The sequence below is a fragment of the Sphingomonas adhaesiva genome, from assembly GCF_036946125.1.
Lineage (GTDB): Bacteria > Pseudomonadota > Alphaproteobacteria > Sphingomonadales > Sphingomonadaceae > Sphingomonas > Sphingomonas adhaesiva_A.
On record NZ_JAQIJT010000001.1, the window covers coordinates 1 to 115,085 of the forward strand.

At 70.0% G+C, this 115,085-nt stretch carries 106 protein-coding genes, 1 tRNA gene and 1 riboswitch (1 of these 108 running past the window's edge); of the genes, 72 read left to right on the top strand and 35 right to left on the bottom strand.

The features are described 5' to 3' along the window. The 6 genes from PGN23_RS00005 to PGN23_RS00030 form a co-directional block, all read left to right on the top strand. Positions 1-1,134 (top strand): proton-conducting transporter transmembrane domain-containing protein (locus tag PGN23_RS00005; RefSeq protein ID WP_335300733.1); only part of this gene is annotated, 1,134 nt, incomplete at its 5' end. Between the two features lie 66 nt (positions 1,135-1,200). Then, entirely contained in the window at positions 1,201-1,620 is a 420-nt protein-coding gene (locus tag PGN23_RS00010; protein WP_335300734.1) for a Na+/H+ antiporter subunit E, read from the top strand. After that, positions 1,617-1,886, top strand: coding sequence for a K+/H+ antiporter subunit F (locus tag PGN23_RS00015; RefSeq protein WP_335300735.1), 270 nt, complete (start codon positions 1,617-1,619; stop codon positions 1,884-1,886). The genes PGN23_RS00010 and PGN23_RS00015 overlap by 4 nt, the downstream gene beginning before the upstream one ends. Further along, positions 1,883-2,296: a Na+/H+ antiporter subunit G gene (locus tag PGN23_RS00020; RefSeq protein WP_335300736.1), complete on the top strand. Its 414-nt coding sequence runs from the start codon at positions 1,883-1,885 to the stop codon at positions 2,294-2,296. The genes PGN23_RS00015 and PGN23_RS00020 overlap by 4 nt, the downstream gene beginning before the upstream one ends. A gap of 137 nt (positions 2,297-2,433) precedes the next feature. After that, positions 2,434-2,595: a hypothetical protein gene (locus PGN23_RS00025; RefSeq protein ID WP_335300737.1), complete on the top strand. Its 162-nt coding sequence runs from the start codon at positions 2,434-2,436 to the stop codon at positions 2,593-2,595. 23 nt (positions 2,596-2,618) lie between these two features. Continuing rightward, complete coding sequence (locus PGN23_RS00030) at positions 2,619-2,798, top strand: hypothetical protein (protein WP_335300738.1); 180 nt, start codon at positions 2,619-2,621, stop codon at positions 2,796-2,798. Positions 2,799-2,869: 71 nt separating this feature from the next. On the opposite strand, the gene PGN23_RS00035 is transcribed toward PGN23_RS00030, so the two are convergent. Then, a complete protein-coding gene (locus PGN23_RS00035; protein WP_335300739.1) occupies positions 2,870-3,781 on the bottom strand; it encodes a Gfo/Idh/MocA family protein in 912 nt (303 codons plus the stop codon). Between the two features lie 102 nt (positions 3,782-3,883). Here PGN23_RS00035 and PGN23_RS00040 point away from each other — a divergent pair, with 102 nt between their 5' ends. After that, a complete protein-coding gene (locus PGN23_RS00040; protein WP_335300740.1) occupies positions 3,884-5,689 on the top strand; it encodes an IlvD/Edd family dehydratase in 1,806 nt (601 codons plus the stop codon). Position 5,690: 1 nt separating this feature from the next. After that, positions 5,691-6,554, top strand: coding sequence for an SMP-30/gluconolactonase/LRE family protein (locus tag PGN23_RS00045; RefSeq protein WP_335300741.1), 864 nt, complete (start codon positions 5,691-5,693; stop codon positions 6,552-6,554). A gap of 38 nt (positions 6,555-6,592) precedes the next feature. Here PGN23_RS00045 and PGN23_RS00050 read toward each other — a convergent pair whose 3' ends face one another. Beyond that, positions 6,593-7,321 carry a FadR/GntR family transcriptional regulator gene (locus PGN23_RS00050; RefSeq protein WP_335300742.1) on the bottom strand — a complete coding sequence of 243 codons (729 nt, stop codon included), beginning with the start codon at positions 7,319-7,321 and terminating at the stop codon, positions 6,593-6,595. Between the two features lie 101 nt (positions 7,322-7,422). On the opposite strand from PGN23_RS00050, the gene PGN23_RS00055 reads away from it, so the two are divergent. Genes PGN23_RS00055 through PGN23_RS00065 form a run of 3 tightly spaced genes read left to right on the top strand, consistent with a single transcriptional unit; the run spans position 7,423 to position 10,503 of the window. Next, complete coding sequence (locus PGN23_RS00055) at positions 7,423-9,021, top strand: sodium/sugar symporter (RefSeq protein WP_335300743.1); 1,599 nt, start codon at positions 7,423-7,425, stop codon at positions 9,019-9,021. 1 nt (position 9,022) lies between these two features. Then, positions 9,023-9,883, top strand: coding sequence for a 2-dehydro-3-deoxygalactonokinase (locus tag PGN23_RS00060; RefSeq protein ID WP_335300744.1), 861 nt, complete (start codon positions 9,023-9,025; stop codon positions 9,881-9,883). Then, entirely contained in the window at positions 9,880-10,503 is a 624-nt protein-coding gene (locus PGN23_RS00065; RefSeq protein ID WP_335300745.1) for a 2-dehydro-3-deoxy-6-phosphogalactonate aldolase, read from the top strand. The genes PGN23_RS00060 and PGN23_RS00065 overlap by 4 nt, the downstream gene beginning before the upstream one ends. A 407-nt stretch (positions 10,504-10,910) precedes the next feature. On the opposite strand, the gene PGN23_RS00070 is transcribed toward PGN23_RS00065, so the two are convergent. The 3 genes from PGN23_RS00070 to galA form a co-directional block, all read right to left on the bottom strand. Next, on the bottom strand, positions 10,911-12,026 hold the full coding sequence (locus tag PGN23_RS00070; RefSeq protein ID WP_335300747.1) for a glycoside hydrolase family 53 protein: 1,116 nt from the start codon (positions 12,024-12,026) through the stop codon (positions 10,911-10,913). Beyond that, positions 12,026-14,770, bottom strand: a complete 2,745-nt coding sequence (locus PGN23_RS00075) for a TonB-dependent receptor (RefSeq protein ID WP_335300748.1) — start codon at positions 14,768-14,770, stop codon at positions 12,026-12,028. Before PGN23_RS00075 ends, PGN23_RS00070 begins: the two co-directional genes overlap by 1 nt. Before the next feature lie 76 nt (positions 14,771-14,846). After that, entirely contained in the window at positions 14,847-17,306 is a 2,460-nt protein-coding gene (gene galA, locus PGN23_RS00080; RefSeq protein WP_335300749.1) for a beta-galactosidase GalA, read from the bottom strand. A gap of 176 nt (positions 17,307-17,482) precedes the next feature. Between galA and PGN23_RS00085 the strand changes: the two genes are divergently transcribed. The 8 genes from PGN23_RS00085 to PGN23_RS00120 all read left to right on the top strand — a co-directional run bounded on the left by PGN23_RS00085 (position 17,483) and on the right by PGN23_RS00120 (position 24,392). Beyond that, on the top strand, positions 17,483-18,250 hold the full coding sequence (locus PGN23_RS00085) for a response regulator transcription factor (protein ID WP_335300750.1): 768 nt from the start codon (positions 17,483-17,485) through the stop codon (positions 18,248-18,250). Further along, on the top strand, positions 18,234-19,580 hold the full coding sequence (locus PGN23_RS00090) for a HAMP domain-containing sensor histidine kinase (RefSeq protein ID WP_335300751.1): 1,347 nt from the start codon (positions 18,234-18,236) through the stop codon (positions 19,578-19,580). The genes PGN23_RS00085 and PGN23_RS00090 overlap by 17 nt, the downstream gene beginning before the upstream one ends. Positions 19,581-19,670: 90 nt before the next feature. Further along, entirely contained in the window at positions 19,671-20,582 is a 912-nt protein-coding gene (locus tag PGN23_RS00095) for an intradiol ring-cleavage dioxygenase (protein WP_335300752.1), read from the top strand. A 35-nt stretch (positions 20,583-20,617) separates the two neighbouring features. Next, a complete protein-coding gene (locus tag PGN23_RS00100) occupies positions 20,618-20,893 on the top strand; it encodes a hypothetical protein (protein ID WP_335300753.1) in 276 nt (91 codons plus the stop codon). A gap of 42 nt (positions 20,894-20,935) precedes the next feature. Continuing rightward, complete coding sequence (locus tag PGN23_RS00105) at positions 20,936-21,256, top strand: hypothetical protein (protein ID WP_335300754.1); 321 nt, start codon at positions 20,936-20,938, stop codon at positions 21,254-21,256. 31 nt (positions 21,257-21,287) lie between these two features. Further along, a complete protein-coding gene (locus PGN23_RS00110) occupies positions 21,288-22,118 on the top strand; it encodes a 23S rRNA (adenine(2030)-N(6))-methyltransferase RlmJ (protein WP_335300755.1) in 831 nt (276 codons plus the stop codon). Between the two features lie 85 nt (positions 22,119-22,203). Beyond that, the gene (locus PGN23_RS00115) at positions 22,204-23,724 is read left to right on the top strand and encodes a tryptophan halogenase family protein (protein WP_335300756.1); all 1,521 of its coding nucleotides are present in this window, start codon (positions 22,204-22,206) and stop codon (positions 23,722-23,724) included. Further along, positions 23,721-24,392 (top strand): DUF6445 family protein, encoded by a 672-nt coding sequence (locus PGN23_RS00120; RefSeq protein ID WP_335300757.1) that lies wholly within the window; start codon positions 23,721-23,723, stop codon positions 24,390-24,392. Before PGN23_RS00115 ends, PGN23_RS00120 begins: the two co-directional genes overlap by 4 nt. A 15-nt stretch (positions 24,393-24,407) precedes the next feature. Here PGN23_RS00120 and PGN23_RS00125 read toward each other — a convergent pair whose 3' ends face one another. The 3 genes from PGN23_RS00125 to PGN23_RS00135 all read right to left on the bottom strand — a co-directional run bounded on the left by PGN23_RS00125 (position 24,408) and on the right by PGN23_RS00135 (position 29,118). Beyond that, the gene (locus tag PGN23_RS00125) at positions 24,408-24,608 is read right to left on the bottom strand and encodes a hypothetical protein (RefSeq protein ID WP_335300758.1); all 201 of its coding nucleotides are present in this window, start codon (positions 24,606-24,608) and stop codon (positions 24,408-24,410) included. Further along, the gene (locus tag PGN23_RS00130; protein WP_335300759.1) at positions 24,520-26,457 is read right to left on the bottom strand and encodes a hypothetical protein; all 1,938 of its coding nucleotides are present in this window, start codon (positions 26,455-26,457) and stop codon (positions 24,520-24,522) included. Before PGN23_RS00130 ends, PGN23_RS00125 begins: the two co-directional genes overlap by 89 nt. A 96-nt stretch (positions 26,458-26,553) precedes the next feature. Further along, the gene (locus PGN23_RS00135; protein ID WP_335300760.1) at positions 26,554-29,118 is read right to left on the bottom strand and encodes a TonB-dependent siderophore receptor; all 2,565 of its coding nucleotides are present in this window, start codon (positions 29,116-29,118) and stop codon (positions 26,554-26,556) included. Between the two features lie 171 nt (positions 29,119-29,289). On the opposite strand from PGN23_RS00135, the gene PGN23_RS00140 reads away from it, so the two are divergent. Next, positions 29,290-31,530 carry a glycoside hydrolase family 3 N-terminal domain-containing protein gene (locus PGN23_RS00140; RefSeq protein ID WP_443019732.1) on the top strand — a complete coding sequence of 747 codons (2,241 nt, stop codon included), beginning with the start codon at positions 29,290-29,292 and terminating at the stop codon, positions 31,528-31,530. A gap of 203 nt (positions 31,531-31,733) precedes the next feature. Then, positions 31,734-32,300 (top strand): cell wall hydrolase, encoded by a 567-nt coding sequence (locus PGN23_RS00145; protein WP_335300762.1) that lies wholly within the window; start codon positions 31,734-31,736, stop codon positions 32,298-32,300. A gap of 31 nt (positions 32,301-32,331) precedes the next feature. On the opposite strand, the gene PGN23_RS00150 is transcribed toward PGN23_RS00145, so the two are convergent. From PGN23_RS00150 to PGN23_RS00190, 9 genes are all read right to left on the bottom strand, one after another. Next, positions 32,332-33,771 (bottom strand): GGDEF domain-containing protein, encoded by a 1,440-nt coding sequence (locus tag PGN23_RS00150; RefSeq protein WP_335300763.1) that lies wholly within the window; start codon positions 33,769-33,771, stop codon positions 32,332-32,334. A 75-nt stretch (positions 33,772-33,846) separates the two neighbouring features. Next, on the bottom strand, positions 33,847-34,848 hold the full coding sequence (locus tag PGN23_RS00155; protein ID WP_335300764.1) for a glycosyltransferase family 2 protein: 1,002 nt from the start codon (positions 34,846-34,848) through the stop codon (positions 33,847-33,849). Next, positions 34,845-35,750, bottom strand: a complete 906-nt coding sequence (locus PGN23_RS00160) for a polysaccharide pyruvyl transferase family protein (protein WP_335300765.1) — start codon at positions 35,748-35,750, stop codon at positions 34,845-34,847. Before PGN23_RS00160 ends, PGN23_RS00155 begins: the two co-directional genes overlap by 4 nt. Then, positions 35,747-36,820, bottom strand: coding sequence for a glycosyltransferase (locus PGN23_RS00165; protein ID WP_335300766.1), 1,074 nt, complete (start codon positions 36,818-36,820; stop codon positions 35,747-35,749). The genes PGN23_RS00160 and PGN23_RS00165 overlap by 4 nt, the downstream gene beginning before the upstream one ends. Continuing rightward, positions 36,817-37,758: a galactosyltransferase-related protein gene (locus PGN23_RS00170; protein ID WP_335300767.1), complete on the bottom strand. Its 942-nt coding sequence runs from the start codon at positions 37,756-37,758 to the stop codon at positions 36,817-36,819. Before PGN23_RS00170 ends, PGN23_RS00165 begins: the two co-directional genes overlap by 4 nt. Then, the gene (locus PGN23_RS00175; RefSeq protein WP_335300768.1) at positions 37,755-38,903 is read right to left on the bottom strand and encodes a glycosyltransferase; all 1,149 of its coding nucleotides are present in this window, start codon (positions 38,901-38,903) and stop codon (positions 37,755-37,757) included. Before PGN23_RS00175 ends, PGN23_RS00170 begins: the two co-directional genes overlap by 4 nt. Next, complete coding sequence (locus PGN23_RS00180) at positions 38,900-40,912, bottom strand: HAD-IIB family hydrolase (protein ID WP_335302038.1); 2,013 nt, start codon at positions 40,910-40,912, stop codon at positions 38,900-38,902. Before PGN23_RS00180 ends, PGN23_RS00175 begins: the two co-directional genes overlap by 4 nt. A gap of 197 nt (positions 40,913-41,109) precedes the next feature. Next, positions 41,110-41,811: an anti-sigma factor gene (locus PGN23_RS00185; protein ID WP_335300769.1), complete on the bottom strand. Its 702-nt coding sequence runs from the start codon at positions 41,809-41,811 to the stop codon at positions 41,110-41,112. Next, positions 41,801-42,385: a sigma-70 family RNA polymerase sigma factor gene (locus tag PGN23_RS00190; protein ID WP_443019733.1), complete on the bottom strand. Its 585-nt coding sequence runs from the start codon at positions 42,383-42,385 to the stop codon at positions 41,801-41,803. Before PGN23_RS00190 ends, PGN23_RS00185 begins: the two co-directional genes overlap by 11 nt. A gap of 149 nt (positions 42,386-42,534) precedes the next feature. Here PGN23_RS00190 and PGN23_RS00195 point away from each other — a divergent pair, with 149 nt between their 5' ends. The 10 genes from PGN23_RS00195 to PGN23_RS00240 all read left to right on the top strand — a co-directional run bounded on the left by PGN23_RS00195 (position 42,535) and on the right by PGN23_RS00240 (position 53,238). Beyond that, entirely contained in the window at positions 42,535-43,512 is a 978-nt protein-coding gene (locus PGN23_RS00195) for a ferritin-like domain-containing protein (protein ID WP_335300771.1), read from the top strand. Positions 43,513-43,570: 58 nt separating this feature from the next. Next, the gene (locus PGN23_RS00200) at positions 43,571-44,581 is read left to right on the top strand and encodes a ferritin-like domain-containing protein (protein WP_335300772.1); all 1,011 of its coding nucleotides are present in this window, start codon (positions 43,571-43,573) and stop codon (positions 44,579-44,581) included. 87 nt (positions 44,582-44,668) lie between these two features. Beyond that, positions 44,669-45,505, top strand: a complete 837-nt coding sequence (locus PGN23_RS00205; RefSeq protein WP_335300773.1) for an outer membrane protein — start codon at positions 44,669-44,671, stop codon at positions 45,503-45,505. A 199-nt stretch (positions 45,506-45,704) separates the two neighbouring features. Then, the gene (locus PGN23_RS00210) at positions 45,705-46,346 is read left to right on the top strand and encodes a TetR/AcrR family transcriptional regulator (protein ID WP_335300774.1); all 642 of its coding nucleotides are present in this window, start codon (positions 45,705-45,707) and stop codon (positions 46,344-46,346) included. 105 nt (positions 46,347-46,451) lie between these two features. Continuing rightward, positions 46,452-48,776, top strand: coding sequence for a TonB-dependent receptor (locus PGN23_RS00215; RefSeq protein ID WP_335300775.1), 2,325 nt, complete (start codon positions 46,452-46,454; stop codon positions 48,774-48,776). Positions 48,777-48,808: 32 nt separating this feature from the next. Continuing rightward, entirely contained in the window at positions 48,809-49,627 is an 819-nt protein-coding gene (locus tag PGN23_RS00220) for an SDR family NAD(P)-dependent oxidoreductase (protein ID WP_335300776.1), read from the top strand. Further along, a complete protein-coding gene (locus PGN23_RS00225) occupies positions 49,624-50,154 on the top strand; it encodes a cupin domain-containing protein (protein ID WP_335300777.1) in 531 nt (176 codons plus the stop codon). Before PGN23_RS00220 ends, PGN23_RS00225 begins: the two co-directional genes overlap by 4 nt. Next, entirely contained in the window at positions 50,151-51,239 is a 1,089-nt protein-coding gene (locus PGN23_RS00230; RefSeq protein ID WP_335300778.1) for a zinc-binding dehydrogenase, read from the top strand. Before PGN23_RS00225 ends, PGN23_RS00230 begins: the two co-directional genes overlap by 4 nt. Next, positions 51,230-51,727 carry a hypothetical protein gene (locus PGN23_RS00235; protein WP_335300779.1) on the top strand — a complete coding sequence of 166 codons (498 nt, stop codon included), beginning with the start codon at positions 51,230-51,232 and terminating at the stop codon, positions 51,725-51,727. The genes PGN23_RS00230 and PGN23_RS00235 overlap by 10 nt, the downstream gene beginning before the upstream one ends. Further along, complete coding sequence (locus tag PGN23_RS00240) at positions 51,724-53,238, top strand: AMP-binding protein (RefSeq protein ID WP_335300780.1); 1,515 nt, start codon at positions 51,724-51,726, stop codon at positions 53,236-53,238. The genes PGN23_RS00235 and PGN23_RS00240 overlap by 4 nt, the downstream gene beginning before the upstream one ends. Positions 53,239-53,366: 128 nt before the next feature. Here the strand turns inward: PGN23_RS00240 and PGN23_RS00245 are convergent, their stop codons facing one another. Beyond that, complete coding sequence (locus tag PGN23_RS00245) at positions 53,367-53,930, bottom strand: GNAT family N-acetyltransferase (protein WP_335300781.1); 564 nt, start codon at positions 53,928-53,930, stop codon at positions 53,367-53,369. Positions 53,931-54,034: 104 nt separating this feature from the next. On the opposite strand from PGN23_RS00245, the gene PGN23_RS00250 reads away from it, so the two are divergent. Further along, complete coding sequence (locus PGN23_RS00250) at positions 54,035-55,537, top strand: M20/M25/M40 family metallo-hydrolase (protein ID WP_335300782.1); 1,503 nt, start codon at positions 54,035-54,037, stop codon at positions 55,535-55,537. An 82-nt stretch (positions 55,538-55,619) separates the two neighbouring features. Here PGN23_RS00250 and PGN23_RS00255 read toward each other — a convergent pair whose 3' ends face one another. Next, complete coding sequence (locus tag PGN23_RS00255; protein ID WP_335300783.1) at positions 55,620-56,930, bottom strand: sigma-54-dependent transcriptional regulator; 1,311 nt, start codon at positions 56,928-56,930, stop codon at positions 55,620-55,622. Then, positions 56,927-58,720: a sensor histidine kinase gene (locus PGN23_RS00260; RefSeq protein ID WP_335300784.1), complete on the bottom strand. Its 1,794-nt coding sequence runs from the start codon at positions 58,718-58,720 to the stop codon at positions 56,927-56,929. The genes PGN23_RS00255 and PGN23_RS00260 overlap by 4 nt, the downstream gene beginning before the upstream one ends. 210 nt (positions 58,721-58,930) lie before the next feature. Between PGN23_RS00260 and PGN23_RS00265 the strand changes: the two genes are divergently transcribed. The 11 genes from PGN23_RS00265 to PGN23_RS00315 all read left to right on the top strand — a co-directional run bounded on the left by PGN23_RS00265 (position 58,931) and on the right by PGN23_RS00315 (position 72,908). Further along, on the top strand, positions 58,931-61,492 hold the full coding sequence (locus tag PGN23_RS00265) for a TonB-dependent receptor plug domain-containing protein (protein ID WP_335300785.1): 2,562 nt from the start codon (positions 58,931-58,933) through the stop codon (positions 61,490-61,492). A 14-nt stretch (positions 61,493-61,506) separates the two neighbouring features. After that, a complete protein-coding gene (locus tag PGN23_RS00270) occupies positions 61,507-62,841 on the top strand; it encodes an MFS transporter (protein ID WP_335300786.1) in 1,335 nt (444 codons plus the stop codon). Between the two features lie 131 nt (positions 62,842-62,972). Next, entirely contained in the window at positions 62,973-64,232 is a 1,260-nt protein-coding gene (locus PGN23_RS00275; protein ID WP_335300787.1) for a cytochrome P450, read from the top strand. 46 nt (positions 64,233-64,278) lie between these two features. Continuing rightward, positions 64,279-64,962 (top strand): TetR family transcriptional regulator, encoded by a 684-nt coding sequence (locus PGN23_RS00280; protein WP_335300788.1) that lies wholly within the window; start codon positions 64,279-64,281, stop codon positions 64,960-64,962. A 71-nt stretch (positions 64,963-65,033) separates the two neighbouring features. Then, positions 65,034-67,403: a TonB-dependent receptor gene (locus PGN23_RS00285; protein ID WP_335300789.1), complete on the top strand. Its 2,370-nt coding sequence runs from the start codon at positions 65,034-65,036 to the stop codon at positions 67,401-67,403. Positions 67,404-67,589: 186 nt separating this feature from the next. Further along, positions 67,590-68,252, top strand: coding sequence for a haloacid dehalogenase type II (locus tag PGN23_RS00290; RefSeq protein ID WP_335300790.1), 663 nt, complete (start codon positions 67,590-67,592; stop codon positions 68,250-68,252). A 2-nt stretch (positions 68,253-68,254) separates the two neighbouring features. Further along, complete coding sequence (locus PGN23_RS00295; protein WP_335300791.1) at positions 68,255-69,316, top strand: phosphotransferase; 1,062 nt, start codon at positions 68,255-68,257, stop codon at positions 69,314-69,316. Further along, complete coding sequence (locus PGN23_RS00300) at positions 69,313-70,659, top strand: aspartate aminotransferase family protein (RefSeq protein WP_335300792.1); 1,347 nt, start codon at positions 69,313-69,315, stop codon at positions 70,657-70,659. The genes PGN23_RS00295 and PGN23_RS00300 overlap by 4 nt, the downstream gene beginning before the upstream one ends. 16 nt (positions 70,660-70,675) lie before the next feature. Further along, positions 70,676-71,164, top strand: coding sequence for an Lrp/AsnC family transcriptional regulator (locus PGN23_RS00305; protein ID WP_335300793.1), 489 nt, complete (start codon positions 70,676-70,678; stop codon positions 71,162-71,164). A 38-nt stretch (positions 71,165-71,202) separates the two neighbouring features. Then, positions 71,203-71,472 carry a hypothetical protein gene (locus tag PGN23_RS00310; RefSeq protein ID WP_335300794.1) on the top strand — a complete coding sequence of 90 codons (270 nt, stop codon included), beginning with the start codon at positions 71,203-71,205 and terminating at the stop codon, positions 71,470-71,472. A gap of 77 nt (positions 71,473-71,549) precedes the next feature. Beyond that, a complete protein-coding gene (locus PGN23_RS00315; protein ID WP_335300795.1) occupies positions 71,550-72,908 on the top strand; it encodes a chloride channel protein in 1,359 nt (452 codons plus the stop codon). A gap of 48 nt (positions 72,909-72,956) precedes the next feature. On the opposite strand, the gene PGN23_RS00320 is transcribed toward PGN23_RS00315, so the two are convergent. Beyond that, positions 72,957-73,538 carry a histidine phosphatase family protein gene (locus PGN23_RS00320; RefSeq protein ID WP_335300796.1) on the bottom strand — a complete coding sequence of 194 codons (582 nt, stop codon included), beginning with the start codon at positions 73,536-73,538 and terminating at the stop codon, positions 72,957-72,959. A gap of 63 nt (positions 73,539-73,601) precedes the next feature. Next, positions 73,602-73,710, top strand: a riboswitch (cobalamin riboswitch). 15 nt (positions 73,711-73,725) lie between these two features. Here PGN23_RS00320 and PGN23_RS00325 point away from each other — a divergent pair. The 8 genes from PGN23_RS00325 to PGN23_RS00360 all read left to right on the top strand — a co-directional run bounded on the left by PGN23_RS00325 (position 73,726) and on the right by PGN23_RS00360 (position 79,613). Beyond that, positions 73,726-73,956, top strand: a complete 231-nt coding sequence (locus PGN23_RS00325; protein ID WP_335300797.1) for a CbtB domain-containing protein — start codon at positions 73,726-73,728, stop codon at positions 73,954-73,956. A 12-nt stretch (positions 73,957-73,968) separates the two neighbouring features. Continuing rightward, positions 73,969-74,682 carry a CbtA family protein gene (locus PGN23_RS00330; protein ID WP_335300798.1) on the top strand — a complete coding sequence of 238 codons (714 nt, stop codon included), beginning with the start codon at positions 73,969-73,971 and terminating at the stop codon, positions 74,680-74,682. Beyond that, entirely contained in the window at positions 74,679-75,293 is a 615-nt protein-coding gene (gene cobO, locus PGN23_RS00335; RefSeq protein ID WP_335300799.1) for a cob(I)yrinic acid a,c-diamide adenosyltransferase, read from the top strand. The genes PGN23_RS00330 and cobO overlap by 4 nt, the downstream gene beginning before the upstream one ends. A 100-nt stretch (positions 75,294-75,393) precedes the next feature. After that, positions 75,394-76,041, top strand: a complete 648-nt coding sequence (locus PGN23_RS00340) for a TetR/AcrR family transcriptional regulator (protein WP_335300800.1) — start codon at positions 75,394-75,396, stop codon at positions 76,039-76,041. A 75-nt stretch (positions 76,042-76,116) separates the two neighbouring features. Next, complete coding sequence (locus tag PGN23_RS00345; protein WP_335300801.1) at positions 76,117-77,415, top strand: acyl-CoA dehydrogenase family protein; 1,299 nt, start codon at positions 76,117-76,119, stop codon at positions 77,413-77,415. Continuing rightward, positions 77,408-78,163, top strand: coding sequence for an SDR family NAD(P)-dependent oxidoreductase (locus PGN23_RS00350; protein ID WP_335300802.1), 756 nt, complete (start codon positions 77,408-77,410; stop codon positions 78,161-78,163). Before PGN23_RS00345 ends, PGN23_RS00350 begins: the two co-directional genes overlap by 8 nt. A gap of 13 nt (positions 78,164-78,176) precedes the next feature. Then, positions 78,177-79,214, top strand: coding sequence for an alcohol dehydrogenase catalytic domain-containing protein (locus PGN23_RS00355; RefSeq protein WP_335300803.1), 1,038 nt, complete (start codon positions 78,177-78,179; stop codon positions 79,212-79,214). A gap of 174 nt (positions 79,215-79,388) precedes the next feature. Further along, entirely contained in the window at positions 79,389-79,613 is a 225-nt protein-coding gene (locus PGN23_RS00360) for a DUF6894 family protein (protein WP_335300804.1), read from the top strand. 265 nt (positions 79,614-79,878) lie between these two features. Here PGN23_RS00360 and PGN23_RS00365 read toward each other — a convergent pair whose 3' ends face one another. Next, on the bottom strand, positions 79,879-80,271 hold the full coding sequence (locus tag PGN23_RS00365) for a GAF domain-containing protein (RefSeq protein WP_335300805.1): 393 nt from the start codon (positions 80,269-80,271) through the stop codon (positions 79,879-79,881). A 402-nt stretch (positions 80,272-80,673) separates the two neighbouring features. On the opposite strand from PGN23_RS00365, the gene PGN23_RS00370 reads away from it, so the two are divergent. Next, the gene (locus tag PGN23_RS00370; RefSeq protein WP_335300806.1) at positions 80,674-81,495 is read left to right on the top strand and encodes an FkbM family methyltransferase; all 822 of its coding nucleotides are present in this window, start codon (positions 80,674-80,676) and stop codon (positions 81,493-81,495) included. Positions 81,496-81,797: 302 nt separating this feature from the next. On the opposite strand, the gene PGN23_RS00375 is transcribed toward PGN23_RS00370, so the two are convergent. From PGN23_RS00375 to PGN23_RS00395, 5 genes are all read right to left on the bottom strand, one after another. Continuing rightward, the gene (locus PGN23_RS00375; protein WP_335300807.1) at positions 81,798-82,217 is read right to left on the bottom strand and encodes a hypothetical protein; all 420 of its coding nucleotides are present in this window, start codon (positions 82,215-82,217) and stop codon (positions 81,798-81,800) included. Beyond that, positions 82,204-82,626: a DNA/RNA non-specific endonuclease gene (locus tag PGN23_RS00380; protein ID WP_335300808.1), complete on the bottom strand. Its 423-nt coding sequence runs from the start codon at positions 82,624-82,626 to the stop codon at positions 82,204-82,206. The genes PGN23_RS00375 and PGN23_RS00380 overlap by 14 nt, the downstream gene beginning before the upstream one ends. 788 nt (positions 82,627-83,414) lie before the next feature. Further along, positions 83,415-83,834: a hypothetical protein gene (locus PGN23_RS00385; RefSeq protein WP_335300809.1), complete on the bottom strand. Its 420-nt coding sequence runs from the start codon at positions 83,832-83,834 to the stop codon at positions 83,415-83,417. Next, positions 83,821-84,243 carry a DNA/RNA non-specific endonuclease gene (locus PGN23_RS00390; protein ID WP_335300810.1) on the bottom strand — a complete coding sequence of 141 codons (423 nt, stop codon included), beginning with the start codon at positions 84,241-84,243 and terminating at the stop codon, positions 83,821-83,823. The genes PGN23_RS00385 and PGN23_RS00390 overlap by 14 nt, the downstream gene beginning before the upstream one ends. Positions 84,244-84,949: 706 nt before the next feature. Further along, a tRNA-Thr gene (locus PGN23_RS00395) sits at positions 84,950-85,025 on the bottom strand. A 159-nt stretch (positions 85,026-85,184) separates the two neighbouring features. Between PGN23_RS00395 and PGN23_RS00400 the strand changes: the two genes are divergently transcribed. Together PGN23_RS00400 and PGN23_RS00405 are read left to right on the top strand one after the other, a co-directional pair. Next, the gene (locus PGN23_RS00400) at positions 85,185-86,417 is read left to right on the top strand and encodes a PAS domain-containing protein (RefSeq protein WP_335300811.1); all 1,233 of its coding nucleotides are present in this window, start codon (positions 85,185-85,187) and stop codon (positions 86,415-86,417) included. A 65-nt stretch (positions 86,418-86,482) separates the two neighbouring features. Continuing rightward, positions 86,483-91,111: an NAD-glutamate dehydrogenase gene (locus tag PGN23_RS00405; RefSeq protein WP_335300812.1), complete on the top strand. Its 4,629-nt coding sequence runs from the start codon at positions 86,483-86,485 to the stop codon at positions 91,109-91,111. Between the two features lie 53 nt (positions 91,112-91,164). On the opposite strand, the gene PGN23_RS00410 is transcribed toward PGN23_RS00405, so the two are convergent. Genes PGN23_RS00410 through PGN23_RS00440 form a run of 7 tightly spaced genes read right to left on the bottom strand, consistent with a single transcriptional unit; the run spans position 91,165 to position 97,620 of the window. Then, positions 91,165-93,105: a putative bifunctional diguanylate cyclase/phosphodiesterase gene (locus tag PGN23_RS00410; protein WP_335300813.1), complete on the bottom strand. Its 1,941-nt coding sequence runs from the start codon at positions 93,103-93,105 to the stop codon at positions 91,165-91,167. A gap of 59 nt (positions 93,106-93,164) precedes the next feature. Further along, positions 93,165-93,422 (bottom strand): ribbon-helix-helix domain-containing protein, encoded by a 258-nt coding sequence (locus PGN23_RS00415; RefSeq protein ID WP_335300814.1) that lies wholly within the window; start codon positions 93,420-93,422, stop codon positions 93,165-93,167. Between the two features lies 1 nt (position 93,423). Further along, positions 93,424-95,247, bottom strand: a complete 1,824-nt coding sequence (gene cobT / locus PGN23_RS00420; protein WP_335300815.1) for a cobaltochelatase subunit CobT — start codon at positions 95,245-95,247, stop codon at positions 93,424-93,426. Then, a complete protein-coding gene (locus tag PGN23_RS00425; protein WP_335300816.1) occupies positions 95,247-95,606 on the bottom strand; it encodes a HepT-like ribonuclease domain-containing protein in 360 nt (119 codons plus the stop codon). The genes cobT and PGN23_RS00425 overlap by 1 nt, the downstream gene beginning before the upstream one ends. After that, positions 95,584-95,877: a nucleotidyltransferase family protein gene (locus PGN23_RS00430; protein ID WP_335300817.1), complete on the bottom strand. Its 294-nt coding sequence runs from the start codon at positions 95,875-95,877 to the stop codon at positions 95,584-95,586. The genes PGN23_RS00425 and PGN23_RS00430 overlap by 23 nt, the downstream gene beginning before the upstream one ends. Continuing rightward, a complete protein-coding gene (gene cobS / locus PGN23_RS00435; protein ID WP_335300818.1) occupies positions 95,874-96,881 on the bottom strand; it encodes a cobaltochelatase subunit CobS in 1,008 nt (335 codons plus the stop codon). The genes PGN23_RS00430 and cobS overlap by 4 nt, the downstream gene beginning before the upstream one ends. Before the next feature lie 55 nt (positions 96,882-96,936). After that, positions 96,937-97,620, bottom strand: a complete 684-nt coding sequence (locus tag PGN23_RS00440) for a winged helix-turn-helix transcriptional regulator (RefSeq protein WP_335300819.1) — start codon at positions 97,618-97,620, stop codon at positions 96,937-96,939. A gap of 74 nt (positions 97,621-97,694) precedes the next feature. Here PGN23_RS00440 and PGN23_RS00445 point away from each other — a divergent pair, with 74 nt between their 5' ends. From PGN23_RS00445 to PGN23_RS00525, 17 genes are all read left to right on the top strand, one after another. After that, positions 97,695-98,126, top strand: coding sequence for a VOC family protein (locus PGN23_RS00445; protein WP_335302039.1), 432 nt, complete (start codon positions 97,695-97,697; stop codon positions 98,124-98,126). Further along, positions 98,123-98,854: a DUF1428 domain-containing protein gene (locus PGN23_RS00450; protein ID WP_335300820.1), complete on the top strand. Its 732-nt coding sequence runs from the start codon at positions 98,123-98,125 to the stop codon at positions 98,852-98,854. Before PGN23_RS00445 ends, PGN23_RS00450 begins: the two co-directional genes overlap by 4 nt. Before the next feature lie 16 nt (positions 98,855-98,870). Further along, positions 98,871-99,665, top strand: a complete 795-nt coding sequence (locus tag PGN23_RS00455; protein WP_335300821.1) for a VOC family protein — start codon at positions 98,871-98,873, stop codon at positions 99,663-99,665. Between the two features lie 14 nt (positions 99,666-99,679). Further along, positions 99,680-100,150 carry a VOC family protein gene (locus PGN23_RS00460; RefSeq protein WP_335300822.1) on the top strand — a complete coding sequence of 157 codons (471 nt, stop codon included), beginning with the start codon at positions 99,680-99,682 and terminating at the stop codon, positions 100,148-100,150. Between the two features lie 143 nt (positions 100,151-100,293). Further along, on the top strand, positions 100,294-101,076 hold the full coding sequence (locus tag PGN23_RS00465; RefSeq protein ID WP_335300823.1) for a succinate dehydrogenase iron-sulfur subunit: 783 nt from the start codon (positions 100,294-100,296) through the stop codon (positions 101,074-101,076). 4 nt (positions 101,077-101,080) lie between these two features. Continuing rightward, complete coding sequence (locus PGN23_RS00470) at positions 101,081-101,542, top strand: PaaI family thioesterase (RefSeq protein ID WP_335300824.1); 462 nt, start codon at positions 101,081-101,083, stop codon at positions 101,540-101,542. A 61-nt stretch (positions 101,543-101,603) separates the two neighbouring features. After that, the gene (zapE, locus tag PGN23_RS00475; RefSeq protein ID WP_335300825.1) at positions 101,604-102,707 is read left to right on the top strand and encodes a cell division protein ZapE; all 1,104 of its coding nucleotides are present in this window, start codon (positions 101,604-101,606) and stop codon (positions 102,705-102,707) included. 216 nt (positions 102,708-102,923) lie between these two features. Continuing rightward, positions 102,924-103,886 (top strand): malate dehydrogenase, encoded by a 963-nt coding sequence (mdh, locus tag PGN23_RS00480; RefSeq protein ID WP_335300826.1) that lies wholly within the window; start codon positions 102,924-102,926, stop codon positions 103,884-103,886. Between the two features lie 53 nt (positions 103,887-103,939). Beyond that, positions 103,940-104,236: a GIY-YIG nuclease family protein gene (locus PGN23_RS00485; RefSeq protein ID WP_335300827.1), complete on the top strand. Its 297-nt coding sequence runs from the start codon at positions 103,940-103,942 to the stop codon at positions 104,234-104,236. 50 nt (positions 104,237-104,286) lie between these two features. Beyond that, a complete protein-coding gene (sucD, locus tag PGN23_RS00490) occupies positions 104,287-105,171 on the top strand; it encodes a succinate--CoA ligase subunit alpha (RefSeq protein WP_335300828.1) in 885 nt (294 codons plus the stop codon). A 201-nt stretch (positions 105,172-105,372) separates the two neighbouring features. After that, positions 105,373-108,342 (top strand): 2-oxoglutarate dehydrogenase E1 component, encoded by a 2,970-nt coding sequence (locus PGN23_RS00495; protein ID WP_335300829.1) that lies wholly within the window; start codon positions 105,373-105,375, stop codon positions 108,340-108,342. A gap of 53 nt (positions 108,343-108,395) precedes the next feature. Then, the gene (gene odhB / locus PGN23_RS00500; protein WP_335300830.1) at positions 108,396-109,637 is read left to right on the top strand and encodes a 2-oxoglutarate dehydrogenase complex dihydrolipoyllysine-residue succinyltransferase; all 1,242 of its coding nucleotides are present in this window, start codon (positions 108,396-108,398) and stop codon (positions 109,635-109,637) included. Positions 109,638-109,757: 120 nt separating this feature from the next. Continuing rightward, positions 109,758-110,048, top strand: coding sequence for a GIY-YIG nuclease family protein (locus PGN23_RS00505; protein WP_335300831.1), 291 nt, complete (start codon positions 109,758-109,760; stop codon positions 110,046-110,048). A gap of 42 nt (positions 110,049-110,090) precedes the next feature. Next, positions 110,091-111,485, top strand: a complete 1,395-nt coding sequence (gene lpdA, locus PGN23_RS00510) for a dihydrolipoyl dehydrogenase (RefSeq protein WP_335300832.1) — start codon at positions 110,091-110,093, stop codon at positions 111,483-111,485. Positions 111,486-111,492: 7 nt separating this feature from the next. Continuing rightward, positions 111,493-112,170, top strand: coding sequence for a PepSY domain-containing protein (locus PGN23_RS00515; protein ID WP_335300833.1), 678 nt, complete (start codon positions 111,493-111,495; stop codon positions 112,168-112,170). A gap of 83 nt (positions 112,171-112,253) precedes the next feature. Beyond that, positions 112,254-112,457 (top strand): hypothetical protein, encoded by a 204-nt coding sequence (locus PGN23_RS00520; RefSeq protein ID WP_335300834.1) that lies wholly within the window; start codon positions 112,254-112,256, stop codon positions 112,455-112,457. Between the two features lie 48 nt (positions 112,458-112,505). Next, complete coding sequence (locus tag PGN23_RS00525) at positions 112,506-112,814, top strand: GCN5-related N-acetyltransferase (protein WP_335300835.1); 309 nt, start codon at positions 112,506-112,508, stop codon at positions 112,812-112,814. 114 nt (positions 112,815-112,928) lie between these two features. Here the strand turns inward: PGN23_RS00525 and PGN23_RS00530 are convergent, their stop codons facing one another. Next, positions 112,929-113,717, bottom strand: a complete 789-nt coding sequence (locus PGN23_RS00530) for a 2-keto-4-pentenoate hydratase (protein ID WP_335300836.1) — start codon at positions 113,715-113,717, stop codon at positions 112,929-112,931. A gap of 74 nt (positions 113,718-113,791) precedes the next feature. Between PGN23_RS00530 and PGN23_RS00535 the strand changes: the two genes are divergently transcribed. Beyond that, a protein-coding gene (locus tag PGN23_RS00535) for a metal-dependent hydrolase family protein (protein ID WP_335300837.1) crosses the window boundary here: on the top strand, positions 113,792-115,085 show its 5' portion. 44 nt of this gene lie beyond the right edge of the window; 1,294 of the gene's 1,338 nt are visible here — the first part of the coding sequence; it begins with the start codon at positions 113,792-113,794; its stop codon lies beyond the right edge, outside the window.

The window sequence follows — 115,085 nt, forward strand, 5'->3', positions numbered from 1 at the left end:
GACCTGTTCAACCTCTTCGTGTTCTTCGAGGTCCTGCTGATCGCGTCCTACGGCCTGATGCTGCATGGCCAGGGTGCGCTGCGGCTGAAGGCGGGCGTCGCCTATGTGGTCGTCAACATCGTCGGATCGGCGCTGTTCCTGGTCGCGCTCGGCCTGCTCTACGGCCTTACCGCCACGCTCAACATGGCGGATCTGGCGGTGCGGGTCGCCACCCTCGGGGAGGAGGATCAGGGGCTGCTGCGTATCGCGGGCCTGTTGCTGACGGCGGTATTCGCGCTGAAGGCCGCGGCGGTGCCGCTCCACCTGTGGTTGCCGCGCACCTACGCCGCGACGATGCCGGTGGTCGCCGCACTGTTCGCGATCATGACCAAGGTCGGCGTCTATGCGCTGATCCGCACCGTCCCGCTGATCTTCGGCGCGACCGCGGGTGCGGCGGCGTGGGTGCCCGCGCCCTGGCTCCTCCCATCGGCGATCCTGGGTGCCGTCGTCGGGTTCGTCGGCGTGCTCGTGGCGCGGGGAATGCGGGAGCAAGCGGCGTTCGCGATACTGGCATCGACCGGCACGCTGCTGATGCCCGTGTCGATGTGGCGGGAGGCGGCGCTGGCCGCCGCGCTCTATTACATGGTGCAGGCGATCGTCGCGGGTGCGGCGCTGTTCCTGGTCGCGGACGCGACGATGCGGCGGCGCGGCCAGTATGCGGACGCCCTGGTACCCAGCCCGCGGTTCGCCGGACAGGATGCCGCGGGCCTCTCGTACCTCGTCGCGGCGATCGGCACCGTGGGATTGCCGCCGCTCGCCGGCTTCGTCGGCAAGCTGTCGATCCTGGACGCGAGCTTCGCCGGCCCCGGATGGCCCGCGATCTGGTCGACCATCCTCGGCACGACCCTGATAGGCGTCGTCGGCTTCTCGCGCAGCGGATCCTCCCTGTTCTGGAAGACGGCGGCGCCGGATGCCGAAGCCGTGGCCGTGGTGCCCCGGTCGCGCGCCGACTTCATCGCGCCGGCGCTGCTGCTGCTGCTGCTGGGGGCGCTGAGCGTCTGCGCAGGCTGGGCGGAGGCGCAGACCCGTGCCACCGCCGCACAGGTCATGGCGCCGGAACGCTACGTGGCCGCGGTCCTGGGGACGGCGCGATGAGGCGGCTGCTGCCCCATCCCGCGCTGTCGGCGATGCTGCTGACCGTCTGGCTGCTGATGGTGAACGATGTCACGGTCGGCGGGGATCGTGCTGGGGGCGGTCTTCGCGCTGGTCCTGCCGAAGTTCACCCAGCCCTTTTGGCCGGACCGCCCGCGGATACGCTTCCGGCGAGCCCTTCTCGGCTATCTGGCGATCGTCCTCCTCGACATCGTCGTCGCCAATTTCCACGTCGCGCGGCTGATCCTGTTCCGCCGCAACCGCGATCTGCGCTCGCGCTGGCTCACGGTACCGATCCGGCTGACCACGCCGGAGGCCATCACGATGCTGGCCGGCACGATCAGCCTGACGCCCGGTACGGTATCGTCGGATGTATCGGCGGACGGCCGCTTCCTGTTGGTCCACGCGCTGGACGTCGCCGACGGGGCGGCGGAGATCGCGCGTATCCAGATGCGCTACGAAGCACGCCTGCAACGGATTTTCGCATGATCGGCATCGCTCTCCACCTGGCGGCGGGCTGCATCGCGGTCGCGCTGGTGCTGAACCTCTGGCGGCTTCTGCGCGGACCCGCGCTGGGCGACCGCATCCTTGCGCTGGACACGATGGTCATCAACGCGATCGCCCTCATCGTCCTGATCGGCATGATCGGCGGCACCGATTCCTATTTCGAGGCTGCGTTGCTGCTGGCGATGGTCGGTTTCGTGAGCACCATCGCTTACTGCAAGTTCATCCTGCGCGGGGACATCGTGGAATGAGCGTGCTGGCCGACCTCGTCATCGTCGCGCTGCTGATGCTGGGCGGCGGGTTCGCCCTGATCGGCAGCTGGGGCCTCGTCCGCTTGCCATCGACGATGGAGCGACTGCACGGGCCCACGAAGGCGACGACCCTGGGCCTGGGCGCGCTGCTGCTCGCCTCCGTCGTCCATTTCCAGGCGCGGCTCGGCATCTGGACCGCGCACGAGCTGCTGATCTCGCTGTTCCTGTTCATCACCGCGCCGATCTCCGCCAACATGATCGCCAAGGTCCACCTGCACCGCACGCGCGCCGGTGCCGACGGCGAGCACGACGGTATCGCCGGTCGGCCGCCGTGTCCCGGCGGAGACGCGGACTGGGCGACGTTCGAAGCGCCGAAGCGGGGTACGCCCGCGTCGACGGCGAGCGACTGAGCGGCCGTGACGATCAAGGGCCACCGTCCAAACTACCACCTCTATCGCCGATGTCTTGGGACGCGCTGCTCCAAAACGATACCGAGTGTGACACTGGAGACTATCCATCCAAGGGAAACTTACATTAGTAATGCAGGATGGAGCTGGATGATTTATATGAAGTTGCCATCCGACCCGAGCGGGAGTTCGAGGGCAAGTGGGGCATCCGCCTGCTGGAAAGCGGGGAGTGGATCCCCGTTACTTTCCGCACCGAGGATGACGCCCGCGAGGCGGTCGCCGCAGCAGGCAGAACGGACTGATGCGGGGCGGAGAAAGGTTTTCGGTGATCAATAATCCGTATTCCGAGGGTGTGGCCGCCCGGGCGTCGCAGCGCATGCGCGTGGAAGATTGTCCCTACACCACGGAATTGATGCAGCAGGAGCGCGCGGATTGGCTGCGCGGCTTCGGCTCCATCGATCATCCGGGGGCGTCGTCGGCTTTCCCGCGCCGACCCGAGCAATAGGCCGCGCGCGGCGAATCGCCCGGCATCGGCTTGCGTCAGCCACCCGCCGGCCGACGGGGCCACGTGGCATGTCACCAGGAGAATGTCGCGGTCGATCGGCGACGGCCGATCGCAAGGGCGTCGGCCACCAGACGGCTCGGCTCGTCGTCCAGATCCGATCGCCCGTCGTCGATCAGGCCGGCGAAACGCCGGTAGAGACGCGGATATTCCTCGTTCGGGTATGAACGGCGCTCGCCATCGAGGAGCAGGACGCGGCCCCCGTCGTCCAGCCGCAACACGCCGTCGTCACACTCCACTACGATCGTCCAGCACGGCGCGTCACGCTCGAGGAAATCGAGCGACATGTGCCCGTCGGCATCGCCGCAGGCCAGCCCGACCTCCGCGGCGATCGGGCTTTGCCGGTCGTTCGGGATCGCCAGGTCGGCCTGCGTCACGAGCAATCGGCCGGGCAGGATGGCGGTGGCGATCGACAAGGCGTTGATCGCGGGGTCGAACACGCCGAAGCCGCCGGCGTCGAGGATCCAGTCCTGCCCGGGATGCCAGCGGCGGATATCCTCCTTCCAGTCGATCCGGATCCCCGACACCCGGCGCGATGCGAGCCATGCGCGGGCCGGCTCCACCGCGCCCGCGGCGCGCGAATGCCATGCCGCGAAGAGCGTGCGACCGGCCGCGGCGGCCGCCTCCCGCAACAACGCCACCTCCCCCAGCGTCGCCGCAGGCGGCTTTTCCAGCAGCACGTGCAGCCCCGCCCCGAGCGCCTTGGCGGCCAGCGCGGCGCGCCCCTGCGGCGGGGTGCAGATGGCGACGGCGTCGAGCGTCGGACCGGCGCGCAGCAGATCGTCCAGCGTCGCGAACGCCGGCACGCCGTCGATCCCGCCGCACGGGTCCGCGGTCGCCGCCAGCGTGAATGCCGGGTCGTTTTCGATCGCCGGGACGTGGCGATCGCGCGCGATCTTCCCGACCCCCACCAACGCCACCTTCATCCCGTATCGCTCCAATTATCGTACAAATGTCTTCCTAGCTGCGTGCCGATCGGCTATCAACCGCCGACATCGCCGCCGCATGGCCATTTGACGAGAGACCGGATGAGCAACGACGACCTGCCGCCAGAGGCCCGGCATCGCACGGGGTTGCGCTCGCGCGCCTGGTTCGACGATCCCTCCAACCCCGACATGACCGCGCTCTATATCGAGCGCTACCTGAACTACGGGCTGAGCCTGGAGGAGCTGCAGTCGGATCGCCCGATCATCGGCATCGCGCAGACCGGCAGCGACCTGGCGCCGTGCAACCGGCATCACCTGATCCTGGCGGATCGCGTGAAGCAGGGTATCCGCGACCGCGGCGGCATCCCGATCGAATTTCCGATCCACCCGATCCAGGAAACCGGCAAGCGCCCCACCGCCGGGCTGGACCGCAACCTGGCCTATCTCAGCCTGGTCGAGGTACTTCACGGCTATCCGATCGACGGCGTCGTGCTGACGATCGGGTGCGACAAGACGACGCCCGCCTGCCTGATGGCCGCCGCGACGGTGAACATCCCCGCGATCGCCCTGTCCGTCGGGCCGATGCTGAACGGCCATTACCAGGGCCAGCGCACCGGGTCGGGGACGATCGTGTGGAAGGCGCGCGAGCTCCTGGCCGCAGGCGAGATCGACTATAAGGGCTTCATCGAACTGGTCGCGTCCAGCGCGCCGTCGACCGGCTTCTGCAACACGATGGGCACCGCGACGACGATGAATTCGCTCGCGGAGGCGCTGGGCATGTCGCTGCCCGCCTCCGCCGCGATCCCCGCGCCGCACCGCGACCGGCAGCAATGCGCATGGGAGACGGGGCGTACGATCGTCGAGATGGTACGCGCCGACCGCCGTCCGTCCGACATCCTGACCCGCCCGGCCTTCCTCAATGCGATCCGCGTCAATTCGGCGATCGGCGGCTCCACCAACGCGCCGATCCACCTCAACGCGATCGCGCGTCACATGGGGGTCGAGCTGTCGCTGGCCGATTGGGAGGAACAGGGGGCGGGCATCCCGCTGCTGGTCAACATGCAGCCGGCGGGCCAGTATCTCGGTGAGGATTTCTACCGCGCCGGCGGCGTTCCGGCGGTGATGGCACAGCTGCTCGCGGCCGGGCTGATCGATGGCAGCGCGCTGACCGCCAACGGCGCGACGGTTGCAGAGAACGTGGCGGGCGCGACCATCGCGGACGAGGATGTGATCTACCCCTTCGATCGCCCGCTGAAGCCGGCCGCCGGGCTGACCGTCCTGTCGGGCAACGTGTTCGACGCCGCGGTCATGAAGCTGTCGGTCATCTCCGACCAGTTCCGCGGCATGTACCTGAGCGATCCCGAGGATCCCGATGCCTTCACGGGCACCGCCGTCGTGTTCGACGGACCGGAGGATTATCACGCCCGGATCGACGACCCCGCCAGCGGGATCGACGAACGCTCGATCCTGGTGATGCGCGGCGCGGGTCCGGTCGGCTATCCGGGCGGCGCTGAGGTGGTCAACATGCGGCCGCCCGCCGCGCTGATCCGCACCGGGGTCCATGCGCTCCCCTGCCTGGGCGACGGGCGGCAATCGGGTACCAGCGGCAGCCCGTCGATCCTGAATGCCGCCCCCGAAGCGGCGGTCGGCGGCGGTCTCGCGCTGCTGCGCTCGGGCGACCGGATGCGGATCGACCTGAAGGCGAACCGCGTCGACATGCTGGTCGACGAAGAGGAACTGGCGCGCCGCCGGGCGGAGCTGGAGCGCGTGGCGATCCCCGCCTCGCAGACGCCGTGGCAGGAGATCCACCGCGACACCGTCGGCCAGTTCGACACCGGCGCGGTCATCGAGAGCGCGGTCAAGTATCAACGGATCGCCGAGCGCGGCCTGCCGCGCGACAGTCACTGAGATGGTCGCCGCGGTAGCGGGCAGCGGACGGGCGACACTGGGCGAGGGGCCGCTGTGGTCCGGCCGCGAACGGGCCGTCTACTGGGTCGACATACTGGGGCGGTGCGTGCGGCGGCTGGCGCTGGCGGACGGCACGGTGACGGCATGGGACATGCCCGCGCCGACCGGCTGGATCATCGAGCGGCAGGATCGCGCCGGCTTCATCGCCGGCACGGCCACCGGCTTCGTCGAACTGCTGCTGCCCCCGGGTGCCGCGCCGGTCGTGACCCCCATCCACGACCCCGAGCCCGACCTGCCCGCCAACCGCATGAACGATGCGAAGGCGGACGCCGCCGGTCGCATCTGGGCCGGGACGATGCCGTTTTCGTGCCAGGGGGAGACGGGCGCCTTCTATCGGCTCGACCCGGACTTCAGCTGCCGCCAGGTGGATGCACCCTATACGATCGCCAACGGCCCCGCGATCGCGCCGGACGGCCGGACGATCTTCCACACCGATACCGCGCGGCGCACCATCTTCCGGTTCGATGTTCACGACGACGGCACGCTCGGCCGACGGGCGCCGCATATCGTGTTCGACGAGGCATGGGGCAGCCCCGACGGCATGACGCTGGACGCCGACGGCTGCCTGTGGGTGGCGCATTGGGGAACCGGGCAGGTCAGCCGCTTCGATCCGCCGGGCGCACGGATGCGGTCGATCGCGCTGCCCGCGTCGCAGATCACCAGCATGACCTTTGCCGGCGACGGGCTCGACCGGATGTTCGTCACCTCCGCCGCGGACGGATGCGATGACGAGCCGCTGGCCGGCGCGCTGTTCGAGGTCGATCCGGGATGCCGCGGGCTGCCGACCCAGCGGTTCGGCGGGTAGCGGACGCCTGCCACCCCGGCCACGCCTGTCGATCGGGCCTAGTCGCGCTGGTCGCCGATCAGGTCGAGCACGTCGCCGATGATGCGCCGCATCGCCCGGCGGCTGGCATCGGCGTCGCGGGTCGCGATCGCATCCGCAACGGCGGCGTGATCGGCGATGTTGGCCGAGCGCCCCTTGATGCGGTTGGTGAAGCGGATCGACGTGTGGAGCGCCGTCGCCACCACGGTGCGGAACTGGGCGTAGAACGGGTTGCCCGACGCCTGGAGGATCGCGACGTGGAAGGCGATGTCGGCCTCCAGCGGATCGCCGGTGCCCGATTCGGCCGCCGCCATCCGCGCCAGCTCGGCGCGGATCGCCGCCATGTCCGCAGCGGAATGGAACTGCGCCGCCAGCGCCGCCGCCTCCGGCTCGATCGCGATTCGCAGCTGGTTGAACTGGCGCAGCAGGTCGACCGAGAATTTGCGCTCCAGCAGCCAGCGCAGCACGTCGGTGTCGAACAGGTTCCACTGCGACGCCGGGCTGACGACCGTCCCCTGCCGCGGCCGGGCGGTCACCAAACCCTTCGCGGTCAGCATCTTGACCGCTTCCCGCGTCACCGAACGGCTGACCCCGTACGCCTTGGCGATCTCCGCCTCGGTCGGGAACGGGCGCGTTTCGTAGCGGCCGATGACGATCGCCTTGCCCAGCGTGTCGAGCATCCCGTGCGTCAGGTTGCGGCCGAGATCGTGCTGCAAGGCGCGATCGGATGTGGTGTGCCCCCTCTCCATAATGCTTCTTCTGCGCCAAGCTATGCGCCATGTGAAGTCGTCGGACTGGACTTGCACAATTTATCGTATAATTCAGCAGCAGCTTGGGGAGGAACGGCGCGATGACGCTCTCGACGATCGATCTGGCGGTGGTGATCGCCTATGCAGTGGGCATCTTCGCGCTGGCGCAGTGGGTGAGCCGCGACAAGGCGGGCGAGACGAAGGACTCCTCGGACTATTTCCTGGCGTCCAAGTCGCTGCCGTGGTGGGCGATCGGGGCGTCGCTGATCGCGGCGAACATCTCCGCCGAGCAGATCGTCGGCATGGCGGGGTCGGGCTATGCGATCGGGCTCGCCATCTCCTCCTACGAATGGATGGCCGCGCTCACCCTGCTGATCGTCGGCAAGTGGTTCCTGCCGATCTTCCTGAGGAACGGCATCTACACGATGCCGCAATTCCTGGAGCAGCGCTACGGCCCGAACCTGCGCACGCTGATGGCGGTGTTCTGGCTCGGGCTGTACGTCTTCGTGAACCTGACCTCGATCATCTGGCTGGGCTCGATCGCGGTCAATCAGGTGGCGGGCGTCGACCAGGACGCGGCGCTGATCGCGCTGGGGCTGTTCGCGCTCCTCTATCAGCTGCGCGGCGGGTTGAAGGCGGTGGCGCTGACCGACATCGTCCAGGTGACGCTGCTGGTCTTCGGCGGGCTGTGCGTCTCGGCGATCACGCTGTCGCGGATCGGGGGCGCGGGCGGCATCATCGGCGGGTTCGCGCGGTTGCAGCAGGTCGCGCCCGAACATTTCGAGATGATCCTGTCGCCCGACAATCCCTTCTACAAGGACCTGCCCGGCATTTCGGTGCTGATCGGGGGCATGTGGATCGCGAACCTGAGCTATTGGGGGTTCAACCAATATATCATCCAGCGCGCGCTGGCGGCCAAGGACCTGCCCGAGGCGCAGAAGGGCATCGTGCTGGCGGCGTTCCTGAAGATGCTGATGCCGTTCGTGATCGTCGTGCCCGGCATCGCCGCCGTCGTGCTGGCGCCCGACCTGGCCAAGCCCGACCAGGCGTATCCGACGATGCTGCGGCTGTTGCCGCCGGGGCTGCTGGGCCTCGTCTTCGCCGCGCTGGTGGCGGCGATCGTCGCCTCCACCGCGTCCAAGATCAACTCGATCGCGACGATCTTCACGCTCGATCTCTATGCCAAGCGCAAGGGCGCCGCGACCGCCGCAGAGGACGGCGCGGCGAAGGACCCGGCGACCGAGCGGCGGCTGGTGATGGTCGGGCGCATCGCCGCGGCGGTGGCGATCGTGCTGGCGATGGTCACCGCGCGCCCGCTGCTGGGCAAGTCGGACCAGGCGTTCCAGTACATCCAGGAATATACCGGCTTCTTCACGCCGGGCATCACCGTCATCTTCCTGATGGGGCTGTTCTGGCGCCGCGCGACGGAGGCCGGCGCGCTGACCGCGGCGGTCGCCTCCTTCGTGCTGTCGCTGGTGCTGAAATCGGCGCTGCCGGCGCTGCCGTTCATGAACCGGATGGTCGTGGTCTTCGTCGCCGCCGCCGCACTCGCCGCGATCGTCTCGCTGCTGCGCCCGCAGGCGCGCGAGGCGAACCGCGTCGTCACCGGCGACGTCAGCTACGCCACCACCACCGCGTTCAACGTCGCCGCCCTGGGCGTCCTGGCGATCCTCGTCGCCCTCTATGCGACATGGTGGTGAGATGAGGTTCCTCGCCGTCGACTGGGGCACCACCAACCGCCGCGTGTTCGCGATCGACGACGGCCGCGTCGTCACCACCGAGCGCGACGATCGCGGCGCATCGGTCGTGGAGGACTTCCCCGCCGAGATCGCCGCGATCCGGGCGCGGCACGGGGACCATCCGCTGCTGCTCGCGGGCATGGTGGGATCGAATATCGGGTGGCGCGCCATGCCCTACGTCCCCGCGCCCGCCGGACTGGCGGAGGTCGCCGCCGCGGTCGCGCAAGTGGCGCCGGGGGTCCGGATCGTGCCGGGCGTCTCGTACCGCGACGCGCGGCGCGGCGACGTGATGCGCGGCGAGGAGGTGCAGTTGCTGGGCGCGGTCGCCGCCGGACAGGTGCCGGCGGACGCGCTGCTGTGCCAGCCGGGCACGCATTGCAAATGGGCGACGATGGCGCAGGGGCGGATCGCCGCCTTCGTCACCGCGATGACGGGCGAGCTGTTCTCGCTGCTGCGCACGCACGGGCTGCTGGCGCGCCAGCTGACCGGCCCGGTGAGCGACGGCGCTGCGTTCCGCGACGGCGTGGCGGAGGGGGCGCGCGCCGACCTGGCCGCCAGCCTCTTCGGCATTCGCGCCGCCGCGCTGCTGGGGATGCGCGACGATGCGGCGGCGGCCGCATATGCCAGCGGGCTCCTGATCGGCGCCGATGTGGCGCAGCGACTGGCGCAGGCGCGCCACGACCTCGTCCACGTCCTCGCCGATCCGGCGCTGGGCGGGCTGTACGCCGCCGCGATCGAGACGCTGGGGCGCCGCGCCGCGATCGTCGACAGCAACGCCGCCTTCGTCGCCGGAATCACCCGCATACAGGAGCTTGCCGCATGACCCACCTCGCCGCCTTCGACACCGCCTTCGCGCATTGCCCGTTGATCGCGATCCTGCGCGGGGTGCGCGTGGACGAGGTGGTCGCGATCGGCGAGGCGCTGGTCGCGGCGGGGTTCACGATCATCGAGGTGCCGCTGAACTCGCCCGACCCGCTCGCCAGCATCGCCGCGCTGGCGCGCGCGCTGAAGGGGCGCGCGGTCGTCGGCGCGGGCACCGTGCTGCGCGTCGAGGATGTGGCGGCGGTGCAGGCGGCGGGCGGTACGGTCATCATCGCGCCCAACGCCAACCCCGCGGTGATCGCGGCGGCGGCGGCGCGCGGGCTGGTCGCGCTGCCGGGGGTGGCGACCCCGACCGAGGCGTTCGCGGCGCTCGACGCGGGCGCGGCTGCGCTGAAGCTGTTCCCGGCGGAGGCCGCGTCGCCCGCGGTGCTGAAGGCGATGCGCGCGGTGCTGCCCAAGGCGGTGCGGGTGCTGCCGGTGGGCGGCGTGACCCCGGAGGGGATGGCGCCGTGGCGCGCGGCGGGCGCGGCGGGGTTCGGGCTGGGCTCCGCGCTGTACGCGGCGGGGATGACGGCGGACGAGGTGGGCGCGCGGGCGGCGCGATTCGTCGCCGCGCTGTGAGCGGAAGTTGACAAAGTTGACGCCACGTCGGCGCCGGAAGCGGGTTCGTGCGGGGGTGTCGCGGGCGGCGTGAGCTGGGCGGGGGTCGACGGGCGCAACACGATCCGGCGGGCATGCCTGATGACGGGGCGTGTAGGACAGCGGTTTTCCGGAACGTCATCCCGGGCCTGACCCAGGACCTCTGCGAACGTCGTGGATCGCTTGACGATGTCGCCGTTCCCCGGCGCAGGCCGGGGTCCAGCTGGCGTGGCTTTTCCGTCTGTTACCGCCGTCCCCCAGCTGGGCCCCGGCCTTCGCCGGGGAACAAGGAACCGAGTTTCGCAGAGGCCTCGATCAAGTCCGGGACGACGCGGGATGCGGCCGCCTTGCGCCCGCGCCGTCGTCCCCGCGGAGGCGGGTGGACGGCGCTACTTCGCCGTCGCGCCCCGGCGGTAGTCGTGCGTCAGGAAATCGAACGCCGGCAGCGCCTCGTGCCGCCGGTAGTCGAACCAGGCGGCGTTTTCCCAGTTGGAGCCCTTGCCCCACCGCGTCCCGCAGCGGGTCGACACCCAGTTGGGCTCCCAATAGACCACGCCGACGCCGCCCGCATCGACCACCGTCTGCGTCAGGTCGATGAGATACCGGCGCTGCCCCGCCGGCGTCGCGGGATAGCCCGCCACCAGCGTATCCTCGCCCAGCAGGTTGGGCGAGGTATCGGCATTGGCCATGGTGAAGGGATAGGCCGTCTCCACCACGATCACGTCCGCCTTGTAGCGCGCCTTCACGCGCGCCAGCGTCGCGCCCATCTCGGGCATCGATTGGGTCGACCACTTCTTGTAATAGCTGATGCCGATCACGTCATAGTCGAGCACCCCGGCCGCGGTCGCATCGTCGAACCAGCGCTCGACATTCTCGGGCTGCGCGATGTGGAGCATCACGCGCGGCGCGATCCGGCCCGCCTTCCCCGCATCGCGCACCGCCTTGATCCCGGCGTTGAATAGCGTCGCGTTGCGGGTCCAGTCGATCGCCTTCTTCGGCCCCGCCATCAGTTCCGGGTTGGTTTCGTTGCCGACCTGGACCATCTCCGGCATCAGCCCCTGTGCGTCGAGCCTGCCCAGCACGTCGCGGGTGTAGGCGTAGAGCGCCTTCGCCTGCGCGGGCGTATCGAGCGCCGCCCAGGCGGCGGGCACGATCTGCTTGTCGCCGTCGGCCCAGTCGTCCGAATAATGGAAGTCGAGCAGCACCTGCATGCCCGCCGCCTTCGCCCGGCGGATCGTCTTCGAGACGTCGGCCAGGTCGCTGTACTTCGTCCATTTCGCATCGTTCCAGATGCGCACGCGGACGATGTTGCCGCCCTTCTTCGCGAGCAGCGCGTACGGATCGACCGGCTTTCCGCCGCTGCGATAGACCGCGCCGCAATCCTCCATCTCGTTGACGTAGGACAGGTCCGCGCCGAGGTAGAGCGGCGGCACCGGAGCGCGTGGTCCCGCGAGCGCCGGGGTGGCGGCCAGCAGCGCGGCGGCGGTGAGGAGCGCGCGGCGCATCAGAAGCTGAACCCCACGCCCGCCAGGAAGCGGCGGCCGAACTTCTCGTACCGGCCCTGCAGGCGGCGGTCGCCGTAATAGGTCTCGAACGGCTCGTCGGTCAGGTTGTTGGCCTGGAACAGCAGGCGCACGCCCTTCAGCGCGCCGGCGCCGAATTCGTAGCTGGTCTGGAAATCGAGCACGCTTTCGGGCGCGGTGAACAGGATGCGGTCGGTATCGCCCAGCTCGGTCGCGTAATTGGAGCGGTAGCGGAAGGCGACGCGCGCCTCGAACCCCGCCTTGCTGTAATAGAGCGTGGCGTTGGCGACATGCTTCGACAGGCCGGGCAGCTGGATCGCGCCGATGGCATTGTCGTTCTCGGTCACCGAGATGTTGCTGTCGGTATAGCTGTAGTTGAGGTACGTGCCGAAGCCGTCGAACGGCGCGGGCAGGAAGGTGAACGCCTTCTGGAACAGCACCTCGACGCCCTTGATCGTGCCGCCCGAGCCGTTGATCGGCCGGCGGAAGGTGCCCTCCACCGGGTTGCCGTTGGCATCGTTGACGAAGATCGGCGTGACCTGCTGCGCGATATAGGTGCTGAGGTCCTTGTAGAAGCCCGAGATGGTCAGCGCGCTGTCGCGGTCGAAATACCATTCGACGGTGGCGTCGAGCTGCTTGGCGCGGAACGGCTCCAGCAGCGGGTTGCCGCCGAACGCGGACGGCGCGCCGAAGGTGAAGACGCCGAACCCGGCGCTCAGATCGTCGAGCGGCGGGCGCGCGAGCGCCTGGCTGGCGCCCAGGCGGATCTGGAGCTTGTCGGTCGGCTTGAACGTGAGATTGAGGTTGGGGAGCCAGTCGGTGAATTCGTTCGTCACGCGCACGGGCACCGCGGTCTGCGAGGTCGGGTCCTGATCGATGCGGATCGAGCGCGAGTCGGTTTCGGTGCGGATGACGCGCAGCCCGACGTTGCCGTTGAAGGGCAGGCCGAAGAGGTTGCCCTCCAGGTCGACCTGCGCATAGCCGGCGTAGGTCTTCTCCCCCACCTGCCAGCTGGAGCGCTGGTCGAAGAAGGATTGCGTCGGCGCGATCGGACCGAACAGCGTCGTGACCGCCTTCAGGATGTCGATCGACTGGACGGCGGGCAGCCCGGCATAGGCGCCGGAGAAATTGTAGGTGCCGTTCAGCAGCGACGCGGGGGTCGCGGTGCGCTGCGCCGGATCGATGAAGCCGAACTGCGTGCGCTGGGTATAATCCTTCGATCGGTCGGTGTAGCGCGCGCCGAAGCGCAGGGCCGCGAGCGGGCCGCGGCCGATCTGGCGCGTGGCATCCAGGCTGGCGGTCCACAATTCGTCGTTGATGAGCGGCGCGCCGCCGCCGTTCTCCGGGATCTGGAAATCGGCGATGCGGAAGGCGGACGGATCGGCGAGGTTCGCGTTGATCGTCATCGCCGGCACGCTGTCGTTGCCCGAGCGGAAGGTGGTGGTGGGCGCGAAGCCGAACGGCTCGGTGCGCAGCGTCAGGAACTGCTGGTCGCGGTGCGTGGTGGAATAGCCGACGTCGGCGGCGATCTCCCACCCCTCCGGTCGCCACTTGGCGTTCAGGCCGCCGGCGTAGAGATCGTCCTCGAAGAAGAACAGCTCGTTCACGCCGCGCACGACCTGGCCGAAGCTTTCGTTGCCGGGGAAGACGGTGGTGGTGATGCCGGTCACATAGTCCTGCGTGCCGCCGCCCGCCTGCGGGATCGTCACCGCGCTGACGCCGCTCTGGGTGTTGCCGAACGGCAGGTTCTCGACGCGGAAGCCGCGCTGCGTCTCGTCGAACTTCACCTTGCTGTAGAAGAAGTCGCCGTTCAGCTCGAAGGCGCGGCTGGGCTTCCACTGGAGCGCGGCGAGCGCGCCGTGGCGGATGTCGTCGCCGCCGCGCGCCAGCCCCTCGAACCCGAAGGGAATGTTGTCGTTGCCCTGCCCGTTGCCGTTCAGGTCGGCAAAGCTGTTGGTGTAGCGGAAGATGTTGGTGCGCACCGTCGCGACCGACTGGCGCCGCCCGGAATAGCCGACCGCGATGCCCAGCGTGTCGTCGAGCAGCTGCGTCACCACCGAGGCGCTCGCGATACAGCCCCAGGGGCTGGTGTCCTGCACCTTTTCGGCCAGGTCGCTGTAGATCGCGCGCGCGTTCAGCACGACCTTCGTCTCGGAGAAGTCGAGCGGGCGCAGCGTGCGCAGGTCGACCTGGCCGGCGATGGCACCCTCCACCTGCGCGGCGGTCGGCGACTTGAAGACATAGGCGCCGTTGATGAGCTCGGCGGGATATTGCTCGTACCGGACGTTGCGGCTCGCCTCCGCGGAGACGATCTCGCGCCCGTTGAGCAAGGTGTTGACCAGGTTCGGCCCCATGCCCCGGATCGAGATGGCGGTGCCGTTGCCGCGGTCGCGGTTGGTGGCGAGGCCGGGAAGACGCGCGAGCGATTCGGCGATGCTCGCCTCCGGCAGCTTGCCGATGTCCTCCGCCGCCAGCACCTCCTGCACGCGGTCAGCGGCGCGCTTCGCGTTGATCGCGGTGCGCAGCGACTGGCGATAGCCGGTGACGACGATCTCGTCGCCGTCCGCGGCCGGAGTCGCGGCGTCGGTCGTGCCGCCCTGGCTGCTCTGCGGTGCGGCGTCCGACGCCGGTGCTGCCGTCTGCGCCTGCGCCTGCGCCTGCGCCTGCGCCTGCGCGGCCAGCGTGCCGATGCTCGCCGCGGCGAGCAGGAATGCCTTCGAAATCACGGTCGTCCTCCCCTGTCGGCCCCTCTTGCGAGCGCCCGACGTTTTTGTATGATAAATCAGCCAGCCGTGGCAAGTGCTATCGTGCGATCAACGTGACCCCGCCCGGGACGAGGCCGTCGGCGGCGGCGTTGACACGTACCGTACCGGCACGCGCGCCGACACGGACGATCGCCTGGCACAGCGCGTGGAAGGCGCTGCGCTCGCTGGCCCGGTCCGGCTCCAGACAGGTGGGATCGCCGTTGCCGACGCCGATCACCGCCGCATCGCCCGCGACGGTGAAGCGGACGCGGTGGCCGGCGTCGGGCACGGTGCGCCCGGCGCGATCGACGATCTCCGCGCGCAGGATCGCGACATCGTCGCCGCTCGCGTCGAGCAGGCGACGGTCGGCGGTCAGGACGATGCGGTGCGCCGCGCCCGCGGTGTCGCGCACGTCGCGCGCCGTGCGCCGTCCGCCGTCGAACCCGCGCGCCTCCAGCCGGCCGGGGGCATAGGGCACCATCCAGGCGAGGTGACCGTTCCGCGGCATCGCCTTTCGCCCCAGCGAGCGCCCGTTCAGGAGCAGCTCGACCTCGGCGCAATTGCCATGGACCCAGACCTCGACCGGCTGCCCCTCGCGGCCCGGCCACGTCCAGTGCGGCAGCAGATGGACGATCGGGTCGGATCGCCACCAGGCGCGATAGTAGAAGTAATTGTCCTTCGCGAAGCCGCAGGTATCCACCACGCCGAAGTAGCTGGAGATGCTGGGGAACTGCGCATAGGGCGTCGGTTCGCCGCGATAGTCGAACCCGGTCCAGACGAAGCCGCCCGCGATATAGGGCCGCGTCGCCGCGATCTTCCACCAGCCTTCCGCGGTGGAAGCCCACCACGGATGCTCGGTATCGTATGCGCGCACGACGTGGCGCGCGGGGTCGTTGGCATAGGCGCCGCGGGTCGACACCGTGCTGCCGGTTTCCGAGCCGTAGACCGGGACCAGAGGGTTGGCGGCGTGGAACGCCTCGATCCGGTCGGTGCGATAGTTGAAGCCGACGATGTCGACCGTCTTCCCCACGCCCACGTCCCAGCGGTTGTCGAGCGCGAAGGTTGTCGGGCGCGTCGGATCGAGCGTGCGGACGCGCGCCTGCATCGCGGCGGTGATGCGCGCGCCGCGGGCCGTGCCCTGATGCGGCTCCTCGTTCCCCAGCGACCACGCGATGACGCACGGATGGTTGCGGTCGCGACGCAGGATGCGGTCGAGCTCGTCCATCGCCTCGGGATCGCTGCTGTTGCGGCGCGCCTCGACGATCATCATCATCCCCATCTCGTCGGCGAGGTCGAGCAGGGCGGTCGCCGGCGGATTGTGGGCGCTGCGCCAGGCGTTGGCGCCCATCCCCTGCATCTGCGCGATGCGCCAGCGGTGCAGCGCATCGGGAATGCCGGTGCCGACGCCGGCGTGATCCTGATGGTTGCAGACGCCCAGCAGCTTCGTCGGGCGGCCGTTGAGCAGGAAGCCGCGATCGGCATCGAACCGCAGATAGCGTACCCCGAAGCGCGTGACGTAGCGGTCGACCGTGGCCCCGCCCACGACGACGTCGCTTTCCAGCCGGTACAGCGCGGGATCGTCGGGCGACCACAGCCGCGGCGCGCGCAGCAGCGCCGCCGCCTCAATCGTCGTCGTCGCGCCGGGCGCGATCGTCGCGGTGCGATCGGGCAGCGCGGCGGCGACGCTGCCGTCCGGCGCGAGGATGCGCTGGCGCAGCAGCGCCTCCGCGGGCCGGGCACCGGCATTGCGCACCTCGATCGCGGCGGATACCTGCGCGCCGTCGGTCGCGGGCACGGTGCGCACGACGCTGCCCCAGTACGCGACATGGACCGGCGCGGCGCGGATCAGGTCGACGTGGCGATAGAGGCCGGCGCCTTCGTAGAACCACCCCTCCCCCAGCGAGGCGTCGACGCGGACCGCGACGACGTTCGGCCCGCCGTCATAGTCGAGGAAATCACCGATCGCCGCGGCGAAGGGCGCGTAGCCGCTGGCGTTGGTCGCCACGACATAGCCGTTCACGAAGACGGTGCAGTCGCGGAAGACGCCGTCGAACTCCAGCCAGATCGCGGAATCGCGGTCCCCGGGGACGATGGGGAGCGTGGTGCGATACCAGCCGATGCTGTTTTGCGGGAAATCGCGCCCGATCGCCTTGAAGCCGTGCGCGGCGACCGCATCCTCGGTTTCCTTCGATGCCGGGACCGCCGGCGGCGCGAAGGGCAGCTCCACCGCCCAGTCGTGCGGCACGCGCACGTTGCGCCACCCGGAATCGTCGAACGCCGGCATCGCCGCGGCCGCGGTCGCGGTACCGGCCTTCGCGAAGGTGCGCTGGTCGCGGCCATAGCCGAAATCGGCGGCCTGGTCCGATGCATGGCCGAGATGGAACCGCCACGTCGCGAGGCGGTCACGCGACCGGGGCGGCGGGACGGGACGCCCCGGCTGCGCGCGGGCGGGCGCGGCCTCGATCCAGCCGGCGAGCGATGCCATCGCGCCGGCCGCCATCACCTCACGTCGCTGCATCGCGCCCTCCCGCCGAATTATCATATCATTCTTATATGCCCATGCCCGGCGCGGGCGTCCAGCGCCGGTCGCAGCGCGCCCGACGCCTGTCACCCGAAAGCCACACCCGCGCGCAGAACGGCCGATGTTGCAGCGCTGCAATGAGCGCGATACGTCCTGTCGGCACCTGACGGTGCATGCAGACCGCCGCCCTCCTGAACCCGATCGAGACCGTGGATCCCGAGCCCCGCCTCCTCATCGTCGATGACGATCCCGGCATCCGCGAGCTGACCGCGGGGTTCCTCGCGGGCCATGGCTATGTCGTGGACGTGGCGGAGGACGCGGTCGCGATGCGCGCGGCGCTGGCGCGGAACCGCTATGCGCTGATCGTCCTCGACGTGATGATGCCGGGCGAGGACGGGCTGTCGGTACTCCGCAGCCTGGACCGCACCACGGCGCCCCCGGTCATCATCCTGTCGGTCATCGGGGAGGACGTCGACCGCATCGTCGGGCTGGAGATGGGCGCCGACGACTATCTGGGAAAGCCCGCCAATCCGCGCGAGCTGCTGGCGCGCATCCGCTCCGTCCTGCGGCGCAACCGGGAACGCCCCGCGCCGGTCGAGATGCTGTCCGCGGCGCGCCAGTACCTGCGCTTCGCCGGCTGGCGGCTCGATCCGCTCGCGCGCCAGCTCTACGATCCCGAGGACGTCATCATCCACCTGTCCGACGGCGAGTTCCGCCTGCTGCTGGCGCTGGTCGAGCATCCCCGCCGCGTGCTGACGCGCGACTTCCTGCTCGATCATTCGCGCGGCCCCAACAGCGAGAATTTCGATCGCGCGATCGACGTCCAGATCAGCCGGCTGCGTCGCAAGCTCCAGCGGCCCGACCGGCGTGGCGGCGACGACCTCGTCCGCACCGTGCGCAACGAAGGCTATATGTTCACGGCCGATGTCGAGCGGCGCTGAGCCGCGGGCCGGGACGCGCGGCGCGTCGATCGCGCGGCCGATCTTCCTGCTCGTCATCGCCTCCGTCCTGGTGGCGACGGCGATCTCCTTCGTCGTCACCTTCTCGGGGCCGCCGCCGTTCGACCGCCCGCACAGCGTGCGCGCCATCGCGATGACGCTGACCGGCGCGTTCCCGCCGGCGTTCGAGCGCGCCGGTCCGCCGCCGGACGCGCGCAGGGGACCGTTCGGCAGCCCGGGTTTCGGACCGCTGCGGCGCTATGGCGCAGCGACCGCCCCCACCGCCCGCCCCGGCGAAACGCCCGACGCCGCCGCGCGCCGGCGCCTCGCCGCGGAGCTGCGCACCAGCCCGTCGCGCGTCCTGGCCTTCACGGGCACGGCCAGCGAGGCGGAGCGCGACGCCTTCGTCGGCAGCTTCACCTTCGCCTGGTACGACGGCGGCCGCTGGTGGGTGGTGCAGAGCCGGGTGCAGCCGTTCCTGACGCGGTGGCATGTCCGCACCCTGCTGGCGATGCTGGCGGCGATCCTGCTGCTGTCGCTGCCGTCGTGGCTGATCGTGCGCGCGCTGACGCGGCCGCTGCGGCTGCTGGCGCGCGCCGCCGATCGCGCCGGGACCGGCGCGGCCTTGCCGCCGCTCCCGGGCGGCAGCCGCGAGGTGCGCGACCTCGCCCGCGCGGTGACGACGATGCACGCCCGGCTGGCGCATCACGCCGAGGCGCGAACCGCGATGCTGGCGGGGATCGCGCACGATCTCGGCACGCCGCTGTCGCGTCTGGCCTTCCGCGTCGAACAGCTGCCCGAGGACGCCCGCGCCCGCGCCGCCGCGGACATCGGCGAGATGCGCGCGATGATCGCGGCAACTCTGGCCTTCACCCGGGACGAGGCGATGCAGACGCAGGCCGACCGGCTCGACCTCGGCAGCCTGCTCGACAGCCTGGTCCAGGACATGGTGGATGCCGGACAGCCGGTCACGCTGGAGGCGGGACCGCGCGCGGTGGTGCGCGGCGATACCGCGGCGCTGCGCCGGCTCTTCGGCAACCTCATCGAGAATGCGGTGCGATACGGCGAGAGTGCGACCGTCGGGTGGCAGCTGGAGGACGGCAGCGTCCACGTCCGGGTGACGGACGTCGGCGGCGGGATCGACCCGGCCGAGGCCGAGCGCCTGTTCCAGCCGTTCGTCCGCGGCGACCCCTCACGCAACCGTGCGACCGGCGGAACGGGCCTGGGCCTCGCGATCGTGCGCTCGATCGCGACGCGCCACGGCGGCGCGGCGACGCTGGAGAACGGTCGCCAGGGCGCGGTCGCGCGCGTCGTCCTGCCGCTCGCGGGCTGACACACGCCGCAACATCGCCGCGACATCCTGATATCGGCAGGCAATGTCGACCCGCCAGAGGCATGCCCAACATCTCTGGGAGCCTCCACCATGTCCGGCCATCGACACGACCACGCCCACAGCCTTGCCGACGACCTGACCGTCATGACGGCGATGATGGAACGACGCCGCGCGCTCAAGTGGTTCGCCGGGGCGGGAACCGCCGCGCTGGTGGCCGGATGCGGCGGCAGCGAGGCGTCGACCGGCACGTCGAGCGCCGCCACCGCGACGACGACGACGACGACGACCGCGACGCCCACCCCTACGCCCACGCCGACGGCCACGACCACCGGCACGAGCGCCACCGCCTGCGTCGCCGACCCGGCCGAAACCGCCGGCCCCTATCCGGGCGACGGCACCAACAGCGCATCGGGATCGACGTCCAACATCCTGACCGTGGACGGCGTGGTGCGCCGCGACATCCGCGCGAGCTTCATCTCCTCCACGACGGTCGCGACCGGCGTGCAGCTCACGATCACGCTGACGCTGGTGAACGTGAACAGCAGCTGCGCACCGCTGGCGGGCTATGCCATCTATCTGTGGCATTGCGACCGGCAGGGCCGATACTCGCTCTACACCGCGGCGGCGGAGAGCTATCTGCGCGGTGTGCAGGTCAGCGATGCCAACGGGCAGGTCACCTTCACCACCATCTTTCCCGGCTGCTACGACGGTCGCTGGCCGCATATGCACTTCGAGGTGTTCTCCAGCCTCTCGAACGCGCTGAGCGGGCGCTATTCGATCCTGACCTCGCAGCTCGCCCTGCCCGCCGCGGTCTCCTCGGCGGTCTACGCCGACACCACCACCTACCCATCGAGCGCCAATGCGCTGGCGCGCGTCTCGCTGTCGAGCGACGGGGTCTTCGGCGACAACACCTCGGCCCAGGTCGCGCAGCAGACGCCGACGTTCAGCGGCAGCGTCGCGGCGGGCTATACCGCGGCGGCCATCATCGGCATCGCCCGCTGACGCCGCCGCCTGTCCCGCCACGAACGAGAACGACCGTGCCCGTCGACCCGATCGACATGACGGACGCGCTCCAGACGGTGCATCGGCTGGATCGCGAGCTCCGCCGCGTCCGTCGCTTCGCCACCATGCTGCACGACCGGCGGTCGATCGTCGATCTGACCGCGTACGAACGCGAGCTCGAAGCGCAGCTGGCGCGAACCGCGTCCGGCACCGACGTGCTGCACCGCGCGCTTCGGCCCGTCGTCGACGGTCGCGCCGCCGGGCGGCAGCCTCCCCACAGCGCCGCAGCGATCGGACGATCCGCCGCCTGACGGACGTGACACGCGCCCTGAACACGCTCTAGGGGCGGCGCCATGGCGAAATCACAGAGCAGCAGCGGCACCGTCCTGGTCGATGGCACCACCTATCACTGGCAGCTGGAGCGCGAGCCGCATCAGTCCGATGACGAGGGGTGGAAGGGCATGACGGTCTCCCTCATCGAGGACGATGCCCAGCGCGCGGCATGGGTGGAATTCCCGCCGCCCAAGCGGCTGCTGAAGGGCCTGCCGCGCGGCCGTCTGCCGCTCGACGATGCGACCATGACGCGCTGCGTGCGCGCCGCGCTGGCGGCCGGATGGGAACCGATGTCGCGCGGAAAGCCGGTGGTGTTCATGGTCGATTCCGACGGCAATTGAGCGGGACCGACGTGGCAGGATACGAGGCGCCGTGAACTATCGCCATTCATTCCACGCCGGCAACAGCGCCGACGTGGTCAAGCACAGCCTGCTGATCCGCCTGGTGCAGGCGTTGCAGCAGAAACCGGGCGCGCTGACCCTGATCGATACCCATGCCGGCTGCGGGCGTTACGATCTGGACGGCGACGATGCGCACCGCACCGGCGAGGCGATGCTGGGCGTGTGGCGCGTGTTCGACGACACCGACCCGCTGCTGGACGACTATCGCGCCGCGATCCGGGCCGTGAACGCCGGTCCCGCGCCGCGCATCTATCCCGGCTCCCCGCGGATCCTGTCGCAGCTTCTGCGCCCGCAGGATGCGCTGATCCTGAACGAGAAGCATCCCGAGGATGTCCGCACCCTGCGCGGCGTGATGCGCGACACCCCGGCCGCGGTGCATCAGCGCGACGCGTACGAATTGTGGCTGGCGATGGTGCCGCCGCGCACCGCGCGCGGCGTGGTGGTGGTCGACCCGCCCTATGAACAGACCGACGAGCGCGAACGGATCACCGCCACCCTCGCCGCCGCCCACCGCAAATGGGCGCACGGCGTGACGGTCGTCTGGTACCCGCTGAAGGACCGCGCCACGCATGCGCGGTGGAAGGAGCGACTGGGCCGGCTCGGCATCCCCAAGCTGCTGACGATCGAGCATTGGCTGTACGACGACGATCAGCCCGGCCAGTACAACGGTGCCGGGCTCTTCGTCGTCAATCCGACCTATGCCTTCACCCAGGCGCTGCCGCCGCTGCTGGCATCGCTGCGCGCGGTGCTCGCGCCCGAGGGGCATCGCGGCGAGCTGCTGGCGAACTGGCTGGGCGGCTGACCCGCAAGACGGGGGCGGGCAACGATCGTCGTCGCGGCGCCTCGTGCGGCTGGCGGTAGCGGCGGCGAAGCGCGTATGGAGGGGCATGACCACCGATCGACGCATATCCCGCCTCGTCATCCTGGGCGGCGGCACCGCGGGCTGGATGACCGCCGCCGCGCTGTCGCGCAGCCTGGGGCGAACGGTCGCGATCACGCTGCTGGAATCCGACGAGATCGGGACCGTGGGCGTCGGCGAGGCGACGATTCCGACCATCCACTGGTTCAACGAGCTGATCGGGCTGGATGAAGGCGAATTCCTGCGCGAGACGAAGGCGACGTTCAAGCTGGGGATCGAGTTCGTCGACTGGACGCACCCGGGTCATCGCTACTTCCACCCCTTCGGCCAATATGGCGCGCCGCTGCCCGGCGTCGCCTTCCACCATCGCTGGCTGAAGGCGCAGGCGGAGGGCAGCGACGTGCCGCTGTCCGCGCTGTCGCTCGCCGCGCAGCTGGCGGCGCAGGGGCGCTTCGCGAAGCCGGTGGGTGACGCGCGCTCGATCCTGTCGACGCTCGGCTACGCCTATCACTTCGACGCCGGGCTGTATGCGCGCTACCTGCGCCGCATCGCTGAGGCGAACGGCGTGGTCCGGGTCGAGGGGCGGCTGCGCGACGTCGAGCGGGACGGGGCGAGCGGCCACGTCGTCGCGCTGACGACGGAGCGCGGCGAGCGGCTGGACGGCGACCTGTTCGTCGACTGCTCGGGCTTCCGCGCGCTGCTGATCGACGGCGCGATGGGCGAGCGGCTGGAGGACTGGTCGCGCTGGCTGCCGTGCGACCGCGCCGTCGCGGTGCCGTGCGCGCGCGTCGCGGCGACGACGCCCTATACCCGCTCGACCGCGCGCGCCGCGGGCTGGCAGTGGCGCATCCCGCTCCAGCACCGCACCGGCAACGGCTATGTCTATTCCAGCGCGCATCTGAGCGAGGACGAGGCGACCGCGACGCTGCTCGCCCATCTGGACGGCGAGCCGCTCGCGGCGCCGCGCACCTTGCGCTTCACCGCCGGCACCCGGCGGCAGCCGTGGCGCGGCAACGTGGTCGCGATCGGGCTGTCGTCCGGGTTCCTCGAACCGCTGGAATCGACCAGCATCCACCTGATCCAGAGCGGCATCACGAAGCTGCTGACGCTCTTCCCCGACCGCGACATCGACCCCGCGCTGGCGGATCGGTTCAACCAGCTGTTCGGGCGCGACATGGACGGGATCAAGGATTTCCTGATCCTCCATTACCACGCCACCAGCGGACGCGACGATCCGCTGTGGCGGCATTGCCGCACGATGCCGCTGCCCGACACGCTGCTGGCGCGCGAGGAACAATATCGCCGCTCCGGCCGGCTGATCCTCGACGGCGACGAGCTGTTCCGCGAGGCGAGCTGGCTTGCGGTCCTCAACGGTCAGGGCATCACCGCGCGCGGCCACAACCCGCTCGCCGATGTGCTGGATGCCGATACCAACCGCGCGCAGGTGACGCAGATCGCACAGGTCATCGCGCGCGCCGCGCCGACGCTGCCGTTGCACGACGACGCGCTGGCGTCGCTGATCGGGGCGCCGATGATCGGCGCGGCGTGACGCCGCCCGACATCGTCGCGCGGCGCATCGGTGCGGAGGCGCAGCCGATCGCGATCGTCGACGGCTTCCACCCCGATCCGGCGGCGCTGCGTGCCGCGGCGCTGGTCGCGCGGTTCGAACCCGGGCGGCATCATTACCCGGGGCTACGCGCCGCGCTGCCGCCCGGTTACTTCGCCGCGGTGCGCCCCGCGCTGACCGCAGTGCTGGCCGGCGTGTTCGACCAGCGCGGCGGGGTGTCGCTGCTCGACGCCAGCTTCTCGATCGTCACCACGCCCCCGGCGCGATTGAGCGTGACGCAGCGGCTGCCGCATGTCGACGCCACCGATCCGCGCCGCATCGCGCTGGTCCATTATCTGGGCGCAGGCGACGGCACCGCCTTCTTCCGCCACCGCGCGACCGGGTTCGAAACCGTCGATCGGGGACGCGCCGCCGGCTATCTGGACATGCTCAACGCCGAATTGCGCCGCGACGGTGCGCCCCCCGCCGCCTATGTCGCCGATTCGACGCCGCTGTTCGAGCGCACCGCCCTCGTCGAGGCGCGCCCCAACCGCGCGGTCATCTATCGCAGCGCCCTCCTCCACAGCGGCGCGATCCAGCCCGACGCGGTGTTGAGCCCCGATCCGGCGGACGGGCGGCTGACGATCACGGCCTTCCTGTCGCTGACGTGACGCCCCGCCCCGCCGTCACTTCGGCGGCTGCACCGCGAGATACACCGTGCTCCACAATTGCGCGGCATTCGATTCGTCGACGTCCTGCTTGCCCGCGCCGAACGCGACCACCCGGTAGCGCCCGCCCTCATAGGCCCAGGACCACAGTTCGGAGCTCTGCGTCGCGCGCGTCGCCTGGATCGCGCGCCACAGCGTCGCCTGCGCGCGCGTCAGCACCGCGCGCGTCGACGCCGGCAGGTCGCGCCGCGCCAGCTGCCGCTCCAGCCCGGCGGCGAACAGCGCCTGCTGCCACGACCACACCACCGCGCCGTGATAGGCAGCGGGGGTGAAGCGGCCCTGCGCGGTCGCATCCGCCTGCGCCGCATTGGCGACCAGCATGCCGATGTCGGTCATCAGCCCCGCCGGGAACGGCCGCATCGCCGCGGTGACATAGGTTTCCAGCTCCGCGGGCGACGGATCGGCGAACATCAGCGCGAACCCCTCGTCCGAATTGACGATCGGCACCGCCTTCCCCCGCTCGTCGAGCGACAGCGCATGGAAGGTGAGCGGCGCGTTCCCGAGCGACGCGAGCGCCGGTTCCGCGGGGATGTTCAGCGCGCGCGCATAGTCGCGCACCCCGCGCGCTCGCCTGCGCGGCGGGGATGTCGACGCGGAACAACGCCGGCGCGCGCTCCCGCCACACCGCCGCCGTCGCCGCCGCCTGCGTCAGCGCGGCGCGGTCCTGCGGCGTCAGATAGGCGTCGAGCAGCCCCGCGCGCAGCATCCGCGCCGCCGCGTCGAGCGCCGCCGGCACGAACACGGCATTGACGTCATAGGCATAGCGCCCGCGCCCCAGCCCCTCCTCGCTGTCGCGCCACTGGCCGGTCAGGCGACCGGGCTTCAGCGCGATCAGCCGCTCGACCGCGGGCCCCTGCGCGAACGGCCGCGCGGTCGAGAGGACGTAGCGCAGGTTGCGCACCAGCGCCCTGCCGGCGGGCTCGACCGTGCCGGGCACGCCCTCGCTGCGCATCGGGCGCGCCAGGAAACGGCGCGCCGCGGCGCGGTCGGCATGGTCGAGCAGATAGGCGGCGGCGACCGGCGCCAGCATATAGTCGTCGTCGACCATCGCATAATCGAGCACCGCGGCATCGCCGCTGCCGCCGTGCTGACGCCGGTCGACCACCGCGAACTCGCCGATGCCCTCCTCGTGCGCGACGTCGCCGCGCGCGTCGAGCCGCGCGAGCACCGATCCCAGCCCCGCCTCGACCGCGCCCGGCTGCAACACCGGCATCAGCAGCCGCACCGACATCAGCGTGTCGCGCCCGAAATAGGTCTGGAACCGCCACGACCCCGCCAGGAACTTCTCGCGGTAGCTGAGGAAATGCAGCGCCTCGCGCGCCACGGGGTCGTTCGCGGCGCGCATATTCAACAGATCGCGCGTCGCCAGCCCGGTCAGCGGCGTCTCGCCCGTCGCCGCGGTGATGCGCAGCCGGATACGTCCGTCGCGGCCGGCGCGGATGGTGGTGCCCGCGACGCTGCCGTCCAGCACCTCCATCCTCAGGAAATAGCCCGGCGCACCGTCCAGCCGGCGGCGATAGGCGGTGATGGCGTTGCCCGCGGCGGTCGCCGTCGCCTCCACCTCGGCCGGGATGCGCCCGACCGACTGGTAATCGCGCAGGAAGCGGATCGAGGACAGCACCGTCTTCGCCAGCGTCAGCCGCGGCGTGTCGATGCTCGCCTCGGTCACGATGCCGTGGAGCGTGCGCGCGCCCTCCGGCTCGCGCATCGTGACGGCGCGCGGCGCCTGCTCCAGCCGCCACGTCGCGGGGCGGTCGAGGCGCGCGAACCACTGCCCGGCGCCGCTATTGCCCGCCGGGAACGCGACCAGGATGCGCGGATCGTTGCCGTTGCGCAGCAGCAGGTGCGCCGCGACCGCGCCGTCGCGCACGAAGGCGTTGATATTCTGCCCCTCGGTCACCTGGTACGCGAGCTCCGGCGCGCGCGCGGGCGCACCCCGCTGCGCTATCGCCACCCCGGTCGCCGCCACCAGCGCCACGCCCAGCATCATCCGCGCCACGTGCCTCATCCCCGCCGTCTCCCTCAACGCAGTCCGTTCAACGAACGGGGGCGCCGCCACCGTTCCCGGTCGCGACGCCCCCCGCCCTCATCCTAGTCGATCCGCTCAGAAGCGGAAGGTCACCGATCCGCCATAGGTCGGGCCGACGATACCGCGGGCATAGAAGAAGCCGTCGGTGATTGCCTGCGTCTGCCCCTGGCGCGGATTGCCCTCGGTCAGGCCGACGACGTTGAAGATGTTCTCCGCGTTGAAGCTGACCTGCAATTGCGGCGTCAGGTTCAGGTTCACGCCCGCGCTGGTCACGCCGTAGCTGGGCAGCGCCACGCCGTTGCCGGCATCGGCGAAGATCCGGCCGATGCGCTTGTAGCGGCCGAAGATCTCGCCCAGCCCGTTCGGCAGCTGGATCGCCGGGGTGACGGTCCACAGCTGCGCCGGGGTACGCTCCGGACGATTGCCCTCGAACCCGGCCTGGTTGGCGCCGTCGATCTGCAGGTTGACGAGCTTGGGATCCTGGAACACGCCCTGGAAATCGACCGAGAAGAACGGCACCGGCCGCACCAGCACGTCGATCTCGATACCCTTGGTCCGCAGGTCGGCGTTGATGTTCTGCTGCTGCGTCGGGTTCAGCGGGTTGGCGAAATTGTAGCTCTGATTGTCGAAGTTGGTCCGGAACGCCGTGACCGAGCCGCTGATGATGCGCGCATACTGATAGCGCACGCCCGCTTCGTACAGCTTGATCGTGGTGATCGGGTCGATGTTGTTGGTCTGGAAGCCATCGGCGTAGCGGGCATAGACCGACAGGCTGGGGGTGATGAGGTAGTTGGCACCGACCGTCCACGCGATCCGGTCCTGCTTCAGCCGTCCGTCCGCGCCCGTGCGCTGCGCGTTGGCGGGTGCGTACACGCCGTTGAAGGTCGAGCCCACGTCGCGGATCACGCCGCCCTGCGATGCGGGCACGGGCTGGTTCACCGCCGCACCCTGACCATCGAACGCGGTGGCGGTGTCCTGCTCCCAGCGGATGCCGCCGTCGATGCGCAGGTCGCCGAACGCGATCTCGTCGTTGGCGTAGAGCGAGATCGTCTCGTCCTTGCGCTGGCGGATGCCGACGCCCCAGTCGCCGTAGGACACCAGGCCGCTGTCGGTCAGCGAACCGATGACCCCGTTCGCGCCGTTGAGCGCGACGATGTCGTAGATGTCGCTGTTGTTGCGCACGTCGTTGACGACGCTGGCGGTGGCCGACTGGTTCTGGTCGCGCTTCACGTTGTAGTACATCGCGCCCACGGTCAGCGAGTTCTTGATCGAACCCGATTCGAACTCCCAGCGGCCGCCCGCGTTGATGCCCAGGTCCTGCCCGTCGACGCGGTCGTGGTTCAGCGTGGTGCGCTGGAGGAAGCCGTTGCCGTTCAGCCCGTTCAGCACGTCGGTCTGGTTCGAGCCGATGACCTGGCCGGTGCGGATGTTGCGGATGCCGAAGCGCACCGCGGTCGGGAAGGCGGCCCGGCCCAGCGTCAGCACGTTGTTGATCGGCGAGGCATCGCCCGGGGTCAGGTAGGTGACCGCGCTGGCGAGGCCCGCGTTGCCGGTGCCCGAGCCGGGGAACAGGCCGTTGAAGTCGTAGAAATAGTCGATGTAGCGACCGTGCGCGAACAGCGAGACCGATTCCGACAGCGGCAGGTCGAGGTCGAGACGGACCTGATTGTAGAACGAGCGGATGCCGTCACGGTAGCGGAACGGGCGATAGCCGTCCGGCGACACGAAGGTCGACACCGGCACGTTGATCGAGCTGAACGCGTCGCCGCCGATATTGTCGCGCTGGATGTCGAAGCCGGTGATGCTGGTCGGCCTGCCGTTCTCGAAGCGATAGGGCGCCGACGCGTAATAGGCCGTCTCCATGTCGCCGCGGCGACCCGACAGCGTGATCGATCCGCCCGACGGGAAGCGATACTCCAGCGACCCCTTGATCCGGTAGCCGGCATAGTCGAACGGGTTGCGGCGCACGCCGGGGCTGCTCTGCACGTAGCCGCCGAAGTTGAACGCCAGATTCTCGGCAAGCGGTGCCGAATAATAGAAATCGGCGCGCTTCAGGCCGTAGTTCATGCCGGTCAGGCGCACCGCGCCCTCGAACTCCCGGAAGTTCGGGCGCTTGGAGATGAAGTTGATCGTCGCGCCCGCGCCGTTGACGGTCAGCACGCCCGACGAGCCGCCCTTGACCGCTTCCAGCCGGTCGATCGTCAGATCCTGCTGGAAGAAGAAGTCGGCACCGCCGCCGCCGTAGAGGATCGGCATGCCGTCCTCCTCGAGCTGGACGAAGCGCTGCCCGCCGCCCTGGAGGCCGCGGACCGAATAGTTGTTAGACGCCTCACCCGCGGTCGCCTCGACGAAGATGCCGGGGACCAGCTCGAGCATGTCCGCGGTCGAGCGCGGCGCGCGGCGGTCGATATCCTCGCGCGTGGCGTAGGTGATGTCGGCGGAGGAGGTGATGAGCGGACGGTCGCGCGAGGTCTGGCCGGTGACGACGATGACGTCCTGCGACTCGTCGGTCTGCGCCGACGGCGCGCTCTGCCCGGCCTGTGCGTCGCTGGAGACGGTCTGCGCGGTGGCCATCGTCGGCAGCAGCGCCGCCCCGGTCAGCAGCAGCGCGCGCGCGCTGAAGCGGTGGACGATCGACATGGTTCTCTCCCTGTAACCCCACGTCCCCTTCCGGGACGGTATGGCGCGCCGCTAGACCAGCGACGATGGTTATCGCAATATGCTATTCGGAGGATGCGTGCAGATGGGTAGTCAGGTGTGACCGACGCGCAACATGCGTTACGGCGACGCGACGTTCTGCGCGCGGCCGCCATGGTCGCCGCGGGTGTGGCATTTGCGCCGCCGGCCGACGCCGCCGCGCGGATCGAGACGCTGATCGCCGCGATGACGCTGGAGGAAAAGGCGGGGCAGCTCAGCTGCTTCAACGACGAGATCCGCCCCGTCGGCGCGGTGTTCAACCCGGTCGTCGCGGCGCGCGGTGCGGCGGCGATGCTCGACGACATCCGCGCCGGGCGCGTCGGCATGCTCTTCAACGGCTATGGCGTGGCCGGCGCGCGCCGCGCGCAGGAGGCGGCGCTGGAAAGCCGGCTGCGCATCCCGCTGGTCTTCGCCGCGGACGTGATCCACGGCTGTCGCACGATATTTCCGATTCCGCTCGCGGAGGCGGCCGCGTTCGACCCGGCGCTGTCGGAGCGCGCGGCGCGCGCGGTGGCGCGCGAAACGGCGGCGGGGGGCATCCACTGGACCTTCGCGCCGATGGTCGATGTCGCGCGCGATCAGCGCTGGGGCCGCGTGGCGGAGGGGGCGGGCGAGGACGTGCTGCTGGGGTCCCGCCTCGCCGCCGCGCGGGTGCGCGGGTTTCAGGGCGGCGACCTGCGCCGTGCCGATGCGGTGCTCGCGACGCCGAAGCATTTCGTCGGTTACGGCGCGGTGCGCGGCGGCATGGAATATGCCGCGGTCGACATGAGCGACGCGGAACTGCGCGAGACGCACCTGCCGCCCTTCGCCGCGGCGTTCGCGGCGGGCGCCGGGGCGACCATCGCATCGTTCACCGATTTCAACGGCATCCCCGTGACCGCCAATCGCCACCTGCTGACCGACGTGCTGCGCGGCGAGCTGGCGTTCGCGGGCGTGTGCGTGTCCGATTACGACGCCGATCGCGAGCTGATCGCGCACGGCGTCGCGGCGGACGAGCCGGACGCCGCGCGGCGCGCGATCCTGGCCGGCATCGACATGTCGATGCAGAGCGGGCTGTACGTCCGCCACCTGCCCGCACTGGTACGCGCCGGGCACGTCGCGGTGGAGGCGGTCGACCAGGCGGTGCGGCGCGTCCTGGCGCTGAAGGAAGCGCTGGGGCTGTTCGACGATCCGTTCCGGTCGCTCGACGCCGGGGTCGAGACGCGCGCCACCGCCACGCCCGCGATCAAGGCGCTCGCCCGCGAGGTCGCGACGCGGTCGATCGTGCTGCTGCGCAACGACGGCGAGCTGCTGCCGCTGCCGCGCGCGGGGCGCAGGATCGCGCTGATCGGCCCGTTCGGCGCCGACACCGCCAACCTGAATGGCCCGTGGTCCTTCGCGGGCGATCCGCGGGCGGGCGTCGATCTCGCGACCGGGCTGCGCGCGGCGATGGCGGACGCCGGGGGTGACGCCGGCGCGCTGACGGTCGAGGCGGGTTGCGCGGTCGATGCCGACCTGCCCGGCGGCGTGGAGCGCGCGGTCGCCGCCGCGCACCGTGCCGACGTCGTCCTGCTCGCGATCGGCGAGGGGGGCGACATGTCGGGCGAGGGCAACAGCCGCGTCTCGATCACCGTGCCCGCGGCGCAACAGCGGCTCGCCGAGGCGGTCGCCGCGACGGGCAAGCCGGTCGTGGTCCTGCTGCGCCACGGCCGCGCGCTGGCGCTGGAGGGTGCGGTGCGCGACGCGCCCGCGCTGCTCGCCACCTGGTTCCTGGGCGAGCAGACCGGCCATGCCGTCGCGGACGTGCTGTTCGGGCGGGTCGAGCCGACCGGGCGCCTGCCGGTCAGCTTTCCCTTTGCCACGGGTCAGCAGCCGTGGTCGTACGATCGCCGCGCCACCGGCCGCCCCGCGCCCGCCGATTCGCCGATGGCACCGGGGCGCAGCCACTGGCGCGACGCACCGGACGCGGCGCTCTATCCGTTCGGATCGGGGCTCGGCTACACGCGCTTCCGGCTCACCGACCTGAACGTGCCCGCGCGGATCGCCATCGGCGCGGCGGTTCCGGTCGCGGTGCGCGTCACCAACGTCGGCGCGCGCCGCGGCACGACGCTGGTGCGCGCCGACATCCACGACCGCGTCGCCAGCCGGACGCAGCCGGTGCGCCGGATGAAGGCGTTCCGGCATGTCACGCTCGATCCCGGAGCGAGCAGCATCGTGACGCTGCCGATCATGGCGCGCGACCTGACCATCATCACCGCGCGGGGCGACCGGGCCGTCGAACCGGGCATGTTCGACGTCATCGTCGCGCTCGGCGATCAGGCTCCGCTGGTGGCCAGCTTCGAGGCCGTCGCGAGGGGAAGCGCCGGCACCGGCTGATCCCCTTCGATACGGAAAACGAGACGCGCGCCGGGCCGCCCGTCGCGGGCCATCTGCGCCATCATGTCGCGTCGGGAGAACGACGGGCCGCCCGCCGTGCTACGGGGGCGGCGATGACAGCGCGGCGAATCTCATCTGGCCCCGGAAGGCGACGCCCCCGGCGGGATACCGCGGCCGAGCGATGGCTGCTGCTGATCTTCGTCGTGGCCGCCGTCGCCATCGTCGCGAGCCTTTTGGAGAAGGAGCCCGCCACGCCGGGCCGCCAGCGGCCGCCAGCGATGACGATGGCGCAGGCCCGCGCCTCCAACGCCGGGGTGCCGATCGCCGCCGGCGCGCGCGTCAGCGCGGCACCTTTCCGCTTTCGCGGCGGGCCGGCGGAGCGCGCGCAGGCGGTCGATTGCCTCGCCACCGCCGCTCTCTACGAAGTCGGCGACGATCCGCGCGGCCAGCGCGCGGTGATCCAGGTCGTGCTGAACCGCGTGCGTGCGCCGGGCTTCCCGCGCACGATCTGCGGCGTCGTCTATCAGGGCTTCGAGCGAACGACGGGTTGCCAGTTCTCGTTCACCTGCGACGGGTCGATCAGGCGCCGCACCCGCCATGTCGGCTGGTCCGCCGCGCGACGCAGGGCGAGAGCGGCGCTGGCCGGGCGCGTCTTCGCCGGGGTGGGCCGCGCCACGCACTATCACGCCGACTGGATGGTGCCGTACTGGCGCGACACGATGACCAAGGTGGCGAAGGTCGACACCCACCTCTTCTACGTGCGCCGGTGAACGCCGCGCCCGCGGCCCCCGCCCGTTCGGGTCAGTTCAGGACGAGCGACAGCTCGGCGGCGCGAACGCGGTTCCGGCCGGCCAGCTTCGCACCGTACAGCGCGCGATCGGCCCGGTGGATCAGCGCCTCGGCGGTGTCGCCCCGCGCCGCGACCGACACGCCGATGCTGATCGTCACGGCCGGCTCGTCCCGATCCTGCGTGGAGGCCTCGACCGCGCGACGTACCCGCTCGGCGACGGCCATCGCGGCATCGACGCCGGAGACGTGCAGGATCGCCAGGAACTCCTCGCCACCGAAGCGGCCGGCCCGGTGGGTCGTGCCGAGCGCCTCCGCGATCGCATCGCCGACGCGTCGCAGCACCCGGTCGCCGGATTGATGGCCGTAGCTGTCGTTGACCGCCTTGAAATGGTCGACGTCGAGCAGCGCCACCGCGACCGGCCCGCGCGCCAGGGCCCGGTCGAGCAGCGTCAGGATGCAGCGGCGGCTGGCCAGCCCGGTCAGCTCGTCGGTGTCCGCCACCGCCACCGCCAGCGTCGCCGTGCGCGCCGCATCCTCATGCGCGAGGCGCAGTTGCCGGACCAGCACGTCGCGCTTCGCCAGCAACGATGCCAGCGGCAGCGCGGACATCAGGAGGGCCAGCAGGTAGAATTGCAGGAACAGCAGCGCCGACGTCGTCAGATGGATCGACGTGATCGGACCGAAGCCCTGTGCGGTCATGACCGAGGCGATGCCGGCCACGATCACGACCCCCGCCGCCGCGCCGAAGGGACCCAGCCGGTACGTCACCGCGATCTGCGCCAGCATGGGCACGAACAGGATCGGGTACGCCGACTGGCCGAACACCAGCAGGCTGGCCAGCGCCATCATCCCCAGCAGCGCGGCGATTTCCCCCGGCAACCGATCGATGCGCACGCGGTCGACCCGCCGCGTCAGCGTCCAGCCCGTCAGGATCAGCGGCGTGACGATCATCATGCCGAGCGACACCGTCACGAACCACGACAGGAAGAAGTCGATGTCGTCCGCGCGCGAGATGAACGTCGCGAGCGTCGCGCTGCACAGGGCCCCGCCCATCGTGGCGAGCGCCAGGCGCCCGACCTGCCGCGGCGCGGTCATGTCGGGGGGCGCGTCGCCGTGCCAGCGGCGGCACAGCGCGACCACGATGGCGCCCTCGATAATGTTGGCCGCGGTGAAGGCCAGCGCATTCGCCGGGCCGACCCCCGCCAGCAGGTTCGCCGCGATGCTCCCCGCGGCCGCCGCCAGCAGGTGCCCCGCGGCGTCGCGCGGCCGGACGATCAGCAGCGCGGCGACCAGGATACCGCTGGCCGGCCAGATCGTCCCGAAGCCCCTGTCGTTGAGGGTCAGCAGCATCGAGCCCAGCGCCGCCACGAAATAGGCCAGCCCGGTCGCGATCATGCCGACGCGACTCGAACGCCGCGCGATCACCTCGTCGTTCGCCCCTTCTCCCCGCATAGCGCCCTCTAGCCTGCTCGCGGCGCGGGCGGAATAGGGCACGTTGCGCGATCCTGGAACACCTCTTCGTGCCGGCTACGGGTCGGGCCGGCTACGGGTCGGTCGAGAGCGCCACGGCGTCGGGATCAAATACCTGGCGCGCTGCGTCCGCCATGCCGCGGGGCTGCGGCGAAGTGCGCGGCGACACGCGGCGCCCGCATAGGCGATCATCCCGCGGCATTTGTGGCGCAGGCGGAAGCGATAGAAGCGCGCGATCCCGCGGTGTACCGTCACCGGATCGCGCACGTCGCAGACGAGGTCCTTCACGTCCTTCCACAGAAACGTCGCGACGCGCCGGTCGCGGAAGATATGCTTGGCATAGAGCGCGCCGTCGCCGAAGCTGTAGCCGGCGAGAAGCGATATTTCCTCCTCCGGCGCGCGGCGTCCGTGGAAATGCCGCACGGTGAAGCGGGGATCGTAGCGCACCGGGATGCCGCGGCGCATCGCGCGGAACAGGAAATCGGTATCCTCCGCCGCGACGAAGGGTGCGCCCGCACCGAAGCGTTCGTCGAAATCGCCGACGCGCGCCGGCACCGCGGCGCTCATCGCGAGGTTCGCGCCCATGACGAACCCGCCGGGAAAGGTCGAAGGAGCGGCGATCATCGGGTGATCCTCGGTCTTCAGCGTGACCGGCAGGTCGCGCGGGTCGCCCGGCAGGATGCGCCCGCCGATGACCGCCGGGCCGCGCTGCTCCGCGAAACAGGCCGTGAGCGCCGTGAAATAGTCGCGCTCGACGCGGCAATCGTCGTCGGTCAGGGCGATGATCGCGCCGCGCGCCGCCGCCAGCGCCCGGTTGCGCGCCCGCGCCAGGCCGGGGCGCGGCTCGTGCAGCAGCACGACCGGCGCCGGCCGATCCCGCCGCCACCGCTCGACGAGGGCGACGGTGTCGTCGTCGGAGCCGTTGTCGACGATGACGATCTCGATCGTCAGGCCCGCCGCGGCGGCCAGCGCATCGGACAGCGAATCCAGCAGATGCGTCAGCGCGGCGCGGCGGTTGCGCGTGCAGACCAGCAGGCTGACGTCGATCGCCACGGTCATCGCGGGAGCGCGGGGGCTGCGTCGGGCCGCCGCTCCAGCAGCGGCGATCCGCCGGTCCAGGCGTCGATATACGCGCCGACCTTGCCGTAGCGATTGTCCAGAACCGCATGCGGGATCCCCAGCAGCAGCGAGAGGATGTGGCCGTGCAGCCGGTCGGTCACGACACGCTCGCCGCGCGCGAGCAGGCGCAGCCCTCGCTGCAGCCGCGCGCCGGCCTGCCGCTGGCGCGCGGCGGCGTCGCGGCCGGGCGGGGGCGCTTCGTCATCCGCGAGCCAGTCGACGATGGTCGCATGTGCCGGCACCGCATCGGCATGCGGGCGGCGCTCGCCATCGCTGCGCATCAGCGCGAGCAGCGGCACGCCCGCCGCCGCGGGGCGCCGCTGCGCGCCGAGCGCGAAGGCGGAGTCGGGAGCCAGCCGTGCCCGCTCCCCCACCCACGCCTTCGCGATGTCCAGGCTGGGCCGGTCGCGCACGTAGAGCGTGAAATCGGGGTGGCGCGCGGCGTGCTCGGCGAAGCGGTGCGATGCCGCCGGTTCGTCGAAGTGGATCGACTGCGGCAGTTGCACGACGGGATAGTCGCGCAGCGCCGCGACGATCCCGTCGCGAAACCGCTGGTGATGCGGCCAGATGTCGCCGAGATTGCCGCCGCCGTGGAGGAACACCACGCCGTCCGGGCAGGCGGCGCGAAAGGCGGCGTCGTCGAAATCGTGCCAGCACGACGTGTAACAGGGATCGCGCCCGGTGATCCGGCGCAGCATCGCGGTCTCGCCCAGCCAGATCGCGCTGTCCCCGACATTGGCGTGGTCGGGGAAGTCGAGCAGCGCATAGCGGCTGCCCGCGGCGACGTGCGTGCGGTACAGGCGGTCGAGCATCCCCTGCTGCCCGGCGACGACATCGCTCATGCCGCCAGCGACGCCGCATCGCCCCGGACGTCGCGGTAGAGCGCCTCGCATCGGTCGAGCCAGCGGTCGTGCGTGAAGAGCCGCTCGACGCGGTCCCGCGCGGTACGGCGCGGTATGGCCAGCGCCGCCCGCATCGCCGCCGCCAGCGCGGGCACGTCGCCCGCCGTTGCGAAGACGCCCGCCTCGCCGATCACTTCGCGCGCGGCCCCCCTGTCGAAGGCGGCGACCGGCAGGCCGCACGCCATCGCCTCCGCCGCGACCAGGCCGAAGGGCTCGTCCCAGCACGGCGTGAAGACGAACAGCGCGGCGCGCGCGAGTTCGGCGGCCAGCGCATCGCCGTCCAGATGGCCGCCATAGACGATGCCGCCGCCCAGCAGCGGCGCCACCGCGTCCCGCCAGTAATCGGGGTCCTCGATCGCGCCGAACAGCGTCAGCGCCAGCCCCGCGCGCCGCGCCGCCGCCGCGGCGAGATGCGGCCCCTTGTTGGGCGTGATGCGGCCGCACCACACCGCCGTGCCGTCGCCGCCGGCGCCGAAGGGCCAGTGCGCGAGGTCGATGCCGTTGTGCAGGACGGACGCCTCGCGCGGGGCGCCGTCCGGCCACCACGCCGCGAGCTGGCGCGACGACGTGACGGTCAGACGGTGCCGCGGCGACGGGCTTTGCGCGACGAACCAGTGCAGCGCGTCATAGGGCGGGACGTGGAGCGAGGTGACGGTCGGCGTCGCGGCGGTCCGGCGCTGTTCCAGCGGGAAGCGGTGGAGGCTGTTGTTGTGGACGACGTCGAACCCGCCGCGCGCGATCCGGTCGCACGCATCGGCATAGCCCGCGTCGAGATGCGCGATCAGCGGCGCGGTGCCGCGGTGCTCGGCCCAGGGGAAGGTCCGCTCGTAATGCTCCGCCAGCACCGGATCGATCGCGAAGCGCGGGTCGCTGTCGCCCGACGCGAACAGGACGACGTCGTGGCCGCGCGCCTGCAACCCGGCGGCGAGGTGCCAGCCATGCGCCTCCATCCCGCCGGCGAAGGGCTGCGCGATACGCTGGCGGACATGGGCGAGGATCGCGATCCTCATGCCGCGACGACGGCGTCCCGGCGACCGGCGCCGCCGTGCGGCCGCGCCGCCGCCTCCAGCTGGCGGATCACGCTGGCGGAATTGGCGTAGGGCTGGTGGCTCTGCTGTCCGGTCAGCGCCAGATCGTCCGCGTCGGGGCGGCGCAGGATGCGGATCGGCCGCCCCGCGGTGTCGTCGATCAGCCCCATCAGCCGGAACGCATGCAGCCAGTGGCCCATGGTGCGATAGCCCCATTTGGCCTCGAACAGCTGCGCGTTGCGCACCACGCTGTCGATGTGGTGGACCGGCGGCATGTGATGCGGGTGATATTGGTGATAGGCGAGACCGCCCTTGATCCACGCGATCGGCACGCCGGCCTGGTCCAGCATCTTGCCGAAGTCGGTATCCTCGCCGCCATAGCCGCAATAGCGCTCGTCGAAGCCGCCCAGCCTCAGGAAGGTGGCGCGGCGCATCGCGAAGTTGAGCGACCAGAAGCAGCGATAGTCCGCGCAGATCTCGCGCCCCTGCGGCGGCGGTCCGCGGCGATCCGAATGGCGGACCGCGACGGCGGCGAAGCGATCATAGCCCCACGCCTGCGTCGCGCCGCCGGGCAGGTACATGACCTCGCCCATCAGCAGCCCGTCGAACCCGGCCATCAGCCCCGCGTAATCCGCGACGAGGGCCGGGGCGGGGATGCAATCCATGTCGAGGAAGACCAGCAGCTCGCCCTGCGCCAGCCGCGCCGCGGCGTTGCGCGCCGCCGCCAGCGGCAGGGCATCGTGCGCGATCCGGATCTGGCGGACGGGAAACGGCGCGTCGGGCAGGACGTACTCCTCGTCCTGCATCACCGCCACGATCAGCTCGACCGGCAGGCAGGTCTGGCCGGCGAGGCCGCGGACGACGTTGACGAGATGATCGGGGCGCCCCCTGGCCAGGGTCACGACGGAAACGGAGGTCATAGCGAGCGCGGCTCCACGGGAGTTGGAAGGTCGGCGGCGGCGTCCAGCGGGGCGCCGAGCCGGACGGCGAGCAGTTCGAGCCACGCCGCGGCGCGATCCGCCGGTGCGTCGTCGATCATCGCGCGCTGGCGATCGGGGCGATGACCCGACAGCGCCTCGTCCAGCGCATCGGTCCAGGCGTGCGCGGACGAGGGCAGGTGCGGCCGGGCGCAGGCGACGCCCGCGGCGGCCAGCGCCTCCGCCTTGCGGTGCTGCTCGTCGAAATAGCGCCATTCGGGCACCGCCAGCCACGGTCGCCCCGCGGCCAGGATCTGCTGGCACGTGGTGTTGCCGGTGGACGCGATGACGAGGTCCGCCGCGGCGATATGGTCCGCCGCATCGTCGACCCAGCCGCGATGCTCGATATTCGCCGGCTCGGTCGCATGCCAGTCGTGCCGGACCTTGCCGATCGTGATCCAGCGCGCACCCGGGCGCGCACGGGCGCCGACGCCCAGCGGCGCCTGCGCGAACCCCTCCCCGCCGCCGCCCGAGACGACGAGGATCAGTTCCTCGTCCGGCGCGACGCCGATCCGCTGCCGCGCGACCTCGCGCTCGGGCAGGCGGATGTTGACCCCCAGCCCGCCCGCGAAGCAGGTCCGGGCGCGGAACGACGCGCTCCATTCGGGTTGCGCGAGCGCGGCATGGAACGGCGCGATCAGGCCGGCCGCGCCGTCATAGGCCGCCTGATGCCCCGGATCGCCACGATCGCCGTGCTGCACCACCTTGACATGCGGCACCGAGCAGATCCGCGCGAGTTGCGCGATCTCGGCCGATACGTCGCAGATCAGCAGCGCGGGGTCGGCCCGGTCGAACCACCCGCTCAGCATCGCCATCGCGCGGCGGATACCCGGCCAGCCGAGCGGCGCGCAATGCAACGTCACCGGCGTCGCGACCCAGTCGAGCGCGGCGGTCTCCTGCCCCGTCGGCTCGAACAGCGAGGGCAGCCGGACCAGCTCGACATGGGCGGGCAATGGCGGAAAGATATCGTCGCGCGCGCAGAAGATCGTCACCGGGCGCGACGGCGGCAGCGCATGCGCGATGGCGGCGCATCGCTCGGCATGGCCGCGCCCCTGATGGTGGACGAAATAGCCGAACGGGCGGGTCACGCGGCGATCGCCACGCCGCGCGTGTCGGCCGCGTCCGTCGCGGCGAGCCCCAGCATCGCCAGACCGTCGACGACCCCGGCGGCATGATGCCGACGCGCCCGGAACAGTCCGGGGCGCGGCGCCAGGTGGGCGAGTTCGTCGCTCGCATTGCCGACCAGGATCGCGTGGCCGCAGGCGGCCAGCATGTCCTCGTCATTGCCGCTGTCGCCCGAGGCGACCGCATCGGCCAGCGTCCATCCGTGCCGCGCGGCAAAGGCGGCGATGGCCGCCGCCTTGCCCGCGCCGGGCGCCAGCACGTCGATCAGGCGGCCGTGCGAGAAGACGACCCGCGCCGGCAACCCCGCCGCCGCCAGCGCGCGACGGATGCGGTCGGCCGCGCCGGCGTCGCCGAAGAAGCTGATCTTGTGACGCCGGGCGGTCGCGGCGGGCTGCGGCGCCAGGTCGAGCGTGGCCAGCACCGCCGCGACCCCCGCGCGGTCCCACCCGCGGTCGAGCGCGCGGGCATAATCCTCATCCTCGCGCCACCCGCCCGCACCGTCGGGCAGGGTCAGCGTGGTGCCGACGTCGGTGATGAACGCATCGGGCATCGGCAAATGCCAGCGGCGCAGGATCAGCCGCGCGGCGTCGATGCCGCGCCCCGTGGCGACGATGAACGGCAAGGTCGACTGCCGCCGCCAATCGGCGAAGGCGGCGGCGCCCTCCCGACACCCGGTCAGCGTGTTGTCGATATCGCTGACGAGGAATCGCGGCGTCGCGGCCGCGGCGTAGAGCGCGACGGAGGCGGCGGCATAGCGATGCCAGCAATAGCCGCGCGCGCCGAGGCGCCCGGCACGGCCGAGCCGCTCCTGTCGTGCGGGGTCCGACACGATCGAGAAGGCCGCCTCCGCGATGGCGCGCTCGTCCCGCGGGTCGACCAGAAGGCCGTGGCCGATCGTCTCGACGATGTCCGACGCGCCGCCGTGGCGCGTCGCCACGACCGGCACGCCCGCCGCCGCGGCCTCGATCAGCGTCAGGCCGAACGGCTCGTGCAGCGCGGGATTGACGAAGACGCCGCCCGCCGATGCCCGGGCGTAGAGCGCGGCGACATCCAGGGCGTCGTGGCGCGGCGGCAGCGCGACGCGCCCCTTCAGCGCCGGCGTCGCGGCCAGCGCGGTCAGTTCGGCCAGCACCGCGGCTTCCTCCGCCCCGGCAAAGGCGTGCTGCCCGGCGAGGATGACCAGATTGGCGGCGTCGCGCAGCCCGTCATGCGCCGCATAGGCGCGCACGAGCGCGGCCAGGTTCTTCTTCGCGACCGGGCGCGCCACCGCCAGGATCACCGGACGCTTCGGATGATCGAGCCATGTCGACAGGCGATCCGCCAGCGTCGGCCCGGTCGGGATCAGGTCGCGGCGCGGAACGCCGGGCGGGACGACGTGGACGCGCCGCCCCAGCGGCACGGCATAGCCGCCCAGCTGCCGCTCCGCCTCGTCGCGCGTCGACACGACGATCGCCGCGGCACCCGCGATCGCGGCATGTTCGCCCTCGATCCGCGCGTCCAGGCCGGCACAGGTCATGCCCTGGCCACGCTTGTCGATGCCCAGCGCATGGGGCGTGAACACGAACGGGATGCCGTATCGCCGCTGCACGACCGCGGCGATGGCGGCGGCATCGGCGAAATGCGCGTGGATGACGTCCGGACGGCGCGGCAGACCGGCGAGATATTCGCAGAAGGCATCGGCGAAGGCCGGCATTTCGTCCGCCAGCGCTTCCTTTTCGAGATAGTCGGGGCTGGTGGTCGCGACCCGGCGGATGTCCAGACCGGGCGCGACGTTCTCGTGCGCGCGCGCATACGCGTCACCCAGATGCGGCGCTTCGAACAGGCGGGTGACGACCGTCACCTGATCGACGCCCGGCAGCGCCGCCTGATGCGCCGCCGCCTCCAGCACGTAGGAGATGTGGCCGCCGGTGTCGGCCGTGATGCCGAACGATACCGGCGGACCCTTGAGGCAGCCGCCCAAAGCCACGTGCACGATGAACAAGCGCCAACCCCCTTTGCTACAAGGAGGAACGTAGAAGAACGGCTTTCGGTCCAGCGCTGCCGCCCCAATCGCTGGCGCATTAGTGAAGCGAAAACAAGCCCTTAGTCGCGGACGCTACGGATATTTCGCATTGATCGAAATCAAGCCGCTCAGATTCCCCGATTTCGGGGAGCGACGGCGGTCAAGATTCAGACCCGGGTGAGCACGCCCGACATCAGGATCGGGCCGGTCGGCCTCCCCGTGCGCGAGCCGCCGACAGGCTCGATCGACACCGCCAGCGTATCGCCGACCCCCACCCCGGCGGTCGAGCCGACCAGCGACCGGCCTTCCGGCGACAGCAGCCCGAGCGGACGCGGCACCTTGTCCGCGCCGATCGACCACAGTTCCGCGCTTCGGTTCGGCGGCAGGATGGGCGCGGCGGTGAGCCGCAGCGAACCGTCGCGCCGTGCCAGCCATGCCGCGACGGGTGCCTGGTCGCTCGCCCGCGACGGGACGAGGACCGCGATCATCGGCGCGGGGTCGGCGGCGGCGCGCATCGGGCCGGCGACGGGCGCGGATGGTCGCGGCAGGACCGACACCGCCGTCAGCGACGCGGCCAGCGCGCCGCTCGCCAGCCCGCCGGCGAACCACCGCCACGCGCGCGACCGCGGGACCGCGGGCGCGCGCGCGGCGTCGTCGATGCGGGGCAGCAGGTCGACGGCGGGGTCCACCGCCGGATAATCCTCCACCAGATCGCTGAACCGCTCGCGCCACACGGCGACCTCGCGCGCGAAGTCCGGATCGGACGCGACGCGGCGCAGCGCCGCCGCGCGCTCATCCGCCTCCAGCAGCCCGAGCGCCAGTTCGGCGGCCTGGACGGAGGGATCGGACGGATCGGGTTCAGCAGTCATCGGTCATGTACTTGCGCAATTGCAGGAGCCCGCGCCGCACCCTGCTTTTCATGGTCGCCAGCGGCACGCCGGCGCGCGCCGCGAGTTCCGGATAGGTCGCCCCGTCCAGAAACGCGCTGCGGATCGCGTCGCGCGCTAGGTCATCCAGCATCTCCAGACAATGGTGCATGTGATGCGCCTCCTCGCCCGCGACCATCGCCGCGTCGGCCAGCGGCGCGTCGTCGGGCGGCTCGGGCGTCGCGGGCGGCTCAGTGTCCGGTGCATGAGCCAGGGGCGCGCGATGCGCGCGTCGCCAGTCGATCGCCCTGTTGCGCGCGATCGCCGCCAGCCAGGTGATCGGGCTGGAGCGCAGCGGCTCGAAGCTGGCCGCGCGGCGCCAGATGATGATGTAGACTTCCTGCAGCACGTCCTCGGCCGCCTGCCGGTCCCCGCAGATGCGCAGACAGATGCCGAAGAGTTTGGGGGACGTCAGCCGGTACACCGCGCGGAACGCGGTCGTATCCCGCAGGCCGGTCGCCAGCAGCGCGGCGACCAGCGTATCGCGTTGCTCCTGCCGTAGCGACGGGGCTGAGATGACGCCGACTCCCTCTTCTATCCCGCGCCAGGTCGAAACTTTATTTTTCGCGACTGCATCCGCGGTATCCCGGCAGCCGTAACTTCAGACGTTCGCGGGCGGGCAGACGTTCCGACCGCAAGCGTACACAAGGGAGGAGCCGAGTGGCCATGGATCAGGATTTGGTCGTCGACGCATTCGATGCGCGCGTGCAGCGCCGGCAGGGCCGACGCGCATTCTTCACCGCCGCGCTGGGCGCCGCCACCGCCGGTGCCGCCTTCGCGTTCAGCGATCCCGCCAAGGCGCAGTCCACCCTCAGCGACGCCGACGTGCTCAACTTCGCGCTGAACCTGGAGTATCTGGAGGCGCAATTCTATCTGTACGCCGTCAACGGCACCGGGCTGCCCGCGACGCTGACCGCCAGCGGCAGCGGCGCGGCGGGCGGCACCGTCACCGGCGGCGCCCCGGTGAATTTCGGCACCGACACGCTGGTGCAGGCCTATGCCCGCGAGATCGCCGCCGACGAGCAGGCGCACGTCGCCTTCCTGCGCCGGGCGCTGGGCAATTCGGCGGTGGCGATGCCCAACATCAACATCTCCGGGGACGCGAGCGGCCCCTTCACGGCGGCGGCGCGGACCGCGCGCGTCGTCGGCCCGAACGACACCTTCAACCCCTATGCCGATGCCAACAGCTTCCTGCTGGGCGCCTTCATCTTCGAGGACGTCGGCGTCACCGCGTATAAGGGCGCGGCACCGCTGATCCAGGACAAGACCTTCCTGGAGGCGGCGGCCGGAATCCTGGCGGTGGAGGCCTATCACGCCGCGATCGTGCGCACGACGCTCTACGCCCGCGGGGTCGAGGCGCTGGTCGATGCGACGGAGCTGATCTCCGACGCGCGCGATACGCTGGACGGCAACCCGACGCAGGACCTGATCCGCGGCATCGGCCCCAATGACGACGAGGGCATCCGCCCGTCCGGCAGCGGCGATACGCTGCGCTCGAACATCGCGCCGCTCAACGCCAATGGCCTGGCCTACAGCCGGACCCCGGGGCAGGTGCTCAACATCGTCTATCTGACGACCGCGACCACGACCATGGGCGGCTTCTTCCCCAATGGCGTCAACGGCACCATCCGCTCGACCACCTGAGCGCGCGCGCCCGCCGACGCCATCCATCCGACGCCTCGTTTTTTCAGGGATGTATCCCATGATCGATCATCGCCAAGCACTCGACATCCTCGCTGCCTCCGATGCGCGCCGCGCGGCGCGACGACAGTTCCTGAAGGTCGCCGGCGGCGGCACGCTGGCGCTGGGGAGCGCGACGCTGCTCGCCGGCTGTTTCGACTCGGAGGGCGACGATGCCCCCCGCCCCACCCCGACGCCGACACCGACACCCGCCGCGGTGACCGACGTCGACATCCTCAACCTCGCGCTCAACCTGGAATATCTGGAGGCGCAATATTACGCCTATGCCGTCTCCGGCGCGGGGCTGCCCGCCAACCTTACCGCCAGCGGCAGCGGCACCGCGGGCGGCACGGTGACCGGCGGCGCCCCGGTCAACTTCCGCAACGATCCGCTGGTCGGCGCCTATGCGCGCGAGATCGCGGCGGACGAACTCGCCCATGTCGTCTTCCTGCGCCAGGCCCTGGGCGGGTCGGCGATCGCGATGCCCAACATCAACATCTCGGGCGACGCCAGCGGCGCCTTCACCGCGGCGGCGCGCGCGGCCGGCGTGGTGCAGGCGAACGAAACGTTCAATCCCTATTCCTCGCCGGAGAACTTCCTGCTGGGCGCCTATCTGTTCGAGGATGTCGGCGTCACCGCGTACAAGGGGGCGGCGCCGCTGCTGAGCAGCAAGCTCTTCCTGGAGGCCGCCGCGGGCATCCTGGCGGCGGAGGCCTATCACGCCGGGCTGGTGCGCACGGTGCTGTATGCCAAGGGGGTCGCGACCCCGGCGCTCATCACCGCGGCGGGGCGCATTTCCGACGCACGCGACCAGCTCGACCAGGGCGGCGATACCGACGAGGGCCTGACCAGCGCATCGGGTGGCGCCAATCTGGTGCCCGCCAATGCGGACGCCATCGCCTACAGCCGCAACAGCCAGCAGGTGCACAATATCGTCTATCTGAACACCACCGGCGCGAACCGCACCGGCGGCGGCTTCTTCCCCAACGGCACCAACAACGGCAACCCGACGCTGCGGGTCGGGCTGCCCTGACGCCGCGTAGCGACACGCACAGGACGATGTGGCGGAGGGGCGCAGCCAGCCCCCTCCGCCAAAGCCAGATAACAGGGAGATATACCGATGAAGACGCTCGTGATCGCAGCCGGCGCGCTGTCGCTCCTCCACGCCCTTCCCGCCGCGGCGCAGGATGACGGCGGGTTCAACGGCCTCTATGTCGGCGCCGCCGGCGGCTATGACGTGCAGGGCAACGACGGCGGATCGCGCGTGCTGTTCGACCGCAATCTGGACGGGCGGTTCGGCGACGTCGTACGCACCGGATCGGGCGCGGACGCCTTCTCGCCCGGTTTCTGCAACGGCGCGGCGGCGAACCAGCTGAGCCCCGGCGCGGGCGGCGTCTGCACCAACGACAAGGACGACTGGGCCTATTACGGGCGCGTCGGGCTCGATACGCAGCGCGGCGCGCTGGTGGTGGGCGTGGTGGGTGAGTTCGGCACCACCGACATCACCGACTCGGTGACCGCCTTCTCCAGCACGCCCGCGAGCTATGTCTTCCGCCGCGGGATCGACTGGGAGGCCGGGATCCGCGCGCGGGCGGGCTTCACGCCCAATGACACCACCTTGTTCTACGGCACGTTCGGTCCCGGCTATGCGCGGATCGACCGGGCGTTCGGATCGACCAACACGACCAACACCTTCACCGGACGCGGCAAGCGCGAGCAGTTCGGCTATCAGGCCGGCGGCGGCATCGAGCAGCGCATCGGCAATTTCTCGATCGGGCTGGAATATCTGTACCACCAGTATCGCGACGACGAATATGTCGTCCGCGCCGCGGGACCCGCCGGTACGCCCTTCACCAACGCGAACAACGGCGGCACCGCCACCGGCACCGATTTCATCCGCTCGGACGACAAGTTCCGCTGGCATTCGATGCGCGCCACGGTGGCGTTCCGCTTCTGATCGTCGGCTGGGCGCGGAAGGGGCGAGCGCACCGCGCGCAGCGTGGCGCGGATGTCACGCGCCCCCCCAGCGCCCGAGCCGGCGATCCGCCGCGGTGTGGAGACGCCCACGCTCGCGGTCCTGTCCGTGTTACGGTGACGCAGCGGATGCGCGGGGTCGCGCCGGTTGAAACGCGCCGCCTTTGCGGTCAGATCGGCGGATGCCCAGCACCGAACGCTCCATCGTCCGCACCACCCCCCGCCGCCTGACCGACAAGGGCGCCGCCACGCGTGAGCGCATCCTGGCCGCGACGGTCGAGCGGATCGTCGAATCCGGCTTCGCGGCGATGACGATCGAGAGCGTGATGGCCCGCGCCGGGCTGTCGCGCGGGTCGGTGCTGCACCAGTTTCCGACGCGGCTGGACCTGGCAATCGCCACCGCGGATCGGACGATGCACGCGGTGATGGAGGCGGCGCGCGCGCTGACCGCCCGGATCGACGATCCGTTCGAGCGGCTGGCGGGCTATGGCCAGATCGTGTGGGACACGCATGCCATGCCGGAGGGGCTGGCGCTGACCGACATCCTCCAGGCCGCGCGCTGGGATGCCGAACTGCTGACCGCGATTCAGCCGCTGACCGCGCAGGTCGAGGAGGAGGTGGCGACCGAATTGCGCGCGCTCGCCACCGCGGGCGGGCTGGCCGATCCCGAGGCGATGGTCGCGCGCGGCTGGCTGCTGCTGTCGAGCGCGCGCGGCCTCATCATCGAGCACCGGCTGGGCAGCAACCGCGCGGTCATCAACGCCGCGATCGAGGAGATGAAGAGCAGCCACCGGCGCTATTGCGAGACCCACCGCAGAAATTAGTCAAATTTGATTGGTCTTCGTTGACTAATATTGGAATCGGTGCTGTATCGGCGCGGAGCCGGGCACCCGTGAGCGCATCGGCCGATCAGGAGAGGATCGATGCCGATGGCATGTTCGAGAGCGTTGTCGCGCGCCGGTGCGGCGTGGTGCGTGCTGGCCGCGGCCCCCGCGGTCGCCCAGAACGCCCCCCCGGCGGACGCCGCCGCAACGGCACCCGAGGCGGACGGCGCGAGCGCCAGCGACATCATCGTCACCGCGCAGCGCCGCGCGCAGTCGGTCAATTCGGTGCCGATGTCGATCACCGCGATCGGCGGCGACCAGCTGGCGGCGCAGGGCATCTCCAGCACCGCCGACCTGGTGAAGCTGGTCCCCGGCCTCACCTTCACGCAGAGCCAGGTGTCGACCCCGGTCTACACGCTGCGCGGCGTCGGCTTCTACGAATCGACCCTTTCCGCCTCGCCCGCGGTCAGCATCTATGTCGACGAAGTGCCGCTGCCGTTCGCGATCCTGACCGAGGGCGCGAGCCTCGACATCGGGCGCGTCGAGGTGCTGAAGGGGCCACAGGGCACGCTCTACGGCCAGAACGCCACCGGCGGCGCGATCAACTACATCTCCGCCAAGCCCGGCGACGCCTTCGCCGCCGGGGCGGATGCCAGCCTGGGCCGCTTCGGCGCGTTCGATGTCTCCGGCTTCGTCAGCGGGCCGATCACCGATACGCTGGGCGCACGGATCAGCCTGAAGACCGAGCAGGGCGGAACGTGGCAGCGCAACTACCTGCGCGACGATACGCTGGGCGCCGCGCGGCGCGTGTCGGGCCGCGCGATCTTCGTCTGGCGTCCGCTCGACGCGCTCACGCTGACCGCGAACCTGAACGCCTGGTCGGACACGTCGGACGTGCAGGCGCCGCAGCTGATCGCGCACACGCCGTACAATCCGGCCAACGCCTATGCCCGCGTCCTCGCGGTGCCGCTGGCGCCCGCCGATGCGCGCGCCGCGAACTGGAGCCAGGACTGGCCGATGCGCCGCGACGACCATTTCTACCAGGGGTCGCTGCGCGCCGATTGGGAGTTGTCGGACAGCGTCAAGCTGACCTCGATCTCGTCATGGCTGCGGTTCCGGACCAATTCGTACCAGGATCTCGACGCGACGCAGTTCCGCCAGCTCGACAGCAACACGCCGGGGCATATCCGCAGCTTCTACCAGGAGCTGCGGCTGACCGGCACGACCGGCGCGGCGCGCTGGATCCTGGGCGCCAATTACGAGCGCGACCGTGCGCGCGAGAGCCAGATCCTGCGCACCGACGACCTCAGCAGCAACGTCATCATTCCGGGCCTGCCGATCCTGACCCGCTCCGGCGTGTTCACGGAACAGTCGGTCAGGAGCTATGCCGGCTACGCCAATCTGGAATACGACCTGACCTCGCGGCTGACCGCGCAGGGCGGCGTGCGCTACACCCGCAACATCCGCGACTTCCAGGGGTGCGGATACGATGCGGACGGGACGACCTATCTGTCGTTCAACGTACTGACGCAGCTGTTCACCGGCGCGCCGCCGCTGACGCCGATCCCGGCGGGCGGCTGCCTGACCTTCAGCCCGACGTTCCAGCCCGGGCTCGTCACCGACCGGCTGTCGCAGGACAATGTGTCGTGGCGCGGCGGGCTGACCTATACGTTCGACAATCGCGCGATCGTCTATGCCAACGTCTCCAAGGGGTGGAAGGCGGGCGGCTTCCCCACGGTGCCGGCATCGTCCTTCACCGGCTTCCTGCCGGCGACGCAGGAGTCGCTGCTCGCCTACGAGGCCGGGTTCAAGCTGCCGCTGGCCGACCGCACCGTGCAGCTGAACGGCGCGGGCTTCTACTACGACTATCGCAACAAACAGGTGCGCGGGCGCATCCTCGACCCGATCTTCGGGTTGCTGGAGAAGCTGGTCAACATCCCCAAGTCCGAGCTCTACGGCGCGGAGGCGGCGGTCGTGTGGACCCCGCGCGGCACCGGGCTGACCGCCAACGTGTCGGGCACCTGGGTGAAGAGCCGGATCATCGACTTCACCGGCTATAACGGCACCGGCGCGTTCGGCAGCTATGCCGGATCGGCCTTCCCCTTCACCCCGGAATGGCAGGTGCTGGGCGACCTGCAATATCAATGGTCGCTGGATGAACGGTGGAAGGCGACGGTCGGCGGCAACGTCAATTACAACAGCGCCACCAACTCCACCTTCGGCGATCCCGCGATCCTGGCGATCAACGCGCGCACGCTGGTCGACCTGCGCGCGGGGGTGGAGACGCAGGACGGCACGTTGCGCGCGCAACTGTGGGGCCGCAACGTGTTCAACACATACTATTGGAACACGACGTTCCAGGCGGACACGGTGTGGCGGATGGCCGGGCGACCCGCGACCTACGGCATCACGGTCGGCTGGCGATACTGACCCGGCGAACCACGCCGTAAGGGAGAGGATCGATGATGCGGTTCAAGGGCAAGGTAGCGATCGTGACCGGCGGCGGGTCGGGCATCGGGGCGGCGTTCGCGCGGCGCGTGCATGGCGAGGGGGCGGCGGTGATGATCGCCGACCTGGACGTCGAGCGCGGCGGCGCGCTGGCGGCGGAACTGGGGGAGCGCACCGCGTTCCGCCACGCCGACGTGGCCGATCCCGCGGCGATGGACGCACTTGCGGCCGATACCGCGGCGGCGTTCGGCGGCATCGACATCCTCTACAACAATGCCGGGATCGGCTGTTACGGCCTGACCCCGGACCTGCCGGTCGAGCAGTGGCGCCGCGTGATCGCGGTCAACCTGGATGCGGTATTCTATGGCTGTCGCGCGGTGATCCCGCACCTGAGGGCGCGCGGCGGCGGTGCGATCGTCAACACCGCCTCCGCCAGCGGGATGCGCGCCGACTACGGCTTCACCGCGTACAATGCGGCGAAGGCGGGGGTCATCAACTATACCCGCAGTCTCGCGATCGACCACGCGCGCGACAACATCCGCGCCAATGCGGTATGCCCCGGCCCGGTCGACACGCCGATCCTGACCACCGGCGTCGATGCCATCCCTGGCCTGCGTGCCGAATGGGAGCAGGTGGTGCCCGCGGGCCGCTTCGCCCGCGCGGAGGAAATCGCCGCGGTTGCCGCCTTCCTGGCGAGCGACGACGCGAGCGCGGTGACCGGCGCCGCGATCCCGGTCGACGGCGGGCTGACCGCGCACACCGGCCAGCCCGACCTGCGCGCGCGCATGGACGCCGCCGCGGCCCGGCAACATGATGGAGGAGAGCGACCATGACGACGGAAAATTCCACGGAGACCCCGCGCTTCCGGATCTACCGCGCCGCCGATGCGCCCGACTATAGCGAGACGTCGTGCATGGAGGTGGTCGGCATGACCGACATCATCGCCGACGGCATCGCGCGCGCGGGCAAGGCGGGCGATCACGAGGGCAATGTCGTCAAGCTGCTCTTCGCGATGCCGGGGATGAGCCTGACCTACGCCTGGTTCAAGAGCGGCTTCCCGCTGCCGTTGCACAGCCACAATGCCGACTGCCTGTACTACATCATCGCCGGCACGCTGAAGCTGGGCACCGAGGACCTGGGCGCGGGCGACGGCTTCTTCGTCGGGCGCGACGTGCCGTACAACTACAAGCCCGGCGCGCAGGGCGTGGAGGTGCTGGAATTCCGCACCGCCGACACGTTCGACATCCGCTTCCTGGGCAAGACCACCGCCTTCTGGGACAAGACCGTCGCCGCGCTGGAGGCGGAGCGTCCGAACTGGGCCGCGCAGCGCCCGCCGCACGAACTGGTCGGCGTCAAGTGAGCGCGACGATGCGCGCGCTGGTGCGGCGCGGGCCCTCGCTCCGGGTCGCCGACGTGCCCGACGCCACGCCCGCCGCCGGTCAGGTCGTGGCGCGCACGCTGGCGTGCGGGATCTGCGGGTCGGACCTGCACGCGGTCGATCATCTGGAGCACGGCGTCGCGATCGGGCTGCGGTCGGGCGCGGCGGACACGATCGATCCGTCGTGCGACCTCGTCATGGGGCACGAATTCTGCGCCGAGATCCTGGATCACGGCCCCGGCACCGACCGGCGGCTGAAGGCCGGCACGCGCGTCGTCTCCACCCCCTTCGCCTTCGGTCCCCTCGGCCCCGAGCTGATCGGCTTCTCCACCCGCTATCGCGGCGCCTTCGCGGAGCGCGTGGTCCTGACCGAGGCGCTGCTGCTGCCCGTCCCCAACGGCCTGTCGGCGGAGGCCGCCGCGCTGACCGAGCCGCTGTCGGTCGGCACGCATGCGGTCGCGGTCGCCGCACCCACCGCGCGGTCGGTCGCGCTGGTCGTCGGCTGCGGCCCGATCGGGCTGGCGGTGATCGTCGCGCTGAAGCGCCGCGGCATCGGTCCGGTGATCGCGGCGGACTTCTCGCCGGCGCGGCGCGCGCGTGCGGAGCGGCTGGGCGCGGACATCGTGGTCGACCCCGCCGTCACCTCGCCCCACGCGTCGTGGGAGGCGCATGACGTCCCCGCCACGCTCGCCGCGCTGGGCCCCGCACAGCTGGCGGGACGGTCCCTGCGCGACGCGATCGTCTTCGAATGCGTCGGCGTGCCGGGGATGCTCCAGTCGCTGATCGAGAGCGCACCCCCGATGGCGCATGTCGTCGTGGTCGGCGCATGCCAGGAGGACGACCGCATCCTGCCCGTCATCGCGATCAACAAGCAGCTGCGCTTCAGCTTCGTGTTCGCCTACTCGCCGGACGAGTTCGCGGAGACGCTGGGGGCGCTGGCGGACGGGGCGATCGATGCCGACGCCTTCCTGACCGGCACCGTTTCGCTGGACGAGGCGCCCGCCGCCTTCCGCCGCCTCGCCACGCCGGCGGATCAGGTGAAGGTCGTGGTGCGGCCATGGCAGTAGCGACACTTACCAAGGCGCAGTCCGCGGGCATCACATTGGGCGTGGTGCTATTGATCGTCGGCTTCCTGCTGATCGGCGCGTGGCTGGCGCTGGCGCCGCTCTACGCCGGCTTCCTGCTGCTGTGGTATTTCGGCAGCGTCGACGTGCTGGACGCGAAGGCGCTGCCCGCGCTGGCCATCGGCGCCGTCGCGGGCACGCTGACCGCATGGCTGCTCCAGGCCGGCGTGGCACGGGCGGGCGCGATCGGCGCGGTGCCGGCGCTGACCGTCATCGTCGCCGCGATCTTCTGCCAGCTCCTCGGCCGGCTGCCGATCGCGATCAACCGCGCCTACATGCTCTACGTCACGGTCATGGCCGCGCCGCTGCTGCAACGGCAGGAGCGGTTCGACCACGTGCTGCTGACGATCGCGGTCGCGACGCTCTATTTCGGCGGCGCGGTGATGCTCGGGCGGCACCTGATGGCGCGACGTCGCTTGGTGACGGCATGACCCGCAGCGTGGGGCTTCATCTGACCCAGCCGCTCCACCGCGCGCTGCGCGAGGGGGCCGATACGGTCGCGACGATCGACGGCACCCGCGTGCACGACTGGAGCGAGGCGGTCGGGCGGGTCCGGCGCGCGGCGGACGTGCTGCGTCACCGCGGCGTGTCGCCCGGCGACCGCGTCGCGCTGCTCGCGCCCAACGGCGACATCTTCGTCGACCTGCTGTTCGGCACCGCCTGGGCCGGGGGCGTGCTGGTCCCGATCAACACGCGCTGGTCGGCCGCGGAGATCGCGCATGCGCTGACAGACAGCGCGCCGCGCCTACTGGTGATCGATCGCGGCTTCCTGCCGCTGCTCCCCGCGATCCGGGCGATCGTGACCGACATGCCCGACGTCATCCTGGCGGGCGAGGATTGGGACGCGCTGATCGCGCGGGCACACGAGGCGCCCGAGCACCTGCGCCACGGCGACGACCTCGCCGCCTTGCTCTACACCGGCGGCACCACCGGCGCGTCGAAGGGCGTGATGCTGTCGCACCGCGCGCTCCTCACCTATGCGATGTGCCTGGCCGGCTCGGGCGAGAGCGCGCCGGGGGCGTGCATGCTGCACACCGCGCCGCTGTTCCACGTCGGCGCGCTGTCCGGGCTGCTGGCCAGCCTGCTCAACCGGGCGCGCCACGTCTTCCTGCCGGCGTTCGAGGCGGGCGCGGTGATCGCGGCGATCGCGCAGCATCGCGTCACCGACCTGTTCCTGGTGCCGACGATGTTGCAGGCGCTGCTCGACCACCCCAGCTTCGCCGCGCGCGACCTGTCCTGCGTCGAGCGCGTCTATTACGGCGCCGCGCCGATCGCGCCCGCGCTGATGGACCGCGCCATCGCCGCGATGCCGCGCGTCGGCTTTGTCCAGGGGTACGGCATGACGGAGACGTCGGGCTCGGTCGCGCTGCTCACGCCGGCGGACCACCGCCACCCCGCGCGCGTCCGCTCCAACGGGCGCGCGGTAATGGCGGTCGAGGTGGCGATCGTCGACACCGCCGGGTGCGAACTGGCGCCGGGTGGACGCGGCGAGATCGTGGTGCGCGGCGACGCGGTAATGTCCGGCTATTGGAACCGCCCGGAGGAGACCGCCTCGGCGCTGCGCGGCGGCTGGATGCACACCGGCGACGTCGGCTGGATGGATGCGGACGGCTATGTCCATGTCGTCGACCGGCTGAAGGACATAATCCTGACCGGCGGCGAGAACGTCTTCTCGATCGAGGTCGAGGGCGCCCTGTCCAGCCACCCCGCGGTCGCGCAATGCGCCGTCGTCGGGCGCCCCGACGATCATTGGGGCGAGACGGTCCATGCCGTCGTCGTGCTGCGGGACGCCGCCACCGCCGACGACCTCATCGCGCACTGCCGCGAGCGGATCGCGCGCTACAAATGCCCGCGCAGCATCGCCTTTCGCGACACCATGCCGCTCTCGGCCGCGGGCAAGATCCTGAAGGGCGTGCTGCGCGACGAGGTGGCGCGCCGCTGAGCGCTACGGCGCTCTCCCACAGCCATGACGGCGGATTCAGCCGTCCGCGCGGCGGCGTCCATCCGGCGGCTCCGATCCGGACGACCGCACGATAGCGCCGGCGGGCGCGGAAAGTGACGAAACACTGCTCAGACGGCGTCGGCCGCCAGCGACTTGCGCATGCGCATCATCGGGACGCCCACGCCGCCGGCGTTCGCGACCACCTGCTCCACCGGCACGTAGCCAGCGACCCGGTACAGACGTTCGCCGCTGAGCGTGGCCATCAACTCGACGCCGGCGAACCCGGCCTGCGCCGCGGCCTCCTCGCATCCCCGCAGGATCAGCCGCCCCACCCCCTGCCGTGCAAAGGCGGGGTCGGTGTACATCGCCCGGATCCTGGCGGGATCGCGCGCCGGGTCCAGCAATGCGGGATCGCGCAGCGCGGTGCTGTGATCCCCGCCGTACAGCGTCGCGCGCCTGCTCCAGCCGCCGCAGCCCGCGATTGTGCCGTCGCGCTCCGCGACCAGATAGGTGCCGTCCCGGACCAGCTGCGTGTCCAGCCCCATGACCGCGTGGCTGGCGGCGATCTGCGCGGGCGACAGCAGCCCGGCCTGCAACGCGTCGATCGCGCGGGTCATCAGCGCCTCCAGCGCGGGCAGATCGTCCGTCGTCGCCCATCGCGTGCGCCATATGCTGCCTGTCGCGGTCGTCATGTCACATCCACTGCGTCGTTGCGGTCCGCGGTCGCGGATACGCGCTCTTTGGAAGACCGCAAACCTTCGCTAGGACAGGAAAAAACCGTCTCGGGGGGATCATCGTGCGTCATCTGGCTACTGCCCTTCTCGCCTGTGTGGCGGCCCTTCCCGCGACCGCGCAACCGCGCGACTATGTGGCGGATCATCAGGGCGCGATCCTGGCCGAATACGTCACGCTGCTGGCCATCCCCAACGTCGCGTCGGACACGCCCGACATCCGCCGCAACGCCGCGTGGCTGATGGCGAAGATGCGCGGGCAAGGGCTGTCGCCGCGCCTGCTCGAAGGGCCGGACGCGACGGTGCCCCCCGCCGTCTATGGCGAGTGGATCGTGCCCGGCGCGTCGCGCACCTACGTGCTCTATGCGCATTACGACGGTCAGCCCGTCACCCCCGCGGACTGGACCTCGACCAGGCCGTTCGAGCCGCGGCTGTACACCGACCGCCTGGATCGCGGCGGAAAGCCGGTCGTGGAACTGCCGACGACGCTCGACCCCGAATGGCGGCTGTACGGTCGCTCCGCCTCGGACGACAAGGCGGGGGTGATGGCGATCCTGACCGCGATCGACGCGCTCAAGGCGCAGGGGAAGCGGCCGGCGTTCAACCTCAAGATCGTCTTCGAGGGGGAGGAGGAAGCCGGCTCGCCGCATCTCGCCGCCATCCTCGACCGCCACCGCACGCTCCTGGCGTCCGACGGCTGGATCATCTTCGACGGGCCGGAGAACCAGTCCGAGGCGAAGCAGGTGGTGCTGGGCGTCCGCGGCGTCGTGGGCGTCAACCTGACCGTCTACGGCCCCGCGCGCCCGCTCCACAGCGGGCATTACGGCAATTGGGCGCCCAACCCGGCGATGCAGCTGGCACAGCTCCTCGCCTCGATGAAGGACCGATCGGGGCGGGTGACGATCAAGGGTTTCTACGACGACGTCACCCCGCTCACCCCGGCGGAGCGCGCGATGATCGACGCGGTGCCGAACACCGATGCCAGGCTGAAGCGCGATCTGGGCCTCGCCACCTCCGATGGCGGGGGCCGCCCGGTCGCGGCGATGACGCAGCTGCCGTCGCTCAGCGTCACCGGGCTGCGCAGTGCCGATGTGGGGGACAAGGCGCGCAACGTGATCCCCGCGAGCGCGACCGCGGCGCTCGACATGCGGCTGGTCGCGGGGAACGACCACCAGCGCCAGTACGACCGGCTGGTGGCGCACATCCGCGCGCAGGGCTTCTTCGTCGTCGATCACGCTCCGACGCCGGAGGAGCGGCGCGCGCACGGGCCGATCGCCTTCGTCAGCAAGGTGGGGGGCTATAACGCGGAGCGTACCGCGCTCGACCATCCGCTGGCGACGGCGGTCATCCGCGCGGTCAGGCGCCGCCACGCCGACGCGATCGTGCTGCCCTCGATCGGCGGCAGCCTGCCGCTGTACGTCCTGCGCGATACGCTCGCCGCGCCCAGCGTGACGGTGGCGCTCGCCAATCACGACAACAACCAGCATGCCGAGGACGAGAACCTTCGCCTGCGCAGCCTGTGGGACGCGATCCGGGTCGCCGAGTCGATCATGACGCTGGAACGCTAGGCCCGATCCCGGAGCGCCCTCTCCCGAACCGCGTCCCGGCGGTGGATGCGCGCAATGGCGACGGAGACCGCGTCGCCGCCCGTCAGCGATAGTCCGCCGGGCGGATCCCGTAGCGCTTCAATTTGTCGTACAGCGTGTTCCGCCCGATCCCCAGCGTCGCCAGCGCGGTGGCGATGTCGCCGCCGCATCGCACCAGGCAGTCGCGGATGATGCGCGCCTCGAACGCCGCCACCTGCGTCGGCAGATCGGCGTGGCTCTCGTCACCGCGGTCGAGCGGCAGTCCCAGCATCGTGCGCCGCGCATATCCGCGAAGCTCGCGGACGTTGCCGGGCCAGTCGTGCGCGACGAGATAGGCGTGCACCTCGCGGCCGAGCGGGGGCAGCGCCCGACCCTCGCTGCGCGCGACCTCGTCGAGGAAGTGCGCGAAGAGCAGCGGCACGTCGCTGATCCGCTCGCGCAGCGGGGGCACGCGGACCCGTACCGGGTTGAGGCGGTAATAGAGGTCCTTGCGGAACCGGCCCTCGCGCACCGCATCGTCCAGCTCGACATTGGTGGCGGCGACGATGCGCAGGTCGATCGGGCGCGGACGATCGCCGCCGATGACCGTCACCTCGCGCTCCTCGATCACCCGCAGCATCGCGCCCTGCACCGCCGGCGGCATGCTGCCGATCTCGTCCAGGAACAGCGTGCCGCCGTTCGACATCTCGATGCGGCCGGGGTGCCCGCCGCGATATTGCGCATGGACGCCCGGCGCATAGCCGAACAGCTCAGCCTCGGCGAGGCCGCTCGGCAGCGCGGCGCAATTGACCGCGACGAACGGGCGCGCGCGCCGCGGCCCCCAGCGGTGCAGCAACAGCGCGGCGAGTTCCTTGCCGGTGCCGGTCTCGCCCTCCACCAGCACGTCGATGTCGGCCTGCGCGATCTGGCGCAGCATCTCGCGCAGGCGCACCATGACCGCGGTCTCGCCGATCAGGACGTCCCCCTCCTGCGCGCGCGCCGCCGCGGCGCGCAGCGCGCGGTTCTCCAGCACCAGTCGCCGCCGGTCGATCGCGCGGCGCACGCAGGCGATCAGGTGATCGGCGGCGAACGGCTTCGGGATGAAGTCGAATACACCCTGTTTGAGCACGTCGATGACCATCGGGACATCGGCGTGGCCGGTCATGACGATGACGGGGATGTCCTCGTCGACCGACCGGATACGCCGGAACAGCTCCAGCCCGTCCATTCCCGGCATGCGCACGTCGGTGACGACGACGCCGGCGAACTCCGGCGTCACCCGCGCCAGCGCCGCCACCGGATCGGCCGCGACCTCGACCTCCATATCCTCCAGCTCGAACGCCTGGCGCAGCACCGCGCGCAGCGTCGCATCGTCGTCGAGGAGCAACGTGGTCACGGCACCCGTTCCTTCTCCAGCGGCAGGTCCACCACGAACAGCGCGCCGCCCGCCTCGCTCCTCGTGACGTGCAGGGTGCCGCCATGGTCCTGGACGATCTCGCGCGAGATGCCGAGCCCCAGCCCGGTGCCCGCGGGCTTGCCGGTGTAGAAGGGCTGGAAGATCGCCTCCGCCATGGCCGGATCGACGCCGCCGCCATTGTCGGCGACGCCCAGCCGCACCGCGTCGCCGCGGCGCTCGACCTTCAGCACCACGCGCGCGCCGGACACCCCGGCGACCGCGTCCAGCGCGTTGGTCAGCAGGTTGACCAGCACCTGTTCGATGCGGATCCGCGCGACCCGCAGCCGCGGCAGATCCGGCGCGCGCACGATCTCCAGCACGACCCCGGCGCGCCGGAACGTGTCGCCGACCAGCAGCAGCGCCCCGTCGACGATCTCGTCCAGCGGCACCAGCGCGGGCTCGCTGCGTCCGCGGCGCGCGTAGGACAGCAATTCCCCGGTGATCGACGCGATCCGCTGCGTCAGCGCGACGATCAGCGACAGATTCTCCCTCGTCTCGTCGATCCGCTCGCGCGCCAGCAGCTTCTGCCCGTTTTCTGCCGCGGTCCGGATCGCGGCGAGCGGCTGGTTGAGCTCATGCGCCACGCTGGTGGTGATCGTCCCGATCGACCCCAGCCGGTTCGCCTGCGCCAATTCCTCGCGCGCGGCACGGTAGCGGCTGTCCGCGAGCGCGCGCTCCTCCCCCTCGGCCTGCAGATCGCGATAGGCATCGGTCAGCTCGGCGGTGCGCCGCAGGACCTCGCTCTCCAGGAACTCGCGCGCGGCGTGCGCGCGGCGGCGTCGCGTCATGCCCCAATAGACGAGCCCCGCGGCGGCCGTCAGGACGACCGCGATCACCAGCGTCGCCACGCGCGTGCGGTCGTCCGCCGCCGCCAGCACCGGCGCCAGCGGCTCCAGATGGAGCAACCGCCAGTTGAGGCTGGGCAGCGGCTGTTCGACGAGCAGGAACCGCGTGCCGTCCGCGGTGCGCGCCACCCCGTCCGCGATGCGCAGCCCGGCATCCCCCGGCACGATGTCGCCGAACTGACGCGACCGCGCGATGACGGCGCGGCGCTCGGGCGACAGCGGCATGATCGTGCGGAACCGCCGCCCGCGATCGGAGCCGACGACGATCACCCCGTCGCGATCGACCACCAGCACGCTCTGCGTCGCGGAGCGCCACAGTCGCTCGATCCGGTCGAACTCGATCTTCACCACCACGACCCCGGCGGGCGCGGCCGCCGTTCCCGCGCGCCGGGCCAGGAACAGGCCCGGCCGCCCGGTGACGCTGCCCTGCGCGAAATACTCGCTCTGGCTGTTGCGCAGGCTGTCCACGAAATAGGGGCGGAAGCGGAAGTCGTGCCCGACGAAGCTGTCGGGGTCCCCCGCGTTCGAGGCGGATCGCGCGATCCCGTCGCGGGCGATCGCGTAGAAGACCGTGGCGCCGGTCTGCTGCGCCAGCGCGCGCAGCGTGCGGTCCAGCCGCTGCGTCCCCGCGCCGCCGGCGGTCAGCGCCTCCGCCACGTCGGGCAACTCGACCAGCACGAAGGGCAGGACGCGAAACTTCTCGACCTCGGCCGCGAGTGCCCCGGCCTCCAGCGCGGCGCGCCGCACCGCCTGCGTGCGCGCCTGCTCGATCGCGTCGCGTCGCGCCGACGATCCGAACGCGACGGCGAACAGCACTACCAGCGCGACGAGCGCCCAGGCCACCGCTGCCCAACGCAGCCAGTCGAATCGCGCGTCCGCGGACATCCGTCCGGTCTATCGGACTTTCGCGCCCGCGCCATCCGGATTTCCGGACGGATTTCCGGCGCCGCAAGCGACGCGGCCGGGGTTTGTCGCGCCCGTTCAATGCGATGGCGAAAAGCGACGGCAGGTTTGCAGCCGACCGCCCTCCTCCCCGATGATGTGCGCCATTCACAGACCGCGGGCAGACCGCGGCGAACGCGAAAGGGATCGAGGATGGCGACGTCGGGGCGGCAGAAGCGGTGGCAATATCTCTGCGGCGTGGCGGCATTGCTGCTTCCCGCATCGGCGATCGCGCAGCAGCAGACACCGCCCGATGCCTCGCCGCAGGATCCCGCGGCGGTCGCGGAACAGGACGGCGACCGCAGCACCGACATCGTCGTGACGGGATCGCGCTCGCAGCAGGCGCGCAGCAACGTGGACACGCCCGCGCCGGTCGACGTCGTCAACGCCGAGCAGCTGACCGAGACCGGCCAGGTCGAAGTGTCGCAGATGATCAACTTCGTCGCGCCGTCGTTCAATTCGGCCAAGCAGACGATCGCCAACGGCACCGACCATATCGATCCCGCCACCCTGCGCGGCCTGGGCCCGGACCAGACGCTGCTGCTGCTCAACGGCAAGCGCCAGCACACCACCGCGCTCGTCAACGTCAACTCCACCGTCGGGCGCGGCTCCGTCGGCTACGACCTCAACGCCATTCCCGCCGCCGCGGTGGAGCGGATCGAGGTGCTGCGCGACGGCGCCGCCGCGCAATATGGGTCGGATGCGATCGCGGGCGTCATCAACGTCGGGCTCAAGCGGCGCGACAACGGCGTCGAATGGCGCAACCAGGCCGGCATCACGAAGCAGGGCGACGGCCGCATCCTGCAGTCCAGCGTCAATGCCGGGTTCAAGCTGGGCGATGCGGGCTTCCTCAACGCCACGCTGTCGGTCATCGACCGCGGCTTCACCGATCGCTCGGGCACGTACAACAACACCGTATATCTGGCGCCGCTGCCGGCGACGCGCTTCCCAGGCTACAGTTTCTCCGTCCCGCTGACCGCCGCGGAACAGACGCGCCAGGCGCAGGACGAGGCGATCGTGCAGCAGCGCCGCTTCGACCGGCGCAACATGATCGTCGGCAATTCCGCGGCGCAGACCTATTCGGGCTTCGTCAACATGGGCGCGCCGCTGGGCGACTGGGAAGGCTATGGCTTCGGCGGCTGGACCCATCGCAACGGGCGCGCGGCGGGCTTCTACCGCTATCCCAACAACGCGCGCACGAGCAACCTGTCGCTGTTCCCCGACGGCTATCTGCCCTTCATCGAAACCGGGATCGACGATTACACCGTGGCGGGCGGCGTGCGGCGCGGCGGGCGCGGCGAGTGGGTGATCGACGTCAGCAGCAAGTTCGGCGGCAACCAGATCACGTTCGACGTCGACAATTCGATCAACGCGTCGCTGGGCAATGCCACCCCGACGCACTTCTACGCCGGCAAGCTGACGTTCCAGCAATTCACCAACAACGCCGATCTGTCGAAGGCGTATGACGGCCTGTTCGGCACCAGGACGTTCAACGTCGCCCTGGGCGCGGAACTGCGCTTCGACCGCTACGCGATCGGCGCGGGGCAGCCCGAATCCTATCTCGACTACAACCCCCCCGGCACCCCCGCGGCGCAGGTGAAGGCGTCGGGCGTGCAGGTCTTCGGCGGCTTCCGCCCCGACAACGTGGTCAGCGAAGGCCGCCGCGCGATCGGCGTGTACCTCGACCTGGAAAGCGACATCACCGACCGGCTGCTGGTCAGCACCGCGGTCCGGTACGAGAATTACAGCGACTTTGGCGGCAACGTGTCGGGCAAGCTGGTCGGCCGCTACAAGCTGACCGAGGCGCTGGCGCTGCGCGGCGGCATCAACCGCGGGTTCCGCGCACCGTCGCTGCACCAGCGCTTCTTCAGTTCGGTGTCGACGCAGTTCATCACGGTGAACGGCGTCAACCAGCAGCGCGAGGTCACCACCGTCCGCAACGATTCCGAGATCGCGCGCCGGCTGGGCGTGCCGTCGCTGAAGCCGGAGACGTCGTGGAGCTATTCGGCGGGCGCGACGCTGTCGCTGGGCCGCGCGCTGAACGTCACCGCCGACCTCTATCAGATCGACATCAAGGACCGCATCGTCATTTCCGGGCGGTTCAGCAACACCATCCCGGCGCTGGCGACCTTCTTCGCGGGCACCAACGTGACCGAGGCACAGTTCTTCACCAACGCGATCGACACCCGCACCCGCGGGCTCGACGTGGTGGCGACCAGCATGCACGACCTGATGGACGGCAAGCTGACCGCCAGCCTCGCGCTGAACCTCAACAAGACCGAGATCCAGGGCGGCGTCCGCACGCCCCCGCAGCTCGCCGGCTTCGGCGAGACGCTGCTCAACCGCGAGGAGCGCGGCCGGATCGAGGTCAATCAGCCGCGCAGCAAGATCATCGGCACGCTGATCTACGAGGTCGGGCCCTGGCTGGCCCGCATCGCCGCCACCCGCTTCGGCGAGATCACCACGGTCGCGCCGCAGCTGCCCGAACAGGACCAGACCTTCTCGCCGAAGGTCGTCACCGACATCTCCTTCGCCTATCGCTTCACCGAGGCGGTGGAATTGCAGGTCGGCGCGAACAACTTCTTCGACGTCTATCCCGATCGCGTGCGCGATCCGCGCCTGACCAACGACGGCACGGTTCCGTACAGCCGCTTCGCCACGCAATTTGGCTTCAACGGCGCCTCCTATTACGCAGCATTGAACTTCAAATTCTGAGGGTCGCCATGAACATGACACGGACGATAGACGAGCCCGCCCCCGGCGGGACCGGCAGGACCGATCCCCCGACGACGCTGTCGCGGGACCGGCTGAAGGCGATCATCGGCGGGTCGACCGGCAATCTGGTCGAATGGTACGACTGGTATGCCTATGCGGCGTTCACGCTCTATTTCGCGCCGCATTTCTTCCCCTCGGACAATGCGACCGCGCAGCTGCTGGGCGCAGCGGCGGTGTTCGCGGTCGGCTTCTTCATGCGACCGCTGGGCGCGTGGATCATGGGAATCTATGCCGACCGCAGGGGGCGCAAGAGCGGGCTGGCGCTGTCGGTGACGCTGATGTGCGCGGGCTCGCTGCTGATCGCAGTCTCGCCCACCTATGACAGCGTCGGGCTGCTCGCGCCCGCGATCCTGGTCGTCGCGCGGCTGATGCAGGGACTGTCGGTGGGCGGCGAATATGGCGCCAGCGCCACCTATCTGTCGGAGATGGCAGGCAAGGGGCGGCGCGGCTTCTTCTCCTCGTTCCAATATGTCACGCTGATCGGCGGACAGCTGGTCGCGATCGGCGTGCTGCTGGCGCTGCAGGCGACGATGGCCGAGGCGGCGCTGGAGGCCTGGGGCTGGCGCATCCCGTTCGCGATCGGCGCGCTGCTCGCGGTCGTCGTCTTCTGGATCCGCCGCGGGCTCGCCGAGACCGAGAGCTTCAAGAACGCCAGGGACAGCGCAGCGCCCAAGTCGGGCATGTTCGCGCTGTTCAGGCACCACCCGCGCGAGGCGTTCACGGTGATGCTGCTGACCGCGGGGGGCACCCTCGCCTTCTACGCCTATTCGATCTACATGCAGAAGTTCCTGGTCAATACCAGCGGCTTCGACCGCGAGACCGCATCGCGGATCAACGGCGGCACGCTGTTCCTCTTCATGCTGCTGCAACCGATCGCCGGCGCGCTGAGCGACCGGATCGGGCGCAAGCCGCTGCTGATCGGGTTCGGCGTGGCGGGGGTGCTGTTCACCTATCCGCTGTTCGCCACGCTGGAGACGACGCGCGATCCGGTCGTCGCGTTCCTGCTGGTGCTGGGCGGGCTGGTGATCGTGACCGGCTATACCTCGATCAACGCGGTGGTGAAGGCGGAGCTGTTCCCCGCGCACATCCGCGCGCTGGGCGTCGCGCTGCCCTATGCGCTCGCCAACACGATCTTCGGCGGGACCGCGGAATATGTCGCGCTCAGCTTCAAGAACGCGGGCATGGAGCGCGGCTTCTACTGGTACGTCACCGCGATGATCGCGGTCTCGCTGATCGTTTACATCCGGATGCGCGATACCCGTATCACCAGCGCCATCGCCGAGGATTGACGGCACGAGCGTGCACCGGGCGGGCCGTCGCCCGCCCGGTGCGATTACATTTGGTTGAGCAACCAACTTTTACTTGCCGAGCGTGGGAGGGAAAGGCATAGTCGCCGCCGGAGAGAGGAACGAGGCAGGCGATGATGCAAGCGGGCGCGAACGTGTCGGACGTGGATGCAGCGATCGTCGATCCGACGACCTATGCCGACGAAGAGCGCTATCACGCGCTGATGACGCAGCTGCGGCGCGACGATCCGCTCCACCTTTGCACGCCCCCCGGCTTTCGCCCGTTCCGCGTGGTGACGCGCCATGCCGACATCCGCCGCGTCGAGCTGGATAGCCGCACCTTCATCAACTATCCGCGCATGAACCTCCAGCCGCTGGAGATGGAGGAGCGCGTGATGGCGGCGACCGGCGGACGACGCTACACCGCGCGTCATCTGGTCGTGATGGATGCGCCCGAGCACCAGCATTACCGCGGGCTGACGCAGCGCTGGTTCCTGGGCAAGCAGCTGCGTCCGCTGGAGGATCGCATCCGCGATCTGGCGCGCGAGGCGATCGACGACATGGCCGCGCGCGGCGGCAGCTGCGATTTCGTCGAGGACGTGGCGCTGTGGTTTCCGCTGCGCGTCATCCTGATGACGCTGGGGCTGGGGCGCGACGACGAACGCTTCCTGATGAAGATCACGCAGGAGATCTTCGGTCCCGACGATCCCGACAATCGCCGCTCGACCAGCCCGGATGCGCGGTTCGAGACGATCGCGGAGTTCAGCCGCTGGTGCGACGCCCTCACCGCCGCACGCCGCGCCGCGCCGACCGACGATGTCGCCAGCGTGATCGCCAACGCGCGCGACCCGGACGGGCAGCCGATCGCCGCGATCGACGCCATGTCCTATTATCTCATCATCGCGACGGCGGGGCACGACACGACCAGCTCGTCCGCCTCGGCCGGCCTGCTGGAGCTGATCCGCCACCCCGACGAGCTGCACAAGCTGCGCGCCGATCCGGCGCTGATCCCCAATGCGATCGACGAGATCATCCGCTGGGCAAGCCCGGTGAAGCACTTCTTCCGCACCGCCGCCGCGGACACAGAGGTGGCGGGCGTCGCCATCGCCGAGGGCGAACATCTGATGATGGCCTACCCTTCCGCCAACCGCGACGACGCCGTGTTCGAGGATCCGTTCGCGTTCCGCGTCGACCGGCGCAACGCGCGCGAGCATGTCGCCTTCGGCTATGGCCCGCACGTCTGCCTGGGCCAGCATCTGGCGAAGATGGAATTGCGCATCCTGTTCGAGGAATTGCTGGCACGGTTCGATCGTTTCGAACTGGCGGGCGAGCCGGCGTGGACGCAATCCAGCTTCGTCTCCGGGCTAAAGCGCCTGCCGATCCGCTTTTCCTGACGCCGGTTTCTTGCCTGGCGCCTGGGATGCCGCGAAGATGGTAGCCGTGTCCGCTTCCGAACCAGCCCGCCCCGCGCGTCGCACCAGCCGCCGCGGCCGACGCGACGGTGCCGATTCCGCCTCCGCCACCGCCCTGGTGAAGGCGACCGCGGCCTTGATGCGCGAGCGCGATACGCTGGACGTCTCGTTCGTCGAGATCGCCGAGCGCGCCGGCCTGCCCGCGGGGCTGATCGGCTATTATTTCGGCAACAAGGAAGGGCTGCTGTTCGCGGTGCTGGAGCGCGACGTGAAATACGCGCTGGCGCAACTCGACGCGCTGGTGGCATCGGACTGGAGCCCGGTCGACAAGATGCGGCTGCACCTGCGCGGTGTGGTGCGCGCCTATTACAAGACGCCCTATTTCAACCGCCTGGTCCAGGCGATGACGCGCGATGCCTCGCCCGAGCGGGTGGCGCGCATCGCGGCGGAATTCATCGGCCCGATGACCAAAGCGCAGGGTGCGATCATGGACGAGGGCGTCGCCGACGGCCTCTTCCGCGAGGTCGACCGGATGCTGTTCTACTTCTCCGTCATCGGTGCGGCGGACGCGATCCACGCGTCACGCTTCATCCTGTCGTCGGTCTACGGTGTCGCCGAGGTGACGCCCGACCTGCACCGCCGGCATGCCGCGCATATCGCGGAGGTGTTCCTGCGCACCCTGCTGATCGATCCGGCATCCGCCGCCGTTTAACACTTGCCTCATCCCGAACTCATGTTAGTTTGGTCGCGCAACCAATAACGATTGGGTGGGGAGGAAAGGGCATGAAGCGGCAGGTGCGCGCGCTGGGCGCGTTGATGGTGGGCGTCTCCGGACTGGCATGGGCGAGCGCTGCCTCGGCGCAGGCGGTATCTCCCGATACGGCACCGGCGCCACAGGAGGCTGGCACCCGCGGTGCCGTCGCCGGCGAGACGATCGACGACGGCACGCTCCAGGACATCGTCGTCACCGCGCAGCGGCGCGAGGCGAACCTCCAGACCGTGCCGGTCGCCGTCACCGCCGCGGACAGCGCCGCTCTTGCGGAGGCGCGCGTCGACAATATCGCCAACGTGTCCGCGATCACGCCGTCGGTCACGTTCCGCGTGACCAACAATGCGGTCTCCTCCAGCTCGATCCAGATTCGCGGCATCGGCACCTCTGGCAACAGCCGCTCGTTCGAGGGCGCGGTCGGCGTGTTCATCGACGGCGTGTACCGCACCCGCTCGGGCCAGGCGTTGCAGACCTTCCTCGACGTCGATTCGCTCCAGATCCTGCGCGGTCCGCAGGGGACGCTGTTCGGCAAGAACACGACTGCCGGCGCGGTCCTCGTCACCTCGGTCGCGCCGTCGCTCGACCGCGTCACCGGCAACGCGCAGATCGACTATGCCAATTACGACACGCTGATCGCGAAGGCGGCGATCTCCGCGCCGATCAACGACAAGGTCGCGGTGCGTGCCGCCGGGCTCTACCGCCGCAACGACGGCTTCTACCGCGATCCCAACAACGGCAAGGATTATAACGACGACGAGACGTATGCGGGCAAGCTGCAGCTGCGCCTCGCCCCGACCGACGATCTCGACATCCGGCTGATCGGCGATTTCGCGCGGTCGAACGGGCGCTGCTGCTACGGCACCGCGGACATCCCCAACGCCGGCCCGACCCAGGCGATCGTCGACAATCTGATCTTCGCGCGCGGGCTCCAGCCGCCCAGCCGCGACAAGGACCGCTACGAGGCGGTGCTGTCGCGCGACGGCAACCAGCGCGTGACCGATTACGGTGCGACCCTGCTGGTCGACTGGGACATCGGCGACAACCGGCTGTCGTCGATCACCGGGCTGCGCCGCTACCGCTTCTCGCAGATCGGCGTCGATGCCGATTTCTCGGGCGCGGACATCTTCTATCTCGACGAAACCTTCCGCAGCAATTTCTTCAGCCAGGAGCTGACCTTCACCGGCGAGCTCGACGGCGCGCTGAAGGCGGATTACGTCGTCGGCGCCTTCTTCTCCGACGAGAAGATCGAGGCGGAGCGCCGGCTGTACCTGGGCACGCAGGCGCAGACCTATTTCGACATCCTGCTGGCCGCGCGCGGCCTTCCCGCCGGGACCGCGCAGGCGCCCGCCGGGCAGTTCAACGACGAGCGGATGCGCGCTGGCGGCAAGTCCTATGCCGCCTTCACCAACTGGGACGTGAAGCTCACCGACGCGTTCAGCGTCATCGCCGGCGTCCGCTACACGCGCGAGGAAAAGTACGGCAGCTTCCGCAACGCCTTCTTCACCGCGCTCCCGCGTACCCCGTTCCGGCTGCTGGGCGCAGCGCCGGGGCCGGCGTACAGCGCGCAGAACGATCGCAACGCGCTGTCCGGCACCGCGGGCGTGCAATATCGCCCCAGCCAGACCGCGATGTTCTACGCCACCTACAACCGCGGCTTCAAGGCGGGCGGCGTCAACATCGACCAGAATGCCGCCGGCGGCCGCGCCAACAACCCGGACGAGGTGCCCGGCGGGGTCCCGCGCGACCCGCGCTTCGCCCCGGAGACGGTCGACAGCTACGAAGTGGGCGCGAAGCTCGACCTGTTCGACCGTCGTGCGCGGCTGAACATCGCCGCGTTCCACTCCGACATCCGCAACCTCCAGGTGGCGCAGTTCCTGGGCGTCCAGTTCGCGATCTTCAACGCCCAGCGCGCGAAGGTCACCGGGGTCGAGGGCGAGGGCACGCTGCGGATCGGCGACGCGCTGACGCTCAACGCCTCGGGAACCTGGCTGCCCGAGGCCAAATATGGCGTCGACCCGCTCCTGGGTCCGCCACTGTCGGGCCGCCGCTTCGCCGCCACGCCGAAGTTCCAGGGCAATGTCGGCGTCAACCTGGATAAGCCGGTCAACGACGATTACGCGCTCGTCGGGCGGGTGCAGGTGCAATATGTCGGTCCGCACTTCACCACCACCGTCAGCAACGCGACGCAGGACGAATATGCGATCGTGAACCTGAACATCGGTGCGCAGGCGGCGGCGGGATGGCGGCTGGAATTCTACGTCACCAACCTGTTCGACGAGATCACCTATGCCCGCCACTTCCTGACCCCGCTCCAGACCGGCGACCAGAACGTCTATCTGGGGCCGCCGCGTCAGTACGGCCTGTCGCTGCGCTACAGCTTCTGACCGTCATGCCACGGACGATGGCCCGGATTGCCGATCCGGGCCGTCCACGCCGCGTCACGAAGCGACAGGATGCCGCCACCGCGCGCCGGTGAGGTCGAAAATGCTCGGCTCGGCCCGTCTTCCGGCATTCGCCGCATCGCCGCACGGCCTAGAACCGCCCCGTCACGATCTTCACACGGGGGTGTCATGTCGGTTCGGCCAAGGTTCATCAGTTTCGACTGCTACGGCACGCTCATCGATTTCGAGATGGGCCCGACCGCGCAGCGCCTCTTCACCGATCGCGTCGCGCCCGAGGCGATGCCGCGCTTCCTCGCCTCGTTCAAGGCGTACCGGCTCGACGAGGTATTGGGCGACTTCAAGCCCTTCTTCGACGTCGTGCAACGCTCGATCCAGCGCACCTGCGCCGCGCACGGTGTCGCCTGTCGCGACAGCGACGCCACCGCCCTGTACGAGGCGGTGCCGACGTGGCATCCGCATCCGCATACCGTCGCGGTGCTGGAGGCGATCGCGCCGCACTATCCGCTGGTGATCCTGTCGAACTCGATGGTCGACCTGATCCCGGCCAGCGTCGCGCACCTCAAGGCGCCGTTCCACGCCGTGTACACCGCGGAGGAAGCCGACGCCTACAAGCCGCGCGCGCAGGCGTTCGAATATATGCTCGACCAGCTGGGCAGCCATCCGGGCGAGATGATGCACTGCTCGTCGAGCTTCCGCTACGACCTGATGACCGCGTGCGACCTGGGCTTCATGGCGCCGACCCTGATCGAGCGAGGGCACGAGCCGTCCGCCGACTATCCGGTCCGGCGATTGAGCGACATCCGCCAGCTGCCCGCGCTGCTGGGGCTCTGACCATGCCGGCAGCGTCCCAGGACGGCGCGGCGACGCTGTCGTCCGCGCCGCCCGCGCTGGACGCCGGGGAAGCGTCCGCGGTCGCGGCGCGCCTGTTCGGCGTCGATGCCGCCGCGACGCTGCTGGCCAGCGAGCGCGACCAGAACTTCCGCCTGGACGGCGGCGCGGGCGAGAGCTGGCTGCTGAAGGTCAGCAATCCGTCCGAGCCGGCCGACATCGTCGACCTCCAGGTCGCCGCACTCGACCATATCCATGCGCGCGCGCCCGGCGCCCCGGTGCCGCGGGTCCTGCGCAACCGGCACGGCGATGCGACCGCCGCGATCCGGCTGCCGGACGGTCGCCGCACCTGCGTGCGGCTGCTCACCTATCTGGAGGGGCTGCCCGTCCGCGGCACTCCGCGCACGCGCGCGCAGCGCGTCAGCCTGGGTCGCGCGCTGGCCGGGCTCGACCGCGCGCTCGACGGCTTCTCCCACCCCGCCGCTTCGCACGACCTGATGTGGAACGTCGCGCACGCCGACCGGCTGGCGGGGATGATCGATCAGGTCGCGACCGGCGCGCGCGCAGCGATGCTGCATGCCTTCATGAACCGTTTCCGCGCGGTGCAGCCGCAGCTGGCGAGGCTCAGGCGGCAGGTGATCCACAACGACTATCACCTCTTCAACGTGCTGGTCGCGCACGACGACGACACCCGCGTGACCGGCATCATCGACTTCGGCGACCTGATCGAGGCGCCGCTGGTCGGCGAGGTCGCGACCGGCGCGGCCTACCAGCTGCGCGGCACGGACGACCCGCTGGGGGCGGTGGCCGAGTTCGTCGCCGCCTATCACGCGGTCCTGCCGCTCGATGCCGGCGAACGCGAAATCGTGGCCGAGCTGATGGCGACGCGCCACCTCGTCACCGTCCTCATCACCGAATGGCGGGTGAAGCGCTACCCCGAGAACCGCGACTATATCCTGCGCCACAATCCCGAATCCTGGGACGCTCTCTTCCTGATGGCCGACATGGGCAGCGCCGCCTTGCGCGACCGCGTGCTGTCGGGGATCGACACCGGAGACCTTCGATGACCAGCACGATCGATCTCAACATGGTCAACGCCTATATCCCCGGGCGCGCCGATGTCGGGCCGGAGATGGCGGCGAAGATCGCGCGGCGCGATGCGCTGCTCGGCCCCGCCTATCGCCTGATGTACGAGCGGCCGCTGCACTTCGTCCGCGGCGAGGGCGCGTGGCTGATCGATCCGGACGGCCGCCGCTTCCTCGACATCTACAACAACGTCACCTCGCTGGGCCATTGCCACCCGGCGGTGGTGGAGGCGATCTGCCGGCAGGCGGGCACCTTGCAGACCAACACCCGCTACCTCCACGACATTATCCTGGAACTGGCCGAGCGCCTGCTGGCGACGGTGCCGGGGACCGACCTCGCCCACCTGATGCTCACCTGCACCGGCAGCGAGGCGAACGACCTGGCCTATCGGATGGCGAAGGTGCGCACCGGCGGCACCGGGATCATCGTCACCGACACCGCCTATCACGGCTTCACCGACGCGGTATCGCAATTCTCGCCGTCGCTCGGCGCCGGGGTCGATCTGGGCGCGCACGTGCGCCTGGTGCCCGCGCCGCGTCGCTACCACGCGCCGGGCGAGGACCTGGCGGCGCGCTTCACCCGCGATGTCGAGGCGGCGATCGCGGACCTCCGTCGGCACGGGATCAGGCCCGCGATGCTGATCGTCGACACCCTGTTCACCAGCGACGGCATCCTGCCCGACCCGGCGGGGTTCCTGTCGGGCGCCGCCGCGGCGATCCGCGCCGCAGGCGGGCTGTTCGTCGCGGACGAGGTGCAGCCCGGCTTCGGCCGTACCGGCACGCACATGTGGGGGTTTCAGCGTCACGCCCTGTCCCCCGACATCGTCACCATGGGCAAGCCGATGGGCAACGGTCAGCCGATCGCCGGGCTGCTCGCGACGCAGGACGCGCTCGCCCGCTTCGGGCGGGATTCGCGCTACTTCAACACCTTTGCCGGCAACACCGTGTCGTGCGCGGCGGCGCTGGCGGTGCTGGACACGATCGAGCGCGACCATCTGATCGATCATGCCGCGACCATGGGCCGGCGCCTCCACGACGGCATCGCCGATCTGGCCGCCCGGCACGCCGCGATCGGCGACGTCCGCGGCGCGGGCATGTTCGTCGGCGTCGAGCTGGTCGCGGACCGCGCCACGCGCGCGCCCGACCGCGCCCTGACCAGCCGCGTCGTCAACGCGATGCGCGACCGCGGCGTCCTGCTCAGCGCCTGCGCGCAGGGGCACAACGTGCTGAAGATCCGCCCGCCGCTGATCCTGTCGCAGGACCAGGTCGACATGGTGGTCGACGTGCTGGATGCCGCGTTGACCGAGGCGGCGGGCGGGCAATAGGGACCGCCCCAGCTCGATGCGTGCCGCCACCGCCCTCGACGCCATGGACTTCAGGATCCTGGCCTATCTGCAACGCGAAGGCCGGGCGACCAATGTCGAGGTGGCGGACGCGGTCGGCCTCAGCCCCAGTCCGTGCCTGTCGCGGACGAAGCGGTTGCAGGCGCTGGGCATCATCCGCGGCTTCGGCGTCCATCTCGCGCTGGCGCAGCTGGGCGACACGATCACGATCTTCGTCGAGGTGACGGTCGAGAAGCACCGCCGACAGGATCTGCGTCGCTTCGAGGCTGCCGCCGCTACGATCCGCGAGGTGATGGAATGCTACAACGTCAGCGGCGGCTACGACTATCTGCTGAAGGTCGTGACGCGCGACACCGGCCATTACCGCAACGTGATGGACGCGCTGCTGGAGGCCGACGTCGGGATCAGGAAGCTGCGCAGCTTCATCGTGCTGCGCGAACCGTTCATCAGGCACGACTATCCGCTCGACCATCTGTTCGACGTCTGACGCTCGCGCCCGCGCCGTCGCTTCGCTATCGCGCGGCGATGGCGAGGAAGAAGCGCTACCTGACCGCGACCATGGCGGACGGCTATGTGAAGACGATCGGCCCCACCGCCGCGCCGTTCACCCACTACTGGCGCGTCGTCGCGCACCTCCGCGGCGGCAGGACCGAGGTGTTCTGGGGCCATACCGGCTCGGCGAAGGAGGCGACGGCCAAGCGGGCGCTCCTGGAGCAGGCCGCGAGGCGCCACGGCTGGCAAGGCTATGACTTCGAGGTCGTGGCGCTGACGGAACACCGACCGGGCGAGCGCTGACGTACCGGGCATGGGCGGGGTGCGATGATCCGCATCGCTGGCATTCGGCCCGCATCCATGAAAAAGGGGCCGGGATCATGGCCGGCACCTCCCCCTCCCGTCGCGGCACCCGCCGCTGGACCCCGTCGCGCTACCGCGCGCTGCTGCGCACGCAGGGGCCGCGTTCGGTGCGCTTCCGCACGCGCGTCGCCATCCTCGTGGGCGCGGTCGCGATCGGCCTGGCCGCCACCGTCTTCGCGCAAGCGGCGGACCTCGCCGCGGACCTGTTCGCCGCCTATGCGGCACGCTTCCCGCTCGCGCCGCTGGCGACCACGCCGCTGCTCTTCGCCGCGCTGGTATGGATCACGCGGCGCACCGTCCCGCTCGCGCGCGGCTCGGGCATCCCGCAGGTGATCGCCGCGCAGGCCGACCCGGAGGGCGCGACGCACGACCTGGTGTCGATCCGCACCGTGGTGGGCAAGGCGCTGCTGACGCTGGCCGCGGTGCTCGGCGGCGCATCGGTCGGGCGCGAGGGGCCGACGGTGCAGATCGCGGCCGCGGTCATGGGGCTGAGCCACCGCATCCTGCGCGTGCCGTTGCGCGGCGCGGTGCTGATCGCCGGGGGTGCCGCGGGGGTCGCGGCGGCGTTCAACACGCCGCTCGCGGGCCTGCTGTTCGCGATCGAGGAACTGGCCTCCGCCTATGAGCAGAAGGTCACGCTGCTCGTCGTCGCCGCGATCGTCATCGCCGGCATGGTCGCGCAGTCGGTGCAGGGCGACTATGTCTATTTCGGGCTGATCGGGGCCCACATGCCGCTGGCCACGGCGGTGCTCGCGGTGCCGCTCGCCGGGGTCGCGGGCGGCCTCGCCGGCGGCCTGTTCTCGCGGCTGATGCTGGCGCTCGCCGCCGGGACCCACCGTATCACCGCCTGGAGCAAGCGCCGCCCCGTCGTCTTCGCCGCCGCCTGCGGGCTGGTGGTCGGCGGCATCGGCACGCTGACGGGGCTGACCTGGGGCACGGGTTACGGCGCCGCGCGCGCGATGATCGTGGGCATCGATGCGCCGTTGTGGTTCGGCCCCGCGAAGTTCCTCGCCACGCTCGCCACCGCGGTCGCGGGGCTGCCGGGCGGCATCTTCGCGCCGTCGCTGGCCGTGGGCGCCGGGCTCGGCAACCTGCTGCACCCGCTGCTTCCCGGCTCGCCCGCGCCGGCGATCGTGATCCTGGCGATGGTCGCCTATTTCGCCGGCGTCGTCCGCGCGCCGCTGACCGCGGTCATCATCCTGTCGGAGACGACCGGGAGCCGCGGGCTGATGCTGCCGATGTTCGCCACCGCCTTCATCGCCGACGGCGTCAGCCAGCTGGTCTGCCGCGAAAAGCTGTACCACGGGCTGTCGCGCACCTTCGCCATCGGTACGCCCGGCCGCGTCGGCGACCCCGCCCCCACTCCGGCGGCGTAAGGCTGTCCGCCGCGGGATCGCGGCCGTGGCCGGGGCCGCACGCGCGCGCTACCCATCCCCGCTTCCGCCGCCGCGGCGCAGCTCCCGCCAGCGCCAGCCGCGGTGGAACGAAAGCGACGCCGTCGCCAGCGGGGCGATGTCGATCCTGAGCGCCACCTCGGGCGGCAGCGCGATCGCGGCGGTCAGGATCGCGCGGACGACCATCGCCTGCGTCACCGCGATGAACGCGCGCTCCCCATGCGCGACCGCGTCGAGCCACGGCACGACCCGCGCCACGACCGCGGCGAAATCCTCGCCCCCGGGTGCGCCGCCGGCCGGCGCCCCCATCCATGCCATGAGCCGTTCGGGGGCGACGGCCTGCACCGTCGCGAAGGTCGCGCCGCTCCATGCGCCCCAGTCCATGTCCGCCAGCGCGGGCACGACGTGGGGGTCGCCGCCGATCGCGCGCGCGGTCTGCCGCGCCGCCTCGCCCGGCCCGGCCATGACGACGCTCGCCGCCGTCATGGGCCAGCGCATCCGCGCCGCCGCCGCCGCCCCCGCCGCGTCGAGCGGTTCGGACGGCGCGGCGAAACCGCCGATGCGCGACATCGCCGTCGCGCCCGCGCAGACGACCGACAGGCGCGTGGTCATTCGTCGGACTCCTTGTTGACGCGACGGGGCGATCGTTCCACAGCTGCCCCATTGGTCCCGGGCGGGAAGCCGGTGAGAATCCGGCGCGGTCGCGCCACTGTGATCGGCGGGAGGGATCCTGTCGAGAGTCAGACCTCGGCCGGGACGCCGTTCATCGCCGGGCGCGGATACCCGGCAGGGAGCACGCATGACCACGACGACCTCGTCCATCGCCGGCGACACCTGTTTTCCCATCGGCGCCGGTGCCGCCATCCCCGCGCGCGATCTCGCACCCTGGGCCGTGCTCGCAGTGCTGATCGCGACCGTCTTCCTGTATTTCGTCGGGGCGGAGCAGGGCGCGTTCGCGATCTTCGATGGCATGTACGTCCACGAATATGTCCATGACGGGCGTCACCTGCTGGGCTTTCCCTGCCACTAAGCGGAGGTCGCCATGGTCGGACGCTTGCTCTGGCGGGGGATGCTCGCCGGACTGATCGCGGCGTGCGTCGCCGCGGTCTTCGCCCTGCTCTTCGCCGAGCCGCAGATCGATCGCGCCATCGCGGTCGAGGCGGCGCACCGCATGCCGGGGATGGCGCAGGAGATGGAATGGGTCAGTCGCGGGGTACAGAAGACCGCGGGGCTGTTCACCGCGCTCGCAGTCTATGGCGCCGGGGTCGGCGGGCTGCTCGCGCTCGCCTTCGCCTATGCCTATGGCCGCATCGGACAGGTCGGGCCGCGCACGCTGGCGCTGCTGCTCGCCGTCCTCGCCTTCGTCGTCATCGTGCTGGTTCCGGCGATCAAATACCCCCCCACCCCGCCGGCCGTGGGGCAGCATGAGACGGTGAAGCTGCGCACCGCGGCGTTCTTCGCGATGATCGCGCTGTCGCTGGTCGCCGCGATGGTCGCCGCGCAGGTCCGTCGCGCGGTCGCCGTGCGCTGGAACCCCGTCGACGCGCTGGTCGCCGCCGTCGCCTGCTATGCGCTGCTGGCGAGCGGGGTGGCGCTGCTGCTGCCGGTCGTCGACGAGGTGCCGGGCGACTTCGGCGCGACGCTGTTGTGGAACTTCAGGCTGGCATCGCTGGGCGCGCAGGCGCTCTTCTGGATCGTCGCGGGGTGGCTGTTCGGCCGCTTCGCGCTGCCCGTCCTGCGGGAGCGGCACGGATGAGCGGCCCCTCCGCGCGCACCGACGCCGAACATGCCGCGAAGATGGCGAAGAAGAAGGTCGCGCACGACCGCATCGTCGCGGCGCGGGCCGGCGAGAAGGGGCTGGTAATCGTCCACACCGGCAAGGGCAAGGGCAAGACCACCGCCGCGCTCGGCATGGTCGTCCGCGCGATCGGCCACGGCATGAAGGTGGGCGTCGTGCAGTTCGTGAAGGGCGCGATGACCACGGGAGAGGCCGCGGTGTTCGCGCGCCTCCCCGAGGTCGAGTTCAAGCCGATGGGCGAGGGCTTCACCTGGGACACGCAGGACCGCGCGCGCGACATCGCGGTCGCGGGCGAGGCCTGGGCCGAGGTGAAGCGGATGCTGGCCGATCCCGCCTACGACATGGTCCTCGCCGACGAGCTCAACATCGTCCTGCGCTACGACTATCTGGCGCTGGACGACGTGCTGGAGGCGATCGCGGCGAAGCCCGCGACCACGCATTTCATCGCGACGGGCCGCAACGCCCCCGACGGACTGATCGCCCTCGCCGACCTCGTCACCGAGATGCAGCTGGTGAAGCACCCGTTCCGCGAACAGGGCATCAAGGCGCAGCGCGGCGTGGAATTCTAGGCCTGACCGGACATGGAACGCGCCGGCGACCCGGCCTTTTCCCCCGGACCCTTTCCCCAACACCTTTCCTTCGCCGACGCCCGCCCGCTAAGGCGCGGCCATGGCAGCCTCGGGACCCAGGGAACAGCGATCGGCCGCGACACGCGCGGAGTTGAAGCGGGTCGCACGGCGCATGTTCGCGACCCGCGGCATCAGCGCGGTGGGCCTGCGCGAGGTGGCGGTCGAGGCGGGCCAGCGCAACACCGCCGCGGTCCACTACCATTTCGGGACCAAGGACGATCTGCTGCGCGAGCTGCTGGTCGATGGCGCGCGCGCGATCGACGTCCACCGACAGGCCATCATCGACCGGGCCGAGGCGTCCGGCACGCCATCGATGGACGAACTGGTATGCGCCTTCGTCCAGCCGAGCCTCGATCTGGAAAGCGCCCCCGGTCATCCGGAGACCTATCACCGCTTCCTCAGCAACATCATGGGCGAGCGGCGCGAGCTGTTCGAAAGCACGATCGTCGACAGCCACGCCACCGGCTACCAGCGTGCCACCGCGCATGTCCGCCGGCTGCTGGACGACGTCGCCCCGGCGGAAATCGACCGCCGCATCGTCTTCGCCACCTTGTCGCTCCAGGCGATCTTCACCGCGCGAGAGACCGCCTGCGACGCGATGCCCGCGGGCACGCACCCGTTCTGGGGGCGCCGGGACGTGACGCGCGGCATCTTCGCCACGACCGAGGCCATCCTGCTTCAGCGGTAAATTCATAAAGCGCTTGCTTTATCAATTGGCACCCCTACGCTGGTCCTCGCAGACGGACGCAGGAGAGGCGCGCGCATGAGTTGGGATTTCGAAACCGATCCGGCGTTCCAGGAGCGGCTCGACTGGGTCGCCCGCTTCGTCCGCGAGGAGGTGGAGCCGCTCGACCATGTGCTCGGCAGCCAGTGGAACATCCACGATCCGGGATTCGTCCGCCTCGTCCGCCCGTTGCAGGCGACCGTACGGCGCGAGGGGCTGTGGGCCTGCCACCTGGGTCCCGAGCTGGGCGGACAGGGCTATGGCCAGGTCAAGCTGGGACTGCTCAACGAAATCCTCGGCCGCTCGCGCTTCGGCCCGGTCGTATTCGGGACGCAGGCGCCCGACACCGGCAATGCGGAGATTCTCGCCCATTTCGGCACGCCGGCGCAGAAGGAGCGCTGGATGGCGCCGCTGCTGGAGAACGAGATCGTCTCCTGCTTCTCGATGACCGAGCCGCAGGGCGGCGCCGATCCGCTGATCTTCACCACCAAGGCGCGGCTCGACGGCGACGAATGGGTCATCAGCGGCGAAAAGTGGTTCTCCTCCAACGCACGCTTCGCCGATTTCCTGATCGTGATGGCGGTGACCGAGCCCGACGCCCGCGCGCACGAGCGCATGTCGATGCTGATCGTCCCGACCGCGACGCCCGGCGTGGAGATCGTCCGCGACGTGGGCTGGTACGGCGAGAGCGTCCACGCGCACGCCTATATCCGCTACGACGACGTGCGCGTCCCCGCCGCGAACCTGCTGGGCGCGCGCGGGCAGGCCTTCGCCATCGCGCAGACCCGGCTCGGCGGCGGGCGCATCCACCATGCGATGCGCACCATCGGCGAGGCGCGCAAGGCGTTCGACATGATGGCCGAGCGGGTACTGAGCCGCGTGACCAAGGGCGAGCGGCTCGCCGACAAGCAGATGGTGCAGGAGAAGATCGCCGACAGCTGGATCGAGATCGAGCAGTTCCGCCTGCTGGTGCTGCGCACCGCGTGGCTGATCGACAAGCACAACGACTATCGCCGCGTGCGGCGCGACATCGCCGCGGTGAAGGCCGCGATGCCCCGGCTGCTCCACGACGTCGCGGCGCGCGCGCTCCACCTCCACGGCTCGCTGGGGCTGACCCACGAAATGCCGTTCATGGCGCAGGTGGCGACCTCCTTCATGCTCGGCCTCGCCGATGGCCCGACCGAGGTGCATAAGGTGACCGTCGCGCGCGAGACGCTGAAGGCCTATGCGCCGACCGACGACCTCTTCCCCGCCTATCACCTGCCGCGGCAGGAGGCGGCGGCGCGCGCGAGGTTCGACATGGGCGCGCTCGACGAGATGGTGCAGGCCGATGGCTGAGGCGATGTTCGACCTGACGGGCAAGGTGGCGCTCATCACGGGCGGGTCGCGCGGGCTGGGGCGGGAGATGGCGCTTGCCTTCGCCGACGCGGGCGCCGACGTGATCGTCTCCAGCCGCAACCTGGAATCGTGCGAGGCTGCGGCCGCCGCGATCCGCGCCAGGGGGCGCCGCGCGGTCGCGATCGCGGCGCACGCCGGGCGCTGGGACGAGGTCGATCGCCTGATCGACGCGGCCTATGCCGCCTTCGGCCGGATCGACGTGCTGATCGCCAACGCGGGCATGTCCCCCGCCATGGCCTCGCACGAGATCAGCGAGCGGCTGTTCGACTCGGTCGTGTCGCTCAATTTCAAGGGCCCGTTCCGGCTGGCGTCCGCGGTGGCGCATCGCATGGCGCAGGGCGACGGCGGCGCGATCATCTTCACCTCGTCCACCGCCGCGCTGGAGCCGTCGCCGATGGTCGTCCCCTATGCCGGGGCGAAGGCGGCATTGCTCGCGCTCACCACCTCGCTCGCGCACGAATATGCGCCGAAGGTGCGCGTCAATGCGATCGCCGCCGGGCCGTTCCTGACCGACATCTCCAAGGCCTGGGCCGACGTCGACCGCGACACCGCGCGCAACGCGCTGGGGCGTCCCGGTCGCCCGGACGAGATCGTCAGCACCGCGCTGTATCTCGCCAGCCCCGCGTCCAGCTTCGTCACCGCCACGACGATCCGGTGCGACGGCGGCACCTGCCGCTCGCAATATTGAGGGAGGGACACCCATGAAGGCCCTGCAATATGTCGCCCCGCGCGAGATCCGCTACGACGACATGGCCGATCCGCGGATCGAGGATGCGCGCGACATCGTCGTCAGGATCGACCGCTGCGGCATCTGCGGCAGCGACCTGCACATCTATCACGGCGACAAGCTGCGCGACGACGCCGGATTCTGCATCGGACACGAGGCGATCGGCGAGGTCGTCGAGACCGGCCGCGCGGTCACCCGGCTGAAGGCGGGCGATCGCGTGCTGGTCCCGGCCTCGGTCGGGTGCGGCGCCTGCGTCCACTGCCTCGCGGGCAACGTCCTGAAGTGCCGCAACGACGTCGAATATTGCTACGGCCTCAGCAGCAGGTTGCAGGGGTGCCAGGCGGAGGGGATGCGCGTCCCCGCCGGCGACTTCAACGCGGTGCCGATGCCGGAGGGGATCACCCCCGATCAGGCGATCATGCTGACCGACAATCTGCCCACCGCCTGGTTCGGCTGCCGCAATGCCGATATCGCGCCCGGCGGCACGGTGGTCGTCGTCGGGCTCGGGCCGATCGGGCTGATGGCCGTCGAATCCGCCTTCGTGCTGGGCGCCGCGACGGTCTTCGCGATCGACCTGGTGGCCGAGCGGCGCGCGGTCGCGACATCGCTCGGCGCGATCGCGCTGGAGCCCCAGGACGCCGCCGACATCATCCGCGACGCCACCGACGGCCGCATGGCCGACAGCGTGGTCGAGGCGGTCGGGCTGGAAAAGACGATCGCGCTCGCGGTCCGCGTCGCCGGCAAGCAGGCGACCGTCTCGATCATCGGCGTCAACATGAACCGGCGGATGGAATTTCCGATGGCGCGCGTGTTCGTCAACGGCCTGACGCTGCGCAGCGGCATGTGCCCGGTCGCCCGACAATTCGGCGAGCTGGTCCCGCTGATCCAGCAGGGCCGCTTGCGCCCCGAACGCTACGTGACCGACGTCATGCCGCTGTCGCACGGCGCGGAGGCCTATGCGAAATTCGATGCGCGCGAAGGGGGCACGCTGAAGATGATCCTCGTCCCCTGACGGTCAGGTAGCGCGGGACGCGGGCGGCTCCCCTGCGTCCGGTGCGACACCCGCCGCGCCGTGGAGCCGCCGGTGGCCGGCACAGCCTTCGTTGCCGCACCCCGGCCGCCGCCCTTTCGGCCATCCGGTCCGCGACGATGGACCCGCGTCCCACATCCCCGTAAGCGACCGGGGATGAACGAGTATTTCCTGCGCCTCGCCGGCCCCGCCCGGGACCGGGTCGCCATCCGGGCCGCCAGCCTCGACGATGCCCGCAACCTCGCGGTGCAATATCTCGGCACCTTCCTCGCCGACCATCCCGCCTTCGCCGATGAGGGTCATTGGCGGCTGGCGGTGGAGGATGTTTCAGGCAGGATCCTCGTCCAGGTGATCGTCGCGACGGTCACCCCCCGCGGCTGACAACTGCCGGTCGACCGCGCAGCCGATCCTGTTCCAGTTCTTGGCCTCTTCCAGATCGTGGCGCCGGATCGCGCGGTCCATCTCGTCGACGACATGCTGCGGTGCCTTGCGCCCCATCGCCGCGATCAATCGCCGCGCGATGGCGGAAGGGCTGTAGGGGCGAGCGGGCATCCGTCGCAAATCGGCAGCCCCCGCCCGGCGTTCCGCGGCATTCGCCGGTCGTCTTTCCCCATTGTGTACCATCGCGGGACGCACGGAGGCGCCGCTATGGCTGCATCAGCCGCTCCGCCTCGCGCGCCAGATGCGTCAGATCGTACACGTCGAAATCGTCCCGCCGCGGCTGCGTATCGGCGACGCACAGCGCCCCCAGCGCATAACCGGAGCGATCCACCAGCGGGATTCCGGCATAGAAGCGCACGTGGGGCACCCCCAGCACCGCCGGATTCTGCGCGAACCGCGGGTCGCGCATCGCATCGCACACGATCAACGGCTCGCCCGGACGCAGGATGGCGAACGCACAGAAGGATTCCGACCGCGGTTTCTCGCTGTCGTCGATGCCCACTTTCGCCGCGAACCACTGCCGGCTGCGGTCGATCACCGACACCGCCGCGATCGACGCACCCGCCAGCGACGCCGCCTGCTCGACGATCCGTTGCAAGTCGGGGCTCCCCGGCCGCCGCGTGATGCCGTTCGCATCCACGGCCCGCTGTCGCGCGGGCTCGTTATCGGGAAAGGGCGGGTACATTACGGCCTGCCGTCCGCCGACGGACGGCCCCCGCATCGCCCATGATCGGCGCATCTACGGTCGACGCTGTTCATCGCAGGTCCCCTCATCATCGCACCGGACTCGACCGACGGGCCGGCGGACGCCCAACTTACGCAGCGCTATCAACACGATACAACCGGAAATTCACTCGACCCCGTCATTACACCGATCGCGGGGCCTCGTCCGTCCCGAAGCGATAGCATTATCGGTGTCGATGACGGGGCACAGATAGTAAGCTCTTCCGCGACACCTGATTCGATCGAAGAACAATTTTACAATTTCGGGAGATTGGGCATGGGCGTAATCAACGAGACACGCAAAGCGGTCAGCGATGCACGAAACTTCGGGTGGCGCTTTCTTTCCGGCCGCTGGGCAGCGAAAGGATCGCGCGATGTCATCGCATTGCCGGTTCGACATTACGGCCATGTGTTCGTCCGCCCTGCCAATACGGATATCGAGACGTTGCGCGATGTATTGGCCGGACGGAGCTATGACTTTTCCTTTCCGGCCCAGCTCGGCGACCGGGTGAATTCTTTCTACCATTCCGTCCTGTCGGCGGGACGCAAGCCGGTCATCATCGATGCAGGCGCGAACATCGGCGCCGCGAGCCTGTGGTTTCGGCGCCTTTTCCCCGAAGCTCACATCGTGGCGATCGAACCCGATGCGGATAACGGCAGGGTGCTGAGGGAAAACATCGGCGGCCTGCCGAACTGCACCATTCTGAACGCCGCCATCGGCTCGACGAGCGGCTTCGCTGCCGTCAGAGACGGCGAGGGGGACGACAGCGGGTGGGCGAAACAGACCGAGCGCGCGACCTCGGGCGTGCCCATCGTAACCATGGCGGAAGCGATCGCAACCGTCGACGACGGTACGGCACTGATCGTCAAGATCGACATCGAGGGCTTCGAAAGCGACCTGTTCCAGGCGAACCTGGACTGGCTCGACGACGTTCGGGTCGTCATCATCGAACCCCACGACTGGATGAAACCCGGCGAAGGCACCAGCTTCTCCTTCCAGCGGGCCATGGCGGCTCATTCCTTCGAACTCTTCATCAGAGGCGAGAACCTCATCTACGTCCGCTTGCAGCCCGATCGCAAAAACGCAAGCTCGCGATAACAGATCCGGTACGCCGGATGTCTGGCTCAGCGACCATCGGCGCACGTGTCACGATCCGGTTCAGGCTTCGCGAGACATGGGGGACAAGCAGGGCGAGCCGCTTGCGGCCGCCCCATGCGGCGCCACGGCTCGGCGATGGCGGACGACCGGCGCGAAGCGGCGGCATCGCGTTCGTCGACGCCAACCTCAACCCTCACGGGTTCGTCTCGGTTTGGGAAATGGTGCCCCACAGAGGACAAAGATGGGCACTCAGATCACTGGGAAATTTCCATGCTTCGCTGAACGATCGGCCAGGTCGCGACCTAAAGGTCGTAGTCCGGCGCGTCGTCCTCGGGGGGCCAGGGCGGATACACGATCGGCTTCTCGCCGAAGTGTCGCCGAACCGCCCGTGCGCGCCGCTCCACAACATCCTCTTCGGCATCGATCTCATCGGGGTAAATATAGGCGACTTCGAACTTACCGTCGCGAAGCACATATTCCATCTCTGACCACCGATCGCCGCCGTCTTGCGTTTCCCACAGGTCGAGCAGCGCATACGGCAGCCCCTCGATCACCGGCCGCCGATACAAGATCTGGTTGCCGAGTTCCTTGAAGATCGATTCGCCGACCATGTTCCGATCGAGCTGGGCGTAGAGCAGCGTCGGTTCGACCGGATACTCACGATCCTCCATCAGCAATTGCCCGATCTCGTTCAGCAGCTTCTCGGCTTCAGCGTCCGCCACGGCTTTTCTCCGATCGTTCGTTGGGGAATTTCAGACTCTTCTCGTCGCCATCGACCGTCCACCACACGTCGATCGCCGATGGTCGCCCGGACTCCCCCTCGAACCGCGGCACGATCCTGACCGTGACAGTCTTTCCGCCTCGCTTCTCTCTCGCCCACTCATCCTCGAGCACGCGATAGCCGCCCCGATTGAAGTTGGCATTTTGCGCGATGTGATTGAACGCCTCGGTCGGTCCATTGAAGCGCGCCGCGATGTAGTGGCCGCCATCGTCGCTCGCCCGACGTTCTGCGCCGCCCGCCTGTGCTTGCGAAACGCAAGAACGGATCGGAACATCGGTAACCGTCAGCGCACCAGAAACGCGCCGCGTCCGCTCGCGCGCATCGATTTGGTAAGTATAGCCGTTGCGCACGACCGTGCGGAACTTTTCGCTTCACGCGCTTGCGGGTCGGGTGGCGGTTGTGTTCGTCTCGGAAGCGCGATCCGAGGACACAACGGCGGTTGCCGAACCTGGTGAGTTCTTCGGACGACGGTGCGGATCAGGTGATCCCCACGTTCCCGACGCGCCCGCTCCACCGAAGCTACCGCCGCCTCCCGAAAACCCGCCACCAGTCCCTGCGCGTTGGGCGTACGGCTTGTGAGCCGCGACGTGGTTGCCTTGGGAGGCGCGCGTCCGGTCTTTGGGAATGGCACGGTTTGCCGACTCTTGCGATCTTGGCCGGGATGACCGGGCCGGCCAGTCTCCTGAACCGGTCGCGCCGCCACCGCCACCCTTGCCGCCTCCGCTACCAGAAAATCCACCGCCGCCCCACTGGCTATAATGCCGTCCCGCACCGACGAAGGTGAAACGCCCGGTTTCTGGATCATGCCAGGGATTGAACTTGAGCTCGACTCCTTCCGCATTTCTCAAGGAAGGCAACCTCCCGGTCCGCAGCCATATCGAAAAGGCGCGCCGTCGCTCGTTATCCTATATATCAATCATGATGCCCCGCTATCCACGCGGCAAGAACATATGAGCAACATTTTCCAACATGTCAAGCCAAAGTTGGCCGCCATCTTGCTCGGCACCGCGAGGCTGTGTCGATTTTCGTCCCCAATGGGCTGCGATTTCCTGAGTATGGTGCCCCACAGGAGACAAAGCTGGGCACTCAAATCATTGGAGAATTTCGATCTCGCGCCAAACGCCCAACAGGATGTGATCTACAAGCCATAGCTCTGAAGTTCGTCGTCCGTGGGTAAGGGTGGGTAGACAATCGGCTTCTCTCCGAAATGTCGCCGCAGCGCACGCTCGCGGCGCTCGATCACGTTTTCCTGCGGATCGATTTCGTCCGGGTAAAAGTAGGCCACTTCGAATTGGCCGTCGCGAAGCACATATTCCAGTTCCGACCATCGGTCCTGTCCGTCCTGCGCCTCCCACAATTCGAGGAGTGCGTCGGGAAGGCGTTCGTTCACCGGCCACCGGAAAAGGAGCTGATTGCCAAGCTCCTTTACGATCGACTCGCCGATCATATTATTATCGAGTTGAGCGTAAAGCAGCGTGGGTTCCAGAGGATATTCCCTATCCTCCATCAGCAATCCGCCGATCTCAGCCAGCAGCTTCTCCGATTCAGTTTCCGCCACGACGCTTCTCCGATCGTTCATTGGGAAATTGCAGGCTGTTGATTTTGCCATCGACCGTCCACCACACATTGATCGTCGATGGCCGCACAGAACCGCCGCTGAATTGCGGAACGACCTTCACCGTAACCGCCCGTCCGGCACGCTTGTCCCGCGCCCACTCATCCTCGAGCACGCGATAGCCGCCCCGATTGAAGTTGGCATTTTGCGCGATGTGATTGAACGCCTCGGTCGGTCCATTGAAGCGCGCCGCGATGTAGTGGCCGCCATCGTCGCTCGCCCGACGTTCTGCGCCGCCCGCCTGTGCTTGCGAAACGCAAGAACGGATCGGAACATCGGTAACCGTCAGCGCACCAGAAACGCGCCGCGTCCGCTCGCGCGCATCGATTTGGTAAGTATAGCCGTTGCGCACGACCGTGCGGAACTTTTCGCTTCACGCGCTTGCGGGTCGGGTGGCGGTTGTGTTCGTCTCGGAAGCGCGATCCGAGGACACAACGGCGGTTGCCGAACCTGGTGAGTTCTTCGGACGACGGTGCGGATCAGGTGATCCCCACGTTCCCGACGCGCCCGCTCCACCGAAGCTACCGCCGCCTCCCGAAAACCCGCCACCAGTCCCTGCGCGTTGGGCGTACGGCTTGTGAGCCGCGACGTGGTTGCCTTGGGAGGCGCGCGTCCGGTCTTTGGGAATGGCACGGTTTGCCGACTCTTGCGATCTTGGCCGGGATGACCGGGCCGGCCAGTCTCCTGAACCGGTCGCGCCGCCACCGCCACCCTTGCCGCCTCCGCCACCAGAAAATCCACCGCCGCCCCACTGGCTATAATGCCGTCCGGCACCGACGAAGGTGAAACGCCCGGTTTCTGGATCATGCCAGGGATTGAACTTGAGCTCGACTCCCTCCGCATTTCTCAAGGAAGGCAACCTCCCGGTCCGCAGCCATATCGAAAAGGCACGCCGTCGCTGGTTATCCGATATATCAATCATGATGCCCCGCTATCCACGCGGCAAGAACATATGAGCAACATTTTCCAACATGTCAAGCCAAAGTTGGCCGCCATCTTGCTCGGCACCGCGAGGCTGTGTCGATTTTCGTCCCCAATGGGCTGCGATTTCCTGAGTATGGTGCCGCTTACAGGACTCGAACCTGTGACCCCCGCATTACGAATGCGATGCTCTACCAGCTGAGCTAAAGCGGCCCGTCGATGCCCGATCGGGCGTCGTGAGGCGCGGCGCTTAACAGGTGGTCGCGGGCGTGACAAGTGCGAACGCCCTTTACGTCGCGTTTACCATGGTCGGTGCACAGCGGGTCGGACGATACCGGCCCGCGGCTTGCGGGCAGCGATGGGACGACGAGCATGGATACCGCGCGCGGCTACGACGATCTTCGCCAGGACAGCGACCCGACCGAGGGCGGCGTGGGCGAGCCGCAGGTGCAGGTCGGCGCCGACGAACGGCGCATGCACGTGCGCGCCTACAACCATTGGGTCTCGCTGCTGCGCGATCGCCCCTATCCGGCGATCGAGGATCTGGAGCCCGCCAGCATCGCGGATTTCGGCCCGCACAGCGTCCTGCTCGACTTCACCGCCGGGCTGGACGATCCCGCGATCCAGTATATCGGCCGGGCGCTGCGCGACGAATGCGCGGTCGATCAGACGATCGAGCGGATCAGCGACGTACCGGCGCGCTCGCTGCTGTCGCGGCTGACCGACCATTATCTGCAGATCATCGCGAATCGCGCGCCGATCGGGTTCGAGGCCGAGTTCGTCGGCACGCGCGGCCACAATACGCTGTACCGCGGCATCCTGATGCCGTTCTCGTCGGACGGCACGTCGATCGACTTCATCTACGGCGTCATCAACTGGAAGGAGATGATCGCCGCCGAGGAGCAGGCCGCGCTCGATGCCGAACTGTCGGCGGCGGTGGTCGCGCCGCGCCACGATCCGGTCCCGGCCCCGGCATGGGCGGACGGGCCGGGCGCGGGCACCGGGATGGAGGGCAATGAGGAGGCCGGCACGCTCGACGAGCGGCTCGCCGCCGCGCGCGACAGCGTCGCCTCCGCCCGCGCCGCCGCGACGCGCAGCCACGCCGCGCTCTACCGCGCGCTGGGCCGCGCCTACGACTTCGCGATCGCAGCGGAGGCCGATCCGGAGGCGCTGGGCGCGCTGCTGACGCAGGCGGAGATCAAGCCGCAGGCCCGCGCGCCGATGACCGCGATCGCCAAGCTGGTCTTCGGCCGCGACCACGACAAGACCCGACTGACCGAGGCCGCGACCGTGCTCGCCTATGCCGCGCGCACCGGCGTGCCGGAGGGCGGGCTGCCGCGCGTGCTGGAGGCCGCCGCGGGCGGGATCAAGGGCATCGTCGCGGAGGAGCGCGCCGCCCGCCGTCCCGCCGCCCCGACGCGCCGCGCCGCCGGCCCGAAACTGGACGGGCGCGCGCCCGTCGCCGAGCTGGCGATTCCCAGCGGGCTGGAGGACGGCGCGCCCGTCATCCTGATCGGCCGCGCCACCGCCACCGGCATCGCGGTGATCGGCACCATGGCGCCGGACGAGAAGCTGACGGCACGGGTGCTGCGTCGGCTGGCCTGATTCGGCATTTGCGGCAGTGCAGCAAGCCTTGAGCTAGCTCCGCACCCGGCGCATAGCCCGCGGCCATGGTGGAAAAGTCTCTCAAGATACTGTCGGCCGCGCTCGCATCGCGGCTGACGCATCGTGCACTTCCCGGCGAGCTCGTCGGCTTCGGCGAGGACAAGCAGGCGGAGGCCGCCGAGTTCCTGGCGCAGACCGCGGCACAGCGCGCGCCGGGGCAGCCCGCCATCGCGCTGGAGGCGTTGCCCGGCGACGGCGCGCGGCGGCGGATGCGCCTCGCCATCGTCAACGACGACATGCCGTTCCTGGTCGATTCGGTCGCCGCGGCGATCGGCGACCGCGACATCGCGGTCGACCGCGTCATCCACCCCGTCATCCGCGTCACGCGCGATGCCGGCGGCCAGCTGACCGGGATCGAGGATGCCGGCGGCGCGAGCGAATCGATGATCTATGTCGAGCTGGAGCGCGTCGACGCCAAGGATCGCCGCGCGCTGACCGACGAGATCGCGCACCTGCTGGCGGACGTGCGCGCCGCGGTGACCGACTGGCGCACGATGCAGGCCGCGCTCGCCGCGGACGCGGGCATGGTCGACGACACCGGCGGCGACGCGGAAGGGGCGAACCTGCTGCGCTGGTTCCTCGACCGCCATTTCACCTTGCTGGGGCATGAGCGGTGGCACGTCGACGGCCGCACCGATCCCGCCGCGGCGCTGGGCATCGCGAAAAACGAGCATGACCTGCCGATCCTCGCCGAGCGGTCGAAGCGGCTGGCCGTGGAATATTTCACCGCCGGCAACGCCGCGCCGCTGCTGCTGAAGTCGTCGCTGATCTCGCCGGTCCATCGCCGCGTGCCGCTCGACCTGCTGGTGGTCCCGATCCAGACCGCGGGGCGCGTCACCGGGCTGTCGATCCATGCCGGGCTGTGGACCTCGGCGGCGCTCAACGCACCGCCGCGCAGCGTGCCGATCCTGCGCCAGCGCCTGGCCGCGAGCGAAGCGAAGTTCGGGTTCGATCCCACCGGCCACACCGGCAAGGCGCTGACCCACGCCATCGCCACGCTGCCGCACGACGTGATGGTCGCGGTCGACGCCGCGTCGATGGAGGAGCTGGCGCTGACCGCGATGAGCCTTGCGGACCGCCCGCGGCCCAAGCTGGTGCTGGTCCCCTCCCCGCTCGGGCGCCACCTCTACGCCTTCGTCTGGCTGCCGCGCGACGAGCTGACCACCGCGCGCCGCGTCGCCATCGCCGACATGCTGTCGGAGGCGGCGAACGGTCAGGTGCTCAACTGGGCCACCAGCATCGACGACGGGCGAATCGCGCTGCTGCGCTACACGATCGACCTGCGCGGCGCGGGGCGGCTGCCCGATGCGCTGACGCTCGACGACCGGCTGGAAAAGATGGTCCGCGGCTGGGCGCCCTCGATCGAGGCCGCACTGACCGAGGAAGTGGGCGCCGCCCGCGCCGCGCGCCTGTCGCTGCGCCACGCCGCCGCCTTCCCGCCGCGCTACCGCACCGGCGCCACCCCGGAGGAGGCCGCGCGCGACATCGTCTCGATCGCCAATCTGGTCGACGAGGCGGACCGCGAGGTGCGCTTCACCGCGGGCGGCGACGGGATGCTCCACCTCAAGGTCTATCGCCAGGGCGGGCCGCTGGCGCTGTCGGATGCCGTCCCCGCGCTCGAGCATTTCGGCTTCCGCGTGATCGAGGAGATGCCGACCGCGCTGACGGACGAGGAACGCAGCTCGATCCACGATTTCACGCTGGAGACGCAGGCCGACGTGCCCGCGGTCCTCGCCGCCGCCGACACGCTGCAGGAGGCGCTGGCGCAGGTGCTGGAGGGCCGCGCGGAGGATGACGGCTTCAACCGGCTGATGCTGGAGGCGGGGCTCAGCCCGCGCGCGGTCGTCCTCTACCGCGCCTGGTACCGCTATCTGCGCCAGGCGGGGATGAGCTACGGCCTGAGCAATGTCGTCGACACGCTGACGCGCACCCGCACGGTGACGCTGGCGCTGGTCGACCTGTTCGCGGCGCGCCACGACACCACGTCCACGATCGACGCCGATGCGGCGCAGGGCGCGATCGACGCCGGGCTCGACGCGGTCACGGGGATCGACGACGACCGCATCCTGCGCGCCTTCCGCGCGGTGATCGATGCGACGCTGCGCACCAACGCCTTCACCGAGGCGGCGAACGAGGCGCTGGCGTTCAAGCTCGACAGCGCGAAGATCCCCGGCCTGCCCGCCCCGCTGCCGTGGCGCGAGGTGTGGGTGTACAGCCCGCGCGTGGAGGGCATCCATCTGCGCGCCGGCCCCGTCGCGCGCGGCGGCCTGCGCTGGTCCGACCGCCGCGACGACTTCCGCACCGAGATCCTGGGTCTGATGAAGGCGCAGCGGGTCAAGAACGCGGTCATCGTGCCGACCGGCGCGAAGGGCGGCTTCTATGCCAAGCAGCTCCCCTCCCCCGCCAACCGCGACGCGTGGCTGGCCGAGGGGACGGAGGCGTACCGCATCTTCATCCGCACGCTGTTGTCGATCACCGACAATATCGTCGCCGGGCAGGTGGTCCATCCCGACGGCGTCGCGGTCCACGACGGGGAGGATCCGTATTTCGTCGTCGCCGCGGACAAGGGCACCGCGACCTTCAGCGACGTCGCCAATGCGATCGCGCTCGAACGCGGCTTCTGGCTGGGCGACGCCTTCGCCAGCGGCGGCTCGGTCGGCTACGATCACAAGGCGATGGGCATCACCGCCAAGGGCGCGTGGGTTTCCGTCCAGCGCCATTTCGCGGAGCGCGGGGTCGACGTGCAGACGCAGCCGATCCGCGTCGTCGGGTGCGGCGACATGTCGGGCGACGTGTTCGGCAACGGCATGCTGCTGTCGAAGGCGATCAAGCTGGTCGCCGCGTTCGACCACCGCCACATCTTCCTCGACCCCGATCCCGATCCCGCGGCGAGCTGGGACGAGCGCGCGCGCATGTTCGCGCTCCCGCGCTCCAGCTGGGCGGATTACGACACGTCGCTGATCTCGGAGGGCGGCGGCGTCTTCGCGCGCGACCTGAAGTCGATTCCGCTTTCGCCGCAGGTCCGGGCCGCCCTCGGCATCGCCGCCGAGCGGATGGAGCCGACCGCGCTCATCTCCGCGATCCTGAAGAGCCCGGCCGACCTCATCTGGTTCGGCGGCATCGGCACCTATGTGAAGGCCGCGGCGGAGAATAACGCGACCGTCGGCGATCCCGCCAACGACCGCCTGCGCGTCGATGCCGAGGAATTGCGCGCGATCGCGATCGGCGAGGGCGCGAACCTGGGCGTGACGCAGGCGGCGCGCATCGCCTTCGCCAGCCGCGGCGGGCGGATCAACACCGACTTCATCGACAATTCGGCCGGCGTCGACTGCTCCGACAACGAGGTCAACATCAAGATCGCGCTCAACCGCGAGATGATCGAGGGGCGTCTCGCGTTCGAGGATCGCAACGCCGTGCTCGGCAGCATGACCGACGACGTCGCGCACCTGGTGCTGGAGGACAACCGCCTCCAGACGCTCGGCCTGTCGATCGCCGAGCGCGACGGCGCGCAGGCGCTGCCCAGCTACGTCCGGCTGATCGAGGTGTTCGAGGAGGGCGGCCGGCTCGACCGCCGGGTCGAGGGGCTCGGCAGCAACGTCGACCTGCTGCGCCGCGCGGGCGAGGGCCGCGGGCTCACGCGGCCGGAACTGGCCGTGCTGCTCGCCACCGCCAAGCTGACGCTGCAGGATGCGATCGAGGCATCGCCGCTGGGCATGGACGAGGCGCTGACCCCCGACCTGCACGCCGCCTTCCCGCGCGCCATGCAGGAGCGGTTCGGCGAGGCGATCGACCAGCACCGCCTGCGCAGCGAGATCGTCGCGACGAAGCTCGCCAACCGCATCGTCAACCGCATCGGCATCCTCCACCCGTTTGAGCTGGCGGAGGAGGAGGGCGCCGCGCTGGCGGACATCGCCGCGATGTTCGTCGTCGCGGAGCGCCAGTTCGCGCTGCCCGAGCTGTGGCACGCGATCGAGACGACCGCGATGCCCGAGGCCGGGCGCCTCGCGCTGTTCGACGAGGTCGCGGTCGCGGTTCGGTCGCAGATCGCCGACCTGCTGCGCGCGACCATCTCCGGCGTGGCCCCGTCCGAGGTGCTGGGCCGCCTGTCGCAGGGTGTGGCGCGGCTGGACGACGCCGCAAGCGACCTGCTGCTCGACGAGGCCCGCGCCCACTGCGCCCGCATCGCCGATACGCTGGAACAGGCCGGCGCGCCGCACGACCTCGCCGTGCGCGTGGTGCGGCTGTTCGAGCTCGACGGCGCGATCGGCCTGGCCGAGCTCGGCGTGCAGCTGGAGGTCGACGAGACGAAGCTGGCGCGCGCCTTCACCCGGCTGGGGCAGGCGCTGGGGCTCGACTGGGCGCAATCGACCGCGACGCGGATCAACCCCAGCGACCCGTGGGAGCGCCTGCTGATCGCGGGACTGGCACGCGATTTCCAGCAATTGCGGCTCGACTTCCTCGGCCGCGGCGGCACGACCGAACCGGAGGCGCTGGTCGATCGGTGGCTGGACGCGAATGCGACGCGCGTCGGTCAGTTCCGCGCCGTCATCGACCGCGCGCGCAACGCCACCGCCCCCAATGCCGCGATGCTGGCGCAGATCGCCGGCCAGGCGCGCGTGCTGCTGGGGCGGTAACGCGCCCGCATCCCCCCTCTCCTCGCCCGGGGAGAGGGGGGGCGGTCGCGTCGTCAGGCCGCGGCCTGTCGTGCGCGCACCATCTGCGTCAGGTCCTCCAGCGTCATCGGGCGCGACAGGTGATAGCCCTGCGCCAGCTCGAACCCTGACAGCCGCGCCTCGATCAGCTGGGTTTCGGTCTCGATCCCCTCCATCACGCAGCGCATCGACAGCGAGCGCCCGACGCCGCGGATCGCGGCGACCAGCCGGCGACCGACATGGTCGGACAGCCGCGCGGCGAAGCTGCGGTCCACCTTCAGGATGTCGAACGGCATCTGGTGGAGCGAACTGAGGCTGGAATAGCCGGTGCCGAAATCGTCGAGCGCCAGCCGGATGCCGATCGCCTTCAGACGGTGCATCGCCTCCACCGCCGCGGTCAGGTCGGTGACGAGCGCGTTTTCCGTCAGTTCGAAGACCAGTCGCCTCGGGTCCACTGCGGACTCTTCGAGCCGCTCCAGCATCAGGTCGATCGTGGTGCGGTCGACCAGGTCGACCGGCGACAGGTTGAACGAGATGCGCATCGATCGCGGCAGCTCGGCGCCCGCCGCCAGCACCTTTCCGAACAGCGCCAGCGTCAGCGGCCGCGTGATGCCGAGCCGCTCGGCCACCGGGAAGAACTGGTCGGGCGCCACCTTGCCCAGCGTCGGCGATTCCCAGCGCGCCAGCGCCTCCACCCCGACGATCTCCAGCGTGGCGGTGTCGAACACCGGCTGGAACACGACCGAGAACTCCTGCTCCAGCGGGGCCGACTGGAGCGCGGCCTCCAGCGCCTGTTCGCCACGGACCAGCTGCTCCAGCCGCGGCGAGAAGATGACGCAGCCGCCGCGCTGGTTGGCCTTGGCGTGGTACAGCGCGAAGTCGGCGCGGTCGAACAGCTCGTGCGCCGACCGCCCGGCATCGGGAAAGGTCGCGAACCCCGCCGAGCAGCCGACCGCGACGGTCACCTCGCCCAGCACCACCGGCTGGCGCAGCAGGTCGCACAGCCGCTCGCCCTCCGCCGCGGCGGCATATGCATCGCCGCGGACGATGACCCCGAATTCGTCGCCGCCCAGCCGCGCCACCATCACCCGGTCGCTCGCCACCGCGCGCAGCCGCTCGCCCAGCGCCGTCAACAGCCGATCGCCCTGTCCGTGGCCATAGGTGTCGTTGATCGGCTTGAACCCGTCCAGGTCGAGCAGCCCGACGCTCACCCGCTCGATCGCATCCGCCTGCGCCAGCCGCTGCTCCAGCTCCGCCATGAAGAGGCGGCGGTTGGGCAATTGCGTGAGCGCGTCGGTACGCGCCAGCCGCGCATTCTCGTCGTTCAGCCGCTCGGCGGCGGTCCGCTCGCTCTGCAATGCCTCCTGCGAGGCCTGCAACTGGAGGAAACCGTCGAACGAATCGCGCAATACCTTCAGGATCACCGCGGTCACCAGCGCGACGTTGAAGGCGACCGCGATCAGGACCTCGGTCCCCTTCCACAGATTATAGGCCAGGAAGATGCCGATGACGCTGGTGCACACCATCAGCGCGGCGCGCGGCAGATATCCCAGGCAGAACACGCAACCCAGCACCGTGATCGAGATGAAGATCGCGACATGCCCGTGCTCGTACGGGCCGCCGTAACGGTCCAGGACCAGCGCCCAGGTGACGAAGCTGACCGCCATCGCCAGCGCGAGCGGCGTGATCCGGCGCAATCGCGCGACCGCGTCGACCGGCCCGGCGACCGGACGCTTCGTGGGGAGCGCCCACACCAGCATGCGGGCCAGACAGGCAGCGATCAGCACCGCCGGCACCTGAAGCGTCAGCAGCGCGGGCGCCAGATGGCGATGGGTGAAGGCGAGCGCGGCGGCATTGACCGCCAGCAGCGCGTAGAGCGGCGGGATCTGGCGGCGAAGGTGCGACAATTGCGCCTCCGCATAACGCGGCGCATCCGTGGTCGATCGAGGAAAGCCGGGGATGACCGTCGTCTGCATCCGGCGATCATAACCCCGAACGGTTTATAACTCGTCGGCGCAGCATACGCCCGCGCCGGTTATTTATTACAATCGCGTGGGGCGACGAACAGCCAGCTGCGCAGCGCGCTCGCCAGATTGGGCGGGTCCGGACGATCGATCCGCAGCGCGTCGACCTGTGCCACCAAAGCGGACAGCGGTAGTCCGCGCGCGACGGCCGCCGCCTCCAGCGCGGCCCAGAACACCGGCTCGAGACTGATCGAGGTTGCGTGCCCCGCGATCGTGATCGACCGTTTCACCGGCCCCGCGAAGCCGCCGGGGGGCGCGGCGATGGTCACGTCACTTGGTGTCGAACAGCGCGGCCAGCTGCTCGATGATCGTGCCGCCCAGCTGCTCGGCATCCATGATCGTCACCGCACGGCTGTAATAGCGCGTCACGTCGTGGCCGATCCCGATCGCCACCAGCTCGACCGGCGACTTCTTCTCGATCCACGCGATCACCTGCCGCAGATGCCGCTCCAGATACGAGCCGGAGTTCACGCTGAGCGTCGAATCGTCGACCGGCGCGCCGTCGGAGATGACCATCAGGATGCGCCGCTCCTCGGGCCGCGCCATCATCCGGGCATGCGCCCACATCAGCGCCTCGCCGTCGATATTCTCCTTCAGCAGCCCCTCGCGCATCATCAGGCCCAGCGAGTTGCGCGCGCGCCGCCACGGCTCGTCCGCCATCTTGTAGACGATGTGGCGGACGTCGTTGAGCCGCCCGGGCTGCGGCGGGCGCCCGGCGGCGAGCCACGTCTCGCGGCTCTGCCCGCCCTTCCACGCGCGCGTCGTGAAGCCCAGGATCTCGGTCTTGACCCCGCACCGCTCCAGCGTGCGCGCCAATATGTCCGCGCTGATCGCCGCGATCGAGATCGGGCGCCCGCGCATCGATCCCGAATTGTCGATCAGCAGCGTGACAACCGTATCGCGGAATTCGGTATCGCGCTCGATCTTGTAGCTCAGCGACTGCATCGGGTTGACGACCACGCGCGCCAGCCGCGCCGCGTCGAGCAATCCCTCGTCCTGGTCGAAGTCCCACGAACGCGACTGCTGCGCCATCAACCGCCGCTGGAGCCGGTTGGCGAGCTTCGAGACCGCGGATTGCAGGTGCACCAGCTGCTGGTCGAGATAGCCGCGCAGCCGCGCCAGCTCCTCCGCGTCGCACAGCTCGGTCGCGGCGACCACTTCGTCGAAGTCGGTCGTCCAGGTGCGATAGTCGAACGCCTGCGACATGTCGGCGGGGGGACGGTTGGGGCGGACCGGCTGCATCCCCTCCTCGCCGTCGTCGCCCGGCTCGCCCTCGGCATCGTGGAGGTCGTCCCCCTCCTGCTGCTCGCTCTCGCCCTCGGCCTGCTCCTCGTCGCGCTGCTGGCCGCGCTGCTCGACCTGCTGCTCGCCCTCGGCGCCCTGCGCATCGCCCTCGTCCGATTCGTCGGTATCGCCGCTCTCGTCGCCGGCCTCCTCCTCGCCGCCCTCGTCGCTTTCCTGCGGCTCCGCCTCGCCCTCGACGAGCTCCAGATCCTCCAGCAACTTGCGCGTCAGTCCCTGGAACGCGCGCTGGTCGTCGAGCGCGAGCGCGAGGGCGGAGAGGTCGGTCTTCTCGCCGATCCATTCGCGCACGAGCGCAAGGCCGGGCTCCGCCGCCACCGGCGCGGGCTGCCCGGTCAGCGCCTCGCGCACCAGCAGCTGGAGCGCGGTCGACAGCGGCACCTCGGCACGGTTGCGCGCGCGCGTGATCGGGTCGGCGCGCAGCCGCACGTCCATCGCGCTCGCCAGATTGTCGCTGATCCCCTGGTAGCCGCGGCTCCCCAGCGCCTCGATCCGCGCCGTCTCCACCGCATCGAACACCGCGCGCGCCACCGCCTCCGCCGGCGCGGCGCGCGTGTGGAGCGCGGTATCGTGATGCCGCAGCCTGAGCGCGAAGCTGTCGGCGAACCCGCGCGCCTCCGCCACCTGATCCGCGGGCAGCGTGCGCGCGGGCATCGGCACCTTCAGATGCTTGCCCGACTGCGCCGGGGCGTCGGCGGTAAAGGCCAGCTCCAGTTCCGCCTCGTCCGACAGCGCACGCGCCGCCCCGCCGAGGACGTTCTTGAAGCGGTCGAGGGGGGTGTCGTTGGCCATCAACCGTCCATTTCCAAGGCAAGCTCGGCCGCCGCACGGATAAGCGGCACCTCGATACGCGCGAGATCGAAGATGATGTCCCGCGCAATGTTGCGATATTCGTGGCGCAGGCGGTTGCCGAAGGCCCGCATCTTCGCCACCGGCACATCCGGCCCCAGCCGAACGGCCTCGTCCGCCGGGATCTGGATCACCGCCTCGGTGATGCGCTGAAGCAATCGTTCGACCGCGAAGATCGTGCGCTCGTCGGCGGCGAACGTATGAACCGACATTCCATCGATGAACGTCGCCACCCGATCGGCATCCTCGATCATGTCGCGCAGCCGGGACTTCGCACGCTCAGAAAGCGTCGATGCGGTCACGGTCGATCTCCGCCTGAAGCCGCGGCCGGTCGGCGGGTTCGGTCACGATGTCCACCGGAACGCCCAACAGCGCGCTGACGCGGTCGTCCAGCGTGAAGAAGTCCCAGCCGAGCCGCATGTCGGTGCGCAACGTCACCGCCAGATCGAGGTCGGACCGAGCGTCCGCTTCCTCGCGCGCGGTCGAGCCGAAGATTGCGACATGTTCGATCCCCATCGCGCGCAGGTCCGCGCGGTGGGTCCGCAAGCGTCGCAAAGCTTCGGCGCGCGTCATCCGGCCTTCCCCACGACGCTCTCCGGCAGGTCCTTGCCGAACACGCGCTGGTAATATTCCGCCACCAGCGAGCGCTCCGCCTCGTCGCACTTGTTGAGGAACGACAGCCGGAACGCGAAGCCCACGTCGCCGAAGATCATCGCATTCTGCGCCCAGGTGATGACGGTGCGCGGGCTCATCACGGTCGAGATGTCGCCGTTGACGAAGCCGCGCCGCGTCAGGTCGGCGACGCGGACCATGTTCTCCACCACCTTCTTGCCCTCGGGCCTGTCATATTCGCCCGACTTGGCGAGCACGATCTGCGCCTCGGTGACCGCGGGCAGGTAGTTGAGCGTGACGACCACATTCCAGCGGTCCATCTGCCCCTGGTTGATCTGCTGCGTGCCGTGGTACAGCCCGCTGGTGTCGCCCAGCCCGATCGTGTTGGCGGTCGCGAACAGGCGGAACCACGGATTCGGGCGGATGACGCGGTTCTGGTCGAGCAGCGTCAGCTTGCCCTCGGTCTCCAGCACGCGCTGGATCACGAACATCACGTCGGGGCGACCGGCGTCATATTCGTCGAAGACCAGCGCGGTCGGGGTCTGCAGCGCCCACGGCAGCAGGCCTTCGCGGAATTCGGTCACCTGCTGGCCGTCCTTCAGCACGATCGCGTCGCGCCCGACCAGGTCGATACGGCTGATGTGCGCGTCCAGGTTGATGCGGATGCACGGCCATTTCAGCCGCGCCGCCACCTGCTCGATATGGCTCGACTTGCCGGTGCCGTGATAGCCCTGCACCATCACGCGCCGGTTGTGCGCGAAGCCCGCGACGACCGCCATCGTGGTGTCGGGATCGAACACATAGGCGGGGTCCAGGTCGGGGACGCGCTCGTCCGCCTCGGAAAAGGCCGGGCATTCCATGTCGCTGTCGATCCCGAACAGCTCGCGCACGCTGACCATCTTGTCGGGGGCGTCCAGGATCGTGGTGTCCCGGCTGTCGGGCTGAGTGTTCGGGATATCGGTCATCGGATAAGCCGTTCGCTGGAGTAGGCCCAACCAGTGAGAAGGGATCGCGCCCGCGTCAACCCGGCGCGTGCGGCGCCCGTGCCTTCTCCGGCAGGTGGAAGAGGTCGATGAACGCCTCGGCGGCGGCGCGGTTGCCATGGAACGCCAACTCGCCCGCGGCCTCCGCCGCCGCGATCGGCCGCTTGCCGTAGATGACGCCCGCGAGAACCTCGGGCACCGCCTCGAACACCATGTCGCCGGCCACGGGCGCGCGCACGATCGGCAGCTCGCCCGCCGACAGGCCCGCGACGAAGGAGTCGCGCGGGAAGCGGAAGCCGATCGTCAGCGCCATGCCCCCGGCGCGCGCGGGGTCGATCATCGTGCGCAGCGACAGCATCATCGACGCCGCGGACAAGGGCAGCGTCGGGTCGTGCGCCGGCGACCGCGCCGCCCAGCGCCCCAGCGCCTGGATCGTCTCCTCCGCCTCGTACCCCCAGCACGTCAGCTCGTAGCGCGGCGACGGCGCGCCGTGCCGCACCAGCACGCCCGCGCGCGCCAGCCCCTCGAGCCGCTGCGTCAGCACGTTGGCGCTGACCCCGGGAAGTCCGCTCCGCAGCTCCGAAAAGCGGCGCGCGCCGAACATCAGCTCGCGCACCACCAACATCGACCAGCGCTCGCCCAGCAACTCCAGGCCCAGCGCGGTGCCGCAGGCATCGTCGTACCAGCGCGCCGGGCCAGGGGTTATCTTTTCTGACTTCATGGTTGTTTTTACTAACCGATCGGCGCATCGTCCGCAAACGACGAGTCGCAAGGGAGAGCGATGCCGTGACCAAGATGATCTTCATCAACCTGCCCGTCGCCGACGTGGCGCGCGCCACCGCCTTCTATACGGCGCTGGGCTTCGCACAGAACCCCGCCTTCTCGAACGCGCAGGCCAGCGCGATGGAATGGTCCGACGCGATCAAGGTCATGCTGCTCGACCATGCGTTCTATGCCACCTTCACCAACAAACCGATCGCCGACGCCCACGCCGCCAGCGCCGCGCTCTACTGCCTCTCCTTCGACGACCGCGCGGGCGTCGATGCGATCATGGCGGCGGCGCCCGCATCGGGCGGGCGGGTCGTGCGCGCGGTCGAGGATCAGGGCTTCATGTACGGCGGCGCGTTCGAGGATCCCGACGGCCACACCTGGGAGACCATGTTCATGGCGGCGGGCGCGCAGGACGTCATCGCCGAACAGAACGCCGCCGCCGGAGCGGCGGCATGACCTATATCGAAGGGTTCCTCACCCCCGTCCCCGTCGCCCGGCGGGACGCCTATCGCGCCCATGCGGATCGCGCCGCCGACCTGCTCCTGGAGCTGGGCGTCACCCGCCTGGTCGAGACATGGGGCGAGGACGTGCCGCACGGCGTGCGCACCGACATGCACCGCGCGGTGCAGGCGACGCCGGACGAGGCGGTGCTGTTCAGCTGGTTCGAATATCCCGATCGCGCCACCCGCGACGCGGCCAACGACCGTATCCGCAGCGATCCGCGCTTCGCGGACATGGGGCGGGACATGCCGTTCGACGCGCGTCGCATGATCTACGGCGGCTTCGCCTCGGTCAGCGACGTCGTCGGCGGGGGCGGGGGCGGCAAGGCCGGATTCGTCGATGGCGTCGTGCTGCCGGTCCGCGGTGGCGCGCGCGACGCCTATCGCGATCATGCCGCGGCGCTCGCGCCGCTCTTCGTCGAGCACGGCGCGCTCCGCGTCATCGACGCGATCGCGGACGACGTGCCGGCCGGGGAGGTCACCGATTTCGCGCGGGCGGTCGCCATCGAGGACCGGGAGGAGGTCGGTTTCGGCTGGGTGGAATGGCCGTCGCGAGCGGTCCGGGACGACGCCTGGGCGCGCCTGATGGCCGACGGGCGCATGACCGCGGCGGGCGATCCGCCATGGAACGGCCAGCGCATGATCTTCGGCGGATTCGCGGTCCTGCTCGACCGCACCGCCTGACCACGGGAGACGCACGATGACCAACCCCCACGGCACCCCCGTCTGGTACCAGCTGGTCAGCCCCGATCCCGATGCGGCCGAGGCCTTCTACGGCCACGTCCTGGGCTGGACCACCGCCCCCGACGATCCGCCCCCGCCGCCGGGCGAGAACCAGTTCGACTATCGCGAGTGGGTCGCGCCCGACGGCGAGCGGATCGGCGGGCTGATGGCACCGCCGCCTTTCGCGGGAATGGCGCCGGGCTGGTGCTTCTATGCCGCGGTGGACGATGTCGATGCCACGATCGCGGCCGCGGTCGCCGCCGGCGCGCAGGCGCCGATGCCCGCCGTCGACCTGCCCGGCACGGGGCGGATCGCGCTGCTGATCGATCCCGACGGGCACCGCTTTTACGTCATGAACGGCCCCGCCGCCGATCGCTCGCAGGCGTTCCAGCCGGGCGATGCGCCCGCCCCCGGCCACGCGGTGTGGAACGAGCTGACCGCCGCGGATCAGGATCGTGCCGTCGCCTTCTACGCCGGGCTGCTCGGCTGGCACCAGGCCGGCGCGATGCCGATGGGGGCGCTGGGCGACTACAAGTTCGTCCACGCCGGCCCGACCGCGATCGGCGCAGCGATGAACACCCCGCCGGGCGGCGCGCCGGGCTGGTGCATCTACTTCGCGGTCGACGACATCGACGCCGCGGCGGCGCGCGTCGGCGCGGGCGGCGGCGCCGTCGTGCAGGGGCCGGACGCGATACCCGGCGGGCGCTATTCGGTGGTCGCGCGCGACCCGCACGGCGCCTCCTTCGGCGTCGTCGGCCCACGCCGCGGCTGATCGGGGGAAAAGCGATGGACAAGGTCACGACGTGGTTGTGGTGCGACGGCACCGCGGAGGAGCAGGCGCGCTTCTACACCGCCCTCGTCCCCGGCAGCGCGATCACGCGCACAATGCGGGCGCCGCTCGACAATCCCTCCACCCCGGCGGGCGCGGTGCTGACGGTCGAGTTCACGCTGGCGGGACGCGCCTTCGCGCTGCTCAACGGCGGCGCCGCCTTCCGCCAGAGCGAGGCGGCGTCGCTGATGGTCCTGTGCGAGGATCAGGCGGAGGTCGATCTTTACTGGGACGCCTTCATCGAGGGTGGCGGGACCGAGAGCGCGTGCGGCTGGCTCAAGGATCGCTGGGGCGTGTCGTGGCAGATCACGCCGCGACGCCTGCTGGAGCTGAACAACGATCCCGTCCACGCCCCCAGGGCGATGGCGGCGATGATGGAGATGCGCCGCATCGACATTGCCGCGCTGGAGCGTGCGATAGCCTCTTGAGCCGCCCGGCTTAGACGCTACTTAGGCGGACCAGAGGGCGCAGGTTTGCGGCCGCCGCCGCGATCCTGTACCCGCCTGCCCCAGACCGGGACCGGCGCGCGGTGGTGCGTGCCGGTAGCCGACCGACTAGACGAGACGCGCGCATGGCCGAGTTCACGCTCCCGAAGAACAGCAAGATTAAGGGCGGACGCACGATCCCCTCGCCGCAACCCGGCGGTGCGATGCGCAATTTCAAGATCTATCGCTACGATCCCGACTCGGGCGAAAACCCGCGCTACGACACGTTCGAGGTCAACCTCGACGAATGCGGCCCGATGGTCCTCGACGCCCTCATCAAGATCAAGTCGGAGCAGGACTCCGGCCTGACCTTCCGCCGCTCCTGCCGCGAGGGCATCTGCGGCTCGTGCTCGATGAACATCGACGGCAAGAACGGCCTCGCCTGCACCACCGCGATCGAGGACGTGAAGGGCGAGGTGAAGATCACGCCCCTGCCCGCGATGGACGTCATCAAGGACCTGGTGCCCGACTTCACGCGCTTCTACGCGCAATATGCCTCGATCACGCCGTGGCTGCAGACCGTCACCCCGCCGCCCGCGGGCAAGGAACGGCTCCAGTCGCCCGAGGAGCGCGCGAAGCTCGACGGCCTGTACGAGTGCATCCTGTGCGCCTGCTGCTCGACCTCGTGCCCCAGCTACTGGTGGAACAGCGACAAGTTCCTGGGCCCGGCGATCCTGCTCCAGGCCTATCGCTGGCTGGCCGACAGCCGCGACGAGATGACCGGCGAGCGGCTCGACGCGCTGGAGGATCCGTTCCGCCTGTACCGCTGCCACACGATCATGAACTGCGCCAACGCCTGCCCCAAGGGGCTGTCCCCGGCCAAGGCGATCGCCGAGATCAAGAAGATGGAAGTCGAGCGGATCGTCTGATCCCGTGGAGCGATACGACGACGAACCCCGGCCCGAGTTTCTCTACGAGGAACATCCCGACCATCCCGGCTGGATGCGCTGGGGGTTCAGGGATCCGACGCGGTACAACGCCTTTCTGGGCGAGATGATCGTCCGCGCGGGGGACCGGCGCGCGTTCGTGCGGATGACGCCCGAGCGGCAGCATTCCAACCTCGCCGACCGGATGCACGGCGGCGCGCTGCTGGGCTTCATCGACGTCTCGCTGTTCGCTGCGGCGCGCAGTTTCGGGCTGATCGGCGCGGGGGCGGCGGTGACGCTCGACCTCAACACCCATTTCATCGGCGGCGGGCGCATCGGCGAGACGGTCGAGGCGCAGGTGGAGCTGCTGCGCGAAACCGGCCGGCTGCTGTTCCTGCGCGGGCTGGTGGTGCAGGGCAGCGACACGGTCGCCGAATTCTCCGGCACGATCCGCAAGCCGGGGCGGTAGCCGCGGACGCGCCGTCATCGCGAGCGTGGCGACGACAACCAGCCGGCATGACGGGAACGAGATGACGGTACTCCACGCCTACGACCAGCTGATCGCCGCGGGCGAGCTGCGCCCCGATCCCGAACAGCGCGCCGCCGCCGAGCGGCTCGATGCGCTGGCGCAGGAGCTGGCGAACCCGCGCACCACCGGCTTCTTCCGCCGCCGCGCGGTGCCGGCGCGGGGCATCTACCTGTGGGGCGGCGTCGGCCGCGGCAAGTCGATGCTGATGGACCTGTTCTTCAGCGAGGCGGCGATCGAGCGGAAGCGCCGCGTCCATTTCGCCGAATTCATGCTGGAGGTCCACGGCCGGATCGCGATCGAGAGGCGCAAGGAAGCGGGCGACCCCATCCCCCCGGTCGCCGCCGCGCTGGCGGAGGAGGCGCGGCTGCTGGCGTTCGACGAGATGATGGTCACCAACAGCCCCGATGCGATGATCCTGTCGCGGCTGTTCACCGCGCTGATCGAGGCCGGGGTGACGATCGTCACCACCTCCAACCGCGCGCCGTCCGACCTCTACAAGAACGGGCTCAACCGCGAGCATTTCCTCCCCTTCATCGCGCTGATCGAGGCGCGGCTCGACGTGCTCGCGCTCAACGGCCCGGTCGACTATCGCCGCGACCGGCTGGGGCAGCAGGATACCTGGCTGGTCCCCAACGGCGCGGAGGCGACCGCGGAACTGTCCGCTGCCTTCTTCCGCCTGACCGACTATCCGCCCGAGGATCGCGAGCACGTGCCCGCGGAGGAGCTGATCGTCCAGGGCCGCGCGCTGCGCGTGCCGAAGGCGCTGAAGGGGGTCGCGGTCTTCAGCTTCAGGAAGCTGTGCGGCGAAGCGCGCGGGTCGGCCGACTATCTGGCGATCGCGCGACGCTATCACACCGTCATCCTCGTCGGCGTGCCGGTGCTCGGCCCCGACAATCGCAACGAGGCCGCGCGCTTCGTCAGCCTGATCGACGCGCTGTACGAGCACAAGGTGAAGCTGCTCGCCGCCGCCGACGCGCAGCCCGACCAGCTGTATCCGCGCGGCGACGGCGCGTTCGAGTTCCAGCGCACGGTCAGCCGGCTGGAGGAGATGCGGTCGGAGGAATACCTCCGGCAGGGACATGGCGCGACGGGCGAGGTCGCCTAGCTGCGCTGCGGACCGGCGAGACGGGCGGAAGATGACGAAGTTGCCACGAAACGATGCCGCGCACGGGCCGCCAAGCCGAAAGGCGCGCTTATCGATCCTGCGAACCATTTGCAGTAAAAGTTTTAAGACTCGTGCGTTAGCGGGTTGCCCCTGGGTGGCGAAGGGCGTAGGCGGCATGACCATTCACACGCACGTCAACGCACGGAAGGGGATGGGATGGCTCGCAAGAAGATCGCGCTGATCGGCGCCGGCAATATCGGTGGTACGCTCGCGCACCTGGCCGCACTCAAGGGCCTGGGCGACATCGTCCTGTTCGACGTGGTCGAGGGCGTGCCGCAGGGCAAGGCGCTGGACCTGTCGCAGTGCGGCCCCGTCGAGGGCTTCGACGCCAGGATCACCGGAACCAACGATTATGCCGACATCGCGGGCGCGGACGTCATCATCGTCACCGCCGGCGTGGCGCGCAAGCCGGGCATGAGCCGCGACGACCTGCTGGGCATCAACCTGAAGGTGATGAAGGCGGTCGGCGAGGGCATCAAGGCCAACGCCCCCGACGCGTTCGTCATCTGCATCACCAACCCGCTCGACGCGATGGTCTGGGCGCTGCGCGAATTCTCCGGGCTCCCCGCGAACAAGGTCGTCGGCATGGCCGGCGTGCTCGATTCGGCGCGGTTCAGCCACTTCCTCGCCGACGAGTTCGGCGTGTCGGTGAAGGACGTGAATACCTTCGTGCTCGGCGGCCACGGCGACACGATGGTGCCGGTGCTGGAATATTCCACCGTCAGCGGCATCCCGGTCAGCGACCTGATCGCGATGGGCTTCTCCACCAAGGAGAAGGTCGACGAGATCGTGAAGCGCACCCGCGGCGGCGGCGGCGAGATCGTCGCGCTGCTGAAGACCGGCTCGGCCTATTACGCGCCGGCCACCAGCGGCATCGCGATGGCGGAGGCGTATCTGTACGACCAGAAGCGCATCCTGCCCGCCGCGGCGCACCTGTCGGGTGAATATGGCATCGACAATCTGTACGTCGGCGTGCCCGTCGTGATCGGCGCCGGCGGCGTGGAGAAGGTGGTCGAGGTGACGCTGTCGGACGAGGCGAAGGCCAACCTTCAGGTCTCGGTCGACGCGGTCAAGGAACTGCTGGTCGCCTGCAAGGGGATCGACGGGTCGCTGGCGTAAGGAAGTCTTAGTGCCCCGGCGAAGGCCGGGGCCCAGTTGGGAGAAGCCCCGACGTGGAAAAGGCCGGGTTCGTCTATATCATGGCGAGCGCACGAAACGGCACGATCTACATCGGCGTTACCAGCGATCTTCCCAAGCGGATCTGGGAACATCGCAACGACGTCATCGGCGGCTTCACCAGAAAGTACGGCTGTCATCGCCTGGTATGGTACGAGGCGCATGACAGCATCGACGCAGCCCGCCATCGCGAGCTGCAGATGAAGGAGTGGCAGCGGGCGTGGAAGTTGCGGGAGATCGAGGGGCTGAACCCGGAATGGGACGACCTCTACGACCGGATCGCGCAACCATGACCGCCACCGTAACTGGGCCCCGGCCTTCGCCGGGGCACTAGGGAGACGATATGAGCATCCTCGTCGACAAGAACACCAAGGTCATCACCCAGGGGATGACCGGCAACACGGGCAGCTTCCACACGCAGGCGGCGCTCGATTACGGCACGCAGATGGTCGCGGGCGTCACCCCCGGAAAGGGCGGCACGACGCACCTGGGCCTGCCGAACTACAACACCGTGCACGAGGCGGTCGCCGCCACCGGCGCGACCGCGTCGGTCATCTACGTGCCGCCGCCCTTCGCCGCGGATTCGATCCTGGAGGCGATCGACGCCGAGGTGCCGCTGATCGTCACGATCACGGAGGGCATCCCGGTGCTCGACATGGTGCGCGTGAAGCGTGCGCTGTCGGGCAGCAAGTCGCGGCTGATCGGCCCGAACTGCCCCGGCGTGCTGACCCCGGGCGAGTGCAAGATCGGCATCATGCCGGGCAACATCTTCCGCAAGGGCTCGGTCGGCGTCGTGTCGCGCTCGGGCACGCTGACCTACGAGGCGGTGTTCCAGACCTCGAACGCGGGCCTGGGCCAGACCACCGCGGTCGGCATCGGCGGCGATCCGGTCAACGGCACCAACTTCATCGACGTGCTGGAGCTGTTCCTGGCCGACGAGGCGACCCAGTCGATCATCATGATCGGCGAGATCGGCGGCTCCGCGGAGGAAGAGGCGGCGCAGTTCCTGAAGGACGAGGCCAAGCGCGGCCGCAAAAAGCCGATGGCCGGCTTCATCGCGGGCCGCACCGCGCCGCCGGGCCGTCGCATGGGCCATGCCGGCGCGATCGTGTCGGGCGGCCAGGGCGGCGCCGAGGACAAGATCGCGGCGATGGAAGAGGCCGGGATCAAGGTCGCGGCCTCCCCGTCGGAGCTGGGTTCCACGCTGCTGAGCGTGCTGAACGGGTGATGATACCCCTCTCCCCTTGTGGGAGAGGGATACCGAAGCTTGGCAGCATCGCTGCCTGGCGGAGGTTGGGTGAGGGGTTTGCGCGCCGCAGGCGCGCGCGGCCGCGAAGGGACCGCCCCCCTCACCCAGCTACGACTAAGGCCCTGCGGGCCTAAGTCTGCGCAACCCTCTCCTACAAGGGGAGAGGGAAGGAGTCGGGTAATGGGCTACGAAGGCCAGGATTTCGGTGACATCGCGGGCGGCGTATCGCCGGCCTTCATCGACGCGCTCTATGCGAAGTACAAGACCAGCCCCGATACGGTCGAGCCGGGCTGGCGCGCGTTCTTCGAGGGGCTGGAGGGATCGATGAGCGCGCCGTCCTGGAGCAACGCCCGCTGGCCGCTGACCAGCACCGACGATCTGACCGCCGCGCTCGACCCGACGCAGATGGAACCCGCGCCCAAGCCGCAGAAGGGCAAGCCCGCCGCCGCGGCGCCGGCGACGCCCGCGCCGTCGCAGGAGGACATCGCGCGCGCCGCCGCCGACGCGATCCGCGCGCAGATGCTGGTGCGCACCTACCGCGTGCGCGGCCACCTCGCCGCGAAGCTCGATCCGCTCGGGCTGTCGGGCCTGCGCGAGCTGCCCGCCGACCTGACCACCGAATATTACGGCTTCACCGACGCCGACATCGACCGCCCGGTCTATCTGGGCGGCACGCTGGGGCTGCAATGGGCCTCGATCCGCGAGGTCGTCGACACGCTGCGCGCCAATTACTGCGGCAACGTCGGCCTGGAATATATGCACATCGCCGATGTCGAGGAGCGCAAGTTCCTCCAGGAGCGCATGGAGGGCAAGGACAAGGGCGTCGAGTTCACGGTCGCGGGCAAGAAGGCGATCCTGAACAAGGTGATCGAGGCCGAGCAGTGGGAGAAGTTCCTGGGCCGCAAGTACGTCGGCACCAAGCGCTTCGGGCTGGATGGCGGCGAGAGCATGATCCCGGCGCTGGAAAGCATCATCAAGTACGGCGGTGCCGCGGGCGTCAACGAAATCGTCTTCGGCATGGCGCACCGCGGGCGCCTCAACGTGCTCGCGAACGTGATGGCCAAGCCGCTGCGCGTGATCTTCCACGAGTTCGCGGGCGGCTCCGCCAACCCCGACGACATCGGCGGGTCGGGCGACGTGAAGTACCACCTGGGCACCTCCACCGACCGCGAGTTCGACGGGCACAAGGTGCATATGTCGCTGGTCGCCAACCCCTCGCACCTGGAGGCGGCGGACCCGGTCGTGCTCGGCAAGGTGCGCGCGATCCAGACGATCGCGGGCGATCTCGACACGCATTCGCGCGCGCTGCCGGTGCTGATCCACGGCGACGCGGCCTTCGCGGGCCAGGGCATCGTGTGGGAGTGCTTCGGCTTCTCCGGCATCCGCGGCTACAACACCGGCGGCTGCGTCCATTTCGTCATCAACAACCAGATCGGCTTCACCACCAGCCCGCAGTTCGCGCGCTCCTCGCCCTACCCCTCCGACGTGGCGAAGGGGGTGCAGGCGCCGATCTTCCACGTCAACGGCGACGATCCCGAGGCGGTGACCTTCGCGACCAAGATCGCGATGGAATATCGCCAGACGTTCCACCGCGACGTGGTGATCGACATGTGGTGCTATCGCCGCTTCGGCCATAACGAGGGCGACGAGCCGGGCTTCACCCAGCCGCTGATGTACAAGGCGATCCGCAGCCATCCGCCCGTCTCCGAGATCTACGGCAAGCGCCTGATCGCGGAGAAGGTGATCGACCAGGCGTGGCTCGACGACAACGTTGCGCAGTTCACCACGCTGCTGGAGGGCGAGTTCGAGGCGGGCGCGAGCTACAAGCCCAACAAGGCGGACTGGTTCGCGGGCCGCTGGTCGGGCCTCCACGCCCCCGCCGACCCGGAGACGTCGCGCCGCAGCGTCGACACCGGGATCGAGATGAAGCTGTTCGACTCGATCGGCCGCACGCTGACGACCGTTCCCGACAGTATCGCGATCCACAAGACGCTGGCGCGCGTGCTGGATGCCAAGCGGCAGATGTTCGCCACCGGCGAGAATATCGACTGGGCGACGGGCGAGGCGCTGGCGTTCGGGTCGCTGCTGCACGAGGGGTACGGCGTGCGCCTGTCGGGGCAGGATTCGGGCCGCGGCACCTTCTCGCAGCGGCACGCGGTGTGGGTCGACCAGAACGACGAGCACAAATACGTGCCGCTGTGGACGATCGAGCACGGCAGCTTCGAGGTGCTCGACAGCCCGCTGTCCGAATATGGCGTGCTGGGCTTCGAATACGGCTATGCGCTGGCCGATCCCAAGACGCTGGTGATGTGGGAGGCGCAGTTCGGCGACTTCGTCAACGGCGCGCAGATCATGATCGACCAGTTCATCGCCAGCGGCGAGGCCAAGTGGCTGCGCGCCAACGGTCTCGTCATGCTGCTGCCGCATGGGTACGAGGGCCAGGGGCCGGAGCACAGCTCGGCGCGTCCCGAGCGCTTCCTGCAACTGTGCGCGGGCGACAACATGCAGGTCGCCAACTGCACCACGCCGGCCAATTACTTCCACCTGCTGCGCCGGCAGATGCACCGCACCTTCCGCAAGCCGCTGGTCGTGATGACGCCCAAGTCGCTGCTGCGCCACAAGCTGGCGGTGTCGAAGGCGGCGGATTTCCAGGGCGACAGCCACTTCCGCCGCATCCTGTCCGACACCAACGGTGCCGCGGACGCGGAGACGACGCGGCTGGTGCTGTGCACCGGCAAGGTCGCCTACGACCTGATCGAGGCGCGCGACGCGGCCGGCGACACGACGACGCAGATCGTGCGCATCGAGCAGCTCTATCCCTTCCCCACCGACGCGCTGGCGAAGCGCATCGCGCGGATGCCGAAGCTGGAAGAGGTGATCTGGGCGCAGGAAGAGCCGAAGAACAACGGCTATTGGTTCTTCGTCGAGCCGTTCATCGAGGAGGCGCTGGGCACCGCGTCCGCGCCGGTCAAGCGTCCGCGCTACGCCGGCCGCGCCGCCGCCGCCTCGCCCGCGACCGGCCTGATGAAGCGCCACCAGGCCGAGCAGGGCGCGCTGATCGCGGACGCGCTGGGCCATAGCGTGCGCGACGAGATCCGCCGCACCCGCGAGGCGGAGACGACGAAGAAGGCCGGCAAGCCCGCCGGCTGACCACCGACCACGTCAGGCAGACACCCCCCAGGATTTTTGAAGGCGAGACGATCATGGCGACCGAAGTAACCGTCCCGACGCTGGGCGAATCGATCACGGAGGCGACGCTGGGCGAGTGGCTGAAGCAGCCCGGCGACCCGGTGGCGGCCGACGAGCCGATCGCCAGCCTGGAAACCGACAAGGTGTCGGTCGAGGTGCCCTCCCCCGTCGCGGGCGTGATGGGGCAGCATGCGGTCAAGGTGGGCGACACGGTCGAGGTGGGCGCGATGCTCGCCACGATCGAGTCCGGTGACGGTGCCGCCGCCGCGCCGGCCGCGCCTGCCGCTGCCAAGCCCGCGGAATCGGCGGAGTCCGCCCCGGCCGCCGGCTACGGCAACCACAATGAAGCCCCCGTCAGCAGCGACTCGCCCGCGGCGCTTTCCCCGTCGGTGCGCCGCGCGGTGCTGGAGCACGGCGTCGACCCCTCGACCGTCAAGGGCACCGGCAAGGACGGCCGCATCACCAAGGAGGATGTCGCCGCCGCCGCCTCCAGCAAGCCCGCGCCCGCCCCCGCCGCGCCCTCGACCCCGACCCCCTCGGTCGCCGCGTCCACCGGCCGCAACGAAGAGCGCGTCAAGATGACGCGGCTGCGCCAGACGATCGCCAAGCGGCTGAAGGAAGCGCAGAACACCGCCGCGATGCTGACCACGTTCAACGACGTGGACATGACCGCGGTGATCGAGGCGCGCGCGAAGTACAAGGACCTGTTCGAGAAGAAGCACGGCGTCCGCCTGGGCTTCATGGGATTCTTCGTGAAGGCCGCGACGATGGCGCTGAAGGATATCCCCAGCGTCAACGCCTCGACCGAGGGCGACGAGATCGTCTATCACGACTATGCCGACATCTCGGTCGCGGTCAGCGCGCCCAACGGGCTGGTCGTCCCCGTCATCCGCGACGCGCAGGACCTGTCGGTCGCGGGGATCGAGAAGACGATCGGCGACTTCGGCAAGCGCGCCAAGGACGGCACGCTGAAGATGGACGAGATGAAGGGCGGCACCTTCACCATCTCCAACGGCGGCGTCTTCGGCTCGCTGATGTCGACCCCGATCATCAACCCGCCGCAGTCCGCGGTGCTGGGCCTCCACCGCATCGAGGATCGCCCGGTGGTCCGCGACGGGCAGGTCGTGGTGCGCCCGATGATGTACCTGGCGCTCAGCTACGACCACCGCCTGATCGACGGCCGCGAGGCGGTGACCTTCCTCGTCGCACTGAAGAACGCGATCGAGGACCCGACGCGGATCCTGATCGACCTGTGATTGAGAGACACCGTGCTCCGGCGAAGGCCGGAGCGCTGGAGGGAGAGCGATGACGGCTGTGGATACCGCTCGCCATCCACCGCTCCGGCCTTCGCCGGAGCACAGCGAGGGCGTAGCCCGGTGAAAGCCGGCTGCGTCTACCTGATGGCAAATCATCGCCGCGGGCAGACGTATCTGGGTGTGACGAGCAACTTGCCCCGACGGGCGTGGCAACATCGCAACCGCGTGATTGACGGGCACTCACGCGATAAGGATTGCACGCTGCTCGTCTGGTACGAATATTTTGACGATCTGCAGGATGCGCGCGCCTGCGAATATCGAATGAAGAAATGGAAGCGCGCATGGAAGTTGCGGCTGATCGAGGAGCGAAACCCCGATTGGCGCGACCTGTTCGCTGACGTTTGTGCGTGAGGCCAACGCTCCGGCCTGCGCCGGAGCACGGAAGGATCGGTAATGGCAGACCAGTACGACTATGACGTCCTCGTGATCGGCGCCGGCCCCGGCGGGTATGTCGCGGCGATCCGCGCGGCGCAGCTGGGGTTGAAGACCGCCTGCGCGGAAAGCCGCGAGACGCTGGGCGGGACCTGCCTCAACGTCGGTTGCATCCCGTCGAAGGCGATGCTGCACGCCTCCGAGCTGTACGACCATGCCGCGAACGGCACGATGGCGAAGCTGGGGATCAGGACCCAGGTCGAGCTGGACCTGGAGACGATGCACGCGCAGCGCCGCGACGCGGTGAAGCAGCTGACCGGCGGGATCGAGTTCCTGTTCAAGAAGAACAAGGTCACCTGGCTGAAGGGCAAGGCCGCGTTCAGGGACGCGCACAGCGTCGAGGTCGCCGGCCAGACCGTCACCGCGAAGAACATCGTCATCGCCACCGGCTCCTCGGTCACCCCGCTGCCGGGCGTCGCGATCGACCAGAAGGTCGTGGTCGATTCGACCGGCGCGCTGGAGCTGCCCAAGGTGCCGCAGCACATGGTCGTCATCGGCGGCGGCGTGATCGGGCTGGAGCTGGGCAGCGTGTGGCGCCGGCTGGGCGCGAAGGTGACGTGCGTCGAGTTCCTCGACCAGATCCTGCCCGGCTTCGATGGCGACATCCGCAAGGAAGCCAACAAGGTCTTCAAGAAGCAGGGGATCGAGTTCAGGCTGTCGACCAAGGTCACGAACGTCGCGGTCGACGGCGACCGCGCCACGCTGACGCTGGAGCCCGCCGCGGGCGGCGAGGCGACGACGATCGAGGCGGATTGCGTGCTCGTGTCGATCGGCCGCCGCGCCAACACCGACGGGCTGAACCTGGAGGCGGCGGGCCTGTCGGCGAACCAGCGCGGTCAGATCGACATCGACCACGACTTCCGCACGACGGTCGACGGCGTCTGGGCGATCGGCGACGTGGTGCCGGGTCCGATGCTGGCGCACAAGGCCGAGGACGAGGGCATTGCGGTCGCCGAGAATATCGCCGGCCAGCACGGCATCGTGAACCACGACATCATCCCCTCGGTCGTCTACACCTGGCCGGAGATCGCGGGCGTCGGGCTGACCGAGGAAGCCGCGAAGGAGAAGGGCGAGGTGAAGGTCGGCAAGTTCCCGATGCTGGCCAACAGCCGCGCCAAGACCAACCACGAGCCGGACGGCTTCGTGAAGGTCATCGCGGATGCCAGGACCGACCGCGTGCTGGGTGCCTGGATCATCGCGGTGCCCGCCGGCACGATGATCGCGCAGGTCGCGCAAGCGATGGAGTTCGGCGCCACCAGCGAGGACATCGCCTATACCTGCCACGCGCACCCGACGCATTCGGAGGCGATCAAGGAAGCCGCGATGGCGGTGACCGGCAAGCCGATCCACGCCTGATCCGACCATGTCGGCTCGCCGTACGATGCGCCGGGTCCATCTGTGGCTCGGCTGGGTCGTCGGCGTGCCGCTGATCTTCTGGACCGCGAGCGGGCTGTGGATGGTCGCCCGCCCGATCGCCGAGGTCCGCGGTACCGCGCTGCGGGCCGCGCCGCCCGCGCTGGCGCTGCCGAGCGCCCTCGCCGCGCCCCGCGCCGCCGGTGCGACCGCCGCGGCGATCGAGATGCAGCACGGTACGCCGCGCTGGATCGTCACCCTGCCCGGCGGCGCGATACGGCGCGCGGATGCAGCCACCGGACGTCTCCTGCCCGGCGTGGAGCGCGCCGAGGCGCTGGCGCTCGCCCGCGCGTCGGTCAAGGCGACGGCCCCCATCGTCTCCGTCACCCGCTTCGCCGCGGATGCCGCGCCGCTCGACCTGCGCCGCGCGCGCCCGTCGTGGCAGGTCGCCTATGACGACGGCACGCACGCCTATCTCGATGCCGACACGGGCACGCTGCTGGCGATCCGCACGCCGCAATGGCGCGCGTTCGACTGGATGTGGGGGCTGCACATCATGGACCTGGGCGGGCGCGAGGATACCAGCCACGCGATCCTGATCGCCAGCGCCGCGCTGGCACTCGTCGCATCGGTGCTGGGCATGGTGCTGCTCCCGGTCGCGGTGTGGCGCAGGCGACGGCGCACCTGACCGAAAGTTCATGCTTCCGTCAGCGTCGCGACGGGTCCACGCGCCTATCCTTCCGGTATCGAAGCAGAAGGAGAAGGAACGTCATGAAAGCCTGTGCTCCCCTCGTGATGGCGCTCGCCGGCCTGTCGCTCGCGGTCGCCGGTCCGGCCGAGGCCAAGGGCTGCCTGAAGGGTGCCGCGGTCGGCGCGGTCGGCGGCCATATGGTCGGCAAGGGCCATGCGCTCGCCGGTGCCGCCGCCGGCTGCGCGATCGGTCATCACCGCGCCGCGAAACAACATCGCGCCTGACGCGCTTCCTCGTCGCGCGGCGCCCTCCCGGCCGCGCGGCGAGGAACCATGGCGATCGACCGCACCACGCTGGAGCGCGACTGGCTGAGGCTGACGCGCGAGCTGTTGCCCGGCCTGGCGCAGGCGCGCGGGTGGCCGGTATCGGCCGATCACTGCTTCCAGCGCATCATGCTCGACAATGCCTGTGGCGGGCGGTGGTACGACCACATCGCCGGACGCCCGGCCTATACCCATGCCCCCGTCGACACGCTGGCGCGCGCGATCGCGCTCGGCGAGGCGGCGATCCGCGGCGAAGCCGATCTGACCGCGCTGAACCGCCGGTCGCTGGCGTGGCGCGGCAGGACGAGAGCAGGGTGACGTCACATCGATCCGTCATTGCGAGCGTAGCGAAGCAATCCAGGGTTCCGCGCGCTGCCCTGGATTGCGTCGCTCCGCTCGCAATGACGAACGGGTCAAGGCCGTAGCATCCCCCTAAGAGCAGGTCGCCCGGCAGGTGATCGTCCCCCAGCGCCCGAAATCGGCCTCGCACCGCTGTCCCGCGCGCACCGCGTGGACGCCGGTGATCGCGCCGGTCGAGACGAACTGCCCCGCGCGCAACCGCATCCCGATCGCCGCCACGCGCCGCGCCGCGAAGGCGAGCGCCGCCATCGGGCCGCCGGGCAGCGCGGAGGCCGCGGCGCGGGCGATCTCCACCCCGTCGATCCGCGTCGTGCATGACAGCGTGTCCGGATCGTCGAGCGCGTCCAGCGGGAGGCGCGCGCCGATGATCTGCCCGTTGTTGTTGCCCTGATCCGGGATCGACCCGAGCGCCTTCAGCGCAGGGAGCGTCGCGACCGGGCTGCCCGCCACCTCCACCGCGATATGCGCCGCGACGACCCACGCGCGCGCCTGCTCCGGCGTCGCCGGGGCCGTATCGTCGGGCACCTCGCCCAGCGTCACCGCCACCTCCGCCTCAAACGCCGCGGACCCGCCGTCGAACAGCGCGAACACCGCCTCCCCCCGCGCCGGCGCAAGGACCACGTCGTCGCAGTACACCGGCCCGATGAAGCGATCCTCGCCGAGCCGCGCCGCCATGTCGGGCGGGATGCGCCCGACCTTCCACCCCGCGATCGCCGCCTCGCCGCGCAGCGCGATGCCGGCCCGCTGGATCGCATAGGCATCCTCCAGCGTCGTCGGCACATCCCCGGGAAAGTCCGCCAGCGCGGTACGCGTTCGCCGTGCGGCGGCCAGGCGCGCCGCGATCTCCTTCGCCGTCGTCATCCCCGCCTCATGCTGCATCGGCTATTGAAGCGCCAGCGGTTCCCGCGCATGCTTGCCAGCGAAAACAGGGAGATATGGGGAAGATGTTCAAATCGTTCGCGACCGCGCTCGCGGTCGTCCTGGCCGCGCCCGCCGCATCGCAGACCGCCGCGCCCGCCGCCACCGCCACCGCGCCGCAGGTCACCTACATCCACGCGGGCACCCTGCTCGACCGGCCCGGTCAGGCGCCGCGCGGCAACAGCACGATCGTGGTGCGCGACGGCATGGTGGCGGAGATTCGCGACGGCTTCGTCGCGCCGCCCGCCGGCGCGACGCTGGTCGACCTGTCGCGCCGGTTCGTGATGCCCGGCATGATCGACCTGCACGTCCATCTGTGGGGAATCGGCGGCGATCCGATGCGCGAGCGGCTGACGCGGCTCAACACCGACGATGCCGACGACATGATGACCAGCGTCGGCAATGCGAAGAAGACGCTGGCCGCGGGCTTCACGACGGTGCGCGACCTGGGCGGCAACCCGCGCGGGATCCGTGCGCTGCGCGACGCGGTGGAGCGCGGCGATGTCGAGGGGCCGAGCATCGTCAACGCCGGCAGCATGATCTCGGTCAGCGGCGGGCATGGCGACGGCACCAACGGGCTCGCCGCCGAATGGGCCGATGCGGTCCACGCGCATCAGATCAACGTGTGCGACGGCCCCGACGAATGCCGCCGCGCGGTGCGCCAGCAGGTCGGGCTGGGCGCGCAGGTCATTAAGTTCGCGGCGACCGGGGGCGTGCTGTCCAACGTCGCCGGCGGCCTGGGCCGTGCGATGACGCCCGAGGAGATGCGCGCGATCGTCGACACCGCGCACGCGCTGGGCCGCAAGGCGACCGCGCACAGCCACGCGGCGGAGGGGACGAAGGCCGCGCTGGAGGCCGGCGTCGATTCGATCGAACACGGCAGCTATCTGGACGACGAGACGATCCGCCTGTTCAAGACCAGGGGCGCGTGGCTGGTCCCGACCGAGATCGCGCCGATCGCCGCGCTGGCGCAGGCCCGCTCCGGTGCGCTGCCCCCGGCGACGATCCCGAAGGCCGAGGCGGCCGCCGTCGCGATGCACGCCAGCCACAAGCGCGCCTTCGCCGCGGGCGTGAAGTTCGCGTTCGGCACCGACACCGGCGTGTCGAAGCACGGCGACAATGCGACCGAGTTCGTCCAGCTGATCGACCTGGGGATGACCCCGGCGCAGGCGATCCGCAGCGCGACGGTGGATGCAGCGACGGTGCTGGGCCGCGACGACCTGGGCACGCTGGCGCCGGGCAAGCGCGCGGACATCATCGCGGTCACCGGCTCCCCGCTGGACGACGTGCGCCGGCTGGAGCAGGTCGATT

Coding starts and splice junctions, on each gene's coding strand:
- PGN23_RS00010 (WP_335300734.1), top strand. CDS start 1,201: ATGTCACGGTCGGCGGGGATCGTGCTGGGGGCGGTCTTCGCGCTGGTC.
- PGN23_RS00015 (WP_335300735.1), top strand. CDS start 1,617: ATGATCGGCATCGCTCTCCACCTGGCGGCGGGCTGCATCGCGGTCGCG.
- PGN23_RS00020 (WP_335300736.1), top strand. CDS start 1,883: ATGAGCGTGCTGGCCGACCTCGTCATCGTCGCGCTGCTGATGCTGGGC.
- PGN23_RS00025 (WP_335300737.1), top strand. CDS start 2,434: ATGGAGCTGGATGATTTATATGAAGTTGCCATCCGACCCGAGCGGGAG.
- PGN23_RS00035 (WP_335300739.1), bottom strand. CDS start 3,781: ATGAAGGTGGCGTTGGTGGGGGTCGGGAAGATCGCGCGCGATCGCCAC.
- PGN23_RS00040 (WP_335300740.1), top strand. CDS start 3,884: ATGAGCAACGACGACCTGCCGCCAGAGGCCCGGCATCGCACGGGGTTG.
- PGN23_RS00045 (WP_335300741.1), top strand. CDS start 5,691: ATGGTCGCCGCGGTAGCGGGCAGCGGACGGGCGACACTGGGCGAGGGG.
- PGN23_RS00050 (WP_335300742.1), bottom strand. CDS start 7,321: ATGGAGAGGGGGCACACCACATCCGATCGCGCCTTGCAGCACGATCTC.
- PGN23_RS00055 (WP_335300743.1), top strand. CDS start 7,423: ATGACGCTCTCGACGATCGATCTGGCGGTGGTGATCGCCTATGCAGTG.
- PGN23_RS00060 (WP_335300744.1), top strand. CDS start 9,023: ATGAGGTTCCTCGCCGTCGACTGGGGCACCACCAACCGCCGCGTGTTC.
- PGN23_RS00065 (WP_335300745.1), top strand. CDS start 9,880: ATGACCCACCTCGCCGCCTTCGACACCGCCTTCGCGCATTGCCCGTTG.
- PGN23_RS00070 (WP_335300747.1), bottom strand. CDS start 12,026: ATGCGCCGCGCGCTCCTCACCGCCGCCGCGCTGCTGGCCGCCACCCCG.
- galA (WP_335300749.1), bottom strand. CDS start 17,306: ATGCAGCGACGTGAGGTGATGGCGGCCGGCGCGATGGCATCGCTCGCC.
- PGN23_RS00085 (WP_335300750.1), top strand. CDS start 17,483: ATGCAGACCGCCGCCCTCCTGAACCCGATCGAGACCGTGGATCCCGAG.
- PGN23_RS00090 (WP_335300751.1), top strand. CDS start 18,234: ATGTCGAGCGGCGCTGAGCCGCGGGCCGGGACGCGCGGCGCGTCGATC.
- PGN23_RS00095 (WP_335300752.1), top strand. CDS start 19,671: ATGTCCGGCCATCGACACGACCACGCCCACAGCCTTGCCGACGACCTG.
- PGN23_RS00105 (WP_335300754.1), top strand. CDS start 20,936: ATGGCGAAATCACAGAGCAGCAGCGGCACCGTCCTGGTCGATGGCACC.
- PGN23_RS00115 (WP_335300756.1), top strand. CDS start 22,204: ATGACCACCGATCGACGCATATCCCGCCTCGTCATCCTGGGCGGCGGC.
- PGN23_RS00130 (WP_335300759.1), bottom strand. CDS start 26,457: ATGAGGCACGTGGCGCGGATGATGCTGGGCGTGGCGCTGGTGGCGGCG.
- PGN23_RS00135 (WP_335300760.1), bottom strand. CDS start 29,118: ATGTCGATCGTCCACCGCTTCAGCGCGCGCGCGCTGCTGCTGACCGGG.
- PGN23_RS00140 (WP_443019732.1), top strand. CDS start 29,290: ATGGTCGCCGCGGGTGTGGCATTTGCGCCGCCGGCCGACGCCGCCGCG.
- PGN23_RS00150 (WP_335300763.1), bottom strand. CDS start 33,771: ATGCGGGGAGAAGGGGCGAACGACGAGGTGATCGCGCGGCGTTCGAGT.
- PGN23_RS00155 (WP_335300764.1), bottom strand. CDS start 34,848: ATGACCGTGGCGATCGACGTCAGCCTGCTGGTCTGCACGCGCAACCGC.
- PGN23_RS00160 (WP_335300765.1), bottom strand. CDS start 35,750: ATGAGCGATGTCGTCGCCGGGCAGCAGGGGATGCTCGACCGCCTGTAC.
- PGN23_RS00165 (WP_335300766.1), bottom strand. CDS start 36,820: ATGAGGATCGCGATCCTCGCCCATGTCCGCCAGCGTATCGCGCAGCCC.
- PGN23_RS00170 (WP_335300767.1), bottom strand. CDS start 37,758: ATGACCTCCGTTTCCGTCGTGACCCTGGCCAGGGGGCGCCCCGATCAT.
- PGN23_RS00185 (WP_335300769.1), bottom strand. CDS start 41,811: ATGACTGCTGAACCCGATCCGTCCGATCCCTCCGTCCAGGCCGCCGAA.
- PGN23_RS00195 (WP_335300771.1), top strand. CDS start 42,535: ATGGATCAGGATTTGGTCGTCGACGCATTCGATGCGCGCGTGCAGCGC.
- PGN23_RS00200 (WP_335300772.1), top strand. CDS start 43,571: ATGATCGATCATCGCCAAGCACTCGACATCCTCGCTGCCTCCGATGCG.
- PGN23_RS00205 (WP_335300773.1), top strand. CDS start 44,669: ATGAAGACGCTCGTGATCGCAGCCGGCGCGCTGTCGCTCCTCCACGCC.
- PGN23_RS00210 (WP_335300774.1), top strand. CDS start 45,705: ATGCCCAGCACCGAACGCTCCATCGTCCGCACCACCCCCCGCCGCCTG.
- PGN23_RS00215 (WP_335300775.1), top strand. CDS start 46,452: ATGGCATGTTCGAGAGCGTTGTCGCGCGCCGGTGCGGCGTGGTGCGTG.
- PGN23_RS00220 (WP_335300776.1), top strand. CDS start 48,809: ATGATGCGGTTCAAGGGCAAGGTAGCGATCGTGACCGGCGGCGGGTCG.
- PGN23_RS00225 (WP_335300777.1), top strand. CDS start 49,624: ATGACGACGGAAAATTCCACGGAGACCCCGCGCTTCCGGATCTACCGC.
- PGN23_RS00235 (WP_335300779.1), top strand. CDS start 51,230: ATGGCAGTAGCGACACTTACCAAGGCGCAGTCCGCGGGCATCACATTG.
- PGN23_RS00240 (WP_335300780.1), top strand. CDS start 51,724: ATGACCCGCAGCGTGGGGCTTCATCTGACCCAGCCGCTCCACCGCGCG.
- PGN23_RS00245 (WP_335300781.1), bottom strand. CDS start 53,930: ATGACGACCGCGACAGGCAGCATATGGCGCACGCGATGGGCGACGACG.
- PGN23_RS00260 (WP_335300784.1), bottom strand. CDS start 58,720: ATGTCCGCGGACGCGCGATTCGACTGGCTGCGTTGGGCAGCGGTGGCC.
- PGN23_RS00265 (WP_335300785.1), top strand. CDS start 58,931: ATGGCGACGTCGGGGCGGCAGAAGCGGTGGCAATATCTCTGCGGCGTG.
- PGN23_RS00270 (WP_335300786.1), top strand. CDS start 61,507: ATGACACGGACGATAGACGAGCCCGCCCCCGGCGGGACCGGCAGGACC.
- PGN23_RS00275 (WP_335300787.1), top strand. CDS start 62,973: ATGATGCAAGCGGGCGCGAACGTGTCGGACGTGGATGCAGCGATCGTC.
- PGN23_RS00285 (WP_335300789.1), top strand. CDS start 65,034: ATGAAGCGGCAGGTGCGCGCGCTGGGCGCGTTGATGGTGGGCGTCTCC.
- PGN23_RS00290 (WP_335300790.1), top strand. CDS start 67,590: ATGTCGGTTCGGCCAAGGTTCATCAGTTTCGACTGCTACGGCACGCTC.
- PGN23_RS00295 (WP_335300791.1), top strand. CDS start 68,255: ATGCCGGCAGCGTCCCAGGACGGCGCGGCGACGCTGTCGTCCGCGCCG.
- PGN23_RS00300 (WP_335300792.1), top strand. CDS start 69,313: ATGACCAGCACGATCGATCTCAACATGGTCAACGCCTATATCCCCGGG.
- PGN23_RS00305 (WP_335300793.1), top strand. CDS start 70,676: ATGCGTGCCGCCACCGCCCTCGACGCCATGGACTTCAGGATCCTGGCC.
- PGN23_RS00310 (WP_335300794.1), top strand. CDS start 71,203: ATGGCGAGGAAGAAGCGCTACCTGACCGCGACCATGGCGGACGGCTAT.
- PGN23_RS00315 (WP_335300795.1), top strand. CDS start 71,550: ATGGCCGGCACCTCCCCCTCCCGTCGCGGCACCCGCCGCTGGACCCCG.
- PGN23_RS00320 (WP_335300796.1), bottom strand. CDS start 73,538: ATGACCACGCGCCTGTCGGTCGTCTGCGCGGGCGCGACGGCGATGTCG.
- PGN23_RS00325 (WP_335300797.1), top strand. CDS start 73,726: ATGACCACGACGACCTCGTCCATCGCCGGCGACACCTGTTTTCCCATC.
- PGN23_RS00330 (WP_335300798.1), top strand. CDS start 73,969: ATGGTCGGACGCTTGCTCTGGCGGGGGATGCTCGCCGGACTGATCGCG.
- cobO (WP_335300799.1), top strand. CDS start 74,679: ATGAGCGGCCCCTCCGCGCGCACCGACGCCGAACATGCCGCGAAGATG.
- PGN23_RS00340 (WP_335300800.1), top strand. CDS start 75,394: ATGGCAGCCTCGGGACCCAGGGAACAGCGATCGGCCGCGACACGCGCG.
- PGN23_RS00345 (WP_335300801.1), top strand. CDS start 76,117: ATGAGTTGGGATTTCGAAACCGATCCGGCGTTCCAGGAGCGGCTCGAC.
- PGN23_RS00350 (WP_335300802.1), top strand. CDS start 77,408: ATGGCTGAGGCGATGTTCGACCTGACGGGCAAGGTGGCGCTCATCACG.
- PGN23_RS00355 (WP_335300803.1), top strand. CDS start 78,177: ATGAAGGCCCTGCAATATGTCGCCCCGCGCGAGATCCGCTACGACGAC.
- PGN23_RS00360 (WP_335300804.1), top strand. CDS start 79,389: ATGAACGAGTATTTCCTGCGCCTCGCCGGCCCCGCCCGGGACCGGGTC.
- PGN23_RS00370 (WP_335300806.1), top strand. CDS start 80,674: ATGGGCGTAATCAACGAGACACGCAAAGCGGTCAGCGATGCACGAAAC.
- PGN23_RS00400 (WP_335300811.1), top strand. CDS start 85,185: ATGGATACCGCGCGCGGCTACGACGATCTTCGCCAGGACAGCGACCCG.
- PGN23_RS00405 (WP_335300812.1), top strand. CDS start 86,483: ATGGTGGAAAAGTCTCTCAAGATACTGTCGGCCGCGCTCGCATCGCGG.
- PGN23_RS00410 (WP_335300813.1), bottom strand. CDS start 93,105: ATGCAGACGACGGTCATCCCCGGCTTTCCTCGATCGACCACGGATGCG.
- cobT (WP_335300815.1), bottom strand. CDS start 95,247: ATGGCCAACGACACCCCCCTCGACCGCTTCAAGAACGTCCTCGGCGGG.
- PGN23_RS00430 (WP_335300817.1), bottom strand. CDS start 95,877: ATGACGCGCGCCGAAGCTTTGCGACGCTTGCGGACCCACCGCGCGGAC.
- cobS (WP_335300818.1), bottom strand. CDS start 96,881: ATGACCGATATCCCGAACACTCAGCCCGACAGCCGGGACACCACGATC.
- PGN23_RS00440 (WP_335300819.1), bottom strand. CDS start 97,620: ATGAAGTCAGAAAAGATAACCCCTGGCCCGGCGCGCTGGTACGACGAT.
- PGN23_RS00445 (WP_335302039.1), top strand. CDS start 97,695: ATGATCTTCATCAACCTGCCCGTCGCCGACGTGGCGCGCGCCACCGCC.
- PGN23_RS00450 (WP_335300820.1), top strand. CDS start 98,123: ATGACCTATATCGAAGGGTTCCTCACCCCCGTCCCCGTCGCCCGGCGG.
- PGN23_RS00455 (WP_335300821.1), top strand. CDS start 98,871: ATGACCAACCCCCACGGCACCCCCGTCTGGTACCAGCTGGTCAGCCCC.
- PGN23_RS00460 (WP_335300822.1), top strand. CDS start 99,680: ATGGACAAGGTCACGACGTGGTTGTGGTGCGACGGCACCGCGGAGGAG.
- PGN23_RS00465 (WP_335300823.1), top strand. CDS start 100,294: ATGGCCGAGTTCACGCTCCCGAAGAACAGCAAGATTAAGGGCGGACGC.
- zapE (WP_335300825.1), top strand. CDS start 101,604: ATGACGGTACTCCACGCCTACGACCAGCTGATCGCCGCGGGCGAGCTG.
- mdh (WP_335300826.1), top strand. CDS start 102,924: ATGGCTCGCAAGAAGATCGCGCTGATCGGCGCCGGCAATATCGGTGGT.
- sucD (WP_335300828.1), top strand. CDS start 104,287: ATGAGCATCCTCGTCGACAAGAACACCAAGGTCATCACCCAGGGGATG.
- PGN23_RS00495 (WP_335300829.1), top strand. CDS start 105,373: ATGGGCTACGAAGGCCAGGATTTCGGTGACATCGCGGGCGGCGTATCG.
- odhB (WP_335300830.1), top strand. CDS start 108,396: ATGGCGACCGAAGTAACCGTCCCGACGCTGGGCGAATCGATCACGGAG.
- lpdA (WP_335300832.1), top strand. CDS start 110,091: ATGGCAGACCAGTACGACTATGACGTCCTCGTGATCGGCGCCGGCCCC.
- PGN23_RS00515 (WP_335300833.1), top strand. CDS start 111,493: ATGTCGGCTCGCCGTACGATGCGCCGGGTCCATCTGTGGCTCGGCTGG.
- PGN23_RS00520 (WP_335300834.1), top strand. CDS start 112,254: ATGAAAGCCTGTGCTCCCCTCGTGATGGCGCTCGCCGGCCTGTCGCTC.
- PGN23_RS00525 (WP_335300835.1), top strand. CDS start 112,506: ATGGCGATCGACCGCACCACGCTGGAGCGCGACTGGCTGAGGCTGACG.
- PGN23_RS00530 (WP_335300836.1), bottom strand. CDS start 113,717: ATGACGACGGCGAAGGAGATCGCGGCGCGCCTGGCCGCCGCACGGCGA.